Here is a 111,232-nt window from a genome sequence, read left to right on the forward strand (position 1 = left end):
CGGGGCACCCGGATGTCCCAGGTGCGGTCGCGGAAGTGGCGCTTCAGCTCGCCGATGATGGTGGGGATGGCGTAGCCGGCGAAGTCGACGCCGCGCGACGGGTCGAACTTGTCGATCGCCTTGATCAGGCCGATCGCGGCGGTCTGCGCCAGGTCGTCGTTGGGCTCGCCCCGGCCGCTGTAGCGGTGGGCCAGGTGGTTCGCCAGCGGCAGCCACGCCTCGATGGCACGGTCGCGCAGCGCGGGCCGCGACGGGTGGTCGGCGGGCAGCGCGGCCATCGCGGCGAGCAGGTCGGCGGCGCTGTCGGTGAGCGAGCGGGGGTCGAGCTTCGCGGAGGCGGCCGGCGTGGTCGCCGGGGCGCTGGTCGTGGGAGCGGTCATGGGTGGTCCTCCCTGCACCTCGTCCACGGAAGAAAAAAGACGTGACGCTTAGGTTTAGGTTTCGGTCGTACGTTCGGAAGCCACCATAGCCCGATCGTGCTGCGGAAATCTAGCCGAAAGTACGATGTACTTAAGGTGTAAGCGGCCACGAAAGGTGTGAGCCGGTCGATATCGCGCTCGGCGGGGTGGCGGGCGCCGGCGACCGGTCGGCCCCGGACGTACCCCGACCGGTCAACGTGGAACCCGACAGGCGGCCGAAGTGTCGCCTTTCTGTCGTTGTCCCGCCGACGGGACCGCCCGTACCGTCCGTAGCGACACGTCAACGGAGGCACCGTGCTCGATCCCGCCGCGCCGCAACTCGTCATCAACGCCCGGACGCTGCTGTTCAGCTGGCTCCCGGCGGATCCCCGCGCGGTCGACACGCTGCTGCCCGCGGGTCTGCGCCCGCACCCGCAGCGGCAGGTGTTCGTCAACCAGTACGTGGTCGACGACGAGACGCAGACCTCCGGCTTCGGGGCGTACTCGCTCACCTACCTGGGTGTCTCACTGGCGGACATGGACCCGCCCGACGGCGAGACACCCGGCGGCTGGTGGACGCACTACCTCTCCTCCAGCGAGCGGGTCCGGCGGTACGCCGCCGCGCGAGGCGCGCCGGCCGCCGCCGGAGAGACCCGCCTCGACCTGCGGGGCGATCAGCTCACCGCCGAGACCCGGGCCGCCGACGGCACGCTGCTGATCCGGGTCACCGCCCGGGTCGGGCACACCGGCACCGAGGCGCACATGGGCCACCACCGCTACCTCACCCGCAACGACGGCGAACTGATCGTCACCGACTACCCGTACGTGGCCGAGCCGGTGTCACCGTTCGAGGTCGAGTCGGTGGAGTTCCCGGCCCCGGAGCACCCGGTCCACGCGCTGCGTCCGGCCAACCCGCTGCACGTGTGCTGGGGCTTCTACTCACCGCGCGTGTCGTTCGCGTACCCGGCCCGTCCGAACGTGCCGGACGAGCCGGCCGACCTTCACCAGGTGCCGGCGCGCCGGGCCCGCAGCGGCCTGCCGTCCGGGTCGTAGACCAGCCGGTACGCGGGCAGCGCCCAGAGCCGCGTACGCCAGGGCAACCGCTCCGGGCGGTGCGGCCGCAACCGGCCCGGCGGACGGGGACCGGCCCGGCCCCCGGCGTGCCAGCGGTCCAGCTCGTCGGCTGCCGCGGTGATCGCCGCCACCGCGTCCGCCGGGTCCAGCAGGTCGTCGTCCTGCGCGCCGCCGGGATCGCGGTCCAGGTGCTCGCGCCACAGCCGCAGCCGCAGGTCGCGGGCGAACACGCGGGCGCCGTCGCCCAGCCCGGCCGGATCGGCCGGCGCCCGCTCGTCACGGGTGTCGTCGAGCACCGCGCAGGACAGCTCGCTGTCGTGCGTCCAGGACCGGCGGTTGAAGTTGTCGCTGCCCACGCTGGCCCAGACGTCGTCCACCACGCAGACCTTCGCGTGCACGTACACCGGCGTGCCGTCGTGGTTCTCCACGTCGAGCACGTGCACCCGCTCCGGCGCGGCCCGGTGGCACAGTGACAGCGCCTGCTCCCGGCCGACCATGTTCGGCGGCAGCGCGAGCCGGCCGTCCACGTCCGGGTGCCGGGGGACGACCGCCACCAGGTGCAGGTCCGGGTGCTCGTGCAGCGCCTGCGCGAACAGCTCCGCCACCTCGGTCGACCAGAGGTACTGGTCCTCCAGGTAGATCAGCCGCCGGGCCCGGCGTACCGCCTTGGTGTAGCCGCGGGCCACTGTGCGCTCGCCGTCCGGGGCGAACGAGTAGCGGGGCCGCACCGCCGGGTAGGTGCGCAGCACCTGCACGTGGTGCGGCCCGCACGGCGGCGGGTCGGCGGGCTGCTCGGGCAGCGGATCCGGGCGCAGGTCGGAGCCGCGCAGCCGGTCCCGCAGGTACGCCATCGGGTTCTCCGAGTCCAGCGGCATCGGGTCGGTCCACCGCTCCCGGAACGTGGTGTCGAGCGCGCCGACCACCGGCCCGCGCACCGCGAGCTGCACGTCGTGCCAGGGCGGTGTGGGGCCGTACCGGGGGGACATGCCCACCGGCTGCGGGTCGCCGGCGTGGCCGGCGTCGTCGCGGCGGCTGTGGCACAGGTCGATGCCGCCGGCGAAGGCGATGTCCCGGCTCGGGTCACCGGGACGGCGCAGCACCACGAGCTTCTGGTGGTGCGAGCCGCCGCGCCGGACCCGCTGGTCGAGCAGCACCTCGCCGCCGGCCGCGCGGATCGCCTCGCTGAGGTCGCGGTTCTCCGCCTCGCTGTAGGAGAGCGTGTCGAGGTGGGAGCGCCAGACCAGGCCCTTGACGATCACGCCGCGCTGGGCGGCCTGCGCGAACAGCTGCGCCACCGTCGGGCCGTCCGGGCGCATCCGCTCGTCCGGGTCGCCTCGCCAGTCGGTGAAGAACAGGTGGTCGCCCGCCGACAGCGACTCCACCTCGCTGACCAGGCGGTCGAAGTACGCGGCACCGTGAATCAGCGGCTCGGCGAGGTTTCCATCGGTCCAGACGGGTAATTCAGAGCCCGGGTTGGCGCGTTCCTGTGCGGTGAGGAACCAGTCCCGCAGAGTCACGTTCCACCCCCCGAGGTCGACGACGTCCTCACACGGTAGGACCCCCGGCAGGGCCCCGCACGTCGAGCAGCAGGTCGGCGTCGGTGCGCGCGTCAGGGGTGCGCCGGACCCCTGGACCGCGAAACCGAGGAGGCACCGACATGCCCGCCGAGACGACGAACACCGTGACCGACCGCGAGCAGGCGGTGGAGGGGGAGCGGGGTGCGCTGGTGGCGGTCCTGTTGATGGTGATCCTCGGGGTGGCCGGGATCTTCGCCGTCTCCTGAGACCGCGGCCGGGCGCCCCGGCGAACCGGGGCGCCCGTGGCAGGTCAGGGCCGGTCGCCCTGGCCGTCGCTGTGCGGCACCCGCCCGGACGGGACCACCCCGAGCCGGCCGGCCTGGAAGTCCTCGACCGCCTGGATCAGCTCGGCCCGGGTGTTCATCACGAACGGGCCGTAGTGCGCCACCGGCTCGCGGATCGGCTGGCCGCCCATCAGGTAGAGCTCCAGCGCCGGTGCGTTGGAGTCCTGCGTCCGGTCGGCGGTGATCCGCAGCGCCTCGCCGGGCCCGTGCACGGCGAGCTGGCCGAGGTGGATCGGCCGCCGGTCGGTGCCGACGGTGCCGCGGCCGGCCAGCACGTACACCAGCGCGTTGAAGTCCGACCGCCACGGCAGGCTCAGCTCGGCGCCGGGCTGCAACGTGACGTGCGCGATGGTGATCGGCGTGTGCGTCGAACCCGGGCCCCGGTGCCCGGCGACCTCCCCGGCGATGACCCGGATCAGGCCGCCGCCGTCGGGCGTGGTCAGCAGCGCCGACTCCCGGCCGCGGATGTCCTGGTAGCGGGGCGCGCTCATCTTCGCCACCCGGGGCAGGTTGACCCAGAGCTGGAGGCCGTGGAACAGCCCGCCGCTCATCACCAGGTGCTCCGGCGGCGCCTCGATGTGCAACAGGCCGCTGCCGGCCGTCATCCATTGGGTGTCGCCGTCGGTGATGGTGCCGCCGCCACCGGTCGAGTCCTGGTGGTCCATGATCCCGTCGATCATGTAGGTGACCGTCTCGAAGCCGCGGTGCGGGTGCCAGGAGGTGCCCTTCGGCTCACCCGGCGCGTAGTCGACCTCGCCCATCTGGTCGAGGTGGATGAACGGGTCCAGCTCGGTCATCGGCACCCCGGCGAAGGCCCGGCGGACCGGGAAGCCCTCGCCCTCGTACCCGCTGGGCGCGGTGGTGACCCGGCGGACCGCGCGGTATTCGGTCGCCTCACCGAGCTTCGGCAGGCGGGGCAGGACGAGGACGTCGTCGACGGTGATCGCGGGCATCGCGGGACTCCTTACTTGTCGGCCGGGGTGGACGACGCGGTGCGGTCGGCGCGCAGGCGCCGGCCGAGCCGCTCGAAGACCCGGGTGAGGCAGGCGACCTCGGCGTCGTCGAGGTCGTCGATCAGGTGGGCGCGGACGGAGCGCAGGTGGTGCGGCGCGGCCTCGCGCAGGGCCAGCAGGCCGGCCGCGGTCAGCACGGCCTCGCTGCCGCGCCGGTCGGCCGGGCACGCCTCCTTCGCCACCAGGCCGCGCTTCTGCATGGTGGTGACCTGGTAGGTCAGCCGGCTCGGTGAGAACACCAGCCGGTCGGCCAGCTCGCCCATGCGTAGCCGCTGGCCGGGCGCCTCGGAGAGCAGCACCAGCACGTGGTAGTCGGCGAAGCTCAGGTCGCTGTCGGCGCGCAGGTCGTCCTCGAGCCGGGTGAACAGCCGCTGGCTCGACTCGATGTACGCGCGCCAGCAGGCCATCCGCTCCGCGTCCAGGCTCTCCGTCATGGCTCCGAGAGTAGCACTATTTAAAATTTAAACAAGTCCTCCCGACACTGGGGCTTGTGCTTCGCCGTGGACCTTTTTCAAACCTGAAGAGACGCCCCGGCTAGGGTCGGGGGATGGACGATCTCGACCTGCTCGACTGGCGGGAGCGGGTGGCCCGGCTCTACCTGTCCGACCTCGACCTGGCCGGGTTCCGGGCCGCGCGCGACGAGCTGTTCCGCACCCACCCGAGCAGCCCGGTGCCGCCCGCCGACCGGCCCGGCTTCACCGGCCTGCGCTGGTACCCGCCCGACCCGTCCGCGGTGGTGGAGGCGCCGCTGCGCCCCGCAACCGGGGAACTGCGCATCGACACCGGCGGCCCGGACGGGGTGGTCGCGTACCGGCGGGTGGCGGTCGCCGAGACGCCGTGGGGACCGCTGACGCTCTGGTGGATCGAGGCGTACGGCGGCGGGCTGTTCCTGCCGCTGCGCGACGGCACCTGCGGCGACGGCTCGTACGGCGGGGGCCGGTACCTCACCGACACGGTCAAGGGCACGTTCGGCCGCGGCCTGACCGTGCTCCCCGGCGACCGGGTCCGGCTGGACGCCAACTACCTCTACAACCCCTCCTAGTCAAGTTCATGTTGGACCGGCTAGCCTGCGTGCCATGGCGCTTCTCAACAGGACAGTCGGCGTGGTCCGCCTGAGCAGGCACAGCAAGCGTGCCGATGACCCCTCCACCAGCCCTGACAGGCAACGCAAGGTCATCGAGTCTGACCGCAGCTTGCACATCATCGGCTGGGCTGAAGACCTGGGTGTGTCTGCTGCCAAGATCCCGCCATGGGAGCGGCCTGGCCTGTCTGAGTGGCTACGCAGGCCTCAGGAGTGGGACACCCTGGCCTTCTGGAAGCTTGACCGCCTGGTGCGCTCTGTCGGTGACTTCGCTGAGATGGTCAAGTGGGCCAGAGGCAGGCCCAATAACACTGGCCTTCCTCCTGTCGACAAGCCCAAGAATCTCGTCAGCATCACGGACAAGATCGACCTCAACTCTCCTATGGGTCGAGCCATGGCAGGCATGATCGCTGTCTTCGCAGAGCTTGAGGCAGACATCATTCAGGAGCGTGTGAACGACGCTCGCGCGGAAATGTACGCCTCGGGTAGGTGGCCTGGCGGACGTTATCCGTACGGCTACAGGCCCGTACAGAGGGCTGAGGGAGGATGGGAACTTGAGGTAGTCCCTGAGGAAAAGGACATCATTCTTCAGTTCGTGGCCTTAGGCATTGCCGGTAAGCCGTTCTTCCCGTTGCAGATGAAGCTTGAAACCGCTGGCGTTCCCACTCCTAAGGGTGGGAAGACCTGGCGCAACGTCAACGTCGGTTCGATGATGCGTAGCCGTGCGCTGCTGGGTGAATACACCTTCAAGTCTATTAACGGTGAGGATGGAATTCCGGTAGACCCTGTGAGGGCTGAGCCTCTGATCTCCGTGCAAGAGTTCAATCAGCTTCAAGAAGCTCTTGAGGCCAACCCTAAGCGCGTGCGTGAGACTGGCGTGTCTCTGCTGAACGGCATCGGCTACTGCGCCTTCTGCGGTGAGCCCATGTATCACCGGAATATGAAGGAAAGCATCAAGAAGTCCGGTGGGCGCAGAAAGGGCTACCGCTACTACGGCTGTGGTGGGCAGTGGTCCCGCCGTAATGACTGCAAAGTCAAGGCGCTCCGAGGCGAGTGGATTGAGGATGCTGTTGCTGAGATCGTGCTAGCGCACATCGGTGATCTAGAGATCATGGAAAAGCAGCGTATTGGAGGCGTGTCTCATGCCGCTGAGATAGCTGAGCTTGAGGCTGTTCTAGAGGATCTGATTGCCCGTAGCGAAGGAAAAGGCCCGGCGGCACTGAAGGTATACCAAAAGCGTATTGACCTCACAGAGGCGAAACTAGAGGCCTTAGCGGCTATCCCTGAGCGTGAGCCTGAGGTGCGCCTTGTCGGCACAGGGCAGACCTACGCTGATGCGTGGGAATCCGCAGACGTAGACGGTAGGCGGGAGCTGCTTCAGGCTGCTGAGTTGACTGTCTTCATGGCTAACCCTCAGGAGGGAAGGCAGTTTGATGCGGTCAAGCAGGCCTGGGAAAAGCTGAAGCTAACTGAGGGTAACCGCTACATGGTGGAGCTTGAGCCCTCTGACACGCAGGGATTCCACTGCTGGCTGATCTGGACTGGCGACATGGCGGCCAGGATTCAGACGCGCATGAGCGCGTAACAGTTCCCATAGAAGGGCCGGTGATCCTCACAAGGGGTTGCCGGCCCATTTGCATGCTCTGACCAGTACAAGTACGCATATGAGCTAAGTACAAGTACACATATGAGCTAACACTTAATAACTAGAGATAATCATACCCATATCTTTCATTAGACTTCTTTCTTCGAAAGAAGCAAAGGCACTGCGCCTCCGGCGCTTCGCTTCTCGGCTTGCGCCTTCCTTTGAATCGATTGACTTGATAAGGAAGTCCTACCATCCCGCACACCTGCGGATGCGCGCAGCGCCTCTAAGGCAGGAATAAAGGCACTTAGCTCACAGGCGTACTTGTCCTGGTCAGAGCACTTCCGCCAGGAAGAGCAGGGGAATCCTCAAGAGAACTGCCTAAGGGCACAGACGGCAGGATGAATCAAACAGCCTCAGAAACCCGCTGAGAAGCCTTGTGAGTAATTTAGAGGGCTTCTCAGCTACGCCGGTATGCCTAGGGATTATCTGAGGCGCAGAAAGGCTCTCAGAGGCTTGAGGCTGTAGGAGTCTCGATTGCTGTCATGAGCTGACACTTGTGCGGCATTACATAGCGTAGTCAAAGACTTGTGTCAAATTAAGATTAGGTAACGGACATGGTTTCAAGATCGATCTGCCGATATATTAGATGTCAGAGCAAAAACGCTCTCTCTGTGGTTCCTCTTTCGATCTCGTGTGAAGGGGGATGGCTGGCTTCACACCTAGCCATCCCCTGAGACGAGGAACCACATCACTAAGGTTGAAATTGAAGGAACTATAACTATGTCTAATCACATTACTTCCGATCGCTTTGCGATCGTTCCTGAGGCTCTTATTGCAGACATGGCCGCAGGCAAGCTGTCCGGAAACTCTGTAGCGCTCTACTCAGCCGTCCGCTGTCTCTGGGGAGGCCTGCGTCAGGTGTTTCCGAAGCAGCAGACCATTGCCGAGAAGACTGGCTTGTCTGTTGCAACGGTGAAGCGCTGCCTCAAGGAACTGAACGATACCGGCTGGATTCTGTCAGAAAGACAGAAGCGCATTCATGGCAACAACGAGTACTTCATCTGCTCTGCGCCGTTCGTGAAGCCTGCTCAGGTGGACGCTGGTGATTCGAATGAGTAAGGGGCTGTCTCGGGTCGCAAAGGTAACTCCGGATGAGGTCTACGTAATTCTGCGCATGCACTACACGACTGGCAAGATTGAGAACGTGCGGGAGCATTCCAACGCAGTGCTTGAGATTGAGCGATCCTGCGGTCACTTCGATGAGATCAGCGTCGGGTACCTGCAAACCTATGCCGGTGAGCACTACATTCACCAGGCCTCAAAGAAGAAGATTGACGACACGCGCAATAGCGCCTGCTGGGAGTGCTTCTACCTAGAGGCTCTTACCGCCGCAGAGGTACAGGGTTTCCCTGAGCTGTGTGGTACTCCTGCTCAAGTCAAGTGGGCAGTCTCGCTAAGACACAAGGCGTTTCTGAAGTTCGGCGAGAAGACGCTAACGGTCATTGACCTCATCACTGAGTCTGCTTGGTGGATTGAGAACAAAGGGCGGCTGTCATACGCAAAGATTTGGTCTGAGTATGACGAGGACGTTGCCCTTGCTGAGGATGAGCGCTTCTACCAAGAGCGCCTGACGCAGGAAGCTAAGCGCCTAGAGCGAGAAGCGGCAAAGTAAACGAACAACCTAGAGGCTCCCTGCCGTTGTGGTGGGGAGCCTCTACTATTTTCAGGAGAATGACTATGAGCAAGCCAATCGAGCATGGCACTACTACAGGCTATTCCAGAGGTTGCCGCTGTTCTGAGTGCAAAGCGGCTATAGCGGAGTATCAGCGGTTGCGCCGTCATAATGGCGTCTGGACTCCTCCTCTGTCTGAGCGTCCTCTTAAGGGTCACGGTACCTACGCTCGTTATGACCGTGGCTGCCGCTGTCGAGAGTGCACGGATGCGAAGAATGAATACAGCAAGCTATACAAGCGCAAGAAGAGGGCAGAGGCTAAGGCCTTCAAGCTCGATACAGCGCCTATCGAGACAAAGAAATACCGGAATCTGATGGAAGAAGCCTTACAGGCCTACTCCTCAGACTCCGGCTTTCTCGTCAGGATGCTTCAAGACGCAGCTAGCGTCAGTCTCTCTCCACAAGAGCAGTGACGGACACCGTAGATCCCTCGCTTGGTGCCGATCGTCTTCCCTGTTGGCTCAGAGCCTAGAGCTGCGTGCATCTGATGCCCTGCCTCACAGGCGTACAGGCCACGCCACGGCGAGAAGGTCTGATCCTCGCTCTCAGAAGCCTGCTCAGCGATCAGCGCCTCTAGTTCCTGGTCTGGGTCGGCTACATCCTGCGGTAGCGCTGACAGGCTCCCCGGCTTGCCACACATAACTCCTGCGATCACTTCCGCCAGGCGCACGACTGCTCTCCTGTAGGCCTTCTTGTCAGCAGAGGGCATGAGAGCGTAGTTGCCGCCGTACTGGTGCACGTACTCAATGAGTTGCAGGTAGCGACCCTTGCCGGCACGGCTGAAGACGGGTCCGTAGAGAGCGTCACGCACGTAGCGAGGCATGGCATTCCATTGCGTCAGAATGGAATACAGCTCGTCTGTCTCGATAATCGATGTGCTCTCCTGAAGCCTTCTGCGGTAGCAGATGTCGGCAGCCCTTGCATGCAGGATGACAGCGGAAACCTTGCCGTTGCGCACTGCCTTTGATTCGGTGAACAGGTACAGGTAAAGCTCCTGTAGAAGATCCTCATACTCAATGTCGATGTTCCATTCATAGCGAGCCTTGCTTGCCTTGACTTTGGCTACGTTCTTGACCAGTGCAACAGTATCGGGCTGGTAGTCAGGGCTCTGAGGATCTGCCCAAGCACATTCACGATTCATTAGGTAACTCCTTCTTGGTGGTTACCTAATAGATCGGCAGTTTGCCTCACGAACCCTTATGTGACCTCTACCTCATAGGTGCTAAATCAGCCTCTCGGGACACCAGATATATATGTGAGGCGGAAAGCAATGACGTTCCGCAGAGGAGAGCTAAGACGATGCGCGCATATTGAGGCGGCATTGGGTTAGGAATGGTGGGGTTTGGAGTTGAGACGCGGAATCTCCTCCCGCGTCTCCTCCATTTACACAGAATTAGAGGAGAGCAGCTATGGAATCTCGTAGAGACATTGATTGCAACTTCGCCGTTGACGTCGGCTATAGCGGCACGCCTATCAAGCTCACTGTTGAGAAGCGTATCCCTGAAGGTACGCCAGGCACTTATGTCGACCTCGTAGGCAAGGAATCCGTAAGCCGCATCAAGGAGTATCGCGCAACTTTCGGTGAGCCTGTGGCAGAGCTTGAGGAGCAAGACAATGGCTGAGGTAACAATGTGGATGGAGGAAGACGGTATGCGTACTTCCATCAGTGTTGAGGCAGAGAGCAAGGATCAGGCACTAAGCACAGTCCTTGGCTATGTCGCTCCTAGCATGTCTACTAACGGTGCGGTCACTATCGTAGATCTCGTAACGCTTCCTCTTGAGCTTGAGCAGTCTATGTCCACAGAAGAGCTAGACGATTACATGCTCAGAACCTTCCGCAGGCAGTACGCGGTTAACACAGGCAATGATCCTGCTCTAGTGCAGAGCGTGACCTATAGGAAGCGCAAGCTGCTGTTGAACAACATCGTTCAGTACAACGTCTATGGCGCAGTCATCGAGCCTGATCCTGAGCCGGTAGAGCCTACGCCTGAAGAGCCTCCTGTTGAGGAGCCTCCCATTCCCACAGAATGACAAGGAGTCAGGGCAATGGATATTCCTCGGGCACCTATTGAGCCAAGCTCTGATCTGCGTACAGCAGCCAGGGCATACACGGAGCTATACACAGCCATGACTCAAGCAGGCATGACAGAAGACCAAGCTCTGAAGCTCATCGCACGAATCGTTGTGGAGTCGGCAAGGTGATCAGTCATGGCGTCAGACAGAAAGCATTACAAGTGGATGCACTCAGGCAGGGAGTACCTAGAAGCCAAGCGCGTCTGTCTTGAGTACTACGAATACATCTGCCACATCTGTAAGCACGACGGAGCAAGAGACGCTGACTATCTAATCCCTGTATCAGTCATGCCGGATCAGGACAGAGCAGATCCACACAACAAGAGGCCTGCTCATGGCGTCAAGGGTTGCCCTACGTGTGGCAAGAAGTGCAACCAGAGCAGAGGCAATGGCCCTGTTCCTGCTCCTCTGAACACATCAAGGGACTGGTAGGGATGCCAACAAACCTCATCGCATTCATGGATGCGGCTATGACATGGCTGATGGTCACTCTCGACAACTTCAAGTCAAAATTTTTTAAGAATCGGCCAGTCAGATGACCCCGTGCCAAGTCGAAAAAAATCCCCCCAAGGAGGTGTGTGCCATGAGCGAGCAGGAACAGCCGGCATCACCTGACTTTGTGGAAATCGTCTCGACTGGCACTCATGAGCAGGCGCTAGAGGCTCTGAGGCGTCACCTGACGGCCCGGCTTGCTGGTGCCAGTGACAGGGATGCCGTAGGGCTGAGCAAACAACTTCAAGCGGTTATCGCTGAGCTGAGCAGGCTTGGCATGGATGAGGAGGGATCTGATCTAGATGACCTCCTCAACGAAGATTAAAGGTATCCAGACTCCGAGGATCGGCAACTTCCCTGAGGCTCAGCGTTGGACTGCTGGCGAAAAGGCAATCCGGCTAGCCGAGAAGCTAGGCATCAAGCTTGAGCCTTGGCAGAAGTACATTCTGCGTAACTCTCTGTCTGAGGTTGCTGATTCGGATGACCTGTCCCAGATGATCTGGGCGGCTCATACAGTCGGCTTGGTTGTTCCTAGACAGAACGGAAAGACTTTTGTTCTGATCGTGCTCATCCTCGCGTCACTCTTCCTCTTTCACGAGAAGGTTCTTCTCACGTCACAGAGGCTTGAGAACGCTGAGGCTGTGCTACTTGAGGTAGCCGAATACATCAAGAATTCACCGGCCAGCCTAGGGCTCAAGAAGAAGCTTGCTAGGGGATGGCTGCGTAAGAAGAACGGTTCGCACAGGATCACGCTGACTACCGGCGCATGCCTCATGGTGTGTGCACGCGGAAACGCGGCCAGGTCCAAGACGATTGACCGCGTAATCCATGACGAGGCGTACGACTACACGGATGAGGATGAGGCTGCTCTCGGCTATACGACAGCGGCTAGGCCTAACCCGCAAACGTGGTTCGTCTCTACTCCTCCTGAGCAGGCTGGCGTTGACGGTCCGTTCAGTCGGCTACGTCAGGCAGGGCATGCCGGTGAGGAAGGCATTGCGTGGTTCGAATGGTCGATTGGCACTGACACGCCTGTAGAAGATTTGGACCTGACAGACAAGAAGCTGTGGGCGATTGCCAACCCTGCCTATGGACGCATCAAGGATCGAGTGATTCAAGGTGAGCTGAAGCGTAGTTCTAGAGCTGCGTTCGCTCGGGAGCGTCTAGGCGTCTGGCCGATCAAGGCAGGAAACAGCCTGATCCCTGAGGAGTCTTGGAAGGCTATTGCCGATCCTGACTCAGTGCCGGCGGAAGGCGTGAAGGTCGCTATCGGCGCATGCGCCTGGGGAACAGGCAGCAAAGTCGTGGCGGCTGTTGCCATCTGGTCTGAACGTGAAGACGGGCTAGGCCACCTAGAGATTATCCGCACTGATCCTGGCGTTAGCTGGGTGCCTGGCTACCTGGCTGAACTGAAGGACAAGTACGAACCGATTGCCATCGGCATCGATCCTAAGTCGCCTCTGAACGCCGTTGCTCTTGAGCTAGCTCCGCTAGGCCTGACGATTCCTAAGAATCCTGATGAGCCTGAGTTTGGGGATCTGGCGGTATTGGGTGGCCCTGACTACGTGGCTGCGAACCTTCAGTTCGTCAACGCGGTGACTGAGAAGTCATTCCGCCACCGGACAGAGCAGCGGCTAGACCTGGCGGTATTCGGTGCGGCTACCCGCAAGTTCGGGGATGTTCTGGTGTTCGACAGAGGACGCTCAGCAGTTGATACCAGCCCGCTAACGGCAGGGCTTATTGCCCGCTGGGCATACGTAACTCGTAAGGATTCGGTCGGCTCTGGCGACTACGACCTATCCGATTCATTTGGTTAGGAGGGTCGCCGTGCCTAGTTTCACTCAAAGAGTTCGTGATGTCTTCACTCGACAGGAGCGTCACGCGAACATCAGTCAGGAAGCACAGGATCTAATTCCGTCACGTGCAGACTCAGGACGTAAGGGCAGAGTGCTTGTCACCGACGATTCTGCCCTACGTCATTCGGCTGTGTGGGCATGCCTGAGGCTGCGAGCAGACCTGATCTCGACCATGCCGCTTGATGTCTATCGCAGAGTCAACGGCTATCAGGTTGAGGTGCCTAAGCCTCCTGTCCTGATCAATCCTGGTGGAGACAATTGTGACCTTCAGGAGTGGTTGTACGCGACTCAGTTTGACCTAGACAGGGCTGGAAATGCTTTCGGCCTGATCACTGAGCGGAACGGTAGAGGCCTGCCAAGCAGGATCGAGCTGCTACCGCTGCAAAGCGTCACTGTGGTCTACCGGGATAACAAGCTGAGTTACAGGGTTGGCAATGAGACTTTCGATCCTGCCGACATCTGGCATGAGAAGCAGTATCCGGTAGCAGGCCTACCGTACGGCTTGTCTCCTATTCAGTACGCAGCCCTAGCCATCGGTGAGTACCTGTCGATTCAGGACTACGCAACAGACTGGTTTGACGGTAACGCCATTCCAGCAGGAACCCTGAAGAACACTGAAAAGACTGTCGATCCTGAGAAGGCGGCAGAGGCTAAGGCGAGATTCAGGGCAACTGTCAACTCTGGTGACGTGTTCGTACACGGCAAGGATTGGGAGTACACGCCTATTCAGGCGGTAGAAAGCCAGTCTCAGTGGCTTGAGGCGAAGCGTTACGGACTGAACGAGATTGCTCGTTTCTTCGGATGCCCAAGTGACCTGATCGATGCTGCGGTTGGCGGAAGCAACATGACTTACGCGAGCATTACGCAGCGAAACCTTCAGTTCCTCATTATGAATCTCGATCCGGCTATCAAGCGGCGAGAAAAGAAGCTGTCGACTCTGACGCCTTCTCCGCAGTACGTCAAGTTGAACACTGACGCTCTGCTGAGGATGGACCCAAAGACGTCCGCTGAAGTTCTGGCAATCGAAATCAACTCTCGTTACAGGACTCCGGATGAGGCTCGTGAGCTGAAGAACCTTCCTCCGCTGACTGATTCCGACATGAAGCAATTCGACCGGCTATTTGGCGTGCCTAAGCAGGGCACTCCTGAAACCAAGGCAGGTAACAATGACTAACACTGCACACAGAGAAGCGGCTTCTCGTCGTGCTGCTGCCCTTAGGGCTCAGGGCTCTGCCGGACAGCGGCCAGGGCCAGCAGCGGCACCAGCCGGGGCAGCTCGTTCGGTTGGCTTTGAGGCTAAGCAGCTACGCGCAAACCTCATCGAGCGTGACGGCAAGACGTTCTATCAGCTAGACGGCTACGCCTCAGTGGTCGAGACGCCTTACGAAATGTGGGACATGTTCGGCGGCTACAACGAGGTTATCGACGCACGCGCTTTCGACAAGACGCTAGCCGCTAACCCTGATGTGGCGTTCCTGGTGAACCACAGAGGCGTGACCATGGCTCGCACGACCAACAAGACTCTTGAGCTGTCTGTGGACGCTCTAGGCCTGCGGTCTGTAGCCCTGCTCAACCCTGAGCGCCAGGACGTGAAGGATCTGATCCTGGCGATTGAGGATCGCAACATTGATCAGATGAGTTTCGGCTTCCTGCTTGAGGAAGGCGAGTGGAGCGACGATTTCACAGAGTTCCGCATTACTCAGCTTGACCTTCACAGAGGCGACGTGTCCGCAGTCAACTACGGCGCAAACCCTCACACATCTATTGCTGCCAGGTCACGAGAGATCATCTCTGAACTTGATGGCCTTCCTCTTGGCGCGGCACGTGCCGCTGTCGAGCGTCTTAACTCTCGCCTGAATGAGTCTGGCGAGGCTGTATCAACTTCTGCGCCTACTGGTCGCAGTATTTCGCTGGTCGAAACAATGCTTCGGCTTGACGACTAGCAACTAGCACTGACCCATAAACCGCAACTCCACTTGGCAATCAGACCTAGGAGCAGCTTTACGGATCAAGCCGGAAATCAGACCGGTAGTGACGCAGAAGCGTGCGGAAGGGTTTTCCATTTCCCTTCACGCGAAAGTGAAAACTAAAATGAACGTTACTGAAATGATTCAGGCTCTAGAGGTAGAGCTGAAGATGGCAGAGCGCGACCGTGAGCGCGCCAATACCGAAATCGTGCACGTCCTTGACAAGGCCAAGGCTGAGGCTCGTGCAAACCTGACTGCCGATGAGGACCGCCAGGTACGTGAGCTTGAGGGCAAGCGTGAGCAGGCCAAGAAGGACATCGACGGAATCAAGTTCAAGCTTGAGACTGCCCGTGCCGCCAAGGCTGATCAGGATGCCAACGAGAAGGCCTACGGCGAGCGCAGCGGCACTGGTGCTGCTAAGCCTGCCTATGACCGCGTAGCCCGCGTAGGCGCTGAGGAGCGTACTTACCGTCCGGACACTGACCGCAAGGGTTCTCAGTTCGTCCGCGACCTGGCAAGCCAGTTCCTTTTCCGTGACCTTGACGCTGAGCACCGGCTTTCTCGTCACATGCAGGAGGAGCGTGTTGAGCGCGGCCAGTACCTAGAGCGTGCCGGTAACACTGGCAACTTCTCTGGCCTAGTTGTGCCTCAGTACCTCACCGACATGTACGCACCAGCCGTAAGGGCTCTGCGTCCGTTCGCTGATGTCTGCAACAAGCACGACCTGCCGTCTAACGGTATGACTGTGAACATCAGCCGTATCACTACGGGTGCCTCTGTTGCGCTTCAGTCGTCTGAGAATTCGTCTGTGTCGGAAACGAACATGGATGACACTCTTCTGACTGAGAACGTGCAGACTGCTGCCGGTCAGCAGACTCTTTCCCGTCAGGCAATCGAGCGTGGTACTGGTGTTGAGGAGATCGTGATGAACGATCTGTTCCGCGCTTATGCGACTGCTCTTGACAGCACTCTGATCAACCAGGCGACTACTGGTCTGTCTGCTGTTGCTCAGTCGATCGCCTACACGGACGCTTCTCCTACGGCTGCTGAGCTGTACCCGAAGATGCTTGCAGCCAACTCGGCTGTTGAGGCTGCTCTTCTGGCTCAGGCAACTCCTAGCCACATCGTTATGCACCCTCGCCGTTGGCACTGGTTCCAGTCTCAGCTATCGAGCGCATGGCCGATGATCACTCAGCCAGGTGTGCCTACTCAGGCTATCGGTACGAACAACGGTGTCGGATACGGCAATGGCGTTCGTGGCGTTCTGCCTAACGGCAACCTTGTGGTTGTGGATGCGAACATCGCTACCAACCTGGGTACTGGCACCAACGAGGATGAGATCTACGTTGTTGCGGCTGATGAGTGCCACCTGTGGGAAGACCCGAACGCGCCGGTATTCATCCGCGCTGAGCAGGCTGCTGCGGCAAGCCTGGGTGTCCTGCTGGTTATGTACGGCTACTTCGCCTACAGCTTCCGTCGTTACACCAACGGTGTAGCAAAGATCGGCGGCACTGGTCTGGTAACCCCAACCTTCTGATAATCCGCGCTAGTGGTGGCCTGTCTTCGGATGGGCCACCACTGCTATTCCAAGGAGTTTCTTATGTCCGACGAAAAGGATGCGTGGATCGCTGCTCTTGAAGAGGAGCGCAGAGGCTATGAGGTTCGTGGCCTTACTGAGCGTGTGAAGGAAGTTGACGCTGCCATTCGCGCTCACGTGACGAGGAAGAACGGAAAGCCTGAGGGTCGCACCGTTACCAATCCTCGCAAGCAGACAGCAAGCACATCACGCAAGCAAACTACGTAATTGATGGGGAGGCGGTGAGTCATGTCTTCATCGACACTTTATGCAACTCTTGAAGACTTCAAGGCAGCTAGGAATGTAGAGGACAACGACAGAGACGATGCGTTTACGTCGGTTCTTCTCGCTGCCTCCCGTCAGCTTGACCGTGCCTGCTCCAAGAGTCCTGGTGGGTTCGCTCTGGCGGCGGATGTCACCAGCCGTACCTACTCGACTGTTGGACGCACGTACGCAGACCGTGACGGCATCTGGCTCCTGGTGGACGACATCGGCAGCGAGACAGGCCTCATGGTGGAGGTTGGTAGCGGCTCGTCCTGGTCGACGGTCACGGATTACGAGACTGGCCCTGAGAACGCGCTAGCTAGAGGCCTGCCGATCACTCGCCTCGGTACGCCTGGCAACTGGACAGCCGGTAGAAGGGTGCGGGTAACCGCACGATTCGGCTTCCCTGCTGTTCCTGAGGAAATCAAGCGAGCCACCCTGATTCAGGCCAACAGGCTTTACATGCGTAAGGACTCTGCTGAGGGAATCAAGGGCAGCGCTGATTGGGGTGCGGTTCGCCTGAGCAAGATTGACCCTGACGTAGAAGCACTTATCTGGCCTTTCATGGCCCCTGGGTTCGGGTGATCCGCCATGAATATCTCAGATGTGCGCCAGGAGCTAGCTAATGCGGTCAAGCCGATTCGTGGCCTGACCTGTTACGGCTATGTCCCTGACTCGTTCACAGTGCCTTGTTTCTTCCCGCTTGAGGTTGAGGTTGACCCTAACCAGTCTTACGGCGGTTACGACAGAGCCACGGTTACTTGCCGAATCTTTGTTTCGTCCGTTGACGACAAGGCAGGGCAGAAGCTTCTAGACGAGCTGCTGTCTCGCACTGGCCCTAGATCTGTAAGGGCTGCCCTGATGGCTGCTAGAGGCGAGCCAGGGGAGTACGCGCTTAACGGCGCTGCTGACGATTTCAAGATTGCCCGCATTCAGGGCTACCGCAAGTACCAAGTCGATGACAACACCGTCTATTTCGGCGCTGAGATTGTGATTGAGGTACTAGGGAAAGACGTAGGGGACTAGCCATGGCAAAGTTCGTATTACATAACACGCGCCTATTCACGGGTGCGGCTGACCTGACGAGCAGAACCAACAAGGTTGAGCTTGCCAGCGAGGTTGAGGAGCGAGACGTAACCGCCTTCAACCCTGTTGAGGGTCAGCCTGCTTGGAAGGAAGTCCTTGGCGGTCTGGCCTCAACCAAGATCTCTGCTGAAGGTCAGTGGGAAGCAGGCGACCCGAGCAAGGTTGATGACGCTTCCTGGTCAGGCCTGGGTGGCGTAGGCGCTTGGACGGTCTGTCCGCAGGCCACCAGCCCTAGCAGCCTCGCCTACTTCACCAACGCTCTGCGCAGCTCGTATGAGCTAGGTGGAGCTGTAGGCGACGTAGCGCCTTGGAAGGCCTCAGCTACCGGCACATGGCCGCTGGTGCGGGGAGTGTCCCTGCACAGCCCTGGCACACCTCGGACGGCTACAGGCTCAGGGACAGCGGTACAGCACGTCGCCGTACCTGCTGGCAAGCAGCTCTACGCCGCTCTGCATGTCCTGTCGATTGCCGGCACAGGTACACCAAGCCTGACTGTGACTGTCGAGTCGGATGATGCGGCTGGATTCGCATCCCCTGCTACTCGACTGACGTTCGCTGCGGCTACTGCCGTAGGAAGCCAGATCTTGAGATCTGCGACTACAAGCGCTGACACCTACTACAGGGTCAGCTACACCATTTCCGGCACTACTCCTAGCTTCCTGTTCATGGTTGCTCTAGGCGTGGCCTGACTTTAATCGCAATTCCCTAACCCGCTGCCTGACTGGTGGCGGGTTTCTTCATACCTATTTAGGAGCTTCCTATGGCAAAGATGGTTCTTACTGCCTCTTACATTGCGCTGAGCGGCACTGATCTAAGCAACTGGGCAAACAGCATTGAGCTGAGCGCTGAGGTTGACGAGAAGGATGTAACTACATTCGGTTCTGGCGGATGGAAGGAAGTCCTTGGTGGACTCAGGTCCGGCACGCTGGCGATTGAGTTTAAGCAGGATGTTACTGCGTCTGCTCTTGACTCGATCATGTGGCCTCTGTTCGGCACAGTCGTGACCTTTGAGGTTCGGCTAGCCAACGCTGCCGTCGGCACATCCAATCCCAAGTACACAGGTTCGGCCCTGGTCAAGGAATGGGCACCTATTAGCGGCAACGTCGGTGACGACGCTTCGGTAAAGGTTTCCTTCCCTACCTCTGGTGCTGTCACTCGCGCAACGAGCTGATCACCATGATTGAGCTGAGCACAGATCAGCAGGCTCTACAGGCTCTTGGTAAGGCACTCAAGTCTGAGGCTGACGGCAAGAAGCTACGTCGGGATCTGGCTAGGGATCTGCGTCAAGCTCTTGAGCCTGCTAAGGCAGAGGTTCGCTCAGGTCTGATGTCCATGTCTACTGGCGGAATGTCGGTAGAAGGCGCAGGCCTGAGAACAACTGTTCTGAAGGGCTTGAAGGCTGAGGCTCGTCTCACCGGCCGTTCTACTGGTGCCCGGCTGCGCATGAAGCGCACTCCTGGTGTTCGCAACTTCAAGAACGCACCTAAGCGCCTGAACAGCAAGCGCGGATGGCGTCACAAGGTTTTCGGCCGTGACGTGTGGGTGCAGCAGGAAGGCGAGCCAGGCTATTTCGATGAACCACTTATCAAACACAAGGCGCAATACCGCAAGGCCGTTTTAGAGGCCATGGAGAAATGTGCGCGCAGAATCGCAAGGAGCGTCAAATGATCGTTACATATAAGCCTGAAGGTGGCGAGGCTCAGGAGTGGGAGTTTCGGCCAGGTCGAGTGAAGTCGTCTGAGGCTGAGATTCTTCAGAGGCGCTTTGGCGGCACCTGGGATGAGTTCGCTGTTGGTGTGCTCAAGGGTGATATCCGCGCTCGCAGGATCATGCTGTGGCATTTGCTGCGTCAGGCTCATAACACTCTGATGTTTGAGGACATGCCTGAGTTCTACATGGATGAGCTTGTTGTGGAGCACACCAAGCACGAGCTAGGCGAGATGCGCAACAACGTCGAGAAGCTTTCTTCGCTGACCGATGACGAGCGTGCGGGAATGCTCGCTGCTCTGGAAATCCAGATTGAGGCTGCCCCGGAAGGCCTGGGAAAAGCGAAGTAGAAGCCCTGATTGATAAGCACTGGCTTAACTTCGCTGAGTTCGGCATTTCGCTCAAGGAGATTCGTGAGCTGCCGATCGACTACTTCTATCAGGCAGTCGCCACGTTCGAAGAGATGCACAAGAAAAATAAAGAAGCCGAGCGGGGGTAATTCCGATGGCAGACACAAGCCTAGTTTTCAACATCCTCGCTAAGGATAAGGCTTCAAAGACGTTTGACAGTCTGAAGGGCAGGGCAGGCGCAGCCGGTTTGGCTATTGGTGCTGCCCTGTCCGCAGGCCTGGCAGGCGGTTTGATGGCGACGATGGACAAGAGCAAGTCAGACGCTCTTTTGGCAGCTCAGGTAGGTGCTACTCCTGAGGTTGCTGCCAAGTTGGGTCAGGTGTCGGGTGACCTGTACTCAAAGGGTCTGGGTGACTCGATTCAGGCGAACAACGATGCAATCAAGGGTGTTATTCAGAATGCCCTTGTCCCGACTGATGCGAGCAATGCTGCCATCGAGCAGGTTTCCGCAAAGGTCATGACTCTTGGAACCTTGATGGCTGAGGAGTCGGACAAGGTTTCTGCGGCTGTCTCGACCATGCTGAAGACAGGTATGGCGAAGTCGGCTGAGGAAGCCTTTGACGTACTGACCCGAGGAACACAACAGGGTGTCAACAAGCAGCAGGATCTTCTAGACACGTTCACTGAGTACCCGGTCATCTTCAAGCAGCTAGGCCTTGACGCTACTAGCTCGATGGGTTTGTTGAGTCAGGCTATTGCCGGTGGTGCTCGCAACTCTGACGTTGCCGCTGATGCTTTGAAGGAATTCGCTATCCGCGCTCAGGACGGCTCTAAGACTTCTGCGGAAGCCTTCAAGGCTCTAGGCCTCAATGCCTCGCAGATGACTTCTGCCGTGGCTGCTGGTGGCCCTAAGGCCTCTGCTGCTCTGGGCCAGGTGCTCACGAAGCTGAAGGGCATCAAAGACCCTGCGAAGCGTGCACAGGTCGCTGTAGGCCTGTTCGGTACCAAGTCTGAGGACATGCAGCAGGCCTTGATGTCTATGGACCTGTCCAAGGCCTCAAGTCAGCTAGGCAACGTGTCCGGCGCAGCACAGCGGGCAGGGGACACCTTGCAGAACAGTGCTGGTGCCAAGGTTGAGCAATTCAAGCGCAAGCTTCAGACAGGCCTAGTGAATGTGCTCGGTTCTGTCGTTGGCTGGATTGAGAAGCACAACAAGGTAGTCGGCACTATGGCTATGGTGCTCGGGCCGGTAGTGGGAATCATCGCGACGATTGTTGCCATTACTAAGATCTGGACGATTGTGCAGACGGCCCTAAACGTGGTCATGATGCTCAACCCAATCGGTCTGATCGTTCTGGCAGTCATGGCCCTGATTGCAGTGATTGTGCTTATCGCGACCAAGACAACTTGGTTCCAGACGATTTGGAAGACGGTATGGGGCGGCATCGTCGCCTACTACAAGATGATGCTCGGCCTCGTCGTTTCAGGCTTCAAGGCCTGGTGGGCTATGTTCTCCGGATTCTGGCGTGGCGTGGGCAATTTCTTTGTCTCGCTCTGGCGCGGAATCTGGAATAACGCGAAGACGCAGTGGAACAACATCACTTCAGTCATCGGCAAGGTTGTCGGATTCGTGAGCGGCTTGAAGAAGCGAATCAGTTCAGCAGCAAGCGGAATGTTCGATGGTCTGAAGAATGCCTTCCGCTCAGGAATCAACTGGATCATCAGTAAGTGGAATGGTCTGTCATTCACTCTGGGCGGCGGCTCGATTATGGGCATGAGCATTCCTAGCGTCACGCTGAACACTCCGAACATTCCGTTCCTGGCTAAGGGTGGAACGGTCACCGGTAGTGGTCTGGCGGTTGTCGGCGAGAAGGGGCCTGAGCTTCTGAGCCTCAACCGTGGCGCTCAGGTGACTCCTCTGACTGGCGGCAGAAGTGGTGGCTCAGGGCTTGCCATTAGTGGCGGAACCTTCAACTTCTACGGCGTACAGAACATCAAGCAAATGGGTGACGAGCTGCGTAAGCACGTCCGCAACAACGGTGGATCTAAGAAGTTCTTCGACTAAATCTCAATAAGGGAGTGATGTCATGGCAGCGAACGATTTCCATGGCACGGCTTTTGCTGGTGCGCTTGGCTGGATTGACATCACTCCCGACATGCGCGACGAGTCAGCCTCTTCCGGCGGTGGCTTTGAATTCGATGGCGGATATGCGCCGAACGGCAAGCAGGCCGACATCGGCTCATGCTCGTTCGTCCTGAACAACAAGGACGGTAAGTACAGCAACAGGAATCCGCGTAGTCCCTACTACGGCCACATCGGGCGGAACACTCCGGTGAAGTTCTACCGTGAGCTGTTCGCAGACACCTTCAGTCGCACTGTTGCTGGTGGAATGGGCACGGCTGATTCAGGTCAGGCATGGAGCGTCACTAGCTCTGCGCAGTGGAATGTCTCGTCAGGACAGGCAACCTTTACCTTCCCTTCTGCGAACTTCACTGTTAACGCAACGCTGACCGGCAGTGAGACAGTTGACTCAGACCAGGTTGTAGACATCACGCCTTCTGCGGTTATGACTGGTGCCTCTTTGGTTGCTGGTGTAATGGCTCGCTATCGCAGTGTCGATGAGTACTACTGGGCGCGCTGTGAGTTCGAATCAGGTAGCTCAGTGGCTATCACGATTTCTAAGAGGGTTCCTGTTGCTGACACTGTTCAAGTAGCAGTCACCAGGACGAGCCTGACCTACGCGGCAGGCACGACGATTCGTATGCGTACTCAGGTTGCCGGCACACGTCTAGCGGTGAAGCTTTGGCGCTCTACCGATCCTGAACCGCTGGCATGGACGCTGACAGCCACGGACACCACTTACACAGGTGCGGGCATGGTCGGCTTCCGTTCCTGGCTTGTTGGTGGGAACACCAATTCGCCTATTCCATCAGTCTCGTACGACAACTACGTAGTTACTGAGCCTGTCTGGGAAGGTGAGGTTTCTGAGTGGCCTGTCGCCTGGGATCTGTCCGGCAAAGACGCATGGGTGACGGTCAAGGCCTCCGGAATTCTGCGCAGGCTGAATCAGGGTGCCAAGGCTCTTAGTTCTCCTCTGTATCGCGCTCTGGCGAGCTACAAGCCTATGGCGTACATGCCGCTAGAGGACGGCTCTGATTCGACTGCTCCAAGCAATAGCGCTCTTGGCGGCTCAGCGTATGGCTCTGCCAGGGAAGTGACCTTCAGCGCAGACGACACCCTGAAGGGTGCAGTGACAACAGCCAAGCTAGGCGAGGCTACGTCATTCCTGAACGTCAAGGCTGGCCCTGCTGCGGGCAACACTGAATGGAGCTTCCTGCTCTTCTTCAAGCTCGATTCACTGCCTGCCTCAAGCACGTTCGTGGACGTAGCCAAGATTGAGAGTAGGGGCACCGTTGCGCAGTGGACGCTGAGCATCAATAACAACAGCTACCGTTGGATTGGCACCGGTACTGATGGCGTAACGACTGTCACGAGCGCATCTGCTGGATTCGGAACAGAGGCCACGCCTACCGGCTGGGTTGCCATGACGCTTCAGGTTTTCCAAGACGGAAGCAACGTGGAATGGACCTCGGTTTGGCACGGCGTAGGTTCTAATACGTGGTACACGTTCTCTGGCGGCTATCTGACCTACACAGGTGCGTTTGGTAATCCGACCGCAGCAACGATTACGTCTGGCGCGCTTGTCTCGACTATCGGTCACGTAGGCCTGTTCCCTGTCGAGCTGCCGATTGTGACATGGGAGTTCCGTAACGCTTCTAACGGCTATGTCGGTGAGACAGCCGGTGACAGGATCAAGCGCCTGTCTCGGGAAGAAGGAATCCCTGTTGATGTCGTCGGCACGATTTCTGAGACAGCGCCTATGGGAAGGCAGAAGGCTGACACCTTCCTGAATCTGCTGACCTCATGTGCTGAGGCTGATGGCGGCCTGTTGACCGAAAGGCAGCAGTCTCTATCCCTGTCGTACCGCACGAGGGAAAGCCTCTACAACCAGCCAGCTCTAGCCCTGTCATATCTGAACGGTATTTCAGCGCTGGCACCAACTGAGGATGCCGACGATATCCGCAATGATGTGACTGTCTCGCGTGAGGATGGAGCCTCAGCACGATTCGTCGTTGACTCAGGTCCACTGTCTGTGTCGGCTGTAGGCACCTACGACGATTCGGTATCGCTGAATCTGGCCTACGACGAGCAGGCTATTCAGCATGCAGCCTGGCGAGCATTCCAAGGCACAGTTGATGAGGCTCGTTGGCCTAACGTCACGCTCAACCTGATGAATTCCTTCTGGACAGCTAACCCTGCCCTGAGGCGTCAGGTGGCAGCGCTGAACGTCGGTGACTTCATCACGATCGATGATCTGCCTGACTGGCTTCCGCCAGGACCGGTGAGGCTTCTCATCGTCGGCTACAACGTGACGATGAATAGTTCCACATGGGAGATCAAGTGGAACTGTAGGCCAGGCTCCGTGTGGACTGTAGCCCAAGAAGGCACAGACACACGGGTCGACTCCGACACGTCGTATCTGGTGGCTCCTGTAAGCGCCTCAGCAACAACGCTGATTGTTGCCTCAGGGCCAGGGGATGACTGGACTACCGATCCGACTGACCTGCCGATCCCTGGCCTTCTCGGTGGCGAGGAAGTATCGATTACTGCCGTCAACCCGTTGTTGGTGGACAGCTTCACCAGAACAGGAAGCGGCGGATGGGGCAGCGCTACGAGCGGCCAAACATGGACCTGTGTGCCGTCTGCTCAGTTCGTCACTGACGGCTCTACTGCTCTCATTGGTCTGAACGCCACAGGCACAGCCTTCACGGCGACTGTTCCGAACATCGGCGCAGACCTAGACGTGTCCGTGACGCTGACCTGTGATGCGGTTGCTGCTGGTGCCTTCTATGACCAGCGAGTGAGATTCCGGCTAGGTGGCGGATACGTCGAGAGTGTTGTTCGTTATCAGCCGTCAGGCCAGATTGACTTGCTCATTCAAACCAACGCCGTGTCTCTGGCTAGCCGTGCCTCACTCCTGCCGTATGGAGCTGGAAACAGCTTCAAGCTGCGGGTACAGGCTTTCGGTAACCAGATCAGGCACAAGCTGTGGCCTGCTGCTGGAATCGAGCCGATGTCATGGGCATCTTCTGTTACCGACTCATCGGTTGCAGGCTCGTCTACTGACGCGCTAGCGCTGGTCGGATTCCGTCAGGCCGGAAACACACAGACTGGTCTAGCGGTGAAGTTTGACAACGTTGCTGTTCGCAGTCCGCAGAACTTCTCAGTTGTCCGGGCAGTGAACGGAATTTCTAAGACTCATCCTGCCGGTACGCCTGTACGTGTGGCTTATCCGGCTATTGCGGCTCTATGAGGTAATCAATGAATATTCAACCAGGAATGAAGCTGACGGCAGCTCGTCTGAATCCAGCTCCACCAGGCATCGCCTATTCCAACACAAGTCAATCACCAGTAGGCACGTCTGAGGTAGCGTCGCTCATTGTCAGCAACATGGTTTTCAAGGCTGGCAAGGCTTACCGTGCCTACTTCAAGACATCTGTTTATGCGGCAGATGGCACCATGGCTAACTTCCGTCTGCGGAAGACTAATGCGTCTGGTGCGGATTGGGGAGAGTTCGGCCGTATCCGCTGTGTCGCTAACGCCCTAGGTTCAGCCATGATGGCTAATGGTGGTCCGCTGATTCTCACGAGATCGGCCAGCACTGACCTCACTGCTGATGTGGTGCTGACTGTCTCGTCTTCATCGGGCACAAACCTCGTCACCTGCTGGGGAAGCGCCACTACTCCTCGCTATCTCATCATCGATGAGGTAGGAAGCGCAGCAGATTATCTAGGCCTTGGCGTAGACGTAACCTGATTTTAGGAACAAGAGGCCGGGAGCCTGTTAATAGGGGAAGGCCTAAACATGGACCCAATCATTATTGGAGCAGGGGCGAGCGTCATCACGGGAATTATCGGTTTCGTGACCGCTCGCCTTAGCGCAAAGGATCAAAAGGAAGTTCCGCGACTGACCGCTGAGGCGGCTGCCTTCACGCTGGCGAAGGATCAATACCTAGCCATGATTCGTGAAGTAAGAGAGCAGTACGCCAGCATGATCAATGAGCTTGAAGAGCATATTGCTTGGTTGAAGCGTGAGTTGGCGGATCGGGTGAAGGAAAACACAGAGCTGCGTCAGCGTATAGCCACTCTTGAGGAAGCCGTTGCCCACTACAAGAGTCAGCTCGATTCGGCTGTTGAAGCTCTCAAGAATCAGTCAGTCGTGATGGTCGATCAGATCGATAAAACAGCATAAGGAGGTTGTATGAGCAACCCTAATCCAGCTAGGATCTCTGATCCTATGTGGCGCTTGTGGACTGAGTTCAGCGCCTTTGAGCCTGCGGTAAAGCTAGGCGGTATCTATGCCGACAAGGCTGGCTATCACAACCGCCGTAGCGCTCTAGCCAAGACTGACTACTCAGTTGAGGATCTAGCAGCCGACAGGCAGGGTCCGAGCGATAAGGCCTCAGCGTGGGATCTGACGCTTCCTGAAGCCAAGATGAAGCTCTACAGCAAGCGTCTGGCTGATGCGTGCAAGAGCCGTGACCCGAGGCTGTTCAAGGATGGTCAGCCGATCATCCGTGAATTCATCGGAACTCTCGACGGCAAGACTGTCTACTGCTACGTGCTGACAGGCGGCAAGCCGCTAGGCGTAGGTGCCGATGCTGGTCCTGATCCTGGTCGGGACAAGTCGCACCTCTGGCACGTACACATCAGCCTGATTAGAAAGTTCATCAACGATTGGGAAGCAATCGCAGGAATCCTGGCGATTCTCAAGGGAGAGCCTATTGAGGCCAGAGAAGAGGTAGATATGACTCCGAATGAATCTGCACAGCTAGGTTATGTCGATGGTCGAGTCCTAGCCATGGCATCCGGCACTGACACCGTTCGCTCTGACTTGAAGGGTGGCGGCTCTGAGGTGTGGATTGTCAAGAAGGTCAAGGAGCTTGACGCCAAGCTAGACCAGGTGATCGCTGCTCCACCTGGCAGCGTGACCATCACTGACGAGCAGCTTGAGCGCGTCCTACGAAAGGTGATCGGTTCTGTTGACGAAACGAATTGATCTAGACATGAGAAAGCCCCTGACCTTCATCACGAGGGTCAGGGGCTTTTCTCGTATCAGGAGCAGCGGAAGCCCTGCCGTTGCCTGTGCTCGCGCTGCTTGATCCTCCATGCCCGAAGTAGCCGACGTGCCCTGTCCACACGAGGACAGCCGCCAGGCCGACAGTGAGGACAGCGCTTGCTGCGATGGAAGTCAACCGTGAAGCCAGCAGCCATGATCACATGCGGCGGCTCAGGCTCCCACCTCTCGATCATTTGCCGAACCGGCCAGGCCTGCTGTTGGGTCGCCTGTTCATGGTCCTGACAGCGTGGCTAGAGCGCCACAGGGCAGCCCTGGTCATCAGAGGCCTGTCTAGCGGTATGACCTCAGTCGAGCGGTTCCATGCCGGCATCTGAGGCCCCTCAGGCTTCACCAGAGCGCCTGACCTGTCCGGGTAGATCGTGGCTGGCCCTACCTGGTCGATGGGCTCTTCCTCGCGTTGGAACCACTTGCCGATACGGAACATGGCTGGCCGCCTCCCTGGTGCCATGGGGTTACGTCCTGTCAACCCTACGTGAAGTAGGCGTGTCACGTACAGGTCTGCCCGTACGTGACACGCCTACTCAGGGCGTTCATAGCCTGAGCCATGTGGAGCTGATGGGAGCGGCTGAGATCCAAGAGCGCTTGGGCGTGTCTCGCCAGCGCGCGTACATCCTGATCAACCGCCGAGACTTCCCGGCACCTGTCGCCACACTCAAGATGGGGAACGTGTGGCTCAAGGAGCATGTTGAGGCTTGGATCGCTGAGAAGCGGCCTCACTTGCTCGATGGTGGGGAAGAGGCCTAACCTGTTCTGGCCTGAGTCAGATGCAACTTACAGGGTTGTGCCTGCAATACAGCTCAGGAAAAGGGAAGGGGAGCGGAATCCGGTCCGCTCCTCTTTCTCATTCCTCGGGTAGGTATCCGTACAGGATCAGTAGCAGTATCCATGCGTTGATGTGATGAGTCGGGCAGAGATACCTTCTTTCGTTGTCGACGTTCACAAAGGCTACTGTTCCTGGCTCGTCACATCTGGCGCACGTCATAATTACTTCTCCCTGGCTGCTTTCAGTTCCTTGGTTAGCTTCTCAATAATCGGCTGTCTCGCCTGAGCCTTAGCCTCTGCGGCTTGCAATCTGCTTTGCAGCGTCATCCCAAAACCTCCTGTCCTGCTCTGCGTACTTCTCGGCTAGTTCCCGGTTTGCCTTGATAAGCATGTCTCGTGGCCTCATGGCTGCTCTCCTCTTCCTTGGCCCTACTTAACTAATCGGGGAGTAGGCGAATCAAACTCGGTATGAGAGCAAAGAAAAAGGGCCACCCTTTCGGGCAGCCCTCTTCCTGATGAACTTAGATCAGTGCTGGCCTGATCTCCCGCCAGGTGATGACCGGCTGTTCCATGAAGTCGATGATGCTCAGCTCGATCACGCGGGAGCCGTCAGGAGTCTCCTCAGCGCTCAGGATCTCCCTGGTGGTCAGGTCAGCGCCGACGTGCTCACAGCCACAGGACAGGACGTAGGAGCGCATGCCCTCTACGCGGCCAGCCTCGGTGAAGCTCCACGAGTCACGCAGCTCGTAGCCGTTGATCGGCCCGTGCGTCGTACAGGTCGGCAGCATGTCAGTTCCTCTCAGGCGATTCCGGCAGTCTTGCGGATGTTGAACAGCTTCCTTTCCGACACGCCAAGCTCCTTGGCGATATCGGCAATCTTCTTGCCATCGGCACGAGCAACCACGTAGGCGTCAAGGATTTCGGCATCGTTCCGATCGGCACGCTTCTCCGGATGTGCTGGCACGACAGGCTTGCGGGTGCGAGGCTTCTTTGCCGATTCGGCAGGCTTCTCGACTGGCACAGTTACCGGCACGGAATCGGCAACGTGCTGGTCAGCAGGCGTGCTGATTGGCATCGGCACGACATCAGCAACCGGCACGAAATCAGCATCGGCAACCTTGTGCACTGGCACGGAATCGGCAACCGGCACGGCTGCTGGCAAACCGGCAAGCACCATCTTCATCAGTCCCATAAATGCCAGTGCCGGAACGGCAGACAGGAGCCAGCCGGATGCCGATGGCTTTGCCACTGCAAGCTGTGCCGACAACGACAGGCCTGCGGCGGCAAGGAGCATGAACACTGGCATGCCGATGGGCTTGCCGATCCTGCGGTTACGACGAATGGTCAGCAGGCTTGCAATCGGCACAAGCTCCGAGATGACTGCGTTAGCCCATCCAAACCAGCCAGGCGTACCGGCAGGGCTGTTCGCCATCGTCCAATCGTGGACGTGCGTGAAGCTGGCTGCGCCTGCCGCCAGGCCTACAACAGTGATGATGGCTAGCTGTGCTGCCAGCTCAGGATCTTTGATCTTGCTCATCGGGGGTGCTCTCCTCAGTAGATGGTTACGTTCAACTCATCGGCCTGAGGGCTGATCAACCCCTGAGTTTCCTCAGGTCAACCTGTGTGCCTGCGGCGCGGTGAGCTGTCCAACATCCTCGCCGCTATGACCCGAGCTGCGCCTACGACGACAGGTGGGCCTGCCCGCTGGCGCCGCCGGAGAACCGGGTGGACGTGCCGCTGCGGGCCGGTGAGCGGGCGTACCACTGACGCGGCGAGGGAGGACCCCGGCGGGGCCCTCCCTCGATGTCACGTACCGCCGGTCAGCGGGCGGTGGCGCCGGTCGGTGTGAGGTGCATCCGACTGAGCATCTGCTGGGCCTGACCGGCCAGCTCCGCGTCCACGGTGACCGCGTACTGGGCGGCCCGCAGCGAACTGGCCGACGTGAAGTCACGCTGCCCGCCGCTCATGGCGTGCGCGACCGCGCCGAACACGGCACCCCAGATCGCACCGATCACCAGCCCGACCAGGATCACCGCCAGCCAGTTCCCGGCGGTGAAGATGCCGAACAGCAACCCGATGAACAAACCGAACCAGGCGCCGGTGCCGGCCCCGAGCAGGGCCGCCCGGCCCGTGGTGAGCCGTCCCATCACGGTCTCCACGAGCGTGAGATCCGTACCGACGATCGAGGTACGTTCCACCGGGAACCGGTTGTCGGCCAGATAGTCCACCACGCGCTGGGCGGACGGATAGTCCGGGTACGAGCCGATCGTGACGGTCGGTGCCCCGGCGTGCGGACCGTGCCCGTCCCCGCTCGGCGGGGTCGGACGACCGCCCGGGCCGGACGGGAGGTTGTCGCTGCCCGGCATTCCGGGTTGCCAGGCCGCGGTCGGAGTCGAGGGTCTGGTCATGAGCATCCTCCTTCGTCAACTCGCCGCGTTCCCGCCGCCGGACAGCGGTAACGCGCCGGGCGGCACCGATGTGGCCAGGCATGGCGGCACCCGGGCCGGGTAGCCACAGTCGTGCCGACCCGACGGATCAGCGAGCACGGGTTCCTCGCCGACGGGCGCAGCGCGGCCCTGGTGGACCGGGACGGCGCGGTCAACTGGTGGTGCCCGCCCCGGTTCGACGCGCCGTCGGTGTTCGGGCGCCTGCTCGACGAGGACGCCGGGCACTGGACCATCCGCCCCGAGGGCGCGGCCACCAGCAGCCGGTCCTATCTGGACGACGCGCTGGTGCTGCGTACCGTCTTCACCACGGCGACCGGCACGGTCGCCGTCACCGACGCGCTGGCGCTGGAGCCCGGCGCGCGCGGTCACGACATCGGGATGCGCTCGCCGCGGGTGCTCGCCCGGCTGGTCGAGGGGCTGACCGGCGAGGTGCCGATGCGCGTCGAGTACGCGCCGCGATTCGAGTACGGCCGCGTCGGCGCCTACCTCACCGAGCGCGACGGGGTGGTGGCCGCCACCGCCGGCGCCTGCCGGCTGGAGCTGCGCGCCGACGTCCCGCTGACCATCGCCGGGGGCGCCGCCACCGGTCGGTTCACCGCCCACGCCGGCAGCAGGCACCGCTTCACCCTCGGGTACGCCCCGACGTACGCCGGCGCCGAACCGGCGCTGCCCGACGCCGCCGAGGTGGTGGCCGAGACGGTCGCCGGCTGGCACTCATGGTCGGCGCTGCACGACTACCAGGGCGAGTACCGCGACGAGGTGCGGCGCAGCGCGCTCGCGGTGCAGGGCATGACGTACGCGCCCAGCGGCGCCGTGGTCGCGGCGGCCACCACCTCGGTGCCGGAGCGGCTCGGCGGCGACCGCAACTACGACTACCGCTACGTGTGGCTGCGCGACTTCAGCCTCACCCTCCAGGCGCTCTGGCGGGCGGCCTGCCCGGACGAGGCGGACCGGCAGTTCACCTGGGTGGCCCGGGCGATGGGCCGGATCGGCGACGAGCCGGTGCCGATCATGTACGGCGTCGAGGGGGAGCGGGACCTGACCGAGCACGACCTCGACCACCTGGCCGGGTACGAGCACAGCCGGCCGGTGCTCGTCGGCAACGACGCGTGGCGGCAGCGGCAGAACGACGTGCTGGGCGAGGTGCTCGACGCCGCCTGGCTGATGCGGTACTACCTCGACCCCATGTCACCGGAGGTCCGCGACCTGCTGCGGACGCTCGCCGACCAGGCCGAGCGCGGCTGGCACCGGCCCGACGCGGGGATGTGGGAGGGACGTGGCCCGGAGCGGCACTACGTGTCGTCGAAGGTGGAGTGCTGGACCGCGCTGGACCGGGCGGTCCGGTTCGGTTCCCGCATCGGCGGGCCCGCCGACGTGGCCCGCTGGGCCGCGGCGCGCGACGAGGTGCGGGCGGCGGTGCTCACCCGCGGCTGGAACGAGCGGGTCGGCGCGTACACCGGGGTGTTCGGCTCGGACGACCTGGACGCCTCGGTGCTGGTCATGCCGCTGGTCGGCTTCCTGCCCGCGAGCGACCCGCGGATGCGCGCCACGATGGACGTGCTGGAACGGCGGCTGTCCCGCGACGGGCTGCTGCGGCGCTGGGACGGCGACCCGGCCGGGTTCGTGATCTGCTCGTTCTGGCTGGCCGCGTGCCTCGCCGAGGCGGGCGAACTGGACCGGGCGCGGCGGCTGTTCGAACGCCTCGCCGCCCGCACCAACGACCTCGGCCTGTACGCCGAGCAGATCGACCCGGACAACGGCGAGCAGATGGGCAACTTCCCGCAGGCGTACTCGCACATCGGCCTGATCATCGCCGCCGGCCGCATCACCGACGCCGCCGCCCGCGCCCCGGCCCCCACCTCCCACCGCCACCCCGCGCCCGCTTCGCGTCGATCATGAGGTTGGCGGCGAAGTCGATCTCCCTGAGTGCCGCCAACTTCATGATCGACGCGTCGACGGGCGGGGTGGGGGAGGATGAGGGGGTGGATCTCGTGATCATGGCGGACACGCATGTGCCGAAGCGGGCGCGGGACCTTCCGGCGGTGCTGTGGGCGGCCGTGGAGGCCGCGGACGTGGTGGTGCACGCCGGGGACTGGGTGGACGTCGCGCTGCTGGACGCGCTGGAGGAGCGGTCACGCCGGCTGGTCGGGGTGTACGGCAACAACGACGGCCCCGAACTGCGCGCCCGGCTGCCCGAGGTGGCCCGCGTCGAGCTGGGCGGCCTGCGGGTCGCCGTGGTGCACGAGACCGGCCCGAAGACCCGCCGCGAGGAGCGCTGCGCCGCCGCGTACGGCGACTGCGACCTGCTCGTCTTCGGGCACTCGCACATCCCCTGGGACAGCGTCGCCCCGGGCGGTCTGCGCCTGCTCAACCCCGGCTCACCCACCGACCGGCGGGCGCAGCCGTACGCCACGTATCTGACCGCGCGGGTGGCGGCGGGGCGGCTCGACCGGGTCGAACTGCACCGCCTGCCCCCGCGCTGACCTCAGCGGCCCCGGCCGGTCTCCGCCTGGAGCTCGTCGATCCGCCGGGACGCCTCGGCCTTGGTCAGGCCCTCCGGCACCGGCTCGCCCGCCTCCTGGGCCAGGGTGTGCAGGTACGACTCCTGGGCGGCGGTGGGCGGCTCGTCGCCGGTGACCCAGTCGTCCGGGTCCATGACGGCGGCGTCCGGGTTCACGTTCCTGCCGCTGGTGTTGTTGCGGTCGGCCATGTCGATCACCTCTCCTCGAACAGGTGTACCACTACCCCCGGCCCGGCGGGTTCATGCCGCCCGCCGCCTACGATCACCTGGTGACGGCGGACCGGACGGGCGTGGTGGTGGTCGGTGCGGGCATCGCCGGGGTGGCGTGCGCGACCGAGCTGGCGCGGGCCGGTGTGCCGGTACGGGTGCGCGAACGCGCCCGGGTCACCGGCGGGCGGATGGCCAGCAGACGCTTCGACGGCCGCCCGGCCGACCTGGGCGCCGCGTACTTCACAGTCGACGACCCGGACTTCGCCGCCGTGGTGGACCGGTGGCGGGCCGCCGGGCTGGCGCGGGAGTGGACCGACACGCTCGCCGCGTACGGGCCGGGCGGGCGCGAGCAGGTCACCGGCCCGATGCGCTGGGCCGCCCCGCGCGGGCTGCGCTCGCTCGTCGAGCACCTGGCCGGCGACCTGCCGGTGACGCACGACCGGCTGGTGATGACGGTCGAGCCCGGCCCCCGGGTGGACGGCACCGACGCCGAGGCGGTCGTGCTCGCCATGCCCGGCCCGCAGGCCGCGCTGCTGCTGGACCCGGCGCTGGCCGAGGCGACCCGGGCGGTGGCCGCGCAGCGGTGGTCGCCGGCGCTGAGCGGGGTGCTGCACTTCCCGGCCCGCCGCTGGGCGGACTTCCGGGGCGCGTTCGTCAACGACCACCCCGTGCTCGGCCTGGTCTGCGACGACGGCGACCGGCGCGGCGACGGCGCGCCGGTGCTGGTCGCGCACACCACGGCCGAGTTCGCGACCGGGCACCTGCTCCAGCCCACCGCCGCCCGGCCGGCGATCGAGCAGGCGGTCCGCGACCTGCTCGGACTGCCCGAGCCGGCCGTGGCGGCCCACGTGCACCGCTGGACGTACGCGACCCCCGCGGCGCACGCCGGGAGCGCCACGTTCCACCTGGACGACGACGGGATCGGCCTGGCCGGTGACGCGTTCGGCCGCCCGCGTGTACAGACCGCCTGGCGCTCCGGCCGGGACCTGGGACGCGCGCTCGCCGCCCGGCTGGCCTGAACGTCCCGGCTCAGCCGGTGGCGCCCACGGGTTGCGCCGCCGACCCGGCCCGCGTGTCCTCGCCGGTGCGTTCGCCCTCCCGGTCCAGCAACTGCATCACCGGTGTCGCGGCGATGCCGTGCGCCACCACCGACACCACCACCACGAGACCGACGGTGGCCCAGACCAGATCCGCCTGCGGGAAGTCGGTCTTGCTGGTGGCGTACGCCAGGTAGTAGAACGAGCCGACGCCGCGGATGCCGAACAACGAGATCACCCAGTGCTCGGCCGGCTTGCCCGGCGCCCCGCGCAGCGACAGCCACCCCGCCAGCGGCCGGATCACCAGCACCAGGGCCAGCCCGGCCAGCGCCGCCGGCCAGGTCAGCGGCGCGAGCAGCCCGCCGATCACGGCGCCGCCGAACAGCAGCAGCAACAGCACGGTGAGCAGCCGCTCCACCTGCTCGGCGAAGTCGTGCAGCACGGAGTGGAACTCGTGCGTACGCTCGGCGGCCCGGATCGCGCGGGCGGCCACGAACACGGCCAGGAAGCCGTACCCGCCGATCACCTCGACCAGCCCGTACGCGAGGAACGTCGCGGCCAGCGCGAGGAAGCCCTCGGAGTGCTTGGCCAGCCGCAGCTTGCTCGGGGCGCGGAAGAACAGCTTGCCGAGCAGCCAGCCCACGAGCAGCCCGCCGCCCACCCCGGCGGCGAGCTTGTAGAGCACGTCCACGGCGAACCACTCGCCCAGCCAGCCGGAGGGCGCGAGCCCGGTGGTGGCGATCGCGATGGCCGCGTACACGAACGGGAACGCCAGGCCGTCGTTCAGGCCCGCCTCCGAGGTGAGCGCGAAGCGCACCTCGTCCTCCGAGTCCTCCACATCGGTCGGTTCGCCCACCTGCACGTCGGAGGCGAGTACCGGGTCGGTGGGCGCGAGCGCCGCGCCGAGCAGCAGCGCGGCGGCCGGCACCAGCCCGGCCCACCACCAGCCGAGCAGCGCCACCGCGGCGATGCACAGCGGCATGGCGATCGCCAGCAGCCGCCAGGTCGACGACCAGCGGGCCCAGCTCAGCGGACGGTCGATCTTCAGGCCGGCACCCATCAGCGCGACGATCACCCCGACCTCGGTGAGGTGGGTGGTCAGCTCCGGCCAGCGCAGCGGGTCCGGTGTGGGCAGACCGGTGGGCAGCACGAACACGAGCATGCCGAGCCCGAGGAACGCGATCGGCATCGACAGCGGCCGTCTCTCCAGAACCCGGGGCAGCACCCCGGCCAGCAGCGCACCGACGCCCAGCAGAGCGAACGCGACATCGACCGGTTCCACGACACCACCCTTCGGTCGCCCGTCGGCCGGTCAGCCGAGCGTCGCGATGGCGCTGTCCGGCAGGGCGTGCAGCAGCGCCGCCGGGTCGTCGTAGACCGCCACCGCGCCCGCGCCGGCCAGCTCCGCCCGGCCGGTCCCGCCGCAGGTCAGGCCGATGCAGGGGATGTCCAGCTTGCCGGCGGCGGCCACGTCCCAGACCGAGTCGCCGACGAACACCACCCGCTCCGCGGCCAGCCCCGACTGGTCCAGCGCGGCGACCAGGATGTCCGGCGCCGGCTTGCTCTCCTGCGCGTCGGCCGACGAGGTGACCGAGTCGATCACGTCGTCCACGTCCAGCGCGGCGCGCAGCGCGGTCACCTCGTGCTCGGCGGCCGAGGTCGCCAACACCACCCGCAGTCCGCGCTCCGCGCAGGCGCGCAGCAGCTCCCGCGCACCGGGCAGCGGCGCCAGCCGCTCCCAGTACTCGGCGTAGAGCGCGTCGTGCGCGTCGCGCAGCCGGCCGTCGGCGTCCCGGTCCCGCTCCGCGCCCAGCAGGTGGTCGAGCAGCTTGTCCGAGCCCATGCCGATGGACCTGTGGATCCGCGCCATCGGCACCCGGTGGTCGGCCTGGCGCAGCGCCTCCCACCAGCTCACCGTGTGCAGGTACGTCGTGTCGACCAGGGTGCCGTCCACGTCGAAGAGGACACCGCGTCGCTTGTCGTCGGCCATGCCCGGCTCCTACCCGCCCGGGGCGTCGCCGACGCGCGGCTCACCCGCCGGAATGAGGATCTCGAACCAGACCGTCGAGCCGCGTACGGTCGGGTCGGTGCCCCAGGCGTCGCTCAGCTCCTCGATCAGGCCGAGCCCGCGGCCCCGGCTGCTGAGCGTGTCGGTCTGCGCCCGGGTGACCTGACCCCGGGTGCCCGAGTCGGCCACCGACACCAGCAGCCGCTCCGCGGACAGGTCGACCTCGACCCGGGCGGCGGTGCCGGCGTGCAGCAGCGCGTTCGTGGTCAGCTCGCTGGTGCACAGCACCGCCGCGCCGATCACCGCCTCGGGCACCTGCCACTCGCCGAGCTGCGCGGTCATCCAGTGCCGGACCCGGCTCGGCGCGGTCGGCTCGGCCGGCACCTCCATGCTCGCCGACCGGCTGGGGCGCACCGCGTACTCCACCGCGAGCACCGCCACGTCGTCCTCGGTGGCGCCCGGCACCGACGCGGTCGCCACCGCGCAGAGCGCGCGCGGATCGCCGCCGGCCGCCCCGGTCACCGCCGCGCCCAGCCCGGCCATCCCGGCGGTCAGGTCCTGCCAGCGCCGCTCCACCACGCCGTCGCTGTAGAGCAGCAGGGTGTCGCCGGGCCGGAACGGCACGGTGGCGGTACGCGCCCGCCCACCCAGGCCCAGCGGAGGAGCGGGCGGCACGTCCACGAACTCGGCAACCGCCGCGTCGGGCCCGGCGCGCCGGATCAGCGGCGCGGGATGACCGGCGCTGGCCAGCGTGATCCGCTCCCGGTCGGCCTCGACCACGCCGAAGACCACCGTCACGAACAGCTCCTGGGTGCCGCCCTCGACGCCGAGGCTGGCCACCAGCCGGTCCAGGCCGTCGAGCACCGCGTCCGGGCGGGGATCGACCAGGGCGAGCGCGCGCAGCGCGGCGCGTACCTGGCCCATCCGGGCGGCGGCCTGAACGTCGTGCCCGGCCACGTCGCCCAGCACCACGCCCAGCGCGCCGGTGGGCAGCAGGAACGCGTCGTAGAAGTCGCCGCCGGCCGCGTTGCCGTCCACGCCCGGGTCGTAGCGGGCGGCGATCCGCAGCCGGGGCAGGTCCGGCAGCCGCTCCGGCAGCATGCTGCGTTGCAGCATCTGGGCGGTGCCGTGCTGGGTCTCGAAGCGGCGGGCCCGCTCGGCGGCCTGGCCGACCAGCTCCGCGGACGCGGTCAGCAGCGCCCGTTCGGCGGGGGACCAGGGACGCGGCGTCCGGTAGCCCACCGTGAGCGAACCCCGCACCACTGTGGTGCGCAGCGGCAGCGCCGCCAGCGCGCTGATCTTCTCGTCGTGCCGGTCCGCCGCGACGCCGCGCAGCGGCTGCCCGTCGGCGATGAACGAGGCCACGCCGCTGCGCGCGGTCACCACCGCCGGCAGCGCCGACTCGGCGGACATCCGGCGCCACAGCGGAGGCAGCCGCTCGTCGGCCTCGTCGAGCAGCTCGCCGCGGATGCGGCGGACCAGTCGCCAGGCGCTACCCTCGTCCACCGCGAAGGACACCCGGTCGGCGTCGAAGGAGTGCAGGCAGTAGCGCAGCGTCACCCGCGCGACGTCGTCGAGCGTGAGCGTGCCGGCCAGCGCCGCCGCGAAGTCGCTCAGGCTCTGCAACTGCTGGGTCAGCTGGGTGGTCTGCGCCGAGACGGTGAGCACGCCGACGATGCGGCCGGTGGAGTCGCGTACCGGGCAGTGGCCCCGGGTGAACACGGCCGGCTCGGCGGGGCCCTGCCGGTCGGCCGGCAGCACCGCCTCCCGCTGCAGGAACGGCTCACCGTTCCGGTAGACCCGTTCCAGCGCCTCACCGGCGCCCGGGTCGCGCCACACCTCGGCGAACGCCTCGGCCGCCGGCCGGCCCAGCGCGTCCGGGTGCCGGTCGCCGATCAGCTCGGCGTAGCCGTCGTTGTAGAAGACCACCAGGTCGTCGCCGAGGAGCAGGGCCATCGGCACCGGGGAGGCGAGCACCACGTCCGTCACGGCGCGTACCGCGGGGTCCCAGGTGTGCGGGGCGCCCAGCGGCGTGCCGGCCCACGGGTGGGCGGCCCCGGCCGCCTGCCCGCCGACGACGGGATCGGTGGGCGCTCCCGGTGCGGGGGCGGACGGTGTGGGAACCCGACCGACGGTGCCTGGCATGACCGCAGCCTAACCGGAGCGTGGCCGGGGGGTTCCGATCATGCGTCCGTGGCGGGTGCGGGTGCCGGGTGGCGCGGACGTTCGGGCAGGTCAGGGCGGTTCGGTGGGGCATGTCGGGAAATTGCCCCGGTCCGGCCCGGCGTGCTGCCCAGGCCACCGGGTATGCGGGCGGCGCAGTTCACGCGACAGGAGGGACATCATGCCGAAAACCCTCGCGGTCGGACAGGTCGACATCAGTGCGGCCTGGACCGACTTCTGGAGGTCGGTGCTGCTCTTCGTACCGCGGGCGATCGCGTTCATCGCGATCCTCGTCGTGGGTTGGCTCATCGCCCGAGCCGTCCTCAAAATCGTGGACGCGGCACTGGAACGGGTCGGATTCGACCGCGCCGTCGAGCGCGGCGGCATCAAACGGGCCCTGGAACGCACCAAGTACGACGCCAGCGACATCCTGGCCAAACTGGCCTACTACGCGGTCCTGCTGTTCACCCTGCAGTTCGCCTTCGGGGTGTGGGGACCGAACGCGATCAGCGACCTGATCCGCGGGGTGGTGTCCTGGCTGCCGCGGGCCTTCGTGGCGATCGTGATCGTGGTGATCGCGGCTGCCATCGCCAACGCCGTCCGGGACCTGGTTTCCGGCGCGCTGGGCGGGCTCTCGTACGGCCGCGTGCTGGCCGACGTGACGGCGATCTTCATCCTGGCGCTCGGCGTGATCGCTGCGCTGAACCAGGTGGGCATCGCCACCACGGTGACCACACCGGTGCTGGTGGCGTTCCTCGCCACAGTGGCCGGCATCCTGATCGTCGGTGTCGGTGGTGGTCTGGTCAAGCCGATGCAGGACCGCTGGGACGGGTGGCTGCACCGGGCCTCGGAGGAGTCCCGGGCGTTCCGGGAGCAGCGGCAGGCCCAGCAGGCCGGTCGTGGCGACTACGAACGGCAGCAGGCCGACCGGGGCGGGCAGCCGACGCCGGCCGGACCGCAGCCGATGTCGGGCGCGGGCACGTACCGCTCCGGCGAGGCAGGGGACCAGACGCAGCAGTTCCGTCGGCCGGGCGGCTGACGGCAACGGGTGACGGGGTGTCCGCGGGGCGATCTCGCGGGCGCCCCGTAGCCGTGTCCGGGTCAGGCCAGGTGACGCGGGTCCAGCCCGCGGGCCAGCAGGCAGACCGCGAGCAGGCGGGTGAGCACCCAGTCCGGCTCGGACCAGTCCACCGGCTCCGTGGGTGCCGTCCACCCGTGCTCCGACGCCGCATCGCGCAGCCCTTCGGCGTACCCGGCGAGCGCCGCCACGGTCAGCGGGCGGCGGTCGCCGTCGAGGCTGTCGCGTACCCCCGCCGCGTGCTGGTCGACCTCGGCGAGCAGCCCGGGGTTGGCGTGGGCCGCGGCGAGGCCGGCGGTGCCGACGGCGGCGGTAAGCGTGGTGAGGGTCGACCGCGCGGCCACCGCCGCGGAGCGGGTCGCGACCCGGTTGTTCGGCACGCGCATGGTGTCCGAGGCTATCGCCGGTCACCGCGGGCCGACCTCGGCCGAGCGGCGGATGCCCGGGTCGTCCGGGGGAGCGGCCGCCTCGTCCGCCGGGATTGAGTCGCCCGTGCGGGGGCAGAAGTCCGGTACGCAGACGACACGATCGGGGTCACGGAGGGACACGATGGGACAGCGGGCCGACGGACCGGACCGGGCACACCGGCGCCCGGACGGAGTGAGTGACGCCACGGTCGAGGCGCTGGGCAAGCTCAGCGAGGCCCTGGAGTGCGTCGAGCGGGCCCGCGGCCACCTGTACGAGCTGCACCAGCTCATCGGCCACGCCGACCTGATGCTCGACGACGCGGTGGCGATGTTCCGTTCCGCCGGCCATCCGGCGCTCGCCGAACGGATCGACACGGAACTGCTCGGCCGCAACGTCATCGCCGGGCGCTGGACGTTCCAGATCGTCGAGGACTTCGACGACGGCTACTACGCGCTCTTCCGGGAGCTGGACCGGCAGGCCCGCGACGAGCTGGTCGAGGGCCGGCGGCACCTCTACGAGGCGGAGATGAAGGAGCGGCGCCGCAGCCGGGGGATGCCGGGGCACGAGGCGCGCCCCGGCACACGCTGACTCAGTCGGAGGAGCGTGCTTCGGCCGGGCGGCGGCGGGCGCCGTCGTCGGCGATGATCACGGTCGCGACCATCAGCGCCACCACCAGGCTGAACAGCCAGGAGCTGTCCTCGGTGAACCGGGCGGAGACCGGAGCCTGGATCGCGGCGAGCAGGAAGCCCAGCCAGGCGAGCTTGCGCTGACGGTTGGAGAGGAAACCGGAGCCCTGTTGCATCCCGAAAGTCTTGCGCGCATCGGGGGGAGTGCCGTCAGCCGTTCGGCCGATTCTAGATGGGCTGTCCGTTTTCCCGGCCGTCCGTACCGCACTTTTTGTCGTTTCGGACGAGCATGAATCCGGCGGCCGCGGGCATCGGCACTGATGCCCGCAGCCGGCGGAGTCACATGCTGTCCGGGCCGGTCCGGCCGATCGTCGACGGCCGGTAGGCCCGGTCCGCGTCGGTCATCTCACGGCGCTCGGCCTCGGCGCCCGCGCCCCGGTCCACCGCCTCCGGGCCGTGGCCGAACGCGGCCTCCTCGCCGGCGTCGTTCGCGGTGACGTCGTCGCCCTGGCCGTCCGTGGCCGACCGGGCGACGGCCTGGTCCAGCTCGTGCAGGGGAGTACGGTCCTCGTCGCGCCACTGGCGGTCGTTGTCGGTCATTCCCCTGCGGTACCCGGACCGGATGATCGCAAACGGCCGGGCACGGCGATGGCCGCCGGCATCGCCGGCGGCCATCGAAACTCGGGTACGGGGGATGGATCAGGGGGTCGGCCGGTCGACCGCGCCGCGCCAGGCGCCGGTCTCCTGACCGCGCCGCTCGATGAACTGCTTGAACCGCTCCAGGTCGCCCTTGGCGCGCCGGTCGACCACGCCCAGCTTGTCGCCGGCCTGCTCGACCACGCCGTGCGGCTCGAACTCCATCTGGAGCGTGACCCGGGTGTGCCCCTCGTCGAGGCGGTGGAACGTCACCACGCCCGCCTGCTGGGTGCCGCCGGTGGAGCGCCAGGCCACCCGCTCGTCGGGCAGCTGCTCGGTGATCTCGGCGTCGAACTCGCGCTTCACGCCCGCGATCTCGACGGTCCAGTGGGTCATCGTGTCCGAGAGCTGCCGGACCTCCTGCACACCCTCCATGAAGTGCGGGAACTCCTCGAACTGGGTCCACTGGTCGTACGCGGTCCGGATCGGGACGTCCACGTCCACGTGCTCGGTAACGCCGCTCATGTCGGGGTTCCTCCTGTTCCGCTGGGTGTCTACGTACGGGCCGTGGGCCGGCCCGCTCACCAGCGCGTCGTCTCGTTCCTGTGCCCGAGTGCGGCCCACACCTCGGAGATGGTCTGGTAACGGGTGCCCTCGGGCAGGGTCTCCAGGGCGGCGACGATGTCCGCCGGCGCCTCGTTCTCCCGCGCGTTGGCCAGCAGCGTCTCCCGGTCACCGGGCAGGGCGGTCATGGTGATGAACCGTCCCAGTCGGCTGCGCGCCTCGACGTCCTCGGAGCTCATGCCCTGCGGCGCGCCGCTGCGCAACTCCCCGGCCGGCGCGGTGGTGGCCTCCGGCTGGTCCTCGCCGGCCGGCTCGGGGATCCGGAACTCCTCGGCCCGCGAGCCGCCGGTGCCCGGTCCCTGGACGAGACCGCTGACCTCGCTGCTCATCTGGTCGTCGACCCTGGGCGAGTGCTTGCTGCTGCCACGTTCCATGCCTTGGGAGATGCCCCGGGGGGCCGCCGGTAAACCGGCGGCGGCCGGGGGAGCCGGTCATCCGGGCGGCAACCGGTCGGCCGTCTTCTCCCCGTCCGCCTTCGCTGCCTTGTCCTCGTCGGCCGGGGCGCGCGGCGGCAGCACCGGGTCGTCCGGTTCCTCGACCCCGGCCTGCATCGCCCGCCCGCGTTGCAGCTCGGCGTTCACCTGCACGCCGAGCATCAGCGCGCAGTTGGACAGGTAGAGCCACACCAGGAAGGCGATGACCGCGCCGAGACTGCCGTACGTCACGTCGTACGAGCCGAAGTTCGCCACGTACAGGCCGAAGCCGAAGGAGGCGAGCACCCAGACCACGAGCGCCAGCGCGCCGCCCGGGGTGAGCCAGCGGAACCGCGGCTGGCGCACGTTCGGGGCGATCCAGAACAGCAGCGACAGCAGCGTCATGGCGACCACCGCGAGCGCCGGCCACTTCGCCACCGACCACGTCGTACGGGCCACCGCGCCGGCGTTCACCAGGTCACCCACCGCGTCGGTGACCGGGCCGCTGACGATCAGCCCGGTGGCGACCACTGCCAGCAGCACCAGCGTCACCGCGGCCATGCCGATCTGCAACGGGCGCAGCCGGTAGAACGGGCGGCCCTCCCGTACCCCGTAGATCGCGTTGGAGGCGCGGGTGAAGGCGCCGATGAACCCGGACGCCGACCAGAGCGCGCCGAGCAGACCGAAGCTGAGCAGCACCTTCGCCGAGCCCTGCTGCTCGACCACGTTGCGGACCACGCCCACGAACGCGTCGTTGCCGACCACCGAGCCGGCGCCGATCTCCCGGGCCAGGTCGATCACGGTGTCGACGGTGCGCGGGCCGTCGGAGACCAGGCCGACCAGCGCGACCACCACGATCGTGGACGGGAACAGCGCCAGCACGCCGTAGTAGGTGAGCGCCGCGGCCCAGTCGGCGCAGTTGTCCGTGACGAAACCCTTGCCGCTGCGCACCAGCACACCGCGCCAGGTGCGCCAGTTGAGCTGGCGGATCCGCCGCGGGAGACGCGACCGCGTCCGGCCGCCGACCGTCTGTGGTGTCGTCACGGTCATGTCCGCCTCCTCCAGGCCCCGCCACCGGGCGTGGGCGGGCGGTACCCCCGGGGGGAAATCGACAAACCGGGTGCCGGTTTGCCCGCCGAGCGGGAGGGAACCACACCAGACACCCGATCGAGACTCCAGGAGGACGAGATGCCCGGGCGCGAGGTACTGCCCAGCACGCTGCGGCGCTCCCCGGCGAAGGCGCAGCGGACCTGGGAGAAGACGCACGACTCGGCGGTCGAGACGTACGGCGAGGGGGAGCGGGCGCACCGCACCGCCTTCGCCGCGGTCAAGCACGAGTTCGAGAAGGTGGGCGACCACTGGGAGCCCAAGGGCCGCAAGGGGCCCAGCGACAAGCAGGCCGAGGGCGGCGGCCCGGCCCGGCGCGCGCCGACGGCCGGCGGGGTGGACGCCAACGCCACCAAGGACCACCTCATGGAGGTGGCGAAGAAGCTGGACGTGCGCGGCCGGTCCCGGATGACCAAGCCGGAACTGGTCAAGGCGATCGAGAAGGCCAACAACAACGCGACCCGCAAGGCCCGCGGGGGTCGTTGACCCCTGGGGTACGCGCCGAGCCCGGGACCGATGCGGTCCCGGGCTCGTGTCGTCCGGTCTCAGTCGTACGGTCTCACCAGTGGCCGCCGCCCGGCGCCTCCAGGTGCACCGCCTTCACGGTGCTGAACTCGTCCAGCAGTTCCGGGCCGTACCCGAAGCCCTGCCCACTGCCCCGGCGTGGCTGGGCCGCGCCGCCGGGCGCCCCGCCGAACACGGAGTTGATCTTCACGGTGCCGACCGGCAGCTCCCGCCAGGCGCGCTGGGCGTGGCTCATCGAACCGGTCAGCACGGTGGCGGCCAGGCCGTACGGGGAGTCGGCCGCACAGCGCAACCCCTCGCTGAACGAGTCGACCACCACCACCGGGGCGACCGGCCCGAACGTCTCCTCGCGGACCAGCGCCATGTCGTGGCGGCAGCCCTCGATGACGGTGGCCGGGTAGAACGCGCCGGGCCCGTCCGGCAGCACACCGCCGGTGCGTACCCGGGCGCCGTCGGCGAGCGCGGCGGTGACCTGCCCGTGTACGTGGTCCCGGTGCCGCCGGTCGACCAGCGGCGCGAGCTGCGTGCCCGGGTCACGGCCGGGGCCCAGGGTGAGCGCCTCGGCGCGCGCCACGAGCGCGTCCAGGAAACCCTCGGCGACGTCGCGGTGCACGTAGATCCGCTCCACCGCCACGCAGATCTGACCGGCGTTGGCGAAGCAGCCGAGCGCCGCCTGTTCGGCCGCCCAGACCGGGTCGACGTCCGCGTCCACCACGAGCGGGTCGCTGCCGCCGTTCTCCAGCAGCACCTTCGCCCCGGTGCGCGCGCCCGCGGCGGCGATCGCCCGGCCGGTGGCAGTGGAACCGACGTGGGCGATCACGTCCAGCTCCTGCCCGGCCAGCGCGGCGCCCACCTCGCCGCCGCCGGTGAGCAGCGACAGCACACCGGCCGGCAACGCCGAGTCCAGCGCGCGGGCCAGCAGCCAGCCGGTGGCAGGGGTCCGCTCGCTCGGCTTGTAGACCACCACGTTGCCGGTGACCAGGGCCGCGCCGAGCAGTCCGCAGGACACCGCCACCGGGTCGTTCCACGGGCTGATCGCGGCGACCACGCCACGCGGCTCGGGGGCCATGAAGTCCAGGGCGTCGTGCGCGCCGTGCAGCGTCCGGCCGCCCCGCAGCGGGGCCAGTTCGGCGTACTGTCGCAGCGTGCCGATGGCCGCATCCACCCCGCCCCGCGCGTCGTCGAGCGGCTTGCCCATCTCCGCCGTGGTCGCCTCGGCCAGCTCGCCGGCCGCCGCCTCGACCGCGTCGGCCGCCCGGTGCAGCGCCGCGGCCCGTTCCGCGGGTGCGGTCGCCGCCCACTCCGCCGCCGCGCCCCGGGCCGCCTCCACCGCCTTGGCCACCTCGTCGGCGGTGGCCACCGGCGCCCGCGTCACCGGCGACCCGTCCGCCGGATCGTGGACGACCAGCTCGCCGCCCTCGCCGCCGGCGCCCCACACTCCACCAATGAGCTGCGCAACCGTGTACATGCGGCCATGCTTGCCCCGGCCTGGGCGGGGCAAACGCGTTTCGCCCGGTGAGCGGCCGGGTAGGCGGATCCGATGACCTCCACCGCAGACGCCGTCGTCATCGGGGCCGGGCACAACGGGCTGGTGGCCGCGAACCTGCTCGTGGACGCCGGCTGGGACGTCGAGGTCCTGGAGGCCACCGAGGCGCCCGGCGGGGCCGTCCGCTCCGCGTACGTGACCGCGCCCGGTTACCTCAGCGACCTCTACAGCTCCTTCTACCCGCTCGGCTACGCCTCCCCGGTGCTCGACGGGCTGGACCTGGAACGGCACGGCCTGTCCTGGACGCACGCGCCGGACGTGCTGGCACACCTGCTGCCCGACGGCCGCGCCGCGGTGCTCAACCGCGACCTGGACGTCACCGCCGCCTCGCTGGAGGCGTTCGCCCCCGGTGACGGGGAGCGCTGGCGGCACGCGTACGCGGACTGGTGCCAGGTCGCCGAGCCGATGCTGCAGACCATCACCACCCCGTTCCCGCCGGTGCGCGGCGGGCTGGGCCTGCTGCGGCAGCTCCGGGTCGGCGGCGCGCTCCGGCTCGCCCGCCGCCTCGTGCTCCCGGTCCGCAAGCTCGGCGCCGAGCTGTTCGAGGGCGAGGGCGGCACCGTGCTGCTGGCCGGTTGCGCCCTGCACACCGACCTGTCCCCGGAGGAGGCCGGCTCCGGCGTCTACGGCTGGCTGCTCGCCATGCTCGGCCAGCAGGTCGGCTGGCCGGTGCCGGTCGGCGGCGCCCAGCGGATCACCGACGCGCTCGTGACCCGCCTAATCGAGCGGGGCGGGCGGATCACGTACGGCGCCCGGGTCGAGCGGGTGCTCACCGCTCGGGGCCGGGCGATGGGCGTCCGCACCGCTGGCGGCACCGACTGGCGGGCCCGGCGCGCGGTGCTCGCCGACGTGCCGGCGCCGGCGCTCTTCCTCGACCTGGTCGGCGCGGCGGCGCTGCCGCCCCGGATGGTCGAGGACCTGGCGCACTTCAAGTGGGACGGCTCGACGCTCAAGGTCGACTGGGCGCTGTCCGCGCCGGTGCCGTGGAAGAACCGCGACCTGGCCGGCGCCGGCACCGTGCACCTGGGCGCAGACCTCGACGGCCTCACCACGTACGCGGCCGAGCTGGCCCGCGGTGAGCTGCCGCGGGATCCGTTCCTGCTGGTGGGGCAGATGTCGGTGGCCGACCCGAGCCACTCACCGCCCGGCACCGAGTCGCTCTGGTCCTACACCCACCTGCCGTTCCGCCGGAACTGGCGGGCCGAGGACGTGGCGGGGCACGTGGAGCGGATGGAGGAGGTGCTGGAGGCGGCGGCGCCGGGTTTCCGGGCGTCGATCGTCGGGCGGCACGTGGCCGGCCCGGCCGACCTGGAGGCCGCCGAGCCGAGCCTGGTCGGTGGAGCGCTGGGCGGCGGCACCGCCGCCGCGTACCAGCAGTTGTTCCTGCGCCCGATCCCCGGCCTGGGCCGGGCCGACACCCCGGTGGACCGGCTCTACCTGGCCAGCGCCTCCGCGCATCCCGGCGGCGGCGTCCACGGCGCGCCGGGGGCGAACGCGGCGCGCGCCGCGCTGGCCCGCGACCGGGCCGTCACCGGCGCGGTGTACGCCCGGACGATCGCCGCCGCCCACCGCACCGTCTACCGCTGACCCGACCGCGCCTCCACCCGGATGCAGCCGTAGATCTTGGTACGAAAGTGCCCCTATGGGGGCCGTTTCCTACCAAGATCTACGGGCTGCCCGCGACGAGGTGCTCAAGCGGCATCGCTGATCGCCGACTGCGCCGACCGAGCCGACGGCTGATGTCCGCCGCGCACTCGACGGCTGACGGCCGTGCACGATGCGTCACGCTGCGTGTTCGGCGCTGCAGCGACGGTAGGACTGCAACGCCGCCTTTGCTCTGCAGCCGCATACGCATCGGTCACGCACTGTGCCCGCACCGGGAGTCGGGCGGAACGGTGCCGTGAGGTTCGCCCCTGCTCGGGGCCGTGCTGCGCCGATGGCTGCAGAGCAAAGGGGCCGACGGGGGGAAGTGACGGGACGACCGCGCCCTCACGCGCGGTGACGATGACGTGGCGTGAGGGCGCGGTGGAGCTGCGGGAGCGTTCAGGTGTCGAGGTTGCGGTGCCGGCTGCGCAGCTTGAACGGCATCAGGGCGCTCTCGATCTTCGTGGCGGTGGTCATCTTCGAGTCGCCGTCGCGGCGCTCCTCGAAGCGGATCGGCACCTCGAGGATCGTGTGACCCAGCTTGGTGGCGAGGTAGTGCATCTCCACCTGGAAGCTGTAGCCGTTGGACTGCACCCGGTCCAGCCCGATCGCGCGCAGCGCGTCGGACCGCCAGATCTTGAAGCCGGCGGTCAGGTCGCGGATGCGTACCCGCAGCAGCGTGTGCACGTAGAGGTTCGCCCAGCCGCTGAGCGCGCGCCGGTACAGCGGCCAGTTCTCGTCCAACTCGCCGCCAGGCACGTAACGCGAACCGATGACCACCGAAGCCTGGGTGGACAGCAGCGCGCCGAGCATGCCGGGCAGCGCCTCCGGCGGGTGCGACAGGTCGGCGTCCATCTGCGCGACGAAGTCCGCGCCGTCGTCGAGCGCCCGGCCGATGCCGTCCACGTACGCCCGGCCGAGACCCTCCTTGCCCGGGCGGTGCAGCACCGTCACCCGGTCCGGGTGCTCGATGGCCAGTTTGTCGGCGACCTCGCCGGTACCGTCCGGGGAGTTGTCGTCGGCGACCAGCACCTTCAGCCCCGGCAGCGGCAGCGCGAGGAGGCGCTCGACCAGCACCGGGAGGTTGCCCGCCTCGTTGTAGGTCGGAACGACGACGGTCAGGCGCGCATCCCCCCACGGGGAGGGTAACTGCACGGGTTCGATCATCACGGACATCCTCGGTCAGCCGACAGGTTCACCTGAGAGGGTAGCCAGTCCCTCGCGCGGCAGCCGCACAGACGCCCCGCCACCGATCGATCACCGCTCCGGCTTCTGCCGTGTCGCGATGTCGGACAGCCGAGCCAACGTCTCCCGGTTGCGCAGGTGCAGCACCAGGTCGTTGAGTTTGGTCCGGACCCATCGCAGTGGCCCGGCGGCGAAGTCCTCGCCGATCGTCACCCGGGTCCGGCCGTCCTGCAGCGGCTCCAGGGCGAACGCCACGATCGCCTCCCCGGCCGGCCACAGCCCGGCGCGCAGCACGAGCCGGTGCGGCGCCTGGCACTCCAGCACCGTCGACTTGTCCTGCAGCGAGAACGGCCAGGGCCCGGCCCGATGGTGCAGGTTGCTGCCGACGCGCGGCCACGTGTCGTCCACGTCCCGCACGTGCGCGGTGCCCACCACCCAGTCGCTGTACGTCCACCCGTCCGCGAGCACCTCGAAGACCTGCTCCGGGGGCGCGTCGATCACCTTCTCCACAACCGCCATCATCGAGCGGTACCCCGGCGCGGGCCGTCGCTAACGGCGATCCGGGTTAGCTTCTCCGGGGCGGCGGGTATCGCCGGACACGGGCCGGTCGTGGCAGGCATGCACCCGGCTGTGCGGCACCGGCGGGGCGGCCAGGCGCCGACGTTGACGTTTACTCCTCGGGGCGTCGGGAACCCGCCGCCCGTGCGACGGGACCAGGAGCGGGATCAGTGCAGGTCAGCCCGGGTTGACCCGGGTGCTGACCGGTTCCCGTCCGGCCTGTACGACGCGGTGCTGCTGGACCGCGACGGCACGCTGGTGGAGGACGTGCCGTACAACGGCGACCCGGAGAAGGTACGGCCGGTGCCGGGCGCCCGGGAGGCGCTGGACCGGTTGCGGGCCGCCGGGTTGCGGCTGGCCGTGGTGACGAACCAGTCCGGCCTGGCCCGGGGCTGCTTCACGGCGCACGACCTGCGCCTGGTCAACGCCCGGGTGGAGGAGCTGCTCGGGCCCTTCGACCACTGGGCGATCTGCCCGCACGCGGAGGCCGACGGGTGCGCCTGCCGCAAGCCCGCGCCCGGCCTCGTACACGAAGCCGCCGCCGCGCTCGGGACCACGCCGACCCGGTGCGTGCTGATCGGGGACATCGGCGCGGACACGGCAGCCGCCGCCGCTGCGGGCGCCGCCGCGATCATGGTGCCCACGCCGGCCACCCGGGCCGCCGAGGTGGCTGCCGCGCCCACAGTCGCCGCCGACCTGCCGGACGCGGTGGGCATCGTGCTGGCCCGGATGCGCCTGACGGCGGCGCCGCGGCCCGCGCACCGGTCGCGCCGGGGAACCGTGCTGGTGGTGCGCAGCGACGCGGCGGGCGACGTGCTGGTGACCGGTCCGGGCATCCGGGCGGTAGCGGCCGGCGCGGAGCGGGTGGTGCTGCTGTGCGGGCCGCGCGGCCGGGCCGCCGCCGAGCTGCTGCCGGGCGTCGACGAGATCATCGAGGCGCCGCTGCCGTGGATCGACGCGCCCGCCCCGCCCGTCGACCCCGACGCGGTGCACGCGCTGACCGACCGGCTGGCGGCGGTACGCGCCGACGAGGCGGTCGTGTTCACCTCCTTCCACCAGTCCGCCCTGCCCCTGGCCCTGCTGCTACGCCTGGCCGGCGTGCCCCGGATCAGCGCGATCAGCGACGACTACCCCGGCAGCCTGCTCGACGTGCGCCACCGCGTCCCGGCCGGCGTACCCGAACCCGAACGCGCCCTGTCCCTCGCCGCCGCCGCCGGCTTCGCGCTGCCCGGCCACGACGAACCGGCGCTGCGCATCCGCACCGACCGGCTTCCGCCGCCCGCTGCCGACGCCGGGGCGCCCGGCTACGTGGTCCTGCACCCCGGATCCTCGGTGGAGACCCGCGCCTGCCCGGAGGAACTGGCCACCCGCGTGGTCCGGGTGCTCGGCGCCGCCGGTCACCGGGTCGTGGTCACCGGCGGGCCGGACGAACGGGACCTGACCGCACGCGTCGCCGCGGCGGGCGGCGTCGACCTGGGCGGGCGGACCGGGCTGGACGACCTGGCCGCGGTGATCGCCGGGGCCGGCGCGCTGGTGGTCGGCAACACCGGCCCGGCGCACCTGGCCGCCGCGCTCGGCGTGCCGGTGGTGAGCCTGTTCGCACCCACTGTGCCGTTCGGACAGTGGGGACCGTACCGGGTGCCGACGGTGCGCCTCGGTGACGCGGGCGCCGCGTGCCGGGACACCCGCGCCACCGTCTGCCCGGTCCCCGGGCACCCGTGCCTGTCGGCGGTCGAGCCGGGACGGGTGCTGGAGGCGTTGCGGCTGCTGCGCGTACCGGCGCCGGTGGCGGGCGGGGTGGCCGGATGAACATCCTGCTGTGGCACGTGCACGGCTCCTGGACGACGTCCTTCGTGCACGGCAAGCACCGCTACCTGGTGCCGGTCACCCCGGACCGGGGTCCGTACGGCCTCGGCCGGGCGCGCACCTACCCGTGGCCGGACAGCGCCGTGGAGGTCACCCCCGAGGAACTGCGCGACACGGACGTCGATTTGGTGATCCTGCAACGCCCGGAGGAGATCGACCTGGCCGCCGAATGGCTCGGCCGCCGGCCGGGCCGCGACGTGCCGGCGATCTACGTCGAGCACAACACCCCGAAAGGCGACGTGCCCAACACCCGGCACCCGATGGCCGACCGCGACGACCTGCTCCTCACCCACGTCACCGCGTTCAACGAACTGTTCTGGGACAACGGCGGCACCAGGACCACAGTGGTCGACCACGGCGTCGTACCGCCCGCCGTCGAGTGGACCGGCGAACTCGACCGCCTCGCCGTGGTGATCAACGAGCCGGTACGCCGCTGGCGGGTCACCGGCACCGACCTGCTCGCCCGGTTCGCCGCGCTGGCGCCGCTGGACGTCTACGGGATGAAGGTGGACGGGCTCGCCGCCCACCTCGGCCTCCCGGAGGACCGGCTGACCAGCCACGACGACGTACCCCAGCACGCCATGCACGCCGAACTCGCCAAACGGCGCGCGTACCTGCACCTGTGCCGCTGGACCTCACTCGGCCTCAGCCTCATCGAGGCCATGACCATGGGCATGCCCGTGGTGGCACTGGCCACCACCGAGGCGGTGGAGGCGGTGCCGCCGGCCGCGGGCGCGCTGTCCACCCGCGTCGACACGCTCGTCGACGCCGCCCGTGGCCTGCTGGACGACAGGGAGTCCGCCCGCCGGGCGGGCGCCGTGGCCCGGGCCGCCGCCCGGGACCGCTACGGCCTGGAGCGATTCCTCGCCGACTGGGACCGGCTGCTGGAGGAGGAAGTATGCGCATCGCGATGATCTCGGAGCATGCCAGCCCGCTCGCCGTCCTCGGCGGGGAGGACGCCGGTGGCCAGAACACGCATGTCGCGGAGCTCTCCGCCGCGCTCGCAGCCGCCGGTCACGACGTGCGTGTCTACACCCGCCTCGACGCGGTGGACCTGCCGGTGAGCGTCCGCACGCCGGACGGGTACGAGGTGGTGCACGTACCGGCCGGGCCGGCCGAACCGGTGGCCAAGGACGACCTGCTGCCGTACATGCCGGCGTTCGGGCAGTGGCTGGCCGACCGGTGGCGCACCGGCGACTGGCAGCCCGAGGTGGTGCACGCGCACTTCTGGATGAGCGGGCTGGCGGGTCTCGCCGCGGCCCGCCGCGCCGGCGTGCCGGTGGTGCAGACGTACCACGCGCTCGGCACCGTGAAGCGCCGCCACCAGGGCGTGCAGGACACCAGCCCACCGGGCCGGGTCGAGCACGAGCGGAAGCTGGGCCGCTCGGTGGACCGGGTGGTCGCCCAGTGCCAGGACGAGGTCGCCGAACTGGTCCGGATGGGCGTGCCCCGGTCCCGGATGACAGTCGTGCCGTCGGGGGTGAACCTGACGACGTTCTCCCCGCTCGGCCCGGTCGCCGACCGCGACGGCGGCCGGGCCCGCATCCTCACCGTCGGCCGGCTGGTCGAGCGCAAGGGCTTCCAGGACGTCATCCGGGCCGTCGCCGAGGTGCCGGACGCCGAGTGCGTGGTGGTCGGCGGGCCGCCGGCCGGGCTGCTGGAGACCGACCCGTACGCGTTGCGCCTGCGCGCGCTGGCCCACTCCCTCGGCGTCGCCGACCGGGTGCGGCTGGTCGGCGCGGTCCCCCGGGAGGAGATGGGCCGCTGGTACCGGTCGGCCGACGTGCTCGTCGCCGCCCCCTGGTACGAGCCGTTCGGGCTCACCCCGCTGGAGGCGATGGCCTGCGGCGTACCGGTGGTCGCGACGGCGGTCGGCGGGCTGATCGACACGGTGGTGGCCGGACGCACAGGTGACCTGGTGCCGCCCCGGGAGCCGGCGGCCCTCGGCGCGGCGATCCGGGGCCTGCTCGGCGACCGGATCCGCCGCTTCGCCTACGCCACCTCCGCACTGGAGCGTGCCCGCACCCGCTACTCCTGGGCCACCACTGCCGACCGCCTCACCGAGCTGTACGGCGAGGTGGCCACCGTGCGCCGCCCGACCCGGGTGGTCGCCTGATGACGGCCGGGACGCCGGCCGCCGGCGCGACGGTGCTGGAGGACCACCTGAGCCTGCTGGCCGCCGCGCTGCTGCCGCTGCGGGAGGCGGAACAGATGCTGGCCCGCTGGGGTGCGGAACTGGCGCAGCGGCTGGCCGCCGGTGGCCGGCTGCTGGTGGCGGGCAACGGCGGCAGCGCCGCCGAGGCCCAGCACCTCACCGCCGAACTCGTCGGCAAACTCCGCCACGACCGCCAACCCCTGTCCGCCATCGCACTGCACGCCGAAACCAGCGCCCTCACCGCCATCGCCAACGACTACGGATACGACGAAACCTTCGCCCGACAGGTACGCGCCCACGGCCGACCCCACGACATCCTCCTGCTCCTGTCCACCAGCGGCACCAGCACCAACCTCCTCACCGCCGCCCACGCCGCACACCAGACCGGACTACGCTGCTGGGCCTTCACCGGACCCGCACCCAACCCCCTCGCCGACCTCTGCCACGAACACCTGGCGATCGACTCGCCGGACGGGCAGGTGGTGCAGGAACTGCACCTGGTGGCCTCGCACGTGCTCTGCGAGTACGTCGAACTCGCGCTGCCCGCAGCGCTCGCCGCCCGGCCGGCGGCCGGGCCGGTTCGCGCCGGTGTCGAGGTCGTCCTCACCGAGCCGGACCTCACCGAGCCGGACCCGACGGCGCCGGCCGGCCGGGGAGGCCCGGCATGAGGGGACCGGTGGTGGTGCTCGGTGACACGCTGCTGGACCGCGACGTCGAAGGTCTGGTGAACCGGCTCTGCCCGGACTCCCCGGTGCCGGTGCTGGACGAGACCGTATCCGTCGACCGGCCCGGCGGCGCCGGGCTGGCCGCCGTCTTCGCCGCCGCGCAGGGCGCCGAGGTCGCGCTGGTCACCGCCGTCGCCGACGACGCGGGCGGGGCGCGGCTGGGCACGCTGCTCGCCGCCGCCGGGGTCCGGTTGTACGCGCTGCCGCTGGCCGGCGCCACCCCGGAGAAGATCCGGCTGCGGGTGCGCGGCCGGGTGCTGCTGCGCCACGACCGGGGCGGGACCGCCGGCGCGCCGGGTCAGCCGAGCGACGCCGTGCTGCGGCTGCTCGCCGACGCGTCCGCCGTGCTGGTCAGCGACTACGGCCGGGGCGTGGCGGGGCATCCGGCGCTGCGCGCCGCGCTGGCCGCCACCCGGGCGCCGGTGGTCTGGGATCCGCATCCGCGCGGGCCGGCCGCCGTACCCGGGGTGCACCTGGCCACCCCGAACGAGCCGGAGGCCCGCGAGCTGGCCAAGACGCCCCCGGGCGGGTCCCGCCTGGCCGTCGCGTCCCGCAGCGCGCACGCGTTGCGCCGCCGCTGGCAGGCGCGCGCGGTCGCGGTGACGCTCGGTGGGGACGGCGCGCTGCTCAGCCACTCCGGGTCCACGCCCCTGGTGGTGCCGGCGCCGCCCGCCGAGGGGGACACCTGCGGGGCCGGTGACCGGTTCGCGTCCACCGCGACGCTGGCGCTGGCCCGGGGCGCGCTGGTGTCCGAGGCGGTCCAGGAGGCGGTCGCCGAGGCGTCGGCGTACGTGGCCGGCGGTGGCGTCGCAGCCGCGCTGCCCGCGCCGGTGCGCGCGGTGGCCCCGGCGGTGGTCACCGGCGGCGGGGACCGGATCGGCGCCGGGGCGGCCGGCGAGGTGGTGGCCCGGGTACGCGCGGCCGGCGGCACGGTGGTGGCCACCGGCGGCTGCTTCGACCTGCTGCACGCCGGGCACGTCGCGACGCTCCAGGCGGCCCGGCAACTCGGGGACTGCCTGGTGGTCTGCCTCAACTCCGACGCCAGCGTGGCCGGGCTGAAGGGTCCGGAGCGTCCGGTCGTGCCGCAGGGCGACCGGGGACGGCTGCTCGCCGCGCTCGGCTGCGTCGACGCGGTGCTGATCTTCGACGAGCCGACCCCGGAGGCGGCGCTGTCCTGGCTGCGCCCGGACATCTGGGTCAAGGGCGGCGACTACGCCAGCGGCGGCGGCCCGGAGACGCTGCCCGAGACGGAGATCCTGGCCCGCTGGGGCGGTCACACGGTGGTCGTGCCGTACCTCGACGGGCGCTCGACCACCGACATGATCGCGGCGGCGCGGGCCGGGCGGGGCAGCGGCGGCTGGCCGGCCGTGCCGGTCGACCCGGCCGAGGCCGCCGCGCAGGTCCGGTCCACGGCGAAGGGAGCACGATGAACGAGCGACGCATCCGACCCGGCGCGGTCGCGCCCGCCGGTGCGACGGTGGCGGCGTGAGCGCCGGCGCGCCCGGAGCCGGGCCGACCGTCCTGGTCACCGGCGGCTCCAGCGGGCTCGGCGCGGCGGTGGTCGCCGCGGTGGCCCGCGCCGGCGGGCGCCCGCTGGTGCTGGACCGGCAGCGTCCCGCCGACGGGGTGCCCTGGGTCGAGTGCGACCTGGCCGACACCCGCGCCGCCGAGGCCGCCACCCGCGACCTCGCGGAACGCTCCGGCGGGCTGGACGCCGTGGTCACCGCCGCCGGGCTGGACGTACCCGGGAAGCTGGCCGACATCCCGGCGGAGACCTGGGAGCGGATCGTCACGGTGGACCTGCTCGCCACCGCCGCGGTGATCCGGGCCGCGCTGCCCTGGCTGGAGGCGTCGCGGGGCAGCATCGTCACCGTGGCCTCGACGCTCGGGGTGAAGGCGGTCGGCGACGCGACCGCGTACTGCGCGGCGAAGTTCGGGGTGGTGGGCTTCACCCGCGCGCTCGCCGCCGAACTGGCCGGCGCGGTCGGCGTGACGCTGCTGATCCCCGGCGGGATGCGGACCGCGTTCTTCGACGAGCGGGACGCGCAGTACCGCCCCGGCCCGGACGCGGTGCTCAACGAGCCGGCCGACACCGCCGCCGCCGTCATGTTCGCGCTGTCCCAGCCGGCCGGCTGCGCGGTACGCGAGATGGTGGTCTGCGCCGCGCAGGAGTCCTCGTACCCGTGATCCTGGTGCTGCGGGCGCTCGGGGTCGGCGATCTGGCCACCGCCGTGCCGGCGCTGCGCGGCCTGCGCGCCGGCCTGCCGGGCCGGGAGCTGGTGCTCGCCGCCCCGGCCTGGCTGGCGCCGCTGGCGGAGCTGACCGGGGCGGTCGACCGGGTGCTGCCCACCACCGGGCCGGACCGGATCGCCTGGACCGGCCCGCCGCCCGAGGTGGCGGTCAACCTGCACGGCCGCGGACCGCTGTCGCACCGGGCGCTGGCCGCCGTCCGCCCCGGCCGGCTGCTCGCCCACCGCAACCCGGACGCCGGCCACCCGGACGGCCCGGCCTGGGACGACGACGAGCACGAGGTCCGCCGCTGGTGCCGGCTGCTGCACGCGTACGGGCTGCCGGCCGACCCGGCGGACCTGGCGCTGCGGCGTCCGGCGGTGACCGGCGTACCGGCCGGGGTGACGCTGCTGCACCCGGGCGGCAAGATCCCGGCGAAGCGCTGGCCGGCGGACCGGTTCGCCCGGCTGGCCCGGGAGCTGGCCGCGCGCGGGCACCGGGTGGCGGTCACCGGCTCGCCGGACGAGCGGGCGCTGGCCGAGCGGGTCGCCCGCGACGCCGGGCTGCCGCCGGAGGCGGTGCTGGCCGGCCGGACCGGACTGGCCGAGCTGGCCGCGCTCGTGGCGGGCGCGCGGCTGGTGGTCAGCGGCGACACCGGCGTGGCCCACCTCGCCACCGGCTACGGCACCGCGTCGGTGGTGCTGTTCGGGCCGGTGCCGGCCGCGCACTGGGGCCCACCGCCGGACCGGCCCCGGCACCGGGCGCTGGGTGCGATCGAGCACACCACCGTCAACCGGGATTCGACCGGGTCGGGCCGGGTAGGAACCCACCCGACATTGAATGCCATCGGGATCGACGAGGTGGTGGCTGCGGTGGCCGACGTGGAACGGGTCTCCGGTGCGGTTGCGGCGTAGCGATCCGGGCCGGCCGGGGTACGCGCGCCGGCGGCGTGGCAAGGGCTGGCTGTTCCTCGACCCGACCGGCGAGCCGGTGCGCGACGCCGGGGAACTGGCCCGGCTGCGCGAGCTGGTGATCCCGCCCGCCTGGCGCGACGTGTGGATCTCGCCGTACCCGAACGGCCACATCCAGGCCACCGGCATCGACGCGGCGGGCCGCAAGCAGTACCTCTACCACCCGCACTGGCGGCGCAAGCGCGACGAGGCCAAGTTCGACCACGTGCTGGAGGTGGCCCACCGGCTGCCCGCGCTGCGCGACCGGGTCACCCACGACCTGTCGCTGCGCGGACTGCGCCGGGAGCGGGTGCTGGCCACCGTCGCCCGGCTGCTCGACATGGGCGCGTTCCGCGTCGGCAGCGACCAGTACGCCACCGGCGACGACCCCACGTTCGGGGTGTCCACGCTGCGTCCCGAGCACGCCCGCTCCCGGGGCGGCTGCGTGGTGTTCGAGTTCCCGGCCAAGGGCGGCATCGACCAGGTCCGCCGGATCGAGGACGCCGAGCTGTGCCGGGTGCTGCTCAACCTGCGCCGCCGCCGGCGCGCCCAGGAGCGGCTGTTCGGCTACTGGGACGGCCGGGCCTGGCGCGACGTGCGCAGCGACGAGGTGAACGACTACCTGCGCGACGCCAGCGGCGGCGAGATGACGGCGAAGGACTTCCGCACCTGGCACGCGACGGTGCTGGCCGCCGCCGAACTGGCCACTGTGGGTCCGCAGCGCTCCGCGACCGCCCGCAGGCGCGCCGTGGCGGCGGTGATGCGTTCGGTGGCCGACCTGCTCGGCAACACCCCGACGGTGGCCCGGACCTCGTACGTGGACCCGCGTGTGGTCGACCTCTACCACGACGGGGTGCTGGCGCCGGTGCAGCCGGAGATGCCGCGCGAGGCGGTGGAGAAGTCGGTGCTGGCGCTGCTGGAGGAGGAGGCCGGCTGACGCCGACCGGCCCCGCCGGTCCTGGGGGGAAGCGCGACGGGGCCGGAAATCTCGGCCGCCGGTGCGGTCCCGGGAGGCCACACCGGGCGGGGCCGCCCGCGGCCGGGACCGCCGCGGGCGCCACGCCCGGCCCCCCGATATCCGTGGGCCCGCCACGAACGGCACGGGCCCGGGTTTCAGTATGTACGGGACAGGTTGACGGTGGATGCCGTGCTGTTGACGATCCGTGCCGGTTCCAGGTGGCGGGTCCGGTACTCCTGAGGTGTCTCGCCCTGCGCCGCCCGGAAGACCCGGCTGAAGTGCGCCTTGTCCCGGAAGCCCCAGCGGGCGGCGACGACCTGGATCGGGCGGTCGCTCAGCGCCGGGTCGGCGAGGTCGCGGCGGCACCGGGCCAGCCGCTCGTCCCGGATGTACGCGGCCACCGTGGTCTCCTCGTCCTCGAAGAGCCGGTGCAGCGAACGCACCGAGATGTGGTGCGCGTCGGCGACCGCGCGCGGATCGAGCGTGGCGTCGCCGAGGTGCTGGCGCACGTACGCGCGTACCTGGGCCTGGAGTGCCCGGCGCCGGACCTCGGTGGGCATCTCGTCCTCGGAGACGAGATTGCGGCCGAGCAGCGTGGCGATCAGGTCGAGACCGACGGCGCCGAGCCGCTCCGCGTCGGCCGCGTGGTACTGCTCGGGGTTCGCGGTGATCCGGGTGAGGAAGTCGGCGACCAGCCCGCCGATGCCCTCGGAGCCGGACATCCGGCCGGCGAACAGGGGAGCGAGCCGGCGGGGCGGCAACGGCAGCGCGTCGTACGGCACCAGGGCCGCGATCGAGCGGGCGAACTCGGGTCCGGCGGGGTCGGCGTGGTGACTGAGTTCGTGCGGCCGGGAGCAGTCGTAGAAGGTGAGGTCGCCGGGGCTGCACCGGGCGCGCTGCCCCGCCTGGTCGGCCTGGCTGGTGCCGCTGAGCGTCAGCGCGAGCATGTAGTAGTCGGGGTCGGAGCGCTGGATCAGTTTCGCGGTGCGCACGCAGTCCACCGACGGGTAGCGGTGGCGGATGAGCTGCATCGGGCCCAGGTCGACGAACTCGGCCCGCGCCACGAAGTCGTCGGCGTGCGCGCTGTACACCCGCAGCGGCGTCGGGGTGCTCGCCATCGTGTCCAGCCATATGCCGAAGCGCTCCCGAGGCGGCAGCGCCCGCGTGTCGAGGACCTGCCGGTGCAGCTTCCCGTCCATAGAAACGACTCCCCGTGTTCGTCACGCCCTGCACAAACAGGACGCCCCACGGGGCCGAAAAGCGACACCCGTGGGGCCGTGACGTCCGTCATTGACGGATCTGCGCACGTTCTGTTAGGAGTCCGTTCAGTCGTTCAGCACCTGGGACAGCCGGTCGCGGAACCGGCGCTCGGAATCGGTCACCGCGTCGCCGCCGAGGCCCAGGATGCCGCCGGTGGAGGCCGCGCCCACCACCTGCTCGGCGATGTCCACCAGCCAGTGCCGGTACGCCCCGGCCTGACCCTCGTCCACCCGTGCGGCGAGCAGCGCGGACGCCTGCCCGGCCCGGGCCAGCACGTCCTCGATCATCGCCTTCGGGTCCTGCGGCGTGAGCACCGGCAGCTCCGCGCCGGTCTCCGGGTCGCCCACCCGGTCGACGACCTCACCGGCCACGGCGGCGACCAGCGGGCTGGCCGACTCCCGGCCGGCGGCGATGGTCTCCAGCCCGGCGGCGTTCTCGGCCATGGTGCGGCGGGTGCCGTCGGACTCGGCGGCGGCCGCCGCGGTGAGCACCGACTGCGGCAGCCCCACAAGCAGTCCCCACTCCTCGTCGGAGACGCCGAACCGGGTGTACGCCGGCTGCTCGATCACGATCAGGCCCCTTTCGCCGTGGTCGTCGTTGTCGACGGGCGCCCCCGCGGCGCCCGGGTCAGGCTAGTCCAGCTCCAGCAGGCCCTGTTCGGACACCACGCGCACGGACAGCGTCTTGTAGCCCACCTCGTCGAAGAGCACGGTCATCCGGTCCTCCTCGTAGCTGAGCACCAGGCCGGCGCCCCACTCCGGGTGGCGTACCTGGCTGTGCACCGGGAACGGCCCGACCGCGCCGTCGCCCGCGACACTGGTGCCGGCGTGGCAGTTGTCGCAGTGCCCGCAGACCTCGTTCATCTGCTCACCGAAGTACGCCAGCAGGGCCTGGCCCCGGCAGCCGGTGGTCTCGGCGAACGCGCGCATCATGTCGGTACGCGACCGGGTCACGGTCTGCTGCCGTTCCGCCTCGGCCAGCGCGGCGCGGCCGGACTCGGCGGCCGCCGGCGCGTACCGTGGTGCGCCGATGCGCTGCTTGGCGCGTGGCTCGGCGGCCCCGATCTGCTCCAGCAGGGACAGGTACTGCCCCAGCTTGCGCGGGCCGAGGCCGGTCAGCTCGCGCAGCTCCTTGCGGTTGCGGGCCTTGCCGCGCAGCACCGCGGCGAGCTCGGTCAGTTCCTTCTCGTCCGGCAGGCCGCCGCTGAAGTAGCGCTGGAGGCCGACGTCCTCGGCGCGCCACAGCAGCAGCACCCGGGCCGGCGAGCCGTCGCGTCCGGCCCGGCCGATCTCCTGGAAGTAGCTGTCCGGCGAGTCGGGCAGCGCCATGTGCACCACCCAGGCGATGTTCGGCTTGTCGATGCCCATGCCGAACGCCGACGTGGCCACCATGATCGGCACCCGGTCGGCCAGGAACGCCTCGTGCAGCTCGTGCCGGGCCGCGGTGGGCATGCCGCCGTGGTAGAAGTCGGCCGGGTAACCGGCGCCGGTGAGCCGCTCGGCCAGCTCCTCGGCCGCCCGGCGGGTCGGCACGTAGATGATGCCGGGCCGCTCGTCGTCGCTCAGCAGCGCGATCAGCCGACGCCACCGGTAGTCCTCGGTCGGGCAGTAGGCCACCTCCAGGAAGAGGTTCGGCCGGTCCAGCCCGGAGACCACCACCTCCGGTTCGCGCAGCCGCAGCCGGGCGATGATGTCGTCGCGTACCGGCGGGGAGGCGGTCGCGGTGAGCGCCACCACGGGTGGCCGGCCCAGGCCGTCGATCAGGTGACCGAGCGCCAGGTAGTCCGGCCGGAAGTCGTGGCCCCACGCCGAGATGCAGTGGGCCTCGTCGATCGCCACCAGCGCCGGCTTCAGCTCGCGGACCTCGGCGAGCCGGTCCGGGTTGCTCAGCGCCTCCGGCGTGATGAACAGGAACTCCGCGCGCCCGGCGCGGATGTCCTCGATCGCCTCGGCCTGCTGGGCGGCGCTCTCGTCCGAGCTGATCCGCACCGCGCGCAGCTCCGGACGCTGCCGTTCGTTGAGCGCGGCGATCTGGTCCTGCTGCAACGCGAGCAGCGGGGAGATCACCACCGTCGGGCCGGGGATCAGGCTGGCCGGGATCTGGTAGATCGCCGACTTGCCGGCGCCGGTGGGCAGCACCACCAGGGCGTCGCGGCGCTTCATCACGGCGCGCATGGCGGCGAGCTGGTTGGGCCGCAGCGCGGTCCAGCCGAACAGGTTCCGCGCCGCCCGGCGCAGGCTGGAGGAGTGCGTGGTCAGTTTCATCAAGCGCCTCAGCTACCCCCGGTGATCCCGCGCGAAACCGTCCGGCCCGTCACCGGAGCCGGGGCAGGACCTCGCGCTGGTAGAGGTCGAACAGGCCCTGCCAGTGCGGGCCGGTGTTCGCCACGTAGACCTCGTCGAAGCCGGCCTTGGCGTACTCGTCGATCATCTCCAGGTGGGCGTCGGCGTCCCGGCCGCAGACGAACGCCTCCCGCACCTGCTCGGGCCGGACCAGTTCGGCGGCCTGCTCGAAGTGCCGGGGGGAGGGGAGCACCTGGGACAGCTCGCCCGGCACGCCCGCGTTGGGCCAGCGCTCGTACGCGATCCGCGCGCCCTCGTCGGCGGTGTCGGCGTACGCCGCCTTGAACCCGCCCTGGCACGGCTTGTCGCCGCCGCCGGACTCGCGGAACCGGCGCACCATGTCGGCGTCGGGCATGGTGCTGACGTAGCCGTCGCCGATCCGGCCGGCCAGCTCGATCGACTTCGGGCCGAACCCGGAGACGTAGATCGGCGGGGGAGTGTCCGGCCGGGTGTAGATGCGGGCGTGCTCGACCGTGTAGTGCTTGCCGTGGTGGTTGACGAACTCGCCGCGCCACAGCTCGCGGATCACCTCGACCGCCTCCTCCAGCATCTCCAGCCGTACGTCGGTCTGCGGCCAGGCGTCGCCGAAGATGTGCTCGTTGAGCGCCTCGCCGGTGCCCACGCCGAGCACGAAGCGGCCCTCGTGCAGTACCGCGCTGGTGGCCGCCGCCTGCGCGATGACGGCCGGGTGGATGCGCATGGTCGGGCAGGTGACAGCAGTGGTCACCGGCAGCCGGCAGACCTGGCTGAGCGCGCCGATGGTGGACCAGACGAACGGGCTCTGGCCCTGGGCGTCGACCCACGGGTGGTAGTGGTCGGAGATCCACAGTGCCTCGAAGCCGGCCTGCTCGGCGCCGCGCGCCTGGGCCAGCAGCTCCGCCGGGGTGTACTCCTCGCTGGACAGGAAGTAGCCGATCTTCATGGTGTGTGCCCTCTCCGCGGTGACCGGCGGGTCCGCCGGTGCCCGGACGGCTCCGTCGTGTCCGGACAGGGCAAGCCCTACCCCCGGCGGGCGGCTCCAACCCGGGCGGCGCGGGATCAGCGGCGGAACATGGCCCGGATCGCGATCAGCAGGAACAGGCCGCCGACCACCAGGCCGAGCAGGCGTACGCCGGGGATGTCGGCGGCGCTGGTGGCGTCGGCGAGCGGCAGAGCTGGCATGTGGGAACTCTCCCACGGGCCGTCCGGGTGCGCCAGCGGCTAACAGTAAGGATTGTTGACTATTTAGCTGCGCGGTGTGACCATGTCAGCACCCGCCGGCCCTGGCGGGTCCGTGGGGGAGACGGGGGTACGACAGCACATGAGCGAGCGGACCGTGGGATCGACCGGAGACCTGGCGGCGCTCGCCGCCGCCGTCCTGCAACCGGGGTTCGTCGGCACCACACCGCCGCCGTGGGTGTGCCGCTGGCTCGGCGAGGGCCTCGGCTCGGTCGTCCTGTTCGCCCGCAACGTCGTCGACCACGAGCAGGTCGCCACGCTCACCGCGAACCTGCGCGCCGAGCGGCCCGACGTCATCGTGGCGATCGACGAGGAAGCCGGCGACGTCACCCGGATCGAGTCCGCCCGGGGCAGCTCCCGTCCCGGCAACTACGCGCTCGGCGCGGTCGACGACCCGGCCCTGACCGAGGAGGTCGCCCGCGACCTCGGCGCCGAACTGGCAGCGGTCGGCGTGACGCTCGACTACGCCCCGGACGCCGACGTCAACTCCAACCCGGCCAACCCGGTCATCGGGGTGCGCTCCTTCGGCGCCGACCCGGACCTGGTCGCCCGGCACACCGCCGCCTGGGTACGCGGCCTGCAGTCCGGCGGCGTCGCGGCCTGCGCCAAGCACTTCCCCGGACACGGCGACACCCGGGTCGACTCGCACCACGACCTGCCCCGCATCGGCGGCGACCGGGCCCGCCTCGACGCGGTCGAGCTGGCCCCGTTCCGTGCCGCCGTGGCGGCCGGGGCGCAGGCGGTGATGACCGGCCACCTGCTGGTGCCGGCGCTCGACCCGGAGCTGCCCGCCACGCTCAGCCCGCGCGTGCTCGGCGGCCTGCTGCGCGAGGAGATGGGCTTCGGCGGCGTGGTGGTCACCGACGCGGTGGAGATGCGCGCGGTCGCCGACCGGTACGGCTTCACCGGTGCCGCGGTGCGCGCGCTGGTGGCCGGCGCGGACGCGATCTGCGTGGGCGGGGAACGGGCGACCGAGGCCGACGCCCGCGAGCTGCGCGACGCCATCGTCGCGGCGGTGATCAGCGGGGAGCTGCCCGAGGAACGCCTCGCCGAGGCGGCCAAGCGGGTCGGTCAGCTCGCCGCGTGGAGCGTCGCCGCCCGCGCCCGCCGGGTCGCCGGCCCGCCGTCCGCCGACGGCTCACCGATCGGGCTGACAGCAGCCCGCCGCGCGGTACGGGTCACCGGCGACGCCGGGCTGCTGCCGCTGACCGGCCCGGCCCACGTGGTGGAGTTCGCGCCGCCGCGCAACATCGCCATCGGCGAGGAGACGCCGTGGGGCATCGCCGCGCCGCTGACCCACCTGGCGCCCGGCACCACCACCGCCCGCTACGCCGCCGACGCCGTACCGGCCGACCCGGGCGCGACGCCCGCCGGCCGGCCGCTGGTGCTCGTGGTACGCGACCTGCACCGCCACGACTGGATGCGCGACGCGGTACGCCGGGCGCTCGCCGCCCGTCCCGACGCGGTGGTGGTCGAGCTGGGCGTGCCCGAGCTGGTCACCGGCGCGGTGCACCTGGCCACCCACGGCGCCACCGCCGCCGCGGCGCGAGCCGCCGCCGAGGTGCTGACCGGGGCGCGCTGACTCCCGGCCCGGCCGGGTGGGGAGGTCCCCCGGCCGGGCCGGGCCTCACGGCTTGCCGGCCACCAGGTCGGCGTACTCGGGGTGGCGTTCGATGAACGAGGCCACGAACGGGCACTGCGGCACCACCCGGCCGCCCCGGGCGCGGACCTGGTCCAGCGCGCCCCGGACCAGCGCGGCCCCGACGCCCTGACCCTGGAACCGGTCGTCGACCTCGGTGTGCGTGAAGACGAGCGTCTCGCCCCGGAGCGTGTACGCGGTGAACCCGGCCAGCGCGTCGTCCACCAGGATCTCGAAACGGCGCTTCGCGGCGTTCTCCTCGACCAGAAAACTCACCGGATCATTCTCCCTCCGGGCCCGGCCAGCCGGTCCAGTTCGGCCAGCAGCCGGTCCACCTCGTCGACTGTGTTGTAGTGGTAGACGCTCGCCCGCACCGCGCCGCCGCTGCCCCGCAGGCCCATGCCCTCGAAGTACTCGTAGGCGTAGTAGTCGCCGTGCGACAGGCACAGGCCCGCCTCGCCCAGCGCCGTCGCGGTCTGCGCCGGGGTCGCTCCGGCCACCCGGAACGACACGGTCGGGCAGCGCCGCGCCGGTGCGCCGTACACGGTCACGAACGGGCGGTCGGCCAGCCCGGCGAGCAGCCGGTCGAAGACCGCCTCCTCGTGCGCCTGCGCGCCGGCCAGGCCGGCGCGTACCCGCTCCCGCCGGTCGCCGGTCGCGGCCGGATCCAGACCGGCCAGGTGGTCCACCGCGGCGGTCACGCCGGCCAGCAGCGGGAAGCTCGGCGTGCCGTACTCGAACCGGTCCGGCACCCCGTCGGCGGAGGGGAGCAGCTTCGCCGGGCGCAGCGCCTCCCAGCGCGCCGGGTCGGCGACCATCGCCGCCAGGTGCGGCCCGGACCACTTGTACGCGCTCGTCACCAGGAAGTCCGCGCCGAGCGAGGCCGCATCGGTCGGGCCGTGCGGCACCGAGTGCACGCCGTCCACGCACACCAGCGCCCCGGCGGCGTGCGCGGTCTTGGCGATCGCCGCCACGTCCGGCACGGTGCCGATCGCGTTGCTGCCGGCGGTCACCGCGACCAGCCGGGTGCGCTCGGTGACCAGATCGGCGTACTGGCCGGTGGGCAGCTCGCCGGTCGCCGGGTCGAACTCGGCCCAGCGCACGGTGGCGCCGGCCGCCTGCGCGGCCTGCACCCACGGGCGGACGTTCGCGTCGTGGTCCAGCCGGGACACCACCACCTCGTCGCCCGGACGCCAGCCGGCGCCGAGCGTCCGGGCCAGCGTGTACGTCAGCGCCGTCGCGCTCGGCCCGAGCACCACGCCCGACGGCTGCGCGCCCAGCAGGTCGGCGACGGCGGCCCGCGCCCCGGCGACCAGATCCAGCGCCCGGCGGCCGGGCAGGAACGCGGTGCTGCGGTTGCCCGTCGCGGCGCGCATCGCCCCGGCCACCGCCTCGACCACGGCGGCGGCGGTCTGGGTGCCCCCGGCGCCGTCGAAGTGGGCGAATCCCTCGCCCAGGGCAGGGTAGGCGGCCCGGACCCGGGCGACGTCGAAAGCCATTCCGGAACCCTAGCGCGCACCCTGGACACCCTGCCCGGCGTGGCCGTCCCGCGCTCGCCCGCGAGGCCGCTGTGGCGTTCGCCGCCTATCCTTGGACGGGTGACGATCCGACGCGCCACCTCCGCCCCCGCCCGTCGCGCCGCCGGTCTGCTCGCCGGCCTCGCCCTCGGCGCCGCACTGCTCGCCGGATGCAGCTCCGAGGGCGCCGAGACCGACTGCGGTCTGGACGCCTGCACGATCACCTTCGACCGCGGCGTGGACGCCAGCGCCCGGATCCTCGGCGTCGAGGCGAAGCTGATCGGCGCCGACGGCGACCAGGTCACGGTCGAGGTCGCCGGGGAACAGCTCTCGCTCACGGTGGGCCAGCAGGCCACCGAGGTCGCCGGCTTCCAGGTCAGCCTGGACAGCGTCAACGAGCAGCAGGTGGTGGTGCGGGTCGCGCGCGACCTCAGCGCCTGATCCGTTTCGGCCGTCCCGGCGGGCGGCGACGTTTGGAAAATCGCCCGCCGGGAGATTGAGGGCTCATGTCTCTCACCCGGAACGCCGGAGCCACCGCCGCCCAGGCTCGAAACAGCCGGTGGCTCGAACTGTTGACCCGTGCCGGCTTCATCGGTTACGGAATCGTGCACCTTCTCCTCGCCTGGCTGGCGCTGCAGATCGCCTTCGGCAAGTCGGGCGAGGAGGGAAATCAGAACGGCGCGCTGCGCACCCTCGGTGAACAGCCGCTCGGGAAGTTCCTCCTGATCGCGATGGCGGTCGGCCTGTTCGCCATGGCGATCTGGCAGGCCTTCGAGGCGATCTCCGGCCACGTGTCCAAGACCGGCAAGGAGCGACTGTTCGAACGGATCGCCTCGGTGGTCCGGGTCGTCGTCTTCGTCTGGCTCGGCTGGACCGCGATCAAGGTCTTCCAGGACGCCAGCTCCAACGCCTCGGACCAGCAGCAGCAGCTCTCCGAGAAGCTGATGGCCTCCGACGGCGGCCGGTGGCTGGTCGGGCTGGCCGGCCTCGCGCTCGCCGGGCTCGGCATCGGCATGGTGATCTACGGCCTGAAGAAGAAGTTCGAGCGCAACCTCAAGACCGGCGAGATGAGCCCGAAGACCCGGCAGCTCACCCGTCGCCTCGGCATGGCCGGGTACGCCTCCCGGGGCGCCGTGTTCGCCGTCGCCGGCGTGCTGGTCGTGATCGCCGCCGTGAACTACGACCCGGAGAAGGCGCGTGGCCTCGACGCCGCGCTGCGGACGCTGCGCGACCAGGCGTACGGGCCGTGGCTGCTGGCGCTCATGGCGCTCGGCATCGCCGCGTTCGGTGTCTACTGCTTCTTCCAGTCCCGGTACCGCAAGGTCTGATCCTGGTCGATACCCGGGCCGCCGGGCACCATTGGGCCTTTGCCCGATGCCCGCCCGTCGGAGGGAGAGAGAGTTCGTGCAGAGTTACGTCGTGACCGTCGCCGCCGCGCTCGCCGCGGCGGCGATCGCGTTGGTGCTGGCCCAGGTGGTGCACCGGGTCACCCGCCGTCTCGGCCGCCGCTCGCTGCTGATGACCGAGCTGACCGAGCACGCGCACCGCGCGTTCCAGGTCGCGGTCACGGTGGGCGCGGTGCAGTTCGCGGTCCGGTTCACCACCGCGTACGCGGTCGGCAGCCCGTGGCGGCAGTTCGTCCTGCACACGCTCGTGCTGGCGACGATCGCCGCCGCCGCCTGGCTGGTGGCCTCGCTGCTGGTGGTGGCGGAGGACACCGCGCTGGCCCGGTTCCGGGTCGACGTGCCGAACAACAGGCACGCCCGCCGGGTGCGTACGCAGGTGGTGCTGCTGCGCCGGCTCACCATCGCGGTGATCGTGATCCTCACGGTCGGCGTGATGCTGATGACGTTCCCGGCGGTACGCGGCGTCGGAGCCGGTGTGCTGACTTCCGCCGGTGTGATCGCCGCGGTCGCCGCGCTGGCCGCGCAGAGCCTGCTCGCCAACGTCTTCGCCGGCCTCCAGCTCGCGTTCAGCGACGCGGTACGCCTGGACGACGTGGTGGTGGTCGAGGGGGAGTGGGGCCGGATCGAGGAGCTGACGCTCAGCTACGTGGTGGTGCAGATCTGGGACGACCGCCGGCTGATCCTGCCCACCTCGTACTTCACCAGCCGGCCGTTCCAGAACTGGATTCGCACCGAGGCGGCGGTGCTCGGCACCGCCGAGTTCGAGCTGGACTGGGCCGTCCCGGTGCAGGCGATGCGGGAGGAGCTGCGGCGGCTGTGCGAGGGCACCGAGCTGTGGGACGGCCGGGTCTGCGTGCTCCAGGTGACCGACGCGACCGGCGGCATGGTCAAGGTCCGCGCGCTGGTCAGCGCCGCCGACGCGGGCAGCCTGTGGGATCTGCGGTGCCTGGTCCGCGAGCACCTGGTGACCTGGGTACGCGACCAGCGCCCGACCGCCCTGCCCCGGCTGCGCGCCGAGGTCGGCGACACCACCGGCCCGCTGCCCTGGCAGACGGTGCAGCCGCGCCGCCCGGCACGCCGCCCGGCCGGCACCGAGGCGCCCGACGACGCGCGTGTCTTCGGCGGCAGCGACGACGGCGAGGCCCGCAGCGAGGTGTTCGTGGGCCGGGAGGAGCACGCCGAGGCGCGTCGCTGACCCGTACCCCGATCGGAGCCCCCGGCCGCCCACGGCGCCGGGGGTTCGGCGCGTTCGGGCGGCTTTCCGGCCGGACGGGTTTGGCCGGGCGGTTGCGGGGGACGTGGTGCGCACGCCCCGGATCCGGTGCCCGGCACCGGGTTGCGGCGGCGCGCGGCCGGGCGGACCGGCCGCGCCGCGCAGGATTGACGGGCGGCGACTCCGGGCATACAGCGCGGTGATGACGAAAGGAGGACAGCATGGCTGACGTCGCGAGTCGCAGCACGTCGCGGACCGGGAGCGAACCGTCCACCGCCGAACTGGTACAGCGCGCCACCGAGCAGGTCACCCGCCTGGTGCGGGACGAACTGGCCCTGGCCCGTGCGGAGCTGACCCAGAAGGGCAAGCACGCCGGGATCGGGATCGGTCTGTTCGGCGGCGGCGGGGTGATGGCGCTCTACGGCGCCGGTGCCCTGGTCGCCACCGTGATCCTGCTGCTGGCACTTGTCATGCCGGCGTGGCTGGCCGCCCTGATCGTGGCGGTGGCGCTGTTCCTGCTCGCCGGGATCCTGGCGCTGGTGGGCAAGAAGCAGGTCAGCCGTGCCGTCCCGCCGGTGCCCCAGGCGGCGGTCCGCAGCGTCCGGGCGGACGTCGACACGGTCACCGCCGCGGTGAAGGACGGGAGGCGGGCATGACCGGTAACGGGACCGGGGATGTGGCGGCGCTCCGGGAGGAGATCCGCCGGACCCGGGTGGAGCTCGGTGAGACGATGGAGCTGCTCGCGGCCAGGGCCGATCCGAAGGCGCTGGTGCGGCACTCCGCCGAGGCGGCGAAGGCGCGGATGCGTGAGCAGGCGTCGCTGACCGCGGCCCGGGTGCGTGGGCGGGCGGCGGAGCGGGCCCGGCTGGTCCGGGCGCAGGCGTACGAGAAGGGTGAGGCGGTCGGGCGCAACCCGTTGCCCTGGGCGGCCATCGCGGCCGGCGCGCTGGTGACCGCGGTGGTGCTGGTGATCGTCCGAGGGAGGCGCAGGTGAGCGGGAAGATCGGCAAGGCGGCGTACAGGCCGGTGGGGGTGCTGCTCGGCCTGGCCGCCGGTACCGTCGCCGGCGCGATCTTCCGCCAGGTCTGGAAGGTGACGGCGGGCGACGGCGAGGCGCCGAGCGCGACCGACGAGGACCGCCGCTGGGGCGAGGTGCTCGCCGCCGCGGCCCTGCAGGGGGCCATCTTCGCGGTGGTGCGGGCCGCCGTCGACCGGGGCGGAGCGGTGGGCGTACGCCGGTTGACCGGTCGCTGGCCGGACTGAGGTAAAGGCCGGAAAGGCCCCTTTCCCGAGCGCGGGGAAGGGGCCTTTCGCATGGCTCCGGCGGGGCCGCGTAGCGCCGTCCGCGCGACCTTCAGGTCACATGTCGGAGAATTTCGTCCGCTAGGCTGTGCGAAGTTTTTGCGTACGTGGTTTGCTGTCTCACGCTGTTGAGAGACGCGTGGGTTGAGAGAAGTCTCCTGCATTGGGGGCCGCCTCAGGCGCCGCTGCTCGAAAACGGCCAATCGGCCGCACGGCGTGCTCGGCCGCCAGTTTTAGAAGGAGATACACATGGCGCAGGGAACCGTGAAGTGGTTCAACGCTGACAAGGGCTTCGGCTTCATCACCGTCGACGGCGGGGGTGCTGACGTGTTCGTCCACTTCTCGGCCATCCAGACCAGCGGCTACCGCACGCTGGAGGAGAACCAGCGGGTGGAGTTCGAGATCGCCCAGGGTCAGAAGGGTCCGCAGGCCGAGCAGGTCCGCCCCATCTGAGTCTCACCGCACCGGCCGCGCCGGCCGGTGCCGGAAGCCCCGCATCCCGCACGGGAGGCGGGGCTTCACCGTGCCAGGCGCCTCAGCGGCGCCGCGCCCGCATGCCCCACCAGAGCCCGGCCAGTCCGATCAGGACGAGCACCGGACCGGCCGCCGCCCAGATCCGCTGGTCGCTCATGACGCTGCCCTCGACGTACCCGAGGCCCAGCACCGTCCACAGCGCACCGAGCACCACGGCGAGCAGGCCCAGGGTGAGCCGGAACCAACCCCTCATCGTTCCCCCTCCGACGACGACAGTCCCGCTCCAGCATGCCCGCCGCCGCCGGCGCCCGGCGGCGCCGCGCCGGCCGGCCGGCTCACCACCGGTCGTGCACCTGCGGGCGGATCAGCTCGTCGTAGGTGGCCCGCACCGCGGCCAGCTCCACCTCGGTCAGTGCCGGCTGCCCGGCCGCCTCGGCGTTGCGCCGCGCCTGCTCGGGGGAGCGGGCGCCGGGGATCACCACAGTCACGCCGGGCTGGTCGAGGACCCACCGCAGCGCGAACTGCGCCATCGTACGGTCGTCGCCGACCAGCGGCGCGAGCCGGCGCACCGCGGCCAGGCCGCTGTCGTAGTCGACGCCGGAGAACGTCTCGCCCACGTCGAACGACTCGCCGTGGCGGTTGAACGTGCGGTGGTCGTTCGCCGGGAACGTGGTGTTCTCGTCGTACCGGCCGGAGAGCAGGCCGCTCGCCAGGGGCACCCGGGCGATGATCCCGACCCCGGCCGCTGCGGCGGCGGGCAGCACCTGCTCCAAGGGCTTGTGCCGGACCGCGTTGAGGATGATCTGCACGCTGGCGACACCGGGCCGGGCGATGGCGGTGAGCGCCTGGTCGCAGGTCTCCACGCTGACGCCGTACCCGGCCACGCGGCCCTCGTCGACGAGCGTGTCGAGCGCGTCGAAGACCCGGTCGTCGGCGAAGACGGCGGTGGGCGGGCAGTGCAGCTGCACCAGGTCGAGCGTGTCGACGCCGAGGTTGGCCCGGGACCGGTCGGTCCAGGCCCGGAAGTTCTCCGGCGTGTACGCCTCCGGCGTCTGCTCCACCCGGCGGCCCATCTTGGTCGCCACGGTGAGCCCGTGCCCGGGGCGGGAGCGCAGGAACCGGCCGATCAGCGCCTCGCTGCGGCCGTCGCCGTACACGTCGGCGGTGTCCAGGAAGGTGACGCCCGCGTCGACGGCGGCGGCGAGCACGGCGAGCGCGTCGTCCTCGCTGACCTCGCCCCAGTCCGCGCCGAGCTGCCACGCGCCGAGTCCGATGATGCCGACGTGCCGGCCGAGCCGGTCGAAGCTGCGCTGTTCCACCCGGTCGAGCCTAGTGAGCCGCTTGCCGTGGCGCGCGGCGGGCCGTACGGTCTAACAAGACGTACGTACGGTTTGGAGGCTGCCATGTGGGATCCACGCACCTACCTGCGCTACGGCGACGAGCGGTCCCGGCCGTTCCACGACCTGCTGGCCCGCGTCGGCGCCGAGCACCCGCGCGCCGTGGTCGACCTCGGTTGCGGCCCCGGCACCCTCACCGCCACGCTCGCCGGCCGCTGGCCCGCCAGCCGGGTCACCGGCCTCGACTCCTCCCCGGAGATGATCGACCGGGCGGGCGCCGAGGGCGGTCCGGTCACCTACGCGGTCGGCGACGTCCGCGACTGGCGACCGGAGCCGGACGTGGACGTGCTGGTCGGCAACGCCGTGCTCCAGTGGGTGCCGGAACACCGCGACCTGCTCCGCCGCTGGGCACACGCGTTGCCGACGGGCGCGTGGATGGCGTTCCAGGTGCCCGGCAACTTCGACGCGCCCTCGCACCGGCTGCTGCGCTCCGTCGCCGCGGGGGACCGGTGGCGCGACGCGCTCGCCGGAGAGCTGCGCGAGGCACCGGTCGACGAGCCGGTCGGCTACGCCACGCTGCTGACCGACGCGGGCTGCGCGGTCGACGCCTGGGAGACTACGTACGTGCATCTGCTGCCCGCCGCCGGCGCCGACCACCCGGTGCTGGCCTGGATGGAGGGCACCGCGCTGCGCCCGGTCCGCGCCGCGCTGGACGCCGCCGGCTGGGCCGCCTTCCGCGCCGAGCTGGGGGTACGGCTCGCGCAGGCGTACCCGGTGCGGCATGGTCAGGTTTACTTCCCGTTCCGCCGGATCTTCATGGTGGCCCGCACCGGCGCCCGCGCAGAGGAGAACTCGTGACCGACCTGCCCACCTTCATCGCCGGACTGCCCAAGGTGGAGCTGCACGTGCACCACGTCGGCTCGGCCTCGCCCCGGATCGTCGCCGAGCTGGCCGCCCGGCACGAGGGGCGCAGCCCCGTCCCGGCCGACCCGGAGGCGCTCGCCGACTACTTCGCGTTCCGCGACTTCGCCCACTTCATCGAGGTCTACCTCAGCGTGGTGGACCTGATCCGCGACGCCGACGACGTCTGGCTGCTCACCCACGAGGTCGCCCGGGAGCTGGCCCGCCAGCAGGTCCGCTACGCCGAGCTGACCGTCACGCCGTACTCGCACGTCAACCGCGGCATCCCGGCGCCGGCGTTCTGCGAGGCGATCGAGGACGCCCGCAAGCGCGCCGAGGCCGACTTCGGCATCGCGCTGCGCTGGTGCTTCGACATCCCCGGCGAGGCCGGCCTGCCCGCCGCCGAGCAGACGCTGCGGATCGCGCTCGACGAACGACCCGACGGGCTGATCAGCTTCGGCCTCGGCGGCCCCGAGATCGGGGTGCCCCGGCCGCAGTTCAAGCCCTGGTTCGACCAGGCCCGGGCGGCCGGGCTGCGCTCGGTGCCGCACGCCGGCGAGACCACCGGCCCGGAGACGATCTGGGACGCGCTGCGCGAGCTGGGCGCCGAGCGGATCGGCCACGGCATCTCCGCCGCGCAGGACCCGGCGCTGCTGGCCCACCTCGCCGAGCGGCGCATCCCGCTGGAGATCTCCCCGACGTCCAACGTGCGCACCCGGGCCGTACCGAGCCTGGACGCGCACCCGCTGCCCCGGCTGGTCGAGGCCGGCGTGCCGGTAAGCATCAACTCCGACGACCCGCCGATGTTCGGCACCACGCTCAACGACGAGTACGCGGTGGCCGCCCGGCTGCTGCGACTCGGCCCGGACGGGGTGGCCGCGCTGGCCCGCGACGCCGTCGCCGCGGCGTTCCTGGCACCGGCCGAGCAGGCCCGGATCACCGCCGAGATCGACGCGTACCTGGGGAGCGCGGCGGGCTGAGCGGCCGTACGGGCGCCGGCCGCCGGGACATCCGGGGCGGCCGGCGCCGCACGGTCAGCATCAGCCCGGCCAGCGCCAGCGCGGTGAGCGCGGCGGCGGGACCGGGCGCGACGGGCGCGGGCCGGACGGGACCGTGCGCGAGCACCGGGTCCTGCCACACCGCGAGCGTGAGCGCGATACCCAGGCCGATGACGGCGGCCCAGCGGAGCAGACGACTGACGGCCGGTGGCATGACGGTCACCTCGCGCCCGGGATCGACGGGAGAGCGCGCGCGACGGGAGCGAGGTGTGGGGGGACCGGACTCCCGCCGCGCGCATGATCCGTCGGCCGGAAGGTCTTACGGGGCGTCCCGGCCGACGGAACTGATGGGTTCTGTCAACGATCCTGGCAGTTCACGCCGGTTTCGCGGCCGTCGTTAAACCACCTTTAAGGAGAACTTGCGCCCGTACACAGCCACGGGTCAGCGCGGGCGCGGCCAGCGCCGCCCCGGACGCGGCTCGCGTGCCTCCCGGGCCATCCGCCCGACCAGCCCGAACCGGTTCACCGGCCGGGGTGCCGCGTCCGGGTCGGCCAGCAGCATCACCACGCTCGCGCCGCCGAGCCGGGCCCGGTCGATGCTCACCGAACCGTTCGCCTGCAACGCGACCCGCTTGGCGATGTCCAGCCCGAGCCCGGTGGAGCCCTTGTCGCTCTCGCCCCGGCGCAACGCCCGGTCCGGGTCGGCGATGCCCGGCCCGGCGTCGTCGATGCGGATCGCCACCCAGCCGTCCCGGCGGCTCACCGCCACCTCGAACGCGGTGCCCTGCGGCGTGTACCGGAACACGTTGCCGATCACCGCGTCCAGCGCGGCGGCCAGCTCGGCGCGCGGCACCGGCGCCGGGATGCGCAACTGCGCCCCGACCACCCGGTGCGGCCGGTTCTGGTCCCCGGCCAGCGCCGACCAGAAGACCATCCGGTCCCGGACCACCTCGCTCACGTCGCACGACGCCGGCGCCGACTCCTGGGCGACCGCCTTGCGGGTCGTCTTGATGAGCTGGTCGACCTCGCCCTCCAGCGTGACGATCGCCTGCCGGATACGCCGGATGCCGCGCCGCCGGTCCAGCTCCGCCTCGCTGAACGTGCCGATGCTCGTGTCGTCGGACTCCAGCGCCTCGGCGTCCAGCCGCAGCGCGGTCAGCGGCGTACGCAGCCGGTGCGACAGGTCGGCGACCAGTTCGTGCTCGTCGGCGCGCAGCGCCACCAGCCGTTCGGTCATCCGGTTGAACGCGTGCCCGGCCTCGGCCAGCTCACGTGGGCCGGTCGGCTCGACCCGTACCCCCAGCTCGCCGTCGCCCACCGCGAGCGCCGCCTTGACCAGGTCGCCGGTGGCGTCCACGGCCCGGGCCGCCACCCGGTCGACCACCGCGACCGCCGCGCCGACCAGCGCCAGGCCGATCGCGAGCAGCAGCAGCCACCGCCCGCCGCCGCCGGAGTCGAGCACCTCGTCGGGGACGAAGACCTCCACCACCGCGACCCGGTCACCGAGCACCACCGGGTCCAGCCGCAGCACCCCGCCGTCCACCTCGGTCACCACCGAACGCCGCTGCGCGGCGGCGTCGGCGAGCACCCGCGGGTTCGCGCGGCCGGCCGACTCGTCCGCGCCGATGCCGTGCACCACCGGTCGCTTGGCCGGATCGTCGCCGGCCGCGGCGGCCACCGCCCGCTCGATCGTCGCGGTGTCCGTACTGACCGCCAGCGCGCCGGTCACCAGCGCGGCCCGGCGCGCGGCGTCGGCCAGCTCCGCCTCCCGGGTCCGGTCGGCGAGGGTCAGCCCGAGCGGGACGAGGAAGGCGAGCGCGATCAGGCCGCACAGGCCGGCGGTGAGCCCGGCGAGCGTGAGCCTCAGTCCGGCGCCACCAGCCGGAAGCCGACCCCCCGCACGGTGCGCAGGTAGCGCGGCTTCGCCGCGGACTCGCCCATTTTGCGGCGGAGCCAGTACAGGTGAACGTCGATGGTCTGGTCCTCGCCGACCGATGGCTGCCGCCATACCTCCTCCAAGAGTTCCCGCCGGGACACTACCCGGCCGGGACGTGCGGCGAGATACGCCAGCAGGTCGAATTCCTTGCGGGTCAGGGCCAGCGCCTCCCCGTCCAGCACGGCGCTGCGCTCGCCGACGTCGACGCGCAGGCCGCCGACCGTGTGCACAGCCGGCGCGACGGTACGGCTGGCCCGGCCCGCCCGGCGCAGCACAGTGGTGATCCGGGCGTCCAGGTGCGCACCGGTGAACGGCTTGACCATGTAGTCGTCCGCGCCGGCGCGCAGCAGCCGTACCACCGACTGCTCGTCGTCACGGGCGGTGGCGATGATGATCGGCACGTCGGTGATGCCGCGCAGCATGCGCAGCGCGTCCGAGCCGTCCAGGTCGGGCAGGCCGAGGTCGAGCACCACCAGATCCGGTGTCTCCGCGGCGACCCGGCGCAGCGCGTCCAGCGCGGTGCCGACCGCGTGCACCGCGTGCCCCCGGTCGGTCAGCGATCGCAGCATGGCGCCGCGCACGACGTGGTCGTCTTCGACCAGCAGGACGGTTGCCACGTCAGCACCGTACTCGGCGTGGCAAGCCGGTCGCGTTGCGGCGGTCCGGCCAACCGGGCAAGCTGGGACGGCGATGACGTTCACGCTCTTCCCCGACACCCGCCTCACGCTCGCCCGCGACGCGCTGGCCGGCCTGTCGGTGGGCGACGCCCTCGGTTCCCAGTTCTTCGTCCCCGGCGGGGCGGTCGCCCCGTGGCCGGATGCCTTGCCGCCGGGCCCGTGGCTGTGGAGCGACGACACCGAGATGGCGTGTTCCGTGCTCGACGTGCTCGCCAGGCACGGCCGGATGGAGCCTGACGCCCTCGCGCTCGCCTTCGCCGCGCACTACGACCCGGCCCGCCGCTACGGCGCGGGCGCGGTCGAGCTGCTCGAACTCATCCGGGCGGGCACGCCGTGGCCGGTGGCCGCCGCGTCCGCGTTCGACGGGCAGGGCTCCTGCGGCAACGGCGCCGCCATGCGGGTCGCGCCGCTCGGCGCCTGGCACGCCGACTCCACCCGCCGCGCCGCCGAGCAGGCCCGCGCCTCGGCCGAGGTGACCCACGCCCACCCGGAGGGCGTCGCCGGTGCGGTGGCTGTCGCGGTGGCCGCCTCGCTCGCCGCCCGCGCCCGCCTCGACGGCGGCCGGCCCGAACCGGCCCGGTTGCTCACCGCCGTCGCCGGGGCGCTCGACCCGGCCGGTGAGGTGCACCGGGGGGTACGCCGGGCCGCCGCGCTGCTCGGTCACTCCGCCGCCGCGGCGGCCGACGCGCTCGGCAACGGCTCCCGGGTGACCGCGCAGGACACCGTGCCGTTCACGCTCTGGGTGGCCGCCACGCTGCTGCACGACTACCCCGCCGCGATCCGCGCCTGCGTCGAGGCGGGCGGCGACGTGGACACCACGGCCGCCATCGTGGGCGGGATCGTGGCCGCGTACACCGGGGTCGGCGCGCCGGGTGGTGTGCCGGAGGGCTGGCTGACCGCCCGCGAGCCGCTCCCCACCTGGCTCCCCAACCCCGCCTGACCGCCCGCCCTCCCTCGCCGGCCATGTTGGTCGTGGGTACGCGCGCCGGTTCGGGGAGGTGGCGGGGTCGGCGGCGGAGGGATGCAGCCACCTCGGCGAGGTGGAGTCGATCATGCGTTCCGGCGCGCACCACCAGCGGGGACGGGCTCGACGGTCGCGGGGGCGTCGGCGGCGGGAGCCGGGGCCGGCTCGGGAGAGCCGGAGCGGGGGTCCGTGTCCGGGCGTCCGGTGGCGGCGGGCTCGTCGGGGGAAGGGCTGTCGTCGGGCGGGAGGGTCATGGTGTCGCGCCGGCGGCGGCTGAGCAGCCAGCCGATCGCCGCGCCACCGGCCAGCCCGGCGAGCAGGCCGCCGCCGAGCAGCAGGTCCGCGCTCGGCCCGTCGTCGGCCGCACCGGCCGCCGGTGCCGTGCCGCCCACCGCACCGCCCTGCGCCCCGCCGGCGGCGCCGGGGCCGCCCGCCGCGCCGTGACCGCCGTGCGCGCCGCCGTTCGTACCGGCGCCGCCGTCGTGCGTCACGGTGCCCGGCAGCGGCGGCAGCAGCTCGACCGTCGGCGCCGGGTGCGCGCCACCCGCCGAGTCCGCCCACCGGACGACGGTGCCGTCGTCGTACGTCTGCACGACTGTGAACGTGAGCCGGTCGGTGGCGGGCATCGGTCCCATGCCCAGCGGCAGCCGGGCCGGCCCGGTGCCGGTGCCGGGCATCCGCAGCCAGCTCACCGCGTGGGTCACCTGGTTCAGCTCGGCCGCGTGCATGCCGGGGACGGGCTGGTCGAGCGTGCGGGTGGTGATGGTCGGCGCCCAGTCCGGCACCGACAGCGGGTACACCTCGCCGATCGGGGCGTCGGCGGGCATGGTCAGCTCGATCCGGGTGGTCCGCGTGCCGGGCCTGTCCGCGGGCACCAGCACCGCGAGTTCGATCGCGTCGCCCTGGCGTACCTGGGCGGGCGAGGTCGTGACCGTCACCCCGGCCGCGTTCGCCGCGCCCGGCCAGCCCACCGCCCCGGCGAGTACGGCCGTCAGCAACGCAGCCGCCCACCGGCCCTGACGGGTCATCCTCATGGTCGTCCCCATCCTTGTCGACTGGGGTCGGCACCGGCTCCGGCCCCACCTGGTAGTTCGGGCGGCGGGGCGAAAAGGTTCAACCCGGCACGGAACTCGCCGGGAACGGGCACCGGCGTCGGCGGCGGTCCGGGTCCGGGCGACCGATAGCATCGCAGGGGCCGGTCACCGGCCCTTCCGTACCGTCGACGACAGGAGTCACCGTGTCCGCACCCCGTACCCCCGTCGTGGCCGACCCCGTCGTCGTCGCCGCCGGGACCACGGCGGCCGACGCGGTGGCCGCGGCCGGCCTGCCGATGAGCGGGCCGAAGGCGATCGTGGTGGTCCGCGATCCGCAGGGCCAGCTCCGCGACCTGGACTGGCGCCCGGCCGAGGACGTCGCCGTCGAGCCGGTCACCCTGGACAGCCCGGACGGGCTGAACGTGCTGCGCCACTCCACCGCCCACGTGCTGGCCCAGGCGGTGCAGGACGTCTTCCCGGACGCCAAGCTCGGCATCGGCCCGCCGATCGAGAACGGCTTCTACTACGACTTCGGCGTCGACAAGCCGTTCCAGCCGGACGACCTGGCCAAGCTCGAGAAGCGCATGCAGGAGATCGTCAAGTCCGGCCAGCGGTTCCGCCGCCGCCGGTTCGCCGACCTGGACGAGGCCCGGGCCGAGCTGGCCGCCGAGCCGTTCAAGCTGGAGCTGATCGACGTCAAGGGGGAGGGGCTGGACTCCTCCGAGGTGATGGAGGTGGGCGGCGGCGAGCTGACCATCTACGACAACCTCGCCGCCAACGAGGACAAGGTCTGCTGGTCGGACCTGTGCCGCGGCCCGCACCTGCCGAACACCCGGCTGATCGGCGCGTTCAAGCTGATGCGCTCGGCCGCCGCGTACTGGCGCGGGTCGGAGCGCAACCCGCAGCTCCAGCGCGTCTACGGCACCGCGTGGCCGACCCGGGACGAGCTCAAGGCGTACCTGAAGCTTCTGGAGGAGGCCGCCCGCCGCGACCACCGCAAGCTCGGCGCGGACCTCGACCTGTTCAGCTTCCCCGACGAGATCGGGTCCGGCCTGCCGGTCTTCCACCCCAAGGGCGGCGTGCTCAAGCGCGTGATGGAGGACTACGTCCGGGCGCGCCACATCGAGGAGGGCTTCGACTACGTCGGCACGCCGCACATCTCCAAGGAAGGTCTCTTCCACACCTCGGGACACCTGCCCTACTACAAGGACACGATGTTCCCGCCGATGGAGATGGAGGGCAGCGACTACTACCTCAAGGCCATGAACTGCCCGATGCACAACCTGATCTACCGGTCGCGCGGGCGGTCCTACCGGCAGCTCCCGCTGCGGCTGTTCGAGTTCGGGTCGGTCTACCGGTACGAGAAGTCGGGCGTCATCCACGGCCTGACCCGGGTGCGCGGCTTCACCCAGGACGACTCGCACTCCTACTGCACGCAGGAGCAGGCGCCGGCCGAGATCAAGCACCTGCTCGGCTTCGTGCTCAGCCTGCTGCGCGACTTCGGCATCGACGACTTCTACCTGGAGCTGTCGACCCGCGACGACTCCCGGCCGGACAAGTTCGTCGGCTCCGACTCCGACTGGGCGACCGCCACCGCCGTGCTGGAGCAGTGCGCGCTGGAGACCGGCCTGGACCTGGTGCCGGACCCGGGCGGCGCGGCGTTCTACGGCCCGAAGATCTCGGTGCAGGCCAAGGACGCGATCGGCCGTACCTGGCAGATGTCGACCATCCAGTACGACTTCAACCAGCCCAAGGGCTTCGGGCTGGAGTACCAGGCCGCCGACGGCACCCGGCAGCAGCCGGTGATGATCCACTGCGCCAAGTTCGGGTCGATCGAGCGGTTCATCGGCGTGCTCACCGAGCACTACGCGGGCGCGTTCCCGGCCTGGCTGGCGCCGGTGCAGGTGGTCGGCATCCCGATCCGCGACGAGCACGGCGACTACCTGGTCGACTTCGCCGCGACGCTGCGCCGGCACGGCATCCGGGCCGAGGTCGACCTGGGCGACGACCGGATGCAGAAGAAGATCCGCAACGCGCAGCAGCAGAAGATCCCGTTCATGGTGATCGCCGGTGACGACGACGTGGCCGCCGGCACCGTCTCGTTCCGCTACCGGGACGGCTCGCAGCGCAACGGCGTACCGATCGACGAGGCGGTGGCGCACGTCCGTGAGGTGGTGGAGTCGCGCACCAACGCCGGCCCCACCGCCACCGCCGCCGAGTAGGCGGTCCGCCGACCGCGCCGCCCGGGCGGCGGCGCGGTTCGGCGGCGGTCCGGCCCGGATCGTAGGATCGCCTGTGTGACAGGGGCGGAGCGGGACACCGGGTACGGCGGCGACAACGGTCTGGCGGACGGGCTGGACCGGCTCTGGACGCCGCACCGGATGACCTACATCTCCGGCGAGGACCGGCCCGAGGGCGGCTACGAGAAGCCGGCCGGCTGCCCGTTCTGCCTGGCACCCGGGCTGCCGGCCGAGGAGAGCCTGGTGGTGGCCCGGGGTGAACACGTCTTCGCGGTGCTCAACCTCTACCCGTACAACCCCGGCCACCTCCTGGTCTGCCCCTACCGGCACGTGGCCGACTACACCGAGCTGGACGAGCCGGAGACGGTCGAGCTGGCCGCGTTCACCAAGGCCGCCATGCGGGTGGTCCGGCACGTCTCCAGCGCGCACGGCTTCAACCTGGGCATGAACCAGGGCGGCGTGGCCGGCGCGGGCATCGCCGCGCACCTGCACCAGCACGTGGTGCCGCGCTGGGGCGGCGACGCCAACTTCATGCCGGTGATCGGCCGGACGAAGGTGCTGCCGCAACTGCTCGCCGACACCCGGGAACTGCTCGCCAAGGCGTGGGCGGCGGCCTGACGGCGGCCCGTTCCGACAGTACGATCTTGCGCATGGCCCTCCTGCACCGCGCGGAACTGCGCCCCTCGAAACTGGAGCTGCTCGTACCCTGGCTGCCCGGCCGGTCCTGGTTCGCCGGCGAGGCGGGCGCGGAGGTCACCCGCGTCGCGGCGTACCGGTTCGACGACCCGGCCGGTGAGGTCGGCGTCGAGACGCTGCTCGTGCGCGCCGGTGACGGCCCGGTGCTCCAGGTGCCGCTGACCTACCGGGGCGCGCCGCTGGACGGGGCGGACGACTTCTTCGTGGGCCTCGTCGAGCACTCGGTGCTCGGCCGCCGCTGGGTGTACGACGCCTGCGGCGACCCGGTGTACCCGCCGCTGCTGGCCGCCGCCCTGCTCGCCGACGCCGGTCAGGCCGAGGAGTACTTCGAGGTCGACGGGAAGCGCGAGGTGCGCCCGGCGAGCATGACGCTGACGGGGAGCCGCACCGGCCGTCCGGTCCCGGCCGGTCCGGTGTCAGCGGCTTCGGCTCCGGCTGGCCCGGTCGACGGCGGCGTGACGGTGGTCCGGGTGGGGGACGTCGAACTGGCGGTGGTCCGGCGGCCCGTCCCGGCCGACGTGCCGGCGGCGGGCGGGCTCACCGGCGCGTGGCCGGGCCAGGACGAGCCGGTGCTGCTGGCCCACGCCCGCTGACGGACCGCGTTGAGGCAGCGGCCCGGCGGCCCGGGCGCCCGGCACCCGGACGGCCCGGCCGACGGCGCGGGCCGGGCCGGTCGTCCCTCCGGCCGGGACGAATTCCGCCCCACCACGCCTGATCCCGATCGGCGTCACGGGGCGTGACCGTGGCCGGACTCGTGGGCTACGAACCGGCCCGCGCTCGCCGGGAAGGTGACAGGATGCGGCGGTGGCAGTCGACACACGACAGTTGGGGCGCAGCGGCATCGAGGTGAGCGCCCTCGGCATGGGGTGCTGGGCGATCGGCGGCCCGTGGGCCGAGGGCGCCCGGCCGCTGGGCTGGGGCCGGGTCGACGACGACGAGTCGGTACGCGCCGTCCGCCGCGCACTCGACCTGGGCGTCACGCTGTTCGACACCGCCGACACGTACGGCGCCGGGCACGGCGAGCGGGTGCTCGGGCGGGCGCTCGCCGGCCGGCGCGACGAGGCGGTGATCGCCACGAAGTTCGGCTACACGTTCGACGAGCGCACCCGGCAGGCCACCGGGGAGAACGCCTCCCCGCACCACCTGCGCCGGGCCGTGACCGACTCGCTGCGACGGCTGGGCACCGACCGCATCGACCTCTACCAACTGCACCTCGGCGACCTGCCGCTGCCCCGGGCCGAGGCGCTCGTCGGCACGCTCGACGACCTGGTCGGCGCCGGCCTGATCCGGTCGTACGGGTGGAGCACCGACCGGGCCGACCGGGCTGCCGCCTTCGCCCAGGTCGCCCGCGGCGCCGCCGCCGTGCAGCACGCGCTGTCGGTGCTCCGGGACGCCCCGGCCATGCTCGACGCCTGCGACAAGCACGACCTGGCCAGCCTGGCCCGGGGGCCGCTCGGGATGGGTCTGCTCACCGGCAAGTACACGCCGGAGTCGACGCTGCCCCGCGACGACGTACGCGGACTCGGGCCGACCTGGCTGGAGTGGTTCCGCAGCGGCCGGCCCGCCCCGGAGTGGCTGCGCCGGGTCGCCGCCGTGCGCGACGCGCTCACCGCCGACGGGCGCACCCTCGCGCAGGGGGCGATCGGGTGGATCTGGGCGCGCAGCGACCGGGCCGTGCCGATCCCCGGCGCCCGGACGGTCGCGCAGGTCGAGGAGAACGCGGCCGCGCTGGCCCGGGGCCCGCTCGCCCCGGACCACTTCGCCGAGGTGGAGCGGCAGTTGGCGGCGGTACGTTCGGCGGCCCTCCGCGACGCCGACCGCCCCCACTGGCCGATGCCCCCCGTCCCCGCCGTCCGCCCCTGACCGAAGGCCGCCCCACCCTTAGCTCGGCCCTCGTCCCGGCAGTGCTCCCGCTCAGCGAGACGCGCCTTCCGCCGACTGAGATGCCCAGAGATCTTGGTAGGAAAGGGCCCTCATAGGGGCACTTTCCTACCAAGATCTACCCGCCCTCGCCCTAGCCCGCCCTCGCCGCCCTCTCGGCGTCGATCTTGCAGTTGCGGCCCTTGGGGTGACCGAAACGCCCACCTTGTGGGGGCCGCAAGTGCAAGATCGCGGGGGCGAGGGGGCCAGGGGAGGGAGGGCGGGTCAGCGGGTTGTGGACTCCTTGCGGGCCTGGTCGGCCAAGTGGGCCGGCATGGGCTCGTGGCGGGCGAACTCGCGCCGGAACGTGCCGGTGCCGGCCGTCATCGAGCGCAGCTCGACGGCGTACCGCAGCAACTCCGTCGCTGGCACCTCGGCGCGGACCAGCGTGCGGCCCTCGGCGTCCGGGTCCGGCTCGGTGCCGAGCACCCGGCCGCGCCGCCCGGACAGGTCGCCCATCACCGCGCCGACCGACGCGTCGGGCACCCGTACGGTGATCTCGTCGACCGGTTCCAGCAGCGCCGGCTGGCCCTTCTCGGCGGCGTCGCGCAGCGCCAGCGCGCCGGCGGTCTGGAACGCCGCGTCGGAGGAGTCGACGCTGTGCGCCTTTCCGTCGACGAGCGTCACCCGCAGGTCCACCACCGGGTAGCCGGCGACCAGGCCGCGTTCCATCTGCGCCCGGACGCCCTTCTCCACCGACGGGATGTAGTTGTGCGGGACCGCGCCGCCGACCACCCGGTCGACGAACTCGAAGCCGGCGCCCCGGGGCAGCGGCTCCACCTCGATGTCGCAGACCGCGTACTGACCGTGGCCGCCGGACTGCTTGACGTGCCGGCCGTGCCCGCGCGCGGCGGCGGTGAACGTCTCGCGCAGCGGCACCCGGACCGGCTCGGTGTCCAGCTCGACGCCGCCGCCGCGCAGCCGGTCGAGCACCACGTCGGCGTGCGCCTCGCCCATGCACCAGAGCACCAGCTGGTGGGTCTCCGCGTTGCGTTCGAGCCGCAGCGTCGGGTCGCCGGCGACCAGCCGGGACAGGTTGCGGGCCAGCGCGTCCTCGTCGGCCCGGCTGCGCGCCACGATCGCCACCGGCAGCAGCGGCTCCGGCATCTCCCAGGGCGCGATGAGCAGCGGGTCGTCCTTGGCCGAGATGGTGTCGCCGGTCTCGGCGCTGCCCGACTTGGTGATCGCGCACAGGTCACCGGCGACGCAGGCGGGCACCTCGCGCAGCGTCGCGCCGAGCGGGCTGTAGACGTGACCGACCCGCTCGTCGGCGTCGTGGTCCGGGTGGCCGCGCTCGGCCATGCCGTGGCCGGACACGTGGATCACCTGGTCGGGGCGGAGCGTGCCGGAGAAGACGCGCACCAGCGAGACCCGCCCGACGTGCCGGTCGACTGTCGTCTTGACCACCTCGGCGACGAGCGGGCCGTCCGGGTCGCAGGTCAGCGGCGGGCGGGGCGAGCCGTCCACGCCGGTCACCGCGGGCAGGTCGTGCTCCAGCGGCGACGGGAACGCCGCGACCAGGCCGTCGAGCAGCGCGTCCAGGCCGACGCCGGTCTCCGCGCAGACCGGCACCACCGGGTAGAAGTGGCCGCGGGCGACAGCCGTCTCCAGGTCGGTGATCAGCACCTCGGGGTCGATCTCCTCACCGCCGAGGTAGCGGTCCATCAGGGTCTCGTCCTCGCTCTCCGCGATGATCCCCTCGATCAGCTCGTCGCGGGACTCCTGGATGGCCGGCAGGTGCTGCGGGTCCGGCTCACGTACCGCCGCGGGCAGCCCGCCGGAGTAGTCGTACACCCGGCGGGTGATCAGCCCCATCAGCCCGGCCACCGACTCGCCGTCGTCGCCGAGCATGGGCAGGTAGAGCGGGAGCACGTTGTCGCCGAAGACCCGCTGGCACAGCGCCACGGCCTCGTCGAAGTCGGCGCGCGGGTGGTCCAGCCGGGAGACGGCCACCGCCCGGGGCATGTCGACGGCGGCGCACTCCTCCCAGAGGGCGGCGGTGGCGGCGTCCATGCCGTCGACGGCGGAGACCACGAACAGGGCCGCGTCGGCGGCGCGCAGCCCGGCGCGCAGCTCGCCGACGAAGTCGCCGTATCCCGGGGTGTCCAGCAGGTTGACCTTGACGTCGCGGTGCACCAGCGGGGCGCACGCCAGGCTCACCGAACGCTGCTGGCGTACGGCGGCGGGGTCGTGGTCGCAGACGGTGGTGCCCTCGGTGACGGCGCCGGCCCGGCCGATCGTGCCACTGGCGGCCAGCAGCGCCTCGACGAGCGTCGTCTTGCCGGCACCGGAGTGCCCGACGAGCACCACGTTGCGAACCCTGCCGGGCTCGGTCACCACCGGCGCGCCGCCGGTGACACCCTTCTCATTCTTCTGCGCCATCGCGGCGCACCTCCCTCAACCGGTGGTGGTGGCGACCGCCGCGGGCGACGGGGGAGCGGACCCGGGACGGGCGCCGCGGCGATATCTTCCGGTGATCTCCTGCTGGACGGGAACGCGGACCGGTGATCCGGTGAACTGGCTCACCTCCTGGCTCGATCTCACACCCGCAGGGGTGCCCGCACAAGGGCCGCCGGGCGGGTCGTACGCCCGGCTGTGTCCCTGGCGGTTGCGGGCCGTTATCGTGGGACCGCCATGGCGAAGATCTTCCAAGTGACGGCCCGCGCGGGCATGACCCGCGTCGTGGAGCCGGTCGCCCGCGCGCTGCTGCGTGCGGGCGTGTCCCCCAATGCGGTCACCGTGACCGGCACCGTCGGCGTGCTCGTGGGCGCGCTCGGCTTCGGCGCGCGCGGCCATCTGGTCGCCGGCGCGCTGATCGTCACGGTCTTCGCCCTCACCGATCTGCTCGACGGCACGATGGCGCGGATGAGCGGCGGGTCGACCCGGTTCGGGGCGTTCCTCGACTCGAGCATGGACCGGGTCGCCGACAGCGCGGTGTTCGGCGCGGTCGCGTACTGGCTGGCCACCGAGCACGACTACTCGGGCGTGGCGGCGGCGCTGATCTGCCTGGCCGCGGGCGGTCTGGTCTCCTACGTCAAGGCCCGCGCCGAGGGCCTCGGGATGACCTGCAACGTGGGCATCGCCGAGCGCACCGAGCGGCTGCTCATCGTCGGCGTCGGCGGCCTGCTCACCGGCGTCGGGGTCCGTCCGGCGCTGGAGATCGCGCTCTGGCTGCTCGCCGCCGTCTCGATCTTCACGGTGGGCCAGCGGATGGCCCACGTGTACCGCCAGGCCCAGCGGGTCGGCGCCGAGTGAACCTCACCGAGGCGGGCTTCGTCGCGGGCTGGCGCCTGGTCCGTGCGCTGCCCCGGCCCGTCGCGGCGGCGGCCTTCCGGATGGGCGCCGACCGCGCCCACCGCAAGGACGGCGGGGGTACGCGCCGGCTGCGCGCCAACCTGCGCCGGGTGGTCGGACCGGAGATGCCCGACGCGGAGCTGGACGTGCTGGTGCGTGCCGGGCTGCGCTCGTACGCCCGGTACTGGATGGAGGCGTTCCGGCTGCCCGGCCTGAGCCGCACCGAGATCCTCGCCGGGTTCCGCCTCGACGGGCAGGAACTGCTCGCCGCCGACGTGGCCGCCGGGCGGGGCGCCGTGGTGGCGCTGCCGCATGCCGGCAACTGGGATGCCGCGGGCGCCTGGGTGGCTGCCACCGGCTGGCCGATGACCACGGTGGCCGAGCGGCTCCCGGACGGCGTCTACGAGCGGTTCGTCGGGTTCCGGGAAGGGCTGGGGATGGAGATCCTGCCCAACCACGGCGGCCCGCGTCCCGCGTTCGACGTGCTGGTGGACCGCCTGCGCACCGGCTACGTGGTGCCCCTGCTCGCCGACCGGGACCTGTCCGCCCGGGGCGTGGAGGTCGACTTCTTCGGCGGCCGGACCCGGATGCCGGCCGGGCCGGCGCTGCTGGCCATCCGCACCGGCGCCCCGCTCTACGTGGCCTCGATGTGGTACGAACCGGACGCGGCGTGCGCCTCGATCGAGGGCCCGCTGCCGCTGCCGGACCCGGACAGCGCGCCGCTCGACGAGCGGGTCCGCACGGTGACGCAGCGGATTGCCGACGGTCTGGCGGCGGGCATCGCCCGGCATCCGCAAGACTGGCACATGTTGCAGCGGATGTGGCTGGACCAGGGCCGGGACGGTACGCCCACGTCGGCGCAGCCACCGGCCACCACCGGGACGGTCTAGGGGGGCGCAGTGCGTATCGGCATCGTGTGCCCGTACTCGTTCGACGTGCCGGGCGGCGTGCAGAACCACGTCATGGACCTGGCCGAGGCGCTGCTCGGGCTCGGTCACGAGGTGAGCGTCCTGGCACCCGCCGACGAGGATTCGGCGCTGCCGCCGTACGTGGTGTCGGCCGGCCGGGCGGTGCCGCTGCCGTACAACGGGTCGGTGGCCCGGATCGCGTTCGGCCCGGTCTCCACCGCCCGGGTGCGCCGCTGGATCACCCGTGGCGAGTTCGACGTGCTGCACGTGCACGAGCCGCTCACGCCGAGCCTGTCGATGCTGGCTGTGCTCTGCGCCCGCGGCCCGGTGGTGGCCACCTTCCACACCGCGATGACCCGCTCCCGGGTGATGTCGGCCGCGCAGGGCGTGCTCCAGATCGTGCTGGAGCGGATCACCGCCCGGATCGCGGTCAGTGCGCTCGCCCGCAAGGTGCAGGTCGAGCACATGGACGGCGGCGCGGTGGAGATCCCCAACGGGGTGGCGGTGGCGAAGTTCGCCGGGGTGCCGCCGCTGCCGGGCTGGCCGGGGGAGTGCGCCCCGGGCACCGGCGGCACGCTGGGGTTCCTGGGCCGCTTCACCGAGCCGCGCAAGGGCTTCCCGATCCTGCGGGACGCGTTCGTCGCGCTGGCTCCGCACCGCCCCGGCCTGCGCCTGCTGGTCGCCGGCCCGGGTGACGCCGACGAGCTGTACGGGCGGTTCCCGGCCGGGCTGCGCGACCGGGTCACGTTCCTCGGCCTGGTCTCCGAGGCGGACAAGGCACGCATGCTGCGCAGCGTGCACCTCTACGTCGCACCGAACACCGGAGGGGAGTCCTTCGGGATGATCCTCACCGAGGCGCTCGCCGCCGGCACCACGGTGGTCGCCAGCGACCTGGACGCGTTCCGCCGGGTGCTCGACGGCGGGCGGGCCGGCCGGCTGTTCCCGACCGGCGACGCGGCCGCGCTGGGCACCGCGCTGTCCGAGCTGCTCGACGACGACGGCCGCCGGGCCGGGCTGACCGCCTGCGGCGACCAGGTGGTGGCGAATTTCGACTGGCCCGTGGTTGCCCGCCGCGTTCTGGAGGTATACGCAGCCGCGATCGAGGCCACCGACGGCCGGGTCATGGACCAGGAGTGGGCGGGTCTGGGCTGACCGCTGTGGCCGCTGCGGCCGCTGTGACGAGCGCGTCGACCGGTGCACCGCGCCGGCCGGCCGGGATGAGGAGCAGCACTACGATGCCGGGCATGTGGTGGGTGGTGGGCGCGGTCGCGGTGCTCGGGCTGCTCTCGGCGTACCTGATCTGGACCTCCGGCCGGGTGCAGCGGCTCCAGGTCCGCGCGGACTCGGCGGCCCGCGCGCTCGACGCGCACCTGCTGCGCCGCGCGGCCGCCGCCGCGGTCCTGGCCGAGCAGCGGTACGGCGTGGAGCTGTACGCCGCCGCCCGGATCGCGCTGGACGCCGCTCCGGAGGAGCGCGAGGCGGCCGAGAACGACCTGACCCGGCAGTTGCGCGGGGTGCGGCTGGACCCGGACGACCCGGCGTGCGCGGCGGTGATCGCGGCCAGCCGGCGGCTGGCGCTGGCCCGGCAGGTGCACACCGACCTGGTCCGGGACGCCCGCTCGGCGCGGGGGCGTCCGGTGGTGCGGCTGTTCCGGATGGGGCGGGGCCGGGAGTGGCCGCGCTACTTCGACATCGACGATCCCACGCTGGCCTCGCACGCGGACGTGACCACCGGCTGATCGCCACCGGCCGTGACGGGGGCCACACGGCAGGCCACCGGGGGTTCGATTGGCGCTCGGATCGGCGTCGCGCCGGTCGTAGCATTCCTGCGCAGTCACCTCCCGAGCACGCCGAGGAGCGATGTCCCGTGTCTGAATCCGCAGCCCCGACCACCGCCACCGCCGTCGGCACCGCCCGCGTCAAGCGCGGCATGGCCGAGATGCTCAAGGGCGGTGTGATCATGGACGTGGTCACCCCCGAGCAGGCGAAGATCGCCGAGGACGCCGGCGCTGTCGCCGTGATGGCCCTGGAGCGCGTACCGGCCGACATCCGCGCGCAGGGCGGCGTGTCCCGGATGAGCGACCCGGACATGATCGACGGCATCATCGCGGCCGTCTCGATCCCGGTGATGGCCAAGGCCCGCATCGGCCACTTCGTCGAGGCGCAGATCCTCCAGGCGCTCGGCGTCGACTACGTCGACGAGTCCGAGGTGCTGACCCCGGCCGACTACGCCAACCACATCGACAAGTGGGCGTTCACCGTGCCGTTCGTGTGCGGGGCGACGAACCTGGGCGAGGCGTTGCGCCGGATCACCGAGGGCGCCGCGATGATCCGCTCGAAGGGCGAGGCGGGCACCGGGGACGTCTCCAACGCGACCACGCACATGCGCAAGATCCGGCAGGAGATCCGCCGGCTCCAGTCGCTGCCCGACGACGAGCTGTACGTCGCGGCCAAGGAGCTCCAGGCCCCGTACGAGCTGGTCAAGGAGGTCGCCGAGCAGGGCAAGCTGCCGGTCGTGCTGTTCACCGCCGGCGGCATCGCGACCCCTGCGGACGCGGCCATGATGATGCAGCTCGGCGCCGAGGGCGTCTTCGTCGGCTCGGGCATCTTCAAGTCCGGCAACCCGGCCCAGCGGGCCGCCGCGATCGTCAAGGCGACCACGTTCCACGACGACCCGGACGTGCTCGCCAAGGTCTCCCGCGGCCTCGGCGAGGCGATGGTCGGCATCAACGTCGACGAGATCCCCCAGCCGCACCGGCTCGCCGAGCGCGGCTGGTGAGCCGGGCGTGACGGGACCCGTGATCGGCGTGCTCGCCCTCCAGGGCGACGTACGCGAGCACGTCGCCGCGCTGGCCGGTGCGGGCGCGGACGCCCGGCCGGTGCGGCGGCCGGGCGAGCTGGACGCGGTCGACGGCCTGGTGGTGCCCGGCGGCGAGTCGACCACGATCAGCAAGCTGGTGGACATCTTCGAGATGCGCGAGCCGATCGACAAGCGGATCGCCGCCGGCATGCCGGTCTACGGCTCCTGCGCCGGCCTGATCATGCTGGCGGCCGAGGTGCTGGACGGCCGCCCCGACCAGCGCGGTTTCGCCGGCGTCGACATGACGGTGCGGCGCAACGCGTTCGGCCGCCAGGTCGACTCGTTCGAGGCGCCGGTGGCGCTCAGCGGCGTCGACGGCGGCCCGTTCCACGCGGTGTTCATCAGGGCGCCCTGGGTGGAGCGCGTCGGCCCGGACGTGGAGGTGCTCGGCCGGGTGACCGAGGGTCCGGCCGCGGACCGGATCGTCGCGGTGCGGCAGGGCAACCTGCTGGCCACGTCGTTCCACCCCGAGCTGACCGGCGACCTGCGGCTGCACCGCCACTTCGTGGAGCTGGTCCGGGCCGTCGCCTGAGCGGCCGGTCCGTCCCCGGTTGTGCCGGTTCGGGTGGGCCGGGACGGGCCGCTGCCGTGCGGCGCGTGACAGTGCCCCGGCTCCCGCCGGTAGGATTGCGGAGATTCGGCAGGGCCATCAGCCCGCCGCGGCTCCCAGCGAAGATCACGGCACCTCGACGTGCGCCGCCTTGGGAGCGGGGCGTGTGCGGTGCGGTCGATGCAGACGGCGGGTAGCAACGGAGGTAACAGATGTCCGGCCACTCAAAGTGGGCGACGACCAAGCACAAGAAGGCGGTCATCGACGCCAAGCGCGGCAAGATGTTCGCCAAGCTGATCAAGAACGTCGAGGTGGCGGCCCGTACCGGCGGCGGCGACCCGGCCGGCAACCCGACTCTCTACGACGCCATCCAGAAGGCGAAGAAGAACTCGGTCCCGAACGACAACATCGACCGCGCGGTCAAGCGCGGCTCCGGCCTGGAGGCCGGCGGCGCCGACTGGCAGACGATCATGTACGAGGGTTACGGCCCGAACGGCGTGGCGATGCTGATCGAGTGCCTCACCGACAACCGCAACCGTGCCGCCACCGAGGTGCGCACCGCGCTGACCCGCAACGGCGGCTCGCTGGCCGACGCGGGCTCGGTGTCGTACATGTTCTCCCGCAAGGGCGTGGTGATCGTCCCCAAGGGCGGCACGACCGAGGACGACGTGATGATGGCGGTGCTCGACGCCGGCGCCGAGGAGGTCAACGACCTCGGTGAGGCGTACGAGGTGGTCTCCGAGCCGGGTGACCTGATCGCGGTCCGCACCGCGCTGCAGGACGCCGGCATCGAGTACGAATCGGCCGAGTCCTCCCTCATCCCCAGCGTGAACGTACCGCTGGACGAGGAGGGCGCGCGCAAGATCTTCAAGCTGATCGACGTGCTGGAGGACTGCGACGACGTGCAGAACGTCTACGCCAACTTCGACGTCTCCGACGAGGTGATGGCCGCCGTCGGCTGAACCTGCCCCGACGCGCGGAGCGCCGGCCACCCCCATCGGGTGGCCGGCGCTCGCCGTCTCACGCGGTCAGCCGATCGGCTCGCGCTGCCGCCACGCCGCCCGCACCGAGGTCCGCCCGTTGGTGCGCAGCAGCGAGCCCTCGTAGACGCGCGCCCCGGCCAGCAGGAACCCGGCCGCCGCGAGCAGCAGCAGCGCCAGCGACACGAACGGCTCCCACGTCGCCGCGTCGCCGGTGAACAGCCGCACCGGCATCGCGGTGGGCGAGGAGATCGGCAGGTACGACAGGATCCGCATCGCGGCGGCGTTGTCGTTGAGGAACACCACGGCGAAGAACGGCGCCATCACCGCGAGCTGCACCGGCGTGGACGCCCCGGCGATGTCCTCCTGCCGGTTCACCAGCGCCCCGGCGGCCGCCCACATCGCCGCGAGCAGCAGGAAGCCGCACAGGAAGAACGGCACGAACCAGCCGACCGCCGGCGCGATCAGGCCCAGCAGGTCACCGCCGCCGGTCAGGCGCATCCCGATCAGCGCGGCGGCCGCGATCAGGGTGATCTGCCCCAGCGCCAGCGCGCCCGCGGCGAGGATCTTGCCGGCCAGCAGCGCCCGGGCCGGCACGGCGGCGACCAGGATCTCCACGATCCGGGTCTGCTTCTCCTCGGTGACGCTCTGCGCGATCTGCAACCCGAACGTCTGCGACATGAAGAAGAAGACGAACGCGAACGCGAACGGCACCAGGTAGGCGACGAGCGGGTCCACCGCGTCCGGGTCCAGCAGCTTCACCTGCGGTGCCGCGCTGAGCGCGGAGACCACGTCGTCCGGGGCCCGCTCGTCGGCGACCACGACCGGACCGGTCACCACCGCGGCGTCCGCGTCGCCGTCGCGTACCGCCTGCTCGGCGGCGCCGTCGTCGGCGACCAGCACGACGTCCAGCCCGGCCGCGCGCAGCGGTTCGGCGCCGGCGGCGGTCACCGCCACTGTGGACGGGCCGCTGCTCAGCATCGCCGGCACCACTGTGGCGACGACGGCGAGCAGCAGGAAGATCAGCGTGCTGTAGAGGAACGTCTTGTCGCGGACCTTGACCTTGATCTCGCGGGCGGCGACCAGCCGGGCGGCCTGGAACGTGTTCACTGGTTGACCTCTCGGAAGATCTCGGCGAGGGACGGGGTGACCGGGCCGAAGGCGCGCACCGAACCGCGGGCCAGCGCCGCGCGCAGCACCGACTGGTCGTCGGCGGGCGGGTCCACCTCGAACACGGCGCGCGCGCCGTCGAGGTCGACCAGCCGCACGCCGGGCTGGTCCCGCAGCCAGCCGGCGTCGCCGTCGACCACGAGCGAGAACCGGGGCAGCGTGTACGCGGCGCGCAGCTCCTCGCGGGCGCCGGCGGCCCGGATCGTGCCGCCCGCGATGAGCACCAGGTCGTCGCAGAGCCGCTCCACCACGTCGAGCTGGTGGCTGGAGAACAACACCGGCGCGCCGGCGGCGGCGCGTTCCCGCAGCACGGCGACCACCATGTCGACGGCGAGCGGATCGAGCCCGGAGAACGGCTCGTCCAGGATCAGCACCTCCGGGTCGTGCACAAGCGCGGCGGCGATCTGCGCGCGCTGCTGGTTGCCGAGCGACAGCGTCTCCAGCAGGTCGTCGGCCCGCTCGCCGAGTCCGACCCGCTCCAGCAGCGCGTCGGTACGCCGGCGTGCCCCGGCGGCGTCCAGCCCGTACAGGCGGCCGAGGTGGACCACCTGCTCGCGGGGCGTCATCTTCGGGTAGAGGCCGCGTTCCTCGGGCATGTAGCCGAACCGGGCCCGGGCCTCGCGGGTGAGCGGCTGCCCCCGCCACGTCACCTGGCCCGCGTCCGGGGCGAGCACGCCGAGGATGATCCGCATGGTGGTGGTCTTGCCGGCGCCGTTGCCGCCGACGAATCCGGTCATGCGCCCGGCGGTCACGTCGAAGGAGACGTCTTTGAGCACCTGACGGCCGCCGAAGCTGCGGTCGACGCCGTCGAGGCGGAGCACGCTGGTCATGATCCCGACGCTACGGCCGGTCCTCACCCCCGTCGTCCCACCACGGAGCGATCACGGGGTCCGTCGCACGGCGGACGGGCGTCATCCGCCGGGTCGCACCACCCCGTGCTCGTACGCGAACACCACCGCCTGCACGCGGTCGCGCAGCCCGAGCTTGGCCAGCACGCGGCTGACGTGGGTCTTCACCGTCGCCTCGCCGACGCGCAGGGCGTCCGCGATCTCGGCGTTGCTCGCACCGCTCGCGACCAGCTCCAGCACCTCCCGCTCACGCGGGGTCAGATCCGCCGTCGCCGCGTCGTGGCGGGGGTCCGGCGGCGCCGCGCCGGGACGGGCGAACGTGGAGATCACCCGCCGGGTGAGCGCCGGCGCGATGAGTCCCTCGCCGCGCGCCACCACCCGGACCGCCTCGACCAGATCCTCCGGCGTGCCGTTCTTGAGCAGGAAGCCGCTCGCCCCGGCGCGCAGCGCGGCGAACAGGTAGTCGTCCCTGTCGAACGTGGTGAGGATCAGCACCGCCGGTCCGCCCGGCGTCGTGTCGCCGGTGATCCGGCGGGTGGCCTCCAGCCCGTCGAGGACCGGCATCTCCACGTCCATCAGCACCACGTCCGGCCGCAGCGCGGACGCCATCGACACGGCGCGCTGCCCGTCGGCGGCCTCGCCGACCACCTCGATGTCGTCCTCGACCTCCAGGATCACCCGGAAACCGGTCCGGACCAGGTGCTGGTCGTCGACGAGCAGCACCCGCACCGGCGCGCTCACGCGGCCCGCCCGGCGGCCTCGACCGGCAGCGGCATGCGGGCCCGGACCCGGAACCCGCCGCCGGGGCGCGGCCCGGCCTCCACCTCACCGCCGTGCGCGGCGACCCGTTCCCGCATGCCGATCAGGCCCAGCCCGGCCCCGGCCGCCGGCTCGCCGCCCTGTCCGTCGTCGCTCACGTCGATCTCCAGTTCCCTCGCCAGATAGCGGATCCGCACGTCCAGCGTGGTGGCGTGGGCGTGCTTGACCACGTTCGTCACCGCCTCCTGCACGATCCGGTACGCCGCCTGCGACACCGAGCGGGGCAGCGGCGCCGGTTCCCCGTACACCCCGAGTTCGGCCCGCAGCCCGGTGTCCCGGGCCCGGTCGACGAGCGCGGCGACCTGGTCGATGCCGGCGGTGTCCTCCGGGGCGGCGGCCGCGCCGGCCGCGGCGTCCGGGTCGCGCAGCACGCCGAGCATCCGGCGCAGCTCGTCGACCGACGTGCGGGCCGTCTCCTCGATCGCGGCCAGGGCGGTCCGCGCCTTGTCCCGGTCCCGGTCGAACACGCGCCGGCACGCGGCGGCCTGCACGCCCATCACCGACACGTGGTGGGCGACCACGTCGTGCAGCTCGCGGGCGATGCGGACCCGCTCGCCCATCACCGCGCGCTCGCGCGCCTCGACCTGCGAGCGGCGCAGTTGCTCGGCCTGCTCCCGCAGTTCGTACCGGCGGCGCGCGGCCACCCAGGCGGTCTGCCCGGAGTAGTAGGCGAACCCGAAGAACAGCACGTTGTAGAGCACGCCGTTGACCACGGCGGCGAGCACCGGCGGCACCGGGCCGGCGGCGTCGGCGAAGGAGGCAGCGGAGATCTGGTCGGCCCGCAGCGCGAGGGACAGCGCGAGCCAGCCGAACATCGCCACGATGATCCCGGCCCGCAGCCGCCCGGCCAGCCGCCGGTCGGTGCCCCACGCGCCGAGCGTGAACAGGGCGGCGAACAGCGCGCCCGACGGCAGCTGCGCCAGCGGGACCGCCCGCGCCTGCCCGGCGACGAAGGCGACGGCGACGATCACCGCGACGGTGGCGGGCCACCGCCGCCGCACGGCCAGCGGGGCGGTCACAGCGACGGTCCACCAGACCTGCTCGGCCACGCTCGGCGGCGGCCCGAGCAGGAAGGCCCCGGTGCTGTACGCCAGGGTCAGCTCGAACAGGGCCAGCACGGTGACCGCGAGCCCGACCCAGAGGTCGGCGCGGTACTGCGCGGCCGTGGGAGCCGGCCGGCGCCAGGCGGTGGTGGGTGCGGTGCTCACCGTACGACCATGCCACCGGCCGGGCCGCCGTGGTGCCCGGGGCGTAATCGGGTGGGCCGGACGACAGCCGCGACGTAGCCTGCCGGGGTGTTCGTGCCCGATCTGCCGATACGCACCGAGCGGCTGCTGCTGCGCGCCTTCACCGCCGGTGACCTGGCGGTGCTCCGGGACTACCGGGGCCGCCCGGAGGTCACCCGCTACCTCTACCACGAGCCGTACGACGACGCCGCCGCCCGCGCGGCGATCGACCGGCTGGTCCGGCGGACCGCGCTGTGCGCTCCCGGCGACGTGCTCAACCTGGCGGTGACGCTGGGGGACACCGGCGAGTTCGTCGGCGACGTGCTGCTGAGCTGGACCAGCGGCGAGCACCGGCAGGGCGAGATCGGGTACGTCGCGCACCCGGCGCACACCGGCCGGGGGTACGTCACCGAGGCGGCCCGGGAGATGCTGCGCGTCGGATTCGACGGGCTGGGGCTGCACCGGATCGTCGGCCGGCTGGACGCCCGCAACACCGCCTCGGCCCGGGTGCTGGAGCGGCTCGGCATGCGCCGGGAGGCGCACCTGCGGGAGAACGAGTTCGTCAAGGGGGAGTGGACCGACGAGGTGGTCTACGCGCTGCTGGCCCGCGAGTGGCGGGCGGCGGCCTGAGCGACGGCGGAGGCGGGCCCGGCGCGACGACCGGGGCCCGCCACTCCTCAGCAGCAGCAGCCCTGCCGGAACGACCGCTCGACGTACGACGCCAGACCGGCGGAGTAGAAGCCGACGCCGGGCCGGATCGGGTGGTCGCTGAACAGCTCGACCCGCGACCCGAACCGGACCAGGTACGCCTCGGCGTCACCCGCGTCGTTGCGGATCATGCTGCCGCGCGGCCCGTAGATGCGCTCCAACTCGGCGAAGGACATCCCGACCGACCCGCCGGCCGGGGAGCGCGGCGGGGCGGTGGCCGTGCCCACCGAGACGAGCCGGCCGTCCCGGAAGGTCAGCATGATCGCCCCGGCCCAGGAGCCGGTGACGCCGGCGTGCACGATTCCGGGACAGCCCGGCGCGGTCCAGTCGATCAGCCCGGCCGCGACGAGCCGGTCGAGCCGGACGCCGATCCGGTACGGCCCGGCGCCACGGACGCTGAGCACCTCGTTCTCCGCGACGGTCGACCGGACGCGGGCCGGCGTGTCGTCGCCGTGGCCCGCGGTCGCCGGGTGCGCGGGCGCGGCGGAGGCGGCCGGCGCGCCGGCGGTGACCGGGACGGTCCCGGCCAGCGCCAGCAGACCGGCGAGGATGGTGGACGGGAGACGGTTCATGGTGGATCTCCTTCGGTCGGGTTCTCCTGTCCTGTTGGTCTCCGGCCGGCCCGGTTCGGTTCGGTGGATCGTCTACCGTCGACGTGACGGCGGCCGTGGTGGCGGTCCCGGAGGTGATGCGGATGATCACGCCGGCGCGGATCGGGGCGTACCGGGTGGAGCGTCTGCTCGGGACGGGGTCCTTCGCCACGGTCTGGCTCGCGTACGACCCGGCCCTGGCCGACCGGGTGGCGGTCAAGGTCCTGGCCGAGAACTGGAGCCACGACCTGCGGGTGCGGGAACGGTTCCTCGACGAGGCGCGGCTGCTGCGGCGGCTGGACGACGACCGCCTGGTCCGGGTGCACGCCGTGGGTGAGTTGCCCGACGGCCGTCCGTACGCCGTGCTGGCCTGGGCGGACGGCGGCAGCCTGCGGGACCGGCTGGCCCGCGGTCCGCTGCCGGTGGGACGGGCGCTGACGGTGCTCGACGAGATCGCGGCGGGAGTGGCGGTGCTGCACCGGCACCGGGTGGTGCATCGTGACCTCACGCCGAGCAACGTCCTGTTCCACTCGGCGCCCGGCGGCGACCGGGTGCTCGTCGCCGACCTCGGGCTGGCCAAGGCGCTCGCCTCCGCCTCCGGGCTGACCGCGCGGGCCGGCACGCCCGGCTACATGGCGCCCGAGCAGGACGATCCGCTCGCCGTGCTCGACACCCGCGCCGACGTGTTCGGGCTGGGCCGCCTGGGGCTGCGGTTGCTCGGCCGGGAACGTCCACCGGGCGGTGCGGCCGACGGCCGGACGGCCGCCTCGCGGCTGCGTGCCGGGGTCCCGGCCGCCGTGGACACGGTGCTGCGGACCGCCACCGCCGTGCGCCCCGCCGACCGCTACCCGGACGCGGACGCGTTCCGGCAGGCGCTGCGGCGCGCGGTGGCAGGCGTGCCCACGGGTGACGACGCGCGGCGCGCGGTGGCAGACGCACCCGCGGGTGGCGGCGCGCGGCGCGCATCCCGGCGACGCCTGGTCCCCGCCGTTGCGGCGGTCGTGGTGGCGCTCGCCGTCGCCGCCACGTGTGCGGCGGACGCGGTCCGCCCCGCCCCGGCCGGTGCGGTGGGCCGCAGCGGGCCGCTGACAGTGGTCCTGCCGGTCGGCTGGCGGGCCGAGGGGACCGGCTGGGCGGGACGGTACGGCGATGACGGCGACCTCGAACCGGCGCTGGTGATCTCCCCGGACCCGGAGGGCTGGGCGGCCGACCCGGCGCTGCCCGGCGCGTTCGTCGGCCTCTCCACCGGTGCGGAGGGCCGGGCCGGTCCGGCGGCCTTCCTCGCCGGACGGGCCCACGGGGACTGTGCCGCGGCTGCGCCACGTCGCAGCCGGCCGGGGGGCGTGGAGTGGACGGTCGTCACGTACACCTGCCCCACCGGCCGCCCGGTGATCGTCGAGGCGGCCGCGCCGGCCACCGGCCGGGCCGGTCTGCTCTACGTCCAGCTCGTGCCGCCGCCGGACGTGGGCGCGGACTTCGTCGACCGCGTGCTCGCCGGGGTGCGGGCCGGGTAGGCGGCGCGGTCAGACCACCACCACGGTGATCGGGTACGCGCGGCCGTCCTGCGGGACGGTGACCACCACCGTGCCGGTGCGCACGAACCGGATGTCCACCACACCGGCCTCGTAGCTGCGCGAGACCAGGTCCTCGCGGTCCACTGTGACCTCACCCGGCCCGATCCCCGTGATGCGCAGGATCCCGCCGGCGGCGAAGCAGAGGGACTTCAGCAGTGCCAGCTCGGTCTCGGCGAGCACCAGGTCGTAGCGGACCGGGCCGAAGCACGCGGCCGGGGCCGTGGTGCGTACCGACGGGGTGGGCCGGGTGGCCGGGGGCACGACCGGCGGTCGTGACCGCGTACCCGGGCTCGTCGGCGCGGCCCTCGACGATGCCGGGACCGGGGTGCTCGCGCCCCGCGGAGCCGGGGTGGGGCCGGGCGAGGTCGCGGCGGTGGGTGGCGCGACGGCGACGGCGCTGGTCACCGCCGGCCGTACCGGCAGCGGCGAGACCGGGCGGTCGGCGCAGGCGGGCGCCCCGGCGAGGGCGACGAGGGCGACGACCGCGAGGCGGCGCCGGCGGCGGGCCGGGTCACGCATCGGACAGCCGCGCCCGGAGCTGCCGGCGGGCCTCGTGGATGCGGGACTTCACGGTCCCCTCCGGCACGTCGAGCAGGCCGGCGATCTCCCGGTAGCTCAGCCCGAGCACGTCGCGCAGGGTCACCGCCTCAGCGAGGTCCGGCGGGACCGCGTCGAGCGCGTCGAGCAGGTCGAGCCGGGTGCCGGCGACCACGCTGGTCCGGCGCGGGTCGGGCCGGTCCGGCAGCGGGACGCCGCCGGCCTCCCGCTGCCACCGTCGCCGCAACGTGCGGTAGGTGGAGCGGGCCCGGTTGGCGGTGACCCGGTAGAGCCAGGTGTCAAACGACGAGCGGCCCTCGAACCCGGTGATCCCGTGGGCGAGCGCGAGCAGAGCGTCCTGGCAGGCCTCCTCGGCGTCCTGCCGGTGGGGCAGCAACCGGGCGCACTGCCGCAGCACCTCCGGCCGTACGGCGGCCAGCAGGGCGTCGAGGGCCTCGCGGTCGCCGCGTGCCGCCGACCGGGCCAGCTCGTCCGTGCCGTCGGGGAGGGGCATCAGGGCGTCCCAGTGCTCGCCGGTGGTCCTGCCACCAGGCTATGCCCCGGGAGGCGGTGCCGCCCCGGCTGAGTCGGGCAGCCGACGGCGTCCCGCCCCGGCGCCGACGGCACCGGGGCGGGAAGGGGAGCCGGTCCGGCGGCCTCTCGACCGCCGGACCGGAGCCGTGCGTCAGCGGGCGGCGCGGGCGGCCTTGACCGCGCTGTCGGCCACGTCCCAGATCGTGACGAGCACGACCACTGCGGCGGCCACCCGGGCGACCTGGTCCGTGCCGCCCTCGCGCAGCCAGGCGAACCGCTCGACCAGCTCCGGGTTGAGCAGCCGGTCGGTGGCGAGCAGCCAGAGCACCGGGGCGGCGAAGGCCACGCCGAGCACCGCGTTGACCGCCACCAGCGGCCAGGTCCACCGCCCGGACCGGTACTTCGCGATCTCCAGGCCGACGGTGGCCAGCAGCACCACGATCAGGGCCGGCAGCCAGAAGCTCCAGAGAGCCGGGTCGAGCACCGCCATCCGGGAACCGTCGTCGGTGGTCCAGCGCTGGAAGTGCTGACCGATCAGGCCACCGACGGTGGCGAGCAGGAACACCACCGAGGCGATGCTGTCGGAGTGGCTGATCTGCCGCTCCCGGGTCTCCTCGGGGAGCTGGTCGACGGTCCACTCGGGCAGGCCGAGCGGGGTCCGGGTGCGTTCCAGCACGGCGAACACCAGCGTGACCCAGAACGCGATCTGCACCGCGGTCTGCATCGCGGCCACGATCGCCGTGCCGATCGCCGCGCCGGGCTCGCCGTCGAGCAGCGCCTTGGCGAGGCCACTGAGCACGCCGACGATCGCCGGGATCCACGTGAGCAGCAGCCGCAGCAGCCGCCACCACATCAGGTAGTAGCGCGGGCCGATGAGCTGCAGCGTGCGGTCGCTGTAACGGGCCGCGAGCTGCTCGGGGTTGCCCAGCTCGGTGAGCACCTCGCGCTCGGCGGAGGCGTGGTCCTGTCCGCCGGAGGTCCGGTCGTCGATCATGTCGGCGATGGAGCCGCGCAGCTCCTCGGCGAGTTCCAGGCGGCGCTGCGCGGGCACGGAACGCATGGTGGCGGCGACGTAACGGTCGGTCAGGGAACTCATCGTTCCGCTCCTTCGATCAGTTCGGTGACGGACGACCGCACCGCGGTCATGTCGTCGAGCAGGCGGTTCAGGACGTCCTGGCCGTCGTCGCTGGTCCGGTAGAACTTGCGCGGCCGGCTCTCCTCGGTGTTCCACTCGCTGGTCAGCAGGCCCTGGTCCTCCAGCCGGCGCAGCAGCGGGTAGAGCGTGTTGGCGTCGACCGCGAAGCCGTGCGCGGCCAGCCGTTGCAGCAGTGCGTATCCGTAGTCGGGGCGGCGCAGGGCGACCAGGCTGGCCACCACGACAGTGCCGCGTCGTAGCTCCTGGAGATGGGTCCGGAGGACCTCGTCGCTGACCATGCTCAACACGATAGTGTGTGCCACACACTATTGCAACAGCGAAGAACACCGCGTGCCGCACACCGGCCACTCGGAGAGACCCGGACCACCCTCGGCGCGGACGGTGGAGCCCGCACGATCACCTCGGTAGGGTGGGTCGGTCGACTCCGACGCAGCTTGATCCACAACCCGGGGGGCGCCACGCATGGGCGATTCGTTCGCGCATCTGCACGTACACACCGAGTACTCGATGCTCGACGGGGCGGCCCGGCTCAAGGACCTCTTCGCCGAGGCGGCGCGGCTCGGCATGCCGGCGGTGGCGATCACCGACCACGGCAACATGCACGGCGCGAACGACTTCTACAAGCAGGCCATGGACGCCGGGGTGAAGCCCATCCTCGGCGTCGAGGCGTACGTCGCGCCGGAGTCGCGCTTCCACAAGGCGCGGGTCAAGTGGGGCCGCCCCGAGCAGAAGAGCGACGACGTCTCCGGCAACGGCGCGATCACCCACATGACCATGTGGGCGAAGAACCGCGACGGCCTGCACAACCTGTTCAAGCTCAACTCGCGCGCCTCCATGGAGGGCCACTACGTGAAGTGGCCCCGGATGGACATGGAGCTGATCGCCGAGCACGCCGAGGGCATCATGGCCACCACCGGCTGCCCGTCCGGCGCGGTGCAGACCCGGCTGCGGCTGGGCCAGTTCGACGAGGCGCTCAAGGTCGCCGCCGCGTACCAGGACATCTTCGGCAAGGACAACTACTTCCTGGAGATCATGGACCACGGCCTCGACATCGAGCGCCGGGTCCGCGAGGGGCTCACCGAGATCGCCCGCAAGCTCGACATCCCGCCGGTGGTCACCAACGACTCGCACTACACGCACGAGGCGCAGGCCGAGGCGCACGACGTGCTGCTCTGCGTGCAGACCGGCAGCAACGTCGCCGACCCGAACCGGTTCCGCTTCGAGGGCGGCGGCTACTTCGTCAAGTCCGCCGACCAGATGCGCGCCGTCGACTCCTCCGAGCTGTGGCAGCAGGGCTGCCGCAACACGCTGCTGGTGGCCGAGAAGGTCGACCCGGCGGGCATGTTCACGTTCCACAACCTGATGCCGCGGTTCCCGATCCCCGAGGGCGAGACCGAGGAGTCCTGGTTCCGCAAGGAGACCTTCGCCGGGCTCAAGCGCCGGTTCCCCGACGGCATCCCCGAGGGCCACGTCGTCCAGGCCGAGTACGAACTGGGCGTCATCATCCAGATGGGCTTCCCGTCGTACTTCCTCGTGGTCGCCGACTTCATCCAGTGGGCCAAGAGCCAGGGCATCGCGGTCGGCCCCGGGCGTGGTTCGGCGGCCGGCTCGCTCGTGGCGTACGCGCTGGGCATCACCGACCTCGACCCGATCCCGCACGGCCTGATCTTCGAGCGGTTCCTCAACCCCGAGCGCGTCTCCATGCCGGATGTCGACATCGACTTCGACGAGCGCCGGCGCGGTGAGGTCATCAAGTACGTGACCGACAAGTGGGGCGAGGACAAGGTCGCGCAGATCGCCACGTTCGGCACGATCAAGGCGAAGGCCGCGATCAAGGACTCGGCCCGGGTGCTCGGCTACCCGTACGCGGTCGGCGACCGGATCACCAAGGCCATGCCCCCGGCGGTGATGGGCAAGGACATCCCGCTGTCCGGCATCTTCGACCCGAAGCACCCCCGCTACGCCGAGGCGGGCGAGATCCGCGGCCTCTACGAGTCCGACCCGGACGTCAAGAAGGTCATCGAGACCGCCAAGGGCATCGAGGGCCTGATCCGGCAGACCGGTGTGCACGCCGCCGGCGTCATCATGTCCGCCGAGCCGATCATCGAGCACATCCCGCTGATGCGGCGCGACTCCGACGGCGTCATCATCACGCAGTTCGACTACCCGACCTGCGAGTCGCTCGGGCTGCTGAAGATGGACTTCCTCGGCCTGCGCAACCTGACGATCATCGACGACGCGGTGAAGAACATCCAGCTCAACCACGGCCGGGAGCTGGACCTGCTCGGCCTGCCGCTGGACGACAAGCAGGCGTACGAGCTGCTGGCCCGCGGCGACACGCTCGGTGTGTTCCAGCTCGACGGCGGGCCGATGCGCTCGCTGCTGCGGCTGATGAAGCCGGACAACTTCGAGGACATCTCCGCCGTCCTGGCGCTCTACCGGCCCGGCCCGATGGGCGTGGACTCGCACACCAACTACGCGCTGCGCAAGAACGGGCTCCAGGAGATCACCCCGATCCACCCGGAGCTGGAGGAGCCGCTGCGCGAGATCCTCGCGCCCACCTACGGCCTGATCGTCTACCAGGAGCAGGTGCAGCGCGCCGCGCAGATCCTCGCCGGCTACACGCTCGGCCAGGCCGACCTGCTGCGCCGGGCGATGGGCAAGAAGAAGAAGGAGATCCTCGACAAGGAGTTCATCCCGTTCCGGGATGGCTGCCGCGAGCGCGGCTACTCCGACGAGGCCATCCAGGCCGTGTGGGACGTGCTGGTGCCGTTCGCCGGCTACGCGTTCAACAAGGCGCACTCCGCCGCGTACGGCCTGGTCTCCTACTGGACCGCGTACCTCAAGGCGCACTACCCGGCCGAGTACATGGCCGCCTTGCTCACCTCCGTCGGTGACGACAAGGACAAGATGGCCATGTACCTGTCCGAGTGCCGCCGCATGCGCATCCAGGTGCTCCCGCCGGACGTGAACACCTCGGCCGGGCCGTTCACGCCGGTCGGCAAGGAGATCCGCTTCGGTCTCGGCGCGGTGCGCAACGTCGGCGCGAACGTGGTCGCCTCGATCATGCGGTGCCGGGAGGAGAAGGGCGACTACGCCGACTTCTACGACTTCCTGTCCAAGGTCGACGCGGTGGTCTGCAACAAGAAGACCATCGAATCGCTGATCAAGGCCGGGGCGTTCGACTCGCTCAAGCACCCGCGCAAGGGCCTGCTCGCCGTGCACGCCGACGCCATCGACGCGTACGCCGACGTCAAGCGCAAGGAGGCGGTCGGCCAGTACGACCTGTTCGGCGCCGGCTTCGGCGAGGCGGAGACCGGCGGCACCACCACGGTCATGCCGGTCATCGGCGAGGGGGAGTGGGACAAGCGCGACAAGCTCGCGTTCGAGCGCGAGATGCTCGGCCTGTACGTCTCCGACCACCCGCTGTTCGGCCTGGAACACGTGCTCGGGGCCGCCGCCGACACCACGATCGCCGCGCTGTCCGAGGAGGGCACAGTGCCCGACGGCGCGGTGGTCACGCTGGCCGGCATCCTCTCCGGCGTGCAGCGCCGGGTCACCAAGCAGGGCCGGGCGTGGGCGTCGGCGACGCTCGAAGACCTCGCCGGCGGCGTGGAGACGCTGTTCTTCCCGAACACGTACGAGGTGATCGGGCAGTACATCGCCGAGGACGCCATCGTGGTGGTCAAGGGCCGGGTCGACCGGCGCGACGACACCCCGCGCATCATGGCGATGGACATGTCCATGCCGGACGTCACCAGCAACCCGGCCAACAAGCCGGTCACGCTGACCATCCCGGTGCACCGCTGCACGCCGCCGCTGGTGGAGCGGCTCAAGGAGACGCTCGTGCTGCACCCCGGCGACACCGAGGTGCACGTCAAGCTGCTCAACGGCGGCAAGGTCACCACGCTGCGCCTCGGCCCGTTCCGGGTCGCGCCGACCACCGCGCTGATGGGTGACCTGAAGAGCGTGCTCGGCCCGGCCAACGTGAGCTGACCGGGCCGAGCGCCTCCGGCTCAGCGAGCTAGACGCGGGTGACGCGGATGGCGTCGGCGATCACGTACCCGGTGCTGCCGGACCACCGGCTGACACCCACCTTGTTGGCGTCCCCGGCGGCCAGGGTGAAGGTGCCCAGCGAGCGCCACGCACCGCCGTTCGCCGTCTGGTTCACCGAGACCGTCTGGTTGCCGCTCGTCGTCGCGACGATGTACGGCGTGGACGTGTTGTAGCCGGCCACTGCCGGATACCAGACCTCCACCCGGTAGGTGGCTGTCGCCGGGATGTTCACCTTGTACCAGGCGGTGTCGCTGGCCGCGACGGGGTTGGCGTACCGGTAGTCGGCGCCGTAGCGCTGCGCCGAGTACGTCGAGGTGCTCCAGTTGGCGCTCGCGGTGAACCGGCCGGCGGTGGTGTTGTCCACGATGGTCGACCAGGCGGTCGGCGGGGGCGTGGTGCCGCCGGTGACGAGCTGCATGTAGTAGGTCCAGTTCCAGTTCGAACCCGGGTCGGTGTGCGTCGCGCCCGGCACCTGGTTGTGCCCGATGATGTTGGTGCGGGTCTTCGGGATGCCGTACTTGTCGCACAGGTACCGGGTCAGCGCCGCCGACGACCGGTACATCGCGTCGGTGTACCAGGAGGCGTTGTCGACGTACCCCTCGTGCTCGATGCCGATCGACTGGGTGTTGTAGGTCCAGTTGCCGGCGTGCCAGGCGATGTCCTTGTCCCGCACCATCTGCGTCACCGCGCCGTCGGAGGAGCGGAGCAGGTAGTGCGCGCTGGTGCCGGCGGCGGCGTTCTGGAACCAGCTGATCGAGCCGGCGTAGCTGCCCTGCATGGTGTGGATGACGATGTAGTTGATCGGGTACGCCGACTCGCGGCTGGAGACCGTGTAGTTGGACGAGTTGGCCGGCACCCAGGCCGCCGGGCCGTAGTCGGTGCTCAGGGTGCCGAAGTCGCCGGTGCCCAGCGGCGCCACGTCGGCGTACCGCCCCCGCTGGGGCGCGACCGGGCGGCCGTCCACGCTGACCTCGCCGCCGGCCGTGGTCGCGATGAAGCCCCGGGCGAGCAGGTCGTACACGGAGTCGGCGTACAGCCGGGCGGTGGCCGCGTCCGCCGAGCCGCCGTAGCGGGCGATCGGGCCGTACCACTGGTTGACGTCGTCGCGCTGCGCCGCGGTCAACCCGGCCTCGTCGGCGTAGGAGCGCAGAACCGCCGCCGCGCCGGCCACGTTCGCCGCGTCCCGGGTACGCAGTTCGGCGCGGCCCAGCCGGGTCCGGCGGGCGGCCTCGTCGAGCGTGCGCACCTTCGGGTTGCTGGTCAGGTGCATCACGCCGTATCCGCCGGAGGCGCTGGGCTCGCCGCCGTGACCGTCCAGGCGGGTCTCGGCGTACCCGAGTGCGGCGAGCAGGTCGCGCGGCACGTCGGAGCCGGCGGCGGCCCGGTCGAAGGCGGCGGCGAGCGGTTGCGCGCCGTGCTGTGGCGCGGCCTGGGCCGGCTGGCCGGTCAGGCCGATCACGATGATCAGGGCGCCGCCGAGCAGGTGGCTCATCCGACGCGAGGGTCTCCGAATCGTCACAGGCACTCCTCGTCCACTACAGGGGGCGACTGTGCTCACGTCGCCGGTTCGCCGCACCCTATAGCGTGACGTTTGTCTATGTCGATACCTTGCACGGACTCTCTCTTTGATGAAGACTTCCTTCAGATGCGGGGCCGGCCCCGTACCGTCGCGGTCTTGCCCGGCGCGCCACGGCCGGGCAGCATCGTGCGGATGCCGCCCACCGACCTGCTACGGATCCGCGACCTGGTGCCCGACTTCCTCGCCTGCGCCGGCCGCGGCGCGCCGGAACTCCCGGCCTCCCGTTACCCGGCCGGGCATCCGGACGTGGCGCGGGCGCTGCGCCGCGACGGTGACTGGTCCGACGCCGCCCGGGTGGCCGCCGTCCTGGACGGGCTCCGCGACCGCGCCGCCGACCTGGCGGCACGAGCCGAGACGGTACGCGTGGCGCTGCCCCACGGCGTCGCGGCGGTGGCCGGCGCACTGGGCTGGTCCGGCGACGGCGGGCCGGTCGAGTGCGTCGTGCTGGTCGGGCTGAACCAGGCCAACGGCTGGGCCGGCGAGCTGAACGGCAGATACGCGCTCTTCCTCGCCGTGGAACAGCTCGGGCCGCCGGAGGACCTCGACCTGCTGGTGCGGCACGAGGCCGCGCACGTGGTGCACGACCGCCGCGCCGCGATCCGCGACTGGCCCGAGTACGGGGTGGCGAACGCGCTGTTCACCGAAGGGCTCGCCACGCAGGTCACCGCGGAACTCGACGCCGGACGGCCGGACGAGGCGTACCTCTGGTTCGGCCGCCCCGGCCACCGCCCCTGGCTCGACGAGTGCCGCCGCCGGTGGCCGGAGATCCTGCGCCGGGTTCGCGCCGACCTCGACGCCACCGACGCCGAGCACCACGCCCCGTACTTCCTGATGCGGGACTCGCCGCTGGCCGGTGACCTGCCCAAACGGTGCGGCTACCTGGTCGGCCTGACCGCGGTACGGCGCCTGCGCCGCCACCACACCCTGCGCGACCTGGCCGCCTGGTCCTTGCCGAGGGTGCGATCGGAGATGGCCGCCGCCCTGACCGACCTCCCCCCACCCCCCTGACGCCCCAACCCGGCCCACCCCGCCCGGCGCGCCCGCCCGGCCCGCCCGGCCCCGCCCCGCGCCCGCCGCGACGATCATGAGGTTAGCGGCGCCTCCGGTCCGATTTGTCGCCGCTAACTTCATGATCGTCGCGGCGGAGGCGCTCGTGTGGCGCGCCCCGGGCTCCGGCCCGCCGCCTCAACCCGCGATCTTGCACCTCCCGCCCAGCCCGCACGGGCCTCGCCTGCCCTCACTCCGCGATCTTGCACTTCCCGCCCCACCCGGCCGGCTCCGCTGCGCGATCTTGCAGTTTCGGCCCTGCGTTTCGCGGCTTTGCACCAATTGCCGGGGCCGAGAGTGCAAGATCGCGGGGCATGGGAGCGGGGGAGCGGGAGCGGGGCGGGGGCGAGGGCGGGGCCACGGGGGTGGGATTGGCGGTGTCGGGGTGGGGGAGGGGGTGGCTAGCGTCGGGCCATGGAGCTGGAGCAGGCGCAGAAGTTGTGGCAGCCCGAGCCGGGCTGGTTGAACACGGCCACCTATGGACTGCCGCCGGAGCCGGTGTGGGACGCCGTGCAGCGGGTGCTCGCCGACTGGCGGACCGGGCGGGTGTCGTTCGAGGTGTGGGAGGAGTCGGTGGACCGCTCCCGGGCCGCCTTCGCCCGGCTGACCGGTGTGGACGTCGCCGACGTGAGTGTCGGCGCCAGCGCGTCGCAACTCGTCGCGCCGATCGCGGCCGGGCTGCCGGCGGGCGCGACCGTGGTGGTGCCCGAGACCGAGTTCACCTCGATCCTGTTCCCGTGGCTGGTCCAGCAGGAGCGCGGCGTGCGGGTACGCACCGTGCCGCTGGCCGGCCTGGTCGACGCGATCGACGCCGACACGGACCTGGTGGCGTTCAGCGTGGTGCAGTCCGCCGACGGCACTGTGACTCCGTACGACGAGATCGTCGCGGCGGCCCGGGCGCACGGCGCGTTCGTGGTGGCCGACGCGACGCAGGCGTGCGGGTGGCTGCCGTTCGCGGCGGACCGGGCCGACGCGGTGGTGGTGGCGGCGTACAAGTGGTTGATGGCGCCGCGGGGCTCGGCCTTCGCCTACCTGGCCCCGGCGCTGCGCGAGCGGATGCGCCCGGACGCGGCCGGGTGGTACGCCGGAAGCGACCCGCACGCCTCCTACTACGGACTGCCGCTACGCCTGGCCGACGACGCCCGGCGGTTCGACATCTCCCCGGCGTGGATGAGCTACGCCGGGGCGGCTCCGGCGCTGGAACTGCTCGCCGAGCTGGACCCGGAGGCGGTGCGCGCGTACGACGTGGGGCTGGCCAACCGGTTCCTGGCCGGGCTGGGCCGGCCGCCCGGCGACAGCGCGATCGTCACGGTGGACGTGCCGGACGCGCAGGAGCGGCTGGCCCGGGCGGGGGTGCGCGCGGCGGTACGGGCCGGCCGGGTCCGCGCCTCGTTCCACCTCTACACGACCGAGGCGGACGTGGACCGGGCGGTCGAGGCGCTGACCGGCTGACCCCGCAACCGGAGAGCGGCCGGGAGCGGCCCCAAAGCGGCGGGAACGGCCGGCGCGTCACTGCGCGCCGGCCGTCCCGAACCGCTCAGCAGACGTCGAAGGTCGCGGACGTGTAGGAGAGCAGTTTCCATCCGCGGTCCGGGCCGAGGGTCATGTCCCACCTGCCGTCGGTCCGGCGACCGAGCTGGAAGTAGTCGGTCGCTCCGTCGTAGGCGTACCAGCCCTCGCCCTCCCAGACGACGAGCCGGGTGGCCGCCCGGGACAGGGTCCTGGCCCCGACGACGCCGTCTGCGACGAGGCCCCGGGCGCTCTGCCACCGCTTCGTGGCCGCCGTGGTCTGCGGCCCGAACCGGCAGTCGACGTCGGAGTGGGTGAGGTAGCCGTCGGCCCACAGGATCATCTGCCACATGGCGACGACGTTGCTGTACGAGCGTGTCGACGCCGAGATCGGGCCCTCGTCGCCCCAGTCGTCCCGCCAGTCGCCGGAACCCGTGATGTACCCCTGACTCACGCTCGCCGAGGCCGGTGCGGCCGAGACCGCGAGGACTCCGAGCATGGCGGCGGCCGTCGTGAGCGCGACGGCCGTGATTCGAGTACGCATGTGCATCTCCTCCGGCTGGTGGTGCCTTTGCCGGGGACACACCTGGCGCCCGTGCCCGGTTGCGCAGAGTCGGAGTCGAGACACAACGCGTCAGGCCAGGTGACCGCCGATCTTCGTGTACCCGCGCAGCAGGTCGCGGGAGATGATCAGCCGCTGCATCTCGTCGGTGCCCTCGAAGATCCGGTACAGCCGGACCTGCCGGTACCAGCGTTCGATCGGCAGCTCACGGGTGTAGCCCATGCCGCCGTGGATCTGGAGCACCCGGTCCACCACGCGGTTGACCATGCCGGCGCCGTAGAGCTTGCCCATCGAGGAGGCGTGCCGGGGGTCTAGGCCCTGGTCGACCGTCCAGGCCGAGCGCAGGATCAGCCAGCGGGCCGCCTCCAGCTCGGTCTCCGAGTCGGCGATCATCCACTGGATGGCCTGGTTGGTGCCGATCGGCGCGCCGAACGTCTCGCGCGTGTTGGCGTGGTCGATCGCCATCTGGAGGACTCGTTCGGCGATGCCGACGGCGTGCGACGGAATGGTGTAGCGGCCCTTGCCGATCCACTCCATGCCGAGCGTGAAGCCCTGCCCGATCTCGCCGAGGATGTTGCGGTGCGGCACCCGTACGCCGTCGAAGATCAGCGAGGCCGGGCCGCCCTCGCCCATGGTCTGGATGAACTCGGACCGCCAGCCCATCGCGCGGTCCACCAGGAACGCGGTCGCGCCGCCGCGGCGGGCGCCCTTCTCCGGGTCGGTCACCGCGACCACGATGGCGAAGTCGGCGTCGTTGCCGTTGGTGATGAACGTCTTCTCGCCGTCGAGGACCCAGTCGTCGCCGTCGCGGCGGGCGCGCAGCTTGATGTTCGCCGCGTCGGAGCCCGCGCCGGGCTCGGTGATGGCGAAGCAGGAGATCCGTTCGCCCTCGATGGTGGGGATCAGGAACTCGCGCTTCTGCTCCTCGGTGGCGTGGAACAGGATGTTGTCGGCCTCGCCGCCGAAGCGGAACGGCACGAAGCTGCGGCCCAGCTCGGTCCAGATCAGCGACTGCATCACCGCGGGCAGGGCCATGCCGCCGTACTCCTCGGGCGTGGCCAGCCCCCAGAAGCCGAACTTCTTCGCCTTGAGCTGGAGTTCGCGCAGCTCGGAGCGGTCCAGGCCGGGCTGGTGGGCGCGCTCGCGGCGCAACACCTCCGCCTCCAGCGGCATCACCTCCCGGGTGACGAACGTGCGAACGGTGTCCCGGATCGCGCGTTCCTCGTCGGACAGTGCGAAGTCCACGGTGCCCCCTCAGGTCGACTGCCTATAAACTAGCGCTGGAAGTTTTCCCGCGTCCAGACCCGATGTCGAAAGGAGGATGATGACCAGGTGCCCCGACCCCGACAGGCCCTGCTCACCCGCGACCGGATCGTCGAGACCGCGCTGGCGCTGATCGACGCCGACGGGCTGGACGCGCTCTCGACCCGGCGGCTCGCCGCCGCGCTGGGCGTCCGCGGCCCTTCGCTCTACAACCACTTCGCCACCAAGGAGGAGATCCTCGACGCGGTGGCCGACGGCGTCGCGGCGACTGTCGACATCGGCGTCTTCGAGAAGTACGACTGGCTCGACGCGCTCGGCCGCTGGGCGCGCTCGTACCGGGCCGCGCTGGCCGCGCACCCGAACATCGTGCCGTACCTGGCGCAGGGGCCGGGCCGCCGTCCCGCCGCGCTCGCCATGGCCGACGCGGTCTACGGCTCACTGGTCCGGGCCGGCTGGCCGCCCGCACGGGCCACCCACATCGGCGCCGCGATGCGCTACTTCGTGGCCGGGTCCGCGCTCGGCTCGTTCGCCCGCGGCTTCGTCGAGGACCCGTCGCTCTACGCCGCGCACCCGCACCTCAACCAGGCCCACCGCCTCGCCGGCCACCAGCGCAGCGTGGACGAGGGGGCGTTCGCGCTCGGCCTGGACGCGCTGCTGCACGGGCTGGCCGCCGAGTACGCGGCCACCGT

General features: G+C 70.2%; 113 protein-coding genes and 1 pseudogene (2 of these 114 running past the window's edge). 67 read left to right on the top strand and 47 right to left on the bottom strand.

Features of this window, described 5'->3' with window-relative positions:
- On the bottom strand, window positions 1–380 hold the 5' end (the start) of the coding sequence (locus ACN27D_RS26595) for a SigB/SigF/SigG family RNA polymerase sigma factor (protein ID WP_120570625.1). 442 nt of this gene lie to the left of the window's left edge; only the first 380 of its 822 coding nucleotides appear in the window; it begins with the start codon at window positions 378–380; the stop codon falls past the left edge of the window.
- Between the two features lie 333 nt (window positions 381–713).
- Between ACN27D_RS26595 and ACN27D_RS26600 the strand changes: the two genes are divergently transcribed.
- Window positions 714–1,451, top strand: coding sequence for a hypothetical protein (locus ACN27D_RS26600; protein ID WP_121684316.1), 738 nt, complete (start codon window positions 714–716; stop codon window positions 1,449–1,451).
- Here ACN27D_RS26600 and ACN27D_RS26605 read toward each other — a convergent pair.
- On the bottom strand, window positions 1,400–2,989 hold the full coding sequence (locus ACN27D_RS26605) for a phospholipase D family protein (RefSeq protein ID WP_421500282.1): 1,590 nt from the start codon (window positions 2,987–2,989) through the stop codon (window positions 1,400–1,402). The two genes, ACN27D_RS26600 and ACN27D_RS26605, sit on opposite strands and share 52 nt — an antisense overlap.
- 140 nt (window positions 2,990–3,129) lie before the next feature.
- On the opposite strand from ACN27D_RS26605, the gene ACN27D_RS26610 reads away from it, so the two are divergent.
- Window positions 3,130–3,255, top strand: a complete 126-nt coding sequence (locus ACN27D_RS26610; protein ID WP_255498982.1) for a hypothetical protein — start codon at window positions 3,130–3,132, stop codon at window positions 3,253–3,255.
- 44 nt (window positions 3,256–3,299) lie between these two features.
- Here ACN27D_RS26610 and ACN27D_RS26615 read toward each other — a convergent pair whose 3' ends face one another.
- The gene (locus tag ACN27D_RS26615) at window positions 3,300–4,286 is read right to left on the bottom strand and encodes a pirin family protein (RefSeq protein ID WP_120570622.1); all 987 of its coding nucleotides are present in this window, start codon (window positions 4,284–4,286) and stop codon (window positions 3,300–3,302) included.
- Between the two features lie 11 nt (window positions 4,287–4,297).
- Window positions 4,298–4,780, bottom strand: coding sequence for a MarR family winged helix-turn-helix transcriptional regulator (locus tag ACN27D_RS26620; RefSeq protein ID WP_073827571.1), 483 nt, complete (start codon window positions 4,778–4,780; stop codon window positions 4,298–4,300).
- Between the two features lie 113 nt (window positions 4,781–4,893).
- Between ACN27D_RS26620 and ACN27D_RS26625 the strand changes: the two genes are divergently transcribed.
- From ACN27D_RS26625 to ACN27D_RS26640, 4 genes are all read left to right on the top strand, one after another.
- Window positions 4,894–5,388, top strand: a complete 495-nt coding sequence (locus ACN27D_RS26625; RefSeq protein ID WP_421500283.1) for a DUF1684 domain-containing protein — start codon at window positions 4,894–4,896, stop codon at window positions 5,386–5,388.
- A gap of 34 nt (window positions 5,389–5,422) precedes the next feature.
- Window positions 5,423–7,012, top strand: a complete 1,590-nt coding sequence (locus tag ACN27D_RS26630) for a recombinase family protein (RefSeq protein ID WP_421500284.1) — start codon at window positions 5,423–5,425, stop codon at window positions 7,010–7,012.
- Window positions 7,013–7,795: 783 nt separating this feature from the next.
- The gene (locus tag ACN27D_RS26635) at window positions 7,796–8,134 is read left to right on the top strand and encodes a helix-turn-helix domain-containing protein (RefSeq protein ID WP_421500285.1); all 339 of its coding nucleotides are present in this window, start codon (window positions 7,796–7,798) and stop codon (window positions 8,132–8,134) included.
- The gene (locus ACN27D_RS26640) at window positions 8,127–8,687 is read left to right on the top strand and encodes a hypothetical protein (protein WP_421500286.1); all 561 of its coding nucleotides are present in this window, start codon (window positions 8,127–8,129) and stop codon (window positions 8,685–8,687) included. Before ACN27D_RS26635 ends, ACN27D_RS26640 begins: the two co-directional genes overlap by 8 nt.
- Window positions 8,688–9,117: 430 nt before the next feature.
- Here the strand turns inward: ACN27D_RS26640 and ACN27D_RS26645 are convergent, their stop codons facing one another.
- Window positions 9,118–9,888: a hypothetical protein gene (locus tag ACN27D_RS26645; RefSeq protein WP_421500287.1), complete on the bottom strand. Its 771-nt coding sequence runs from the start codon at window positions 9,886–9,888 to the stop codon at window positions 9,118–9,120.
- 268 nt (window positions 9,889–10,156) lie between these two features.
- Here ACN27D_RS26645 and ACN27D_RS26650 point away from each other — a divergent pair, with 268 nt between their 5' ends.
- The 17 genes from ACN27D_RS26650 to ACN27D_RS26730 all read left to right on the top strand — a co-directional run bounded on the left by ACN27D_RS26650 (window position 10,157) and on the right by ACN27D_RS26730 (window position 27,238).
- A complete protein-coding gene (locus ACN27D_RS26650; protein ID WP_421500288.1) occupies window positions 10,157–10,369 on the top strand; it encodes a hypothetical protein in 213 nt (70 codons plus the stop codon).
- Entirely contained in the window at window positions 10,362–10,778 is a 417-nt protein-coding gene (locus ACN27D_RS26655; RefSeq protein ID WP_421500289.1) for a hypothetical protein, read from the top strand. Before ACN27D_RS26650 ends, ACN27D_RS26655 begins: the two co-directional genes overlap by 8 nt.
- 625 nt (window positions 10,779–11,403) lie before the next feature.
- Window positions 11,404–11,637, top strand: a complete 234-nt coding sequence (locus ACN27D_RS26660; RefSeq protein WP_421500290.1) for a hypothetical protein — start codon at window positions 11,404–11,406, stop codon at window positions 11,635–11,637.
- A complete protein-coding gene (locus ACN27D_RS26665; protein ID WP_421500291.1) occupies window positions 11,615–13,129 on the top strand; it encodes a hypothetical protein in 1,515 nt (504 codons plus the stop codon). The genes ACN27D_RS26660 and ACN27D_RS26665 overlap by 23 nt, the downstream gene beginning before the upstream one ends.
- A 130-nt stretch (window positions 13,130–13,259) precedes the next feature.
- A complete protein-coding gene (locus ACN27D_RS26670; RefSeq protein ID WP_421500292.1) occupies window positions 13,260–14,342 on the top strand; it encodes a phage portal protein in 1,083 nt (360 codons plus the stop codon).
- On the top strand, window positions 14,335–15,111 hold the full coding sequence (locus ACN27D_RS26675; protein ID WP_421500293.1) for an HK97 family phage prohead protease: 777 nt from the start codon (window positions 14,335–14,337) through the stop codon (window positions 15,109–15,111). The genes ACN27D_RS26670 and ACN27D_RS26675 overlap by 8 nt, the downstream gene beginning before the upstream one ends.
- 88 nt (window positions 15,112–15,199) lie before the next feature.
- Entirely contained in the window at window positions 15,200–16,672 is a 1,473-nt protein-coding gene (locus ACN27D_RS26680) for a hypothetical protein (protein ID WP_421500294.1), read from the top strand.
- A gap of 288 nt (window positions 16,673–16,960) precedes the next feature.
- Window positions 16,961–17,560, top strand: coding sequence for a phage gp6-like head-tail connector protein (locus ACN27D_RS26685; RefSeq protein WP_421500295.1), 600 nt, complete (start codon window positions 16,961–16,963; stop codon window positions 17,558–17,560).
- 6 nt (window positions 17,561–17,566) lie between these two features.
- On the top strand, window positions 17,567–18,001 hold the full coding sequence (locus tag ACN27D_RS26690) for a hypothetical protein (protein ID WP_421500296.1): 435 nt from the start codon (window positions 17,567–17,569) through the stop codon (window positions 17,999–18,001).
- Between the two features lie 820 nt (window positions 18,002–18,821).
- Window positions 18,822–19,232 carry a phage tail tube protein gene (locus ACN27D_RS26695; protein WP_421500297.1) on the top strand — a complete coding sequence of 137 codons (411 nt, stop codon included), beginning with the start codon at window positions 18,822–18,824 and terminating at the stop codon, window positions 19,230–19,232.
- Window positions 19,233–19,237: 5 nt separating this feature from the next.
- Window positions 19,238–19,729 carry a hypothetical protein gene (locus tag ACN27D_RS26700; protein WP_421500298.1) on the top strand — a complete coding sequence of 164 codons (492 nt, stop codon included), beginning with the start codon at window positions 19,238–19,240 and terminating at the stop codon, window positions 19,727–19,729.
- The gene (locus tag ACN27D_RS26705) at window positions 19,726–20,118 is read left to right on the top strand and encodes a hypothetical protein (RefSeq protein WP_421500299.1); all 393 of its coding nucleotides are present in this window, start codon (window positions 19,726–19,728) and stop codon (window positions 20,116–20,118) included. Before ACN27D_RS26700 ends, ACN27D_RS26705 begins: the two co-directional genes overlap by 4 nt.
- Before the next feature lie 154 nt (window positions 20,119–20,272).
- Window positions 20,273–22,183 (top strand): phage tail tape measure protein, encoded by a 1,911-nt coding sequence (locus tag ACN27D_RS26710; RefSeq protein WP_421500300.1) that lies wholly within the window; start codon window positions 20,273–20,275, stop codon window positions 22,181–22,183.
- 22 nt (window positions 22,184–22,205) lie between these two features.
- On the top strand, window positions 22,206–25,493 hold the full coding sequence (locus ACN27D_RS26715) for a hypothetical protein (protein WP_421500301.1): 3,288 nt from the start codon (window positions 22,206–22,208) through the stop codon (window positions 25,491–25,493).
- Window positions 25,494–25,501: 8 nt separating this feature from the next.
- Entirely contained in the window at window positions 25,502–25,996 is a 495-nt protein-coding gene (locus ACN27D_RS26720) for a hypothetical protein (RefSeq protein ID WP_421500302.1), read from the top strand.
- Between the two features lie 48 nt (window positions 25,997–26,044).
- Window positions 26,045–26,431, top strand: a complete 387-nt coding sequence (locus tag ACN27D_RS26725; protein WP_421500303.1) for a hypothetical protein — start codon at window positions 26,045–26,047, stop codon at window positions 26,429–26,431.
- A 9-nt stretch (window positions 26,432–26,440) separates the two neighbouring features.
- Entirely contained in the window at window positions 26,441–27,238 is a 798-nt protein-coding gene (locus ACN27D_RS26730) for a hypothetical protein (RefSeq protein WP_421500304.1), read from the top strand.
- A 1,364-nt stretch (window positions 27,239–28,602) separates the two neighbouring features.
- Here ACN27D_RS26730 and ACN27D_RS26735 read toward each other — a convergent pair.
- Together ACN27D_RS26735 and ACN27D_RS26740 are read right to left on the bottom strand one after the other, a co-directional pair.
- Window positions 28,603–28,869, bottom strand: a complete 267-nt coding sequence (locus ACN27D_RS26735) for a hypothetical protein (RefSeq protein WP_421500305.1) — start codon at window positions 28,867–28,869, stop codon at window positions 28,603–28,605.
- A gap of 11 nt (window positions 28,870–28,880) precedes the next feature.
- The gene (locus ACN27D_RS26740) at window positions 28,881–29,618 is read right to left on the bottom strand and encodes a hypothetical protein (RefSeq protein ID WP_421500306.1); all 738 of its coding nucleotides are present in this window, start codon (window positions 29,616–29,618) and stop codon (window positions 28,881–28,883) included.
- A 131-nt stretch (window positions 29,619–29,749) separates the two neighbouring features.
- On the opposite strand from ACN27D_RS26740, the pseudogene ACN27D_RS26745 reads away from it, so the two are divergent.
- A pseudogene (locus tag ACN27D_RS26745) lies at window positions 29,750–29,848 on the top strand (DUF1684 domain-containing protein); the annotation flags it as partial.
- A gap of 53 nt (window positions 29,849–29,901) precedes the next feature.
- Here ACN27D_RS26745 and ACN27D_RS26750 read toward each other — a convergent pair.
- Window positions 29,902–30,489, bottom strand: coding sequence for a general stress protein (locus tag ACN27D_RS26750; protein ID WP_120573859.1), 588 nt, complete (start codon window positions 30,487–30,489; stop codon window positions 29,902–29,904).
- Window positions 30,490–30,600: 111 nt separating this feature from the next.
- Between ACN27D_RS26750 and ACN27D_RS26755 the strand changes: the two genes are divergently transcribed.
- Window positions 30,601–32,427, top strand: a complete 1,827-nt coding sequence (locus ACN27D_RS26755; RefSeq protein ID WP_421500307.1) for a glycoside hydrolase family 15 protein — start codon at window positions 30,601–30,603, stop codon at window positions 32,425–32,427.
- A gap of 83 nt (window positions 32,428–32,510) precedes the next feature.
- Entirely contained in the window at window positions 32,511–33,011 is a 501-nt protein-coding gene (locus ACN27D_RS26760; protein ID WP_421500308.1) for a metallophosphoesterase family protein, read from the top strand.
- Between the two features lie 2 nt (window positions 33,012–33,013).
- On the opposite strand, the gene ACN27D_RS26765 is transcribed toward ACN27D_RS26760, so the two are convergent.
- The gene (locus tag ACN27D_RS26765; protein WP_421500309.1) at window positions 33,014–33,238 is read right to left on the bottom strand and encodes a DUF3072 domain-containing protein; all 225 of its coding nucleotides are present in this window, start codon (window positions 33,236–33,238) and stop codon (window positions 33,014–33,016) included.
- A gap of 101 nt (window positions 33,239–33,339) precedes the next feature.
- Here ACN27D_RS26765 and ACN27D_RS26770 point away from each other — a divergent pair, with 101 nt between their 5' ends.
- Complete coding sequence (locus tag ACN27D_RS26770; RefSeq protein ID WP_199733243.1) at window positions 33,340–34,278, top strand: NAD(P)/FAD-dependent oxidoreductase; 939 nt, start codon at window positions 33,340–33,342, stop codon at window positions 34,276–34,278.
- 10 nt (window positions 34,279–34,288) lie between these two features.
- Here the strand turns inward: ACN27D_RS26770 and ACN27D_RS26775 are convergent, their stop codons facing one another.
- The 3 genes from ACN27D_RS26775 to ACN27D_RS26785 are packed head-to-tail and all read right to left on the bottom strand — an operon-like array spanning window position 34,289 to window position 38,449.
- Entirely contained in the window at window positions 34,289–35,578 is a 1,290-nt protein-coding gene (locus ACN27D_RS26775) for a cation:proton antiporter (protein WP_120570616.1), read from the bottom strand.
- Between the two features lie 30 nt (window positions 35,579–35,608).
- Complete coding sequence (locus ACN27D_RS26780) at window positions 35,609–36,286, bottom strand: HAD family hydrolase (RefSeq protein ID WP_120570615.1); 678 nt, start codon at window positions 36,284–36,286, stop codon at window positions 35,609–35,611.
- Between the two features lie 9 nt (window positions 36,287–36,295).
- On the bottom strand, window positions 36,296–38,449 hold the full coding sequence (locus tag ACN27D_RS26785) for a SpoIIE family protein phosphatase (protein WP_121685427.1): 2,154 nt from the start codon (window positions 38,447–38,449) through the stop codon (window positions 36,296–36,298).
- 199 nt (window positions 38,450–38,648) lie between these two features.
- On the opposite strand from ACN27D_RS26785, the gene ACN27D_RS26790 reads away from it, so the two are divergent.
- Window positions 38,649–39,506, top strand: coding sequence for a mechanosensitive ion channel family protein (locus tag ACN27D_RS26790; protein WP_358172898.1), 858 nt, complete (start codon window positions 38,649–38,651; stop codon window positions 39,504–39,506).
- Between the two features lie 62 nt (window positions 39,507–39,568).
- Here the strand turns inward: ACN27D_RS26790 and ACN27D_RS26795 are convergent, their stop codons facing one another.
- On the bottom strand, window positions 39,569–39,931 hold the full coding sequence (locus ACN27D_RS26795; protein ID WP_357827995.1) for a DUF6401 family natural product biosynthesis protein: 363 nt from the start codon (window positions 39,929–39,931) through the stop codon (window positions 39,569–39,571).
- A gap of 163 nt (window positions 39,932–40,094) precedes the next feature.
- Here ACN27D_RS26795 and ACN27D_RS26800 point away from each other — a divergent pair, with 163 nt between their 5' ends.
- Window positions 40,095–40,541 (top strand): hypothetical protein, encoded by a 447-nt coding sequence (locus tag ACN27D_RS26800; RefSeq protein WP_121685425.1) that lies wholly within the window; start codon window positions 40,095–40,097, stop codon window positions 40,539–40,541.
- 1 nt (window position 40,542) lies between these two features.
- On the opposite strand, the gene ACN27D_RS26805 is transcribed toward ACN27D_RS26800, so the two are convergent.
- From ACN27D_RS26805 to ACN27D_RS26825, 5 genes are all read right to left on the bottom strand, one after another.
- Entirely contained in the window at window positions 40,543–40,755 is a 213-nt protein-coding gene (locus ACN27D_RS26805) for a hypothetical protein (protein ID WP_018784964.1), read from the bottom strand.
- A 163-nt stretch (window positions 40,756–40,918) separates the two neighbouring features.
- Window positions 40,919–41,179, bottom strand: coding sequence for a hypothetical protein (locus ACN27D_RS26810; RefSeq protein ID WP_162959122.1), 261 nt, complete (start codon window positions 41,177–41,179; stop codon window positions 40,919–40,921).
- A gap of 99 nt (window positions 41,180–41,278) precedes the next feature.
- Entirely contained in the window at window positions 41,279–41,740 is a 462-nt protein-coding gene (locus ACN27D_RS26815; protein WP_120570609.1) for an SRPBCC family protein, read from the bottom strand.
- A 56-nt stretch (window positions 41,741–41,796) separates the two neighbouring features.
- Window positions 41,797–42,213, bottom strand: a complete 417-nt coding sequence (locus ACN27D_RS26820; protein WP_120570608.1) for a DUF2795 domain-containing protein — start codon at window positions 42,211–42,213, stop codon at window positions 41,797–41,799.
- 57 nt (window positions 42,214–42,270) lie between these two features.
- Window positions 42,271–43,302 (bottom strand): YihY/virulence factor BrkB family protein, encoded by a 1,032-nt coding sequence (locus ACN27D_RS26825; protein WP_421500310.1) that lies wholly within the window; start codon window positions 43,300–43,302, stop codon window positions 42,271–42,273.
- 138 nt (window positions 43,303–43,440) lie between these two features.
- Between ACN27D_RS26825 and ACN27D_RS26830 the strand changes: the two genes are divergently transcribed.
- Window positions 43,441–43,845 carry a ChaB family protein gene (locus ACN27D_RS26830; protein ID WP_030499864.1) on the top strand — a complete coding sequence of 135 codons (405 nt, stop codon included), beginning with the start codon at window positions 43,441–43,443 and terminating at the stop codon, window positions 43,843–43,845.
- Between the two features lie 73 nt (window positions 43,846–43,918).
- On the opposite strand, the gene ACN27D_RS26835 is transcribed toward ACN27D_RS26830, so the two are convergent.
- Window positions 43,919–45,352 (bottom strand): aldehyde dehydrogenase family protein, encoded by a 1,434-nt coding sequence (locus ACN27D_RS26835; protein ID WP_357898896.1) that lies wholly within the window; start codon window positions 45,350–45,352, stop codon window positions 43,919–43,921.
- Between the two features lie 72 nt (window positions 45,353–45,424).
- Here ACN27D_RS26835 and ACN27D_RS26840 point away from each other — a divergent pair, with 72 nt between their 5' ends.
- Window positions 45,425–47,017: a phytoene desaturase family protein gene (locus ACN27D_RS26840; protein ID WP_421500311.1), complete on the top strand. Its 1,593-nt coding sequence runs from the start codon at window positions 45,425–45,427 to the stop codon at window positions 47,015–47,017.
- 456 nt (window positions 47,018–47,473) lie between these two features.
- Here the strand turns inward: ACN27D_RS26840 and ACN27D_RS26845 are convergent, their stop codons facing one another.
- Both ACN27D_RS26845 and ACN27D_RS26850 read right to left on the bottom strand, forming a co-directional pair.
- Window positions 47,474–48,241 carry a polyprenol monophosphomannose synthase gene (locus tag ACN27D_RS26845; protein ID WP_121685420.1) on the bottom strand — a complete coding sequence of 256 codons (768 nt, stop codon included), beginning with the start codon at window positions 48,239–48,241 and terminating at the stop codon, window positions 47,474–47,476.
- Between the two features lie 90 nt (window positions 48,242–48,331).
- On the bottom strand, window positions 48,332–48,778 hold the full coding sequence (locus ACN27D_RS26850) for an SRPBCC family protein (RefSeq protein ID WP_120573857.1): 447 nt from the start codon (window positions 48,776–48,778) through the stop codon (window positions 48,332–48,334).
- A 183-nt stretch (window positions 48,779–48,961) separates the two neighbouring features.
- Here ACN27D_RS26850 and ACN27D_RS26855 point away from each other — a divergent pair, with 183 nt between their 5' ends.
- Genes ACN27D_RS26855 through ACN27D_RS26890 form a run of 8 tightly spaced genes read left to right on the top strand, consistent with a single transcriptional unit; the run spans window position 48,962 to window position 57,679 of the window.
- Complete coding sequence (locus ACN27D_RS26855; protein WP_421500312.1) at window positions 48,962–50,626, top strand: HAD-IIIA family hydrolase; 1,665 nt, start codon at window positions 48,962–48,964, stop codon at window positions 50,624–50,626.
- Window positions 50,623–51,597: a glycosyltransferase gene (locus tag ACN27D_RS26860; RefSeq protein WP_121685418.1), complete on the top strand. Its 975-nt coding sequence runs from the start codon at window positions 50,623–50,625 to the stop codon at window positions 51,595–51,597. The genes ACN27D_RS26855 and ACN27D_RS26860 overlap by 4 nt, the downstream gene beginning before the upstream one ends.
- Window positions 51,582–52,799, top strand: coding sequence for a glycosyltransferase (locus ACN27D_RS26865; RefSeq protein WP_121685417.1), 1,218 nt, complete (start codon window positions 51,582–51,584; stop codon window positions 52,797–52,799). The genes ACN27D_RS26860 and ACN27D_RS26865 overlap by 16 nt, the downstream gene beginning before the upstream one ends.
- Window positions 52,799–53,506 (top strand): D-sedoheptulose-7-phosphate isomerase, encoded by a 708-nt coding sequence (locus tag ACN27D_RS26870; protein WP_358172892.1) that lies wholly within the window; start codon window positions 52,799–52,801, stop codon window positions 53,504–53,506. The genes ACN27D_RS26865 and ACN27D_RS26870 overlap by 1 nt, the downstream gene beginning before the upstream one ends.
- Entirely contained in the window at window positions 53,503–54,993 is a 1,491-nt protein-coding gene (locus tag ACN27D_RS26875) for a PfkB family carbohydrate kinase (protein WP_393378442.1), read from the top strand. The genes ACN27D_RS26870 and ACN27D_RS26875 overlap by 4 nt, the downstream gene beginning before the upstream one ends.
- Before the next feature lie 55 nt (window positions 54,994–55,048).
- Window positions 55,049–55,750, top strand: a complete 702-nt coding sequence (locus tag ACN27D_RS26880; RefSeq protein WP_421500313.1) for an SDR family oxidoreductase — start codon at window positions 55,049–55,051, stop codon at window positions 55,748–55,750.
- The gene (locus ACN27D_RS26885) at window positions 55,747–56,706 is read left to right on the top strand and encodes a glycosyltransferase family 9 protein (protein WP_121685413.1); all 960 of its coding nucleotides are present in this window, start codon (window positions 55,747–55,749) and stop codon (window positions 56,704–56,706) included. Before ACN27D_RS26880 ends, ACN27D_RS26885 begins: the two co-directional genes overlap by 4 nt.
- Complete coding sequence (locus tag ACN27D_RS26890) at window positions 56,690–57,679, top strand: DNA topoisomerase IB (RefSeq protein WP_421500314.1); 990 nt, start codon at window positions 56,690–56,692, stop codon at window positions 57,677–57,679. The genes ACN27D_RS26885 and ACN27D_RS26890 overlap by 17 nt, the downstream gene beginning before the upstream one ends.
- Before the next feature lie 176 nt (window positions 57,680–57,855).
- Here ACN27D_RS26890 and ACN27D_RS26895 read toward each other — a convergent pair whose 3' ends face one another.
- From ACN27D_RS26895 to ACN27D_RS26915, 5 genes are all read right to left on the bottom strand, one after another.
- On the bottom strand, window positions 57,856–58,899 hold the full coding sequence (locus tag ACN27D_RS26895) for a helix-turn-helix domain-containing protein (RefSeq protein ID WP_421500315.1): 1,044 nt from the start codon (window positions 58,897–58,899) through the stop codon (window positions 57,856–57,858).
- A 126-nt stretch (window positions 58,900–59,025) separates the two neighbouring features.
- Window positions 59,026–59,529 carry a hypothetical protein gene (locus ACN27D_RS26900; RefSeq protein WP_121685410.1) on the bottom strand — a complete coding sequence of 168 codons (504 nt, stop codon included), beginning with the start codon at window positions 59,527–59,529 and terminating at the stop codon, window positions 59,026–59,028.
- Between the two features lie 63 nt (window positions 59,530–59,592).
- Window positions 59,593–61,224: a RecQ family ATP-dependent DNA helicase gene (locus ACN27D_RS26905; protein ID WP_350816016.1), complete on the bottom strand. Its 1,632-nt coding sequence runs from the start codon at window positions 61,222–61,224 to the stop codon at window positions 59,593–59,595.
- A 49-nt stretch (window positions 61,225–61,273) separates the two neighbouring features.
- Window positions 61,274–62,224 carry a TIGR03557 family F420-dependent LLM class oxidoreductase gene (locus ACN27D_RS26910; protein WP_357898880.1) on the bottom strand — a complete coding sequence of 317 codons (951 nt, stop codon included), beginning with the start codon at window positions 62,222–62,224 and terminating at the stop codon, window positions 61,274–61,276.
- A gap of 116 nt (window positions 62,225–62,340) precedes the next feature.
- Entirely contained in the window at window positions 62,341–62,463 is a 123-nt protein-coding gene (locus tag ACN27D_RS26915; RefSeq protein WP_255474080.1) for a hypothetical protein, read from the bottom strand.
- Between the two features lie 139 nt (window positions 62,464–62,602).
- Between ACN27D_RS26915 and ACN27D_RS26920 the strand changes: the two genes are divergently transcribed.
- Window positions 62,603–64,102 (top strand): glycoside hydrolase family 3 protein, encoded by a 1,500-nt coding sequence (locus ACN27D_RS26920; RefSeq protein WP_120570592.1) that lies wholly within the window; start codon window positions 62,603–62,605, stop codon window positions 64,100–64,102.
- Window positions 64,103–64,147: 45 nt separating this feature from the next.
- Here the strand turns inward: ACN27D_RS26920 and ACN27D_RS26925 are convergent, their stop codons facing one another.
- Both ACN27D_RS26925 and ACN27D_RS26930 read right to left on the bottom strand, forming a co-directional pair.
- Window positions 64,148–64,435: a GNAT family N-acetyltransferase gene (locus tag ACN27D_RS26925; RefSeq protein WP_252448590.1), complete on the bottom strand. Its 288-nt coding sequence runs from the start codon at window positions 64,433–64,435 to the stop codon at window positions 64,148–64,150.
- Window positions 64,432–65,658: a cysteine desulfurase-like protein gene (locus ACN27D_RS26930; protein ID WP_421500316.1), complete on the bottom strand. Its 1,227-nt coding sequence runs from the start codon at window positions 65,656–65,658 to the stop codon at window positions 64,432–64,434. The genes ACN27D_RS26925 and ACN27D_RS26930 overlap by 4 nt, the downstream gene beginning before the upstream one ends.
- A gap of 99 nt (window positions 65,659–65,757) precedes the next feature.
- On the opposite strand from ACN27D_RS26930, the gene ACN27D_RS26935 reads away from it, so the two are divergent.
- The 7 genes from ACN27D_RS26935 (at window position 65,758) to ACN27D_RS26965 (ending at window position 70,050) form a co-directional block, all read left to right on the top strand.
- Window positions 65,758–66,117, top strand: coding sequence for a hypothetical protein (locus ACN27D_RS26935; RefSeq protein WP_121685405.1), 360 nt, complete (start codon window positions 65,758–65,760; stop codon window positions 66,115–66,117).
- A 65-nt stretch (window positions 66,118–66,182) separates the two neighbouring features.
- The gene (locus tag ACN27D_RS26940; RefSeq protein ID WP_121685404.1) at window positions 66,183–67,004 is read left to right on the top strand and encodes a DUF1206 domain-containing protein; all 822 of its coding nucleotides are present in this window, start codon (window positions 66,183–66,185) and stop codon (window positions 67,002–67,004) included.
- Between the two features lie 76 nt (window positions 67,005–67,080).
- Window positions 67,081–68,277: a mechanosensitive ion channel family protein gene (locus ACN27D_RS26945; protein WP_421500317.1), complete on the top strand. Its 1,197-nt coding sequence runs from the start codon at window positions 67,081–67,083 to the stop codon at window positions 68,275–68,277.
- A 239-nt stretch (window positions 68,278–68,516) separates the two neighbouring features.
- Window positions 68,517–68,951: a phage holin family protein gene (locus ACN27D_RS26950; RefSeq protein ID WP_013285414.1), complete on the top strand. Its 435-nt coding sequence runs from the start codon at window positions 68,517–68,519 to the stop codon at window positions 68,949–68,951.
- A complete protein-coding gene (locus tag ACN27D_RS26955) occupies window positions 68,948–69,289 on the top strand; it encodes a DUF3618 domain-containing protein (RefSeq protein WP_013285415.1) in 342 nt (113 codons plus the stop codon). Before ACN27D_RS26950 ends, ACN27D_RS26955 begins: the two co-directional genes overlap by 4 nt.
- Window positions 69,286–69,558, top strand: coding sequence for a DUF4235 domain-containing protein (locus ACN27D_RS26960; RefSeq protein ID WP_120570586.1), 273 nt, complete (start codon window positions 69,286–69,288; stop codon window positions 69,556–69,558). Before ACN27D_RS26955 ends, ACN27D_RS26960 begins: the two co-directional genes overlap by 4 nt.
- A 288-nt stretch (window positions 69,559–69,846) precedes the next feature.
- The gene (locus ACN27D_RS26965; protein ID WP_007075740.1) at window positions 69,847–70,050 is read left to right on the top strand and encodes a cold-shock protein; all 204 of its coding nucleotides are present in this window, start codon (window positions 69,847–69,849) and stop codon (window positions 70,048–70,050) included.
- 82 nt (window positions 70,051–70,132) lie between these two features.
- Here the strand turns inward: ACN27D_RS26965 and ACN27D_RS26970 are convergent, their stop codons facing one another.
- Window positions 70,133–70,324 carry a hypothetical protein gene (locus tag ACN27D_RS26970; protein ID WP_120570585.1) on the bottom strand — a complete coding sequence of 64 codons (192 nt, stop codon included), beginning with the start codon at window positions 70,322–70,324 and terminating at the stop codon, window positions 70,133–70,135.
- A gap of 82 nt (window positions 70,325–70,406) precedes the next feature.
- Window positions 70,407–71,390: an aldo/keto reductase gene (locus tag ACN27D_RS26975; RefSeq protein ID WP_120570584.1), complete on the bottom strand. Its 984-nt coding sequence runs from the start codon at window positions 71,388–71,390 to the stop codon at window positions 70,407–70,409.
- 84 nt (window positions 71,391–71,474) lie between these two features.
- Here ACN27D_RS26975 and ACN27D_RS26980 point away from each other — a divergent pair, with 84 nt between their 5' ends.
- Both ACN27D_RS26980 and ACN27D_RS26985 read left to right on the top strand, forming a co-directional pair.
- On the top strand, window positions 71,475–72,266 hold the full coding sequence (locus tag ACN27D_RS26980; RefSeq protein ID WP_120570583.1) for a trans-aconitate 2-methyltransferase: 792 nt from the start codon (window positions 71,475–71,477) through the stop codon (window positions 72,264–72,266).
- A complete protein-coding gene (locus ACN27D_RS26985) occupies window positions 72,263–73,288 on the top strand; it encodes an adenosine deaminase (protein WP_120570582.1) in 1,026 nt (341 codons plus the stop codon). The genes ACN27D_RS26980 and ACN27D_RS26985 overlap by 4 nt, the downstream gene beginning before the upstream one ends.
- Here ACN27D_RS26985 and ACN27D_RS26990 read toward each other — a convergent pair.
- The 3 genes from ACN27D_RS26990 to ACN27D_RS27000 form a co-directional block, all read right to left on the bottom strand.
- Entirely contained in the window at window positions 73,245–73,520 is a 276-nt protein-coding gene (locus tag ACN27D_RS26990; protein ID WP_162958996.1) for a hypothetical protein, read from the bottom strand. The two genes, ACN27D_RS26985 and ACN27D_RS26990, sit on opposite strands and share 44 nt — an antisense overlap.
- A 228-nt stretch (window positions 73,521–73,748) precedes the next feature.
- Entirely contained in the window at window positions 73,749–75,140 is a 1,392-nt protein-coding gene (locus tag ACN27D_RS26995; RefSeq protein WP_199733242.1) for a HAMP domain-containing sensor histidine kinase, read from the bottom strand.
- 29 nt (window positions 75,141–75,169) lie between these two features.
- A complete protein-coding gene (locus ACN27D_RS27000) occupies window positions 75,170–75,859 on the bottom strand; it encodes a response regulator transcription factor (protein ID WP_013285422.1) in 690 nt (229 codons plus the stop codon).
- 73 nt (window positions 75,860–75,932) lie between these two features.
- Here ACN27D_RS27000 and ACN27D_RS27005 point away from each other — a divergent pair, with 73 nt between their 5' ends.
- Window positions 75,933–76,859 carry an ADP-ribosylglycohydrolase family protein gene (locus tag ACN27D_RS27005; protein ID WP_121685401.1) on the top strand — a complete coding sequence of 309 codons (927 nt, stop codon included), beginning with the start codon at window positions 75,933–75,935 and terminating at the stop codon, window positions 76,857–76,859.
- A 110-nt stretch (window positions 76,860–76,969) separates the two neighbouring features.
- Here ACN27D_RS27005 and ACN27D_RS27010 read toward each other — a convergent pair whose 3' ends face one another.
- Complete coding sequence (locus ACN27D_RS27010) at window positions 76,970–77,917, bottom strand: YcnI family protein (protein WP_421500318.1); 948 nt, start codon at window positions 77,915–77,917, stop codon at window positions 76,970–76,972.
- 203 nt (window positions 77,918–78,120) lie between these two features.
- Here ACN27D_RS27010 and thrS point away from each other — a divergent pair, with 203 nt between their 5' ends.
- From thrS to ACN27D_RS27030, 4 genes are all read left to right on the top strand, one after another.
- The gene (gene thrS, locus ACN27D_RS27015; RefSeq protein WP_421500319.1) at window positions 78,121–80,139 is read left to right on the top strand and encodes a threonine--tRNA ligase; all 2,019 of its coding nucleotides are present in this window, start codon (window positions 78,121–78,123) and stop codon (window positions 80,137–80,139) included.
- Between the two features lie 75 nt (window positions 80,140–80,214).
- On the top strand, window positions 80,215–80,775 hold the full coding sequence (locus ACN27D_RS27020; RefSeq protein ID WP_043325006.1) for an HIT family protein: 561 nt from the start codon (window positions 80,215–80,217) through the stop codon (window positions 80,773–80,775).
- 32 nt (window positions 80,776–80,807) lie between these two features.
- Window positions 80,808–81,446, top strand: coding sequence for a CG0192-related protein (locus tag ACN27D_RS27025; protein WP_421500320.1), 639 nt, complete (start codon window positions 80,808–80,810; stop codon window positions 81,444–81,446).
- A gap of 211 nt (window positions 81,447–81,657) precedes the next feature.
- Complete coding sequence (locus tag ACN27D_RS27030; RefSeq protein WP_252448576.1) at window positions 81,658–82,716, top strand: aldo/keto reductase; 1,059 nt, start codon at window positions 81,658–81,660, stop codon at window positions 82,714–82,716.
- 282 nt (window positions 82,717–82,998) lie between these two features.
- Here ACN27D_RS27030 and ACN27D_RS27035 read toward each other — a convergent pair whose 3' ends face one another.
- Complete coding sequence (locus ACN27D_RS27035) at window positions 82,999–85,155, bottom strand: elongation factor G-like protein EF-G2 (protein WP_421500321.1); 2,157 nt, start codon at window positions 85,153–85,155, stop codon at window positions 82,999–83,001.
- Between the two features lie 252 nt (window positions 85,156–85,407).
- Between ACN27D_RS27035 and pgsA the strand changes: the two genes are divergently transcribed.
- The 7 genes from pgsA (at window position 85,408) to ACN27D_RS27070 (ending at window position 91,347) form a co-directional block, all read left to right on the top strand.
- Window positions 85,408–86,028, top strand: coding sequence for a phosphatidylinositol phosphate synthase (pgsA, locus tag ACN27D_RS27040; RefSeq protein ID WP_013285430.1), 621 nt, complete (start codon window positions 85,408–85,410; stop codon window positions 86,026–86,028).
- Window positions 86,025–86,957: a phosphatidylinositol mannoside acyltransferase gene (locus ACN27D_RS27045; RefSeq protein ID WP_187690794.1), complete on the top strand. Its 933-nt coding sequence runs from the start codon at window positions 86,025–86,027 to the stop codon at window positions 86,955–86,957. The genes pgsA and ACN27D_RS27045 overlap by 4 nt, the downstream gene beginning before the upstream one ends.
- Before the next feature lie 9 nt (window positions 86,958–86,966).
- Window positions 86,967–88,127 carry a glycosyltransferase family 4 protein gene (locus ACN27D_RS27050; protein ID WP_421500322.1) on the top strand — a complete coding sequence of 387 codons (1,161 nt, stop codon included), beginning with the start codon at window positions 86,967–86,969 and terminating at the stop codon, window positions 88,125–88,127.
- 83 nt (window positions 88,128–88,210) lie between these two features.
- Complete coding sequence (locus ACN27D_RS27055; RefSeq protein WP_120570569.1) at window positions 88,211–88,714, top strand: hypothetical protein; 504 nt, start codon at window positions 88,211–88,213, stop codon at window positions 88,712–88,714.
- A gap of 128 nt (window positions 88,715–88,842) precedes the next feature.
- Window positions 88,843–89,754 (top strand): pyridoxal 5'-phosphate synthase lyase subunit PdxS, encoded by a 912-nt coding sequence (gene pdxS / locus ACN27D_RS27060; protein ID WP_121686013.1) that lies wholly within the window; start codon window positions 88,843–88,845, stop codon window positions 89,752–89,754.
- A 7-nt stretch (window positions 89,755–89,761) separates the two neighbouring features.
- Window positions 89,762–90,367, top strand: coding sequence for a pyridoxal 5'-phosphate synthase glutaminase subunit PdxT (gene pdxT / locus ACN27D_RS27065; RefSeq protein ID WP_393159270.1), 606 nt, complete (start codon window positions 89,762–89,764; stop codon window positions 90,365–90,367).
- A 230-nt stretch (window positions 90,368–90,597) separates the two neighbouring features.
- Window positions 90,598–91,347: a YebC/PmpR family DNA-binding transcriptional regulator gene (locus ACN27D_RS27070; RefSeq protein ID WP_043324998.1), complete on the top strand. Its 750-nt coding sequence runs from the start codon at window positions 90,598–90,600 to the stop codon at window positions 91,345–91,347.
- A gap of 66 nt (window positions 91,348–91,413) precedes the next feature.
- On the opposite strand, the gene ACN27D_RS27075 is transcribed toward ACN27D_RS27070, so the two are convergent.
- The 4 genes from ACN27D_RS27075 to ACN27D_RS27090 form a co-directional block, all read right to left on the bottom strand.
- Window positions 91,414–92,475, bottom strand: a complete 1,062-nt coding sequence (locus ACN27D_RS27075) for an ABC transporter permease (RefSeq protein WP_252448569.1) — start codon at window positions 92,473–92,475, stop codon at window positions 91,414–91,416.
- The gene (locus ACN27D_RS27080; RefSeq protein ID WP_120570564.1) at window positions 92,472–93,365 is read right to left on the bottom strand and encodes an ABC transporter ATP-binding protein; all 894 of its coding nucleotides are present in this window, start codon (window positions 93,363–93,365) and stop codon (window positions 92,472–92,474) included. Before ACN27D_RS27080 ends, ACN27D_RS27075 begins: the two co-directional genes overlap by 4 nt.
- A gap of 81 nt (window positions 93,366–93,446) precedes the next feature.
- Window positions 93,447–94,124 carry a response regulator gene (locus tag ACN27D_RS27085; protein WP_114919987.1) on the bottom strand — a complete coding sequence of 226 codons (678 nt, stop codon included), beginning with the start codon at window positions 94,122–94,124 and terminating at the stop codon, window positions 93,447–93,449.
- On the bottom strand, window positions 94,121–95,410 hold the full coding sequence (locus ACN27D_RS27090) for a sensor histidine kinase (protein WP_358172864.1): 1,290 nt from the start codon (window positions 95,408–95,410) through the stop codon (window positions 94,121–94,123). Before ACN27D_RS27090 ends, ACN27D_RS27085 begins: the two co-directional genes overlap by 4 nt.
- A gap of 87 nt (window positions 95,411–95,497) precedes the next feature.
- Between ACN27D_RS27090 and ACN27D_RS27095 the strand changes: the two genes are divergently transcribed.
- On the top strand, window positions 95,498–96,058 hold the full coding sequence (locus ACN27D_RS27095; RefSeq protein ID WP_421500323.1) for a GNAT family N-acetyltransferase: 561 nt from the start codon (window positions 95,498–95,500) through the stop codon (window positions 96,056–96,058).
- 47 nt (window positions 96,059–96,105) lie between these two features.
- Here the strand turns inward: ACN27D_RS27095 and ACN27D_RS27100 are convergent, their stop codons facing one another.
- Entirely contained in the window at window positions 96,106–96,708 is a 603-nt protein-coding gene (locus ACN27D_RS27100; protein WP_421500324.1) for a hypothetical protein, read from the bottom strand.
- A gap of 83 nt (window positions 96,709–96,791) precedes the next feature.
- Between ACN27D_RS27100 and ACN27D_RS27105 the strand changes: the two genes are divergently transcribed.
- Window positions 96,792–98,240: a serine/threonine-protein kinase gene (locus ACN27D_RS27105; RefSeq protein WP_421500325.1), complete on the top strand. Its 1,449-nt coding sequence runs from the start codon at window positions 96,792–96,794 to the stop codon at window positions 98,238–98,240.
- Window positions 98,241–98,249: 9 nt separating this feature from the next.
- Here the strand turns inward: ACN27D_RS27105 and ACN27D_RS27110 are convergent, their stop codons facing one another.
- The 4 genes from ACN27D_RS27110 to ACN27D_RS27125 form a co-directional block, all read right to left on the bottom strand.
- Window positions 98,250–98,819 (bottom strand): hypothetical protein, encoded by a 570-nt coding sequence (locus tag ACN27D_RS27110; protein ID WP_421500326.1) that lies wholly within the window; start codon window positions 98,817–98,819, stop codon window positions 98,250–98,252.
- On the bottom strand, window positions 98,812–99,351 hold the full coding sequence (locus ACN27D_RS27115; protein WP_120570558.1) for an RNA polymerase sigma factor: 540 nt from the start codon (window positions 99,349–99,351) through the stop codon (window positions 98,812–98,814). Before ACN27D_RS27115 ends, ACN27D_RS27110 begins: the two co-directional genes overlap by 8 nt.
- A gap of 171 nt (window positions 99,352–99,522) precedes the next feature.
- Window positions 99,523–100,467: a permease prefix domain 1-containing protein gene (locus ACN27D_RS27120; RefSeq protein ID WP_358172854.1), complete on the bottom strand. Its 945-nt coding sequence runs from the start codon at window positions 100,465–100,467 to the stop codon at window positions 99,523–99,525.
- The gene (locus ACN27D_RS27125; protein WP_120570556.1) at window positions 100,464–100,805 is read right to left on the bottom strand and encodes a PadR family transcriptional regulator; all 342 of its coding nucleotides are present in this window, start codon (window positions 100,803–100,805) and stop codon (window positions 100,464–100,466) included. The genes ACN27D_RS27120 and ACN27D_RS27125 overlap by 4 nt, the downstream gene beginning before the upstream one ends.
- Before the next feature lie 184 nt (window positions 100,806–100,989).
- Between ACN27D_RS27125 and dnaE the strand changes: the two genes are divergently transcribed.
- Window positions 100,990–104,523 carry a DNA polymerase III subunit alpha gene (dnaE, locus tag ACN27D_RS27130; protein ID WP_120570555.1) on the top strand — a complete coding sequence of 1,178 codons (3,534 nt, stop codon included), beginning with the start codon at window positions 100,990–100,992 and terminating at the stop codon, window positions 104,521–104,523.
- A 28-nt stretch (window positions 104,524–104,551) separates the two neighbouring features.
- On the opposite strand, the gene ACN27D_RS27135 is transcribed toward dnaE, so the two are convergent.
- On the bottom strand, window positions 104,552–105,502 hold the full coding sequence (locus tag ACN27D_RS27135) for an N-acetylmuramoyl-L-alanine amidase (RefSeq protein ID WP_374667244.1): 951 nt from the start codon (window positions 105,500–105,502) through the stop codon (window positions 104,552–104,554).
- Window positions 105,503–106,258: 756 nt separating this feature from the next.
- On the opposite strand from ACN27D_RS27135, the gene ACN27D_RS27140 reads away from it, so the two are divergent.
- Window positions 106,259–107,170, top strand: a complete 912-nt coding sequence (locus ACN27D_RS27140) for a DUF2268 domain-containing putative Zn-dependent protease (RefSeq protein WP_421500327.1) — start codon at window positions 106,259–106,261, stop codon at window positions 107,168–107,170.
- Between the two features lie 453 nt (window positions 107,171–107,623).
- Entirely contained in the window at window positions 107,624–108,661 is a 1,038-nt protein-coding gene (locus tag ACN27D_RS27145; RefSeq protein ID WP_421500328.1) for an aminotransferase class V-fold PLP-dependent enzyme, read from the top strand.
- Between the two features lie 85 nt (window positions 108,662–108,746).
- Here the strand turns inward: ACN27D_RS27145 and ACN27D_RS27150 are convergent, their stop codons facing one another.
- Together ACN27D_RS27150 and ACN27D_RS27155 are read right to left on the bottom strand one after the other, a co-directional pair.
- Window positions 108,747–109,262: a peptidoglycan-binding domain-containing protein gene (locus ACN27D_RS27150; RefSeq protein WP_358172850.1), complete on the bottom strand. Its 516-nt coding sequence runs from the start codon at window positions 109,260–109,262 to the stop codon at window positions 108,747–108,749.
- Between the two features lie 90 nt (window positions 109,263–109,352).
- Entirely contained in the window at window positions 109,353–110,525 is a 1,173-nt protein-coding gene (locus tag ACN27D_RS27155; RefSeq protein WP_120570551.1) for an acyl-CoA dehydrogenase family protein, read from the bottom strand.
- 87 nt (window positions 110,526–110,612) lie between these two features.
- On the opposite strand from ACN27D_RS27155, the gene ACN27D_RS27160 reads away from it, so the two are divergent.
- Window positions 110,613–111,232, top strand: the 5' portion of a protein-coding gene (locus ACN27D_RS27160) for a TetR/AcrR family transcriptional regulator (protein WP_302906091.1). 34 nt of this gene lie beyond the right edge of the window; only the first 620 of its 654 coding nucleotides appear in the window; its start codon is at window positions 110,613–110,615; the stop codon falls past the right edge of the window.

The sequence above is a fragment of the Micromonospora sp. WMMD1274 genome, from assembly GCF_049179035.1.
GTDB lineage: Bacteria > Actinomycetota > Actinomycetes > Mycobacteriales > Micromonosporaceae > Micromonospora > Micromonospora tulbaghiae.

What these genes read in the sequence shown, in the direction of transcription:
- ACN27D_RS26610 (WP_255498982.1), top strand. Translation starts at nt 3,130, where the DNA reads ATGCCCGCCGAGACGACGAACACCGTGACCGACCGCGAGCAGGCGGTG.
- ACN27D_RS26615 (WP_120570622.1), bottom strand. Translation starts at nt 4,286, where the DNA reads ATGCCCGCGATCACCGTCGACGACGTCCTCGTCCTGCCCCGCCTGCCG.
- ACN27D_RS26620 (WP_073827571.1), bottom strand. Translation starts at nt 4,780, where the DNA reads ATGACGGAGAGCCTGGACGCGGAGCGGATGGCCTGCTGGCGCGCGTAC.
- ACN27D_RS26625 (WP_421500283.1), top strand. Translation starts at nt 4,894, where the DNA reads ATGGACGATCTCGACCTGCTCGACTGGCGGGAGCGGGTGGCCCGGCTC.
- ACN27D_RS26630 (WP_421500284.1), top strand. Translation starts at nt 5,423, where the DNA reads ATGGCGCTTCTCAACAGGACAGTCGGCGTGGTCCGCCTGAGCAGGCAC.
- ACN27D_RS26635 (WP_421500285.1), top strand. Translation starts at nt 7,796, where the DNA reads ATGTCTAATCACATTACTTCCGATCGCTTTGCGATCGTTCCTGAGGCT.
- ACN27D_RS26640 (WP_421500286.1), top strand. Translation starts at nt 8,127, where the DNA reads ATGAGTAAGGGGCTGTCTCGGGTCGCAAAGGTAACTCCGGATGAGGTC.
- ACN27D_RS26645 (WP_421500287.1), bottom strand. Translation starts at nt 9,888, where the DNA reads ATGAATCGTGAATGTGCTTGGGCAGATCCTCAGAGCCCTGACTACCAG.
- ACN27D_RS26650 (WP_421500288.1), top strand. Translation starts at nt 10,157, where the DNA reads ATGGAATCTCGTAGAGACATTGATTGCAACTTCGCCGTTGACGTCGGC.
- ACN27D_RS26655 (WP_421500289.1), top strand. Translation starts at nt 10,362, where the DNA reads ATGGCTGAGGTAACAATGTGGATGGAGGAAGACGGTATGCGTACTTCC.
- ACN27D_RS26660 (WP_421500290.1), top strand. Translation starts at nt 11,404, where the DNA reads ATGAGCGAGCAGGAACAGCCGGCATCACCTGACTTTGTGGAAATCGTC.
- ACN27D_RS26665 (WP_421500291.1), top strand. Translation starts at nt 11,615, where the DNA reads ATGACCTCCTCAACGAAGATTAAAGGTATCCAGACTCCGAGGATCGGC.
- ACN27D_RS26675 (WP_421500293.1), top strand. Translation starts at nt 14,335, where the DNA reads ATGACTAACACTGCACACAGAGAAGCGGCTTCTCGTCGTGCTGCTGCC.
- ACN27D_RS26685 (WP_421500295.1), top strand. Translation starts at nt 16,961, where the DNA reads ATGTCTTCATCGACACTTTATGCAACTCTTGAAGACTTCAAGGCAGCT.
- ACN27D_RS26690 (WP_421500296.1), top strand. Translation starts at nt 17,567, where the DNA reads ATGAATATCTCAGATGTGCGCCAGGAGCTAGCTAATGCGGTCAAGCCG.
- ACN27D_RS26695 (WP_421500297.1), top strand. Translation starts at nt 18,822, where the DNA reads ATGGCAAAGATGGTTCTTACTGCCTCTTACATTGCGCTGAGCGGCACT.
- ACN27D_RS26700 (WP_421500298.1), top strand. Translation starts at nt 19,238, where the DNA reads ATGATTGAGCTGAGCACAGATCAGCAGGCTCTACAGGCTCTTGGTAAG.
- ACN27D_RS26705 (WP_421500299.1), top strand. Translation starts at nt 19,726, where the DNA reads ATGATCGTTACATATAAGCCTGAAGGTGGCGAGGCTCAGGAGTGGGAG.
- ACN27D_RS26710 (WP_421500300.1), top strand. Translation starts at nt 20,273, where the DNA reads ATGGCAGACACAAGCCTAGTTTTCAACATCCTCGCTAAGGATAAGGCT.
- ACN27D_RS26715 (WP_421500301.1), top strand. Translation starts at nt 22,206, where the DNA reads ATGGCAGCGAACGATTTCCATGGCACGGCTTTTGCTGGTGCGCTTGGC.
- ACN27D_RS26720 (WP_421500302.1), top strand. Translation starts at nt 25,502, where the DNA reads ATGAATATTCAACCAGGAATGAAGCTGACGGCAGCTCGTCTGAATCCA.
- ACN27D_RS26725 (WP_421500303.1), top strand. Translation starts at nt 26,045, where the DNA reads ATGGACCCAATCATTATTGGAGCAGGGGCGAGCGTCATCACGGGAATT.
- ACN27D_RS26730 (WP_421500304.1), top strand. Translation starts at nt 26,441, where the DNA reads ATGAGCAACCCTAATCCAGCTAGGATCTCTGATCCTATGTGGCGCTTG.
- ACN27D_RS26735 (WP_421500305.1), bottom strand. Translation starts at nt 28,869, where the DNA reads ATGCTGCCGACCTGTACGACGCACGGGCCGATCAACGGCTACGAGCTG.
- ACN27D_RS26740 (WP_421500306.1), bottom strand. Translation starts at nt 29,618, where the DNA reads ATGAGCAAGATCAAAGATCCTGAGCTGGCAGCACAGCTAGCCATCATC.
- ACN27D_RS26750 (WP_120573859.1), bottom strand. Translation starts at nt 30,489, where the DNA reads ATGACCAGACCCTCGACTCCGACCGCGGCCTGGCAACCCGGAATGCCG.
- ACN27D_RS26765 (WP_421500309.1), bottom strand. Translation starts at nt 33,238, where the DNA reads ATGGCCGACCGCAACAACACCAGCGGCAGGAACGTGAACCCGGACGCC.
- ACN27D_RS26780 (WP_120570615.1), bottom strand. Translation starts at nt 36,286, where the DNA reads ATGGCCGACGACAAGCGACGCGGTGTCCTCTTCGACGTGGACGGCACC.
- ACN27D_RS26785 (WP_121685427.1), bottom strand. Translation starts at nt 38,449, where the DNA reads ATGCCAGGCACCGTCGGTCGGGTTCCCACACCGTCCGCCCCCGCACCG.
- ACN27D_RS26790 (WP_358172898.1), top strand. Translation starts at nt 38,649, where the DNA reads ATGCCGAAAACCCTCGCGGTCGGACAGGTCGACATCAGTGCGGCCTGG.
- ACN27D_RS26795 (WP_357827995.1), bottom strand. Translation starts at nt 39,931, where the DNA reads ATGCGCGTGCCGAACAACCGGGTCGCGACCCGCTCCGCGGCGGTGGCC.
- ACN27D_RS26800 (WP_121685425.1), top strand. Translation starts at nt 40,095, where the DNA reads ATGGGACAGCGGGCCGACGGACCGGACCGGGCACACCGGCGCCCGGAC.
- ACN27D_RS26805 (WP_018784964.1), bottom strand. Translation starts at nt 40,755, where the DNA reads ATGCAACAGGGCTCCGGTTTCCTCTCCAACCGTCAGCGCAAGCTCGCC.
- ACN27D_RS26810 (WP_162959122.1), bottom strand. Translation starts at nt 41,179, where the DNA reads ATGACCGACAACGACCGCCAGTGGCGCGACGAGGACCGTACTCCCCTG.
- ACN27D_RS26815 (WP_120570609.1), bottom strand. Translation starts at nt 41,740, where the DNA reads ATGAGCGGCGTTACCGAGCACGTGGACGTGGACGTCCCGATCCGGACC.
- ACN27D_RS26820 (WP_120570608.1), bottom strand. Translation starts at nt 42,213, where the DNA reads ATGGAACGTGGCAGCAGCAAGCACTCGCCCAGGGTCGACGACCAGATG.
- ACN27D_RS26825 (WP_421500310.1), bottom strand. Translation starts at nt 43,302, where the DNA reads ATGACCGTGACGACACCACAGACGGTCGGCGGCCGGACGCGGTCGCGT.
- ACN27D_RS26830 (WP_030499864.1), top strand. Translation starts at nt 43,441, where the DNA reads ATGCCCGGGCGCGAGGTACTGCCCAGCACGCTGCGGCGCTCCCCGGCG.
- ACN27D_RS26835 (WP_357898896.1), bottom strand. Translation starts at nt 45,352, where the DNA reads ATGTACACGGTTGCGCAGCTCATTGGTGGAGTGTGGGGCGCCGGCGGC.
- ACN27D_RS26840 (WP_421500311.1), top strand. Translation starts at nt 45,425, where the DNA reads ATGACCTCCACCGCAGACGCCGTCGTCATCGGGGCCGGGCACAACGGG.
- ACN27D_RS26845 (WP_121685420.1), bottom strand. Translation starts at nt 48,241, where the DNA reads ATGATCGAACCCGTGCAGTTACCCTCCCCGTGGGGGGATGCGCGCCTG.
- ACN27D_RS26850 (WP_120573857.1), bottom strand. Translation starts at nt 48,778, where the DNA reads ATGGCGGTTGTGGAGAAGGTGATCGACGCGCCCCCGGAGCAGGTCTTC.
- ACN27D_RS26860 (WP_121685418.1), top strand. Translation starts at nt 50,623, where the DNA reads ATGAACATCCTGCTGTGGCACGTGCACGGCTCCTGGACGACGTCCTTC.
- ACN27D_RS26865 (WP_121685417.1), top strand. Translation starts at nt 51,582, where the DNA reads ATGCGCATCGCGATGATCTCGGAGCATGCCAGCCCGCTCGCCGTCCTC.
- ACN27D_RS26870 (WP_358172892.1), top strand. Translation starts at nt 52,799, where the DNA reads ATGACGGCCGGGACGCCGGCCGCCGGCGCGACGGTGCTGGAGGACCAC.
- ACN27D_RS26875 (WP_393378442.1), top strand. Translation starts at nt 53,503, where the DNA reads ATGAGGGGACCGGTGGTGGTGCTCGGTGACACGCTGCTGGACCGCGAC.
- ACN27D_RS26895 (WP_421500315.1), bottom strand. Translation starts at nt 58,899, where the DNA reads ATGGACGGGAAGCTGCACCGGCAGGTCCTCGACACGCGGGCGCTGCCG.
- ACN27D_RS26905 (WP_350816016.1), bottom strand. Translation starts at nt 61,224, where the DNA reads ATGAAACTGACCACGCACTCCTCCAGCCTGCGCCGGGCGGCGCGGAAC.
- ACN27D_RS26910 (WP_357898880.1), bottom strand. Translation starts at nt 62,224, where the DNA reads ATGAAGATCGGCTACTTCCTGTCCAGCGAGGAGTACACCCCGGCGGAG.
- ACN27D_RS26915 (WP_255474080.1), bottom strand. Translation starts at nt 62,463, where the DNA reads ATGCCAGCTCTGCCGCTCGCCGACGCCACCAGCGCCGCCGACATCCCC.
- ACN27D_RS26920 (WP_120570592.1), top strand. Translation starts at nt 62,603, where the DNA reads ATGAGCGAGCGGACCGTGGGATCGACCGGAGACCTGGCGGCGCTCGCC.
- ACN27D_RS26930 (WP_421500316.1), bottom strand. Translation starts at nt 65,658, where the DNA reads ATGGCTTTCGACGTCGCCCGGGTCCGGGCCGCCTACCCTGCCCTGGGC.
- ACN27D_RS26940 (WP_121685404.1), top strand. Translation starts at nt 66,183, where the DNA reads ATGTCTCTCACCCGGAACGCCGGAGCCACCGCCGCCCAGGCTCGAAAC.
- ACN27D_RS26950 (WP_013285414.1), top strand. Translation starts at nt 68,517, where the DNA reads ATGGCTGACGTCGCGAGTCGCAGCACGTCGCGGACCGGGAGCGAACCG.
- ACN27D_RS26955 (WP_013285415.1), top strand. Translation starts at nt 68,948, where the DNA reads ATGACCGGTAACGGGACCGGGGATGTGGCGGCGCTCCGGGAGGAGATC.
- ACN27D_RS26965 (WP_007075740.1), top strand. Translation starts at nt 69,847, where the DNA reads ATGGCGCAGGGAACCGTGAAGTGGTTCAACGCTGACAAGGGCTTCGGC.
- ACN27D_RS26970 (WP_120570585.1), bottom strand. Translation starts at nt 70,324, where the DNA reads ATGAGGGGTTGGTTCCGGCTCACCCTGGGCCTGCTCGCCGTGGTGCTC.
- ACN27D_RS26980 (WP_120570583.1), top strand. Translation starts at nt 71,475, where the DNA reads ATGTGGGATCCACGCACCTACCTGCGCTACGGCGACGAGCGGTCCCGG.
- ACN27D_RS26990 (WP_162958996.1), bottom strand. Translation starts at nt 73,520, where the DNA reads ATGCCACCGGCCGTCAGTCGTCTGCTCCGCTGGGCCGCCGTCATCGGC.
- ACN27D_RS27005 (WP_121685401.1), top strand. Translation starts at nt 75,933, where the DNA reads ATGACGTTCACGCTCTTCCCCGACACCCGCCTCACGCTCGCCCGCGAC.
- ACN27D_RS27010 (WP_421500318.1), bottom strand. Translation starts at nt 77,917, where the DNA reads ATGAGGATGACCCGTCAGGGCCGGTGGGCGGCTGCGTTGCTGACGGCC.
- ACN27D_RS27025 (WP_421500320.1), top strand. Translation starts at nt 80,808, where the DNA reads ATGGCCCTCCTGCACCGCGCGGAACTGCGCCCCTCGAAACTGGAGCTG.
- ACN27D_RS27035 (WP_421500321.1), bottom strand. Translation starts at nt 85,155, where the DNA reads ATGGCGCAGAAGAATGAGAAGGGTGTCACCGGCGGCGCGCCGGTGGTG.
- pgsA (WP_013285430.1), top strand. Translation starts at nt 85,408, where the DNA reads ATGGCGAAGATCTTCCAAGTGACGGCCCGCGCGGGCATGACCCGCGTC.
- ACN27D_RS27055 (WP_120570569.1), top strand. Translation starts at nt 88,211, where the DNA reads ATGCCGGGCATGTGGTGGGTGGTGGGCGCGGTCGCGGTGCTCGGGCTG.
- ACN27D_RS27070 (WP_043324998.1), top strand. Translation starts at nt 90,598, where the DNA reads ATGTCCGGCCACTCAAAGTGGGCGACGACCAAGCACAAGAAGGCGGTC.
- ACN27D_RS27080 (WP_120570564.1), bottom strand. Translation starts at nt 93,365, where the DNA reads ATGACCAGCGTGCTCCGCCTCGACGGCGTCGACCGCAGCTTCGGCGGC.
- ACN27D_RS27100 (WP_421500324.1), bottom strand. Translation starts at nt 96,708, where the DNA reads ATGAACCGTCTCCCGTCCACCATCCTCGCCGGTCTGCTGGCGCTGGCC.
- ACN27D_RS27110 (WP_421500326.1), bottom strand. Translation starts at nt 98,819, where the DNA reads ATGCGTGACCCGGCCCGCCGCCGGCGCCGCCTCGCGGTCGTCGCCCTC.
- ACN27D_RS27115 (WP_120570558.1), bottom strand. Translation starts at nt 99,351, where the DNA reads ATGCCCCTCCCCGACGGCACGGACGAGCTGGCCCGGTCGGCGGCACGC.
- ACN27D_RS27120 (WP_358172854.1), bottom strand. Translation starts at nt 100,467, where the DNA reads ATGAGTTCCCTGACCGACCGTTACGTCGCCGCCACCATGCGTTCCGTG.
- ACN27D_RS27125 (WP_120570556.1), bottom strand. Translation starts at nt 100,805, where the DNA reads ATGGTCAGCGACGAGGTCCTCCGGACCCATCTCCAGGAGCTACGACGC.
- dnaE (WP_120570555.1), top strand. Translation starts at nt 100,990, where the DNA reads ATGGGCGATTCGTTCGCGCATCTGCACGTACACACCGAGTACTCGATG.
- ACN27D_RS27145 (WP_421500328.1), top strand. Translation starts at nt 107,624, where the DNA reads ATGGAGCTGGAGCAGGCGCAGAAGTTGTGGCAGCCCGAGCCGGGCTGG.
- ACN27D_RS27150 (WP_358172850.1), bottom strand. Translation starts at nt 109,262, where the DNA reads ATGCGTACTCGAATCACGGCCGTCGCGCTCACGACGGCCGCCGCCATG.